Source organism: Candidatus Sulfurimonas marisnigri, from assembly GCF_015265475.1.
In the GTDB taxonomy this organism is placed as follows: Bacteria; Campylobacterota; Campylobacteria; order Campylobacterales; family Sulfurimonadaceae; genus Sulfurimonas; species Sulfurimonas marisnigri.
Window position 1 is genome coordinate 2,306,381 of sequence record NZ_CP054493.1, and the last position, 115,343, is coordinate 2,421,723.

Below are 115,343 nucleotides of genomic sequence, written 5' to 3' on the forward strand. Positions count from 1 at the left end.
TTATAGGAGCCCTTTTGGTGGGATTAAGCAGAAAAGCGAGTGCAGAGTTTAGCTTTTTGCTTGCTTTTCCAGTTATGAGTGCTGTAGCCGCATATGACCTGCTTAAGTACTATAAAGATTTTAGCGATGAAAACCTTATAACTTTGGGTGTTGGATTTATTGTCTCTTTTATAGTCGCATATCTGACAATAAAACTATTTTTAGCATTTTTGGAGAAGTTCACCTTTGTGGCATTTGGTATATACAGAATAATTTTTGGAATTATTCTATTGGTTATGTTCAACTAAATATTGGAATTATAATTGCTTTTACTTCTTTAGATAGTTTAAAGGAGTTATTATGCAAGCTATTCACATTTACAATTCAAAACTTGGTTCAGTTCTGCAAAAACTAGAACTCGCATTTTATGACATAAGTCGTAAATTGTTTTAAGAAATGGTTTAAAATCCAATTAAATTCAATGGATGGAATTTAAAAAATTAGTGGAACAAATGCAAAACCGTAGTGTTCACAACCCTCAAGTTTGCCATCCTTATTTTTAGTTATTTCATAAATCGAACTTCTTATTGGAATTACAAGTTTTCCGCCAACTTTTAACTGCTCTGCCAACTCTTTTGGAAATTCATCGGCTGCTGCTGAGACTAAGATACAATCAAATTTTTCACCAACTACCCCTAGCTTATCTCCTGATTGAATAATTTTTGTATTTTTAAATCCATATTTTCCCAAGTTTTTATTCCCAAATTTTACAAGATCACCAACTCTTTCCACTCCAGTTACATAACCGTCACTGCCTACGATATAGCTAAGAAGTGCTGTTGTCCAGCCTGATCCGCTCCCTATATCCAGTATCTTTTGTCCCTTTTTAGGCTCCAGCATCTCCAGCATCATAGCCACTGTTGTTGGCTGAGATATAGTCTGCCCGTGGCCTATCGGAAGAGGGTAATCCTCATAAACATCAGAGTCAGCCGGGTTTAAAACAAAATCAACTCTATCTATGTTCTCAAAAGCCTCTGTAATATTGCTCGAATAAAGAGCACCTGTATTTATAAGGTGGTCAACTAAATTATTGTTTGTTCTCATAAAAATCTCCTTAAATATATGTAATTATCTCTGACACGGTAGGATGTGCATGTATTATCATCCTAAGCTCACCTATAGTAATCTTTTTCTCTACGCATAAGACTATCTCATGAATAATCTCAGTTGCTTCAACCCCGATAATAACAGCACCTAGAATCACACCGCTTTTAGCACAAACTATAAGTTTGGCAAAGCCAGAATCGTCACCGTTGATTTTGGCTTTTGAGTTGACTTTAAAAAAGGCTTTTTTTACTTCAATCTCAATGCCCTGCTCGTTTGCTTCTCTCTCTTTAAGACCACAACTTGCAATTTGAGGGTTTGTAAAAATGGTAGCTGGGATAATATGGGTATTTGTTTTTGATTCATTACTAACAATATTTTTTGCAACAATCTTAGCTTCTGCATAGGCGGTATGAGCATATGCTGGTGTATCTATACAGTCACCAACAGCGTAAATATTCTCTTGGGATGTCTGAAATGATGGAGAAACCTCAATATATCCTCTTTCATCCATTTTTACACCTGCATTTTCAAGGTTTACCCCGCCAGTATTGGGAATGCGTCCTGTTGCACTAAGCACCAGCTCGCATTTAATGCTCTCTTGAGTATCGTTTAAAAATAGCTCCACCTCATCTTTATTCACCTTGACTTTTTCTATGATAGAAGAGGTTAAAACATTGATACTTGATTTTTTAAATACCCTTAGAAGTGCCTTAGAGACATCTTCATCTTCACTTGGCAGAAGTTGCGTGCTTCGTCCTATCAAGGTCACCTCCACTCCCAAGGCACTAAAAAATGTGGCAAATTCACACCCTATTGGACCTACTCCTACAATAGCAATAGATTTTGGAATGTTATTTAATTTAAAAACATCATTACTGGAGATTATAGAGCTCGAATCAATCGGCAACTGTGGCAACTCACGAACTCGTGAACCTGTTGCTATAATGCACTTCTCAAATGCAATCATCTCACCGTCAGCTTCAACTCTGTTTGCATCCACAAAGCTTGCACTTGCATAAAGTAACTCAACCTTTGACTGCTCCAGCATCCAAAGCACACCTGTTCTAATCTCAGTTATCAGGGCTGTTGTTTTCTCTTTTAGTTGCACAAGATTTAAACCCTTGTAATCCAGACTAAGTCCCATCTGCTCAAAGTATGAGATTTTAGATATAAATGAAGCTGTATGAAGATAATTTTTAGTTGGTATACACCCCACATTCAGGCATGTTCCCCCTATTTTCTCCTTGCACCTCTCTATAAGCAAAGTTTTTACGCCCGCTTTACCAAGCTCAAGTGCTGCTTGGTATCCTCCCGGTCCGCCTCCGATTACAACAACTTCGTACTCTCTCATACTAAACTCCCACTTCTAAATATTCATGAGCCATATAACTGCTTCGAGTGTATGGTGAACTTTTTATATGAGCAAAACCCATATTCATTCCACTGTTTTTAAAATTCTCAAATCTCTCAGGCAGAGAGTATTCTACTACAGGTGTATGATTATTTGACGGTGACAAAAACTGGCCTATGCTTAGATAGTTGCAACCGGCATCCAACAGCTCATGCATAAGAGTCTCAACCTCTTCATCTCTCTCTCCAAAACCGAGCATAATCCCACTTTTTATTGCAATATCAGGATTTAATGATGCTAACAATTTTAACACCCGCAGCGAACGCCTGTACTCTGACCCTTTTCGTACATGGTAGAGCCTTGGAACAGTCTCTAGGTTGTGTCCTATAATTTCTGCTCCGCTCTTGGCAATGAGTTTTAAAGAATCTTTATTTTCTCTCATGTCCGGAATGAGTAACTCTACTACAATCGAGTCATCAACTGCTTTAATGGCTCTTACAGTTTTACAAAAATGTTCAGCTCCACCATCGATTAAATCATCTCTAGTCGGGCTTGTAATTACTACATGTTGTAATCCAAGTCGCTTTACTGTTTGTGCTACATTTTCAGGCTCGTTTATATCAAGTGGCATCGGTTTTCCTTTTGCCACCGCACAAAAGCTACATGTACGGGTGCATAGTGTTCCTAAAATCAAAAATGTGGCTAGTTTTTGAGAGAAACACTCGCTTATATTTGGGCACATCGCCTCTTGGCAGACTGTATTTACATGAGTATCTGTAAATATAAACTCTAACTCAGCATTAATACTTGGTCTGATTTTTTTATGCAACCATTGCGGTTTTGATGTAACATGCTTAGCACCTTTATTCCATGTTTTGAGAGTGTATTTATTTTCTAAAAGCTCATCTGCGCTCATCTGTTCTTCTATTCTTAGAGTATCAGAAACCATATTGACCTTAAAAGTTTGAGAAAAACTCTCTACGAGCAACTGGGATAACTGCTTGTCTGTTGCTTTTATCCCTATTTTATTTAATGTGCTTACATCCCCTAAATCTTTTAAAAAAGCCTCTTTTAGAAATGTTTCGTCCAAGCTAACCGGAATGCTCCCATGCTGAAAAAGTGTTTTAGAAGTGTAGCGTTGGGCATTACCGCCAATTTTTTTGCCATCTATTACAATGTCATAAGGCTCATTGGCTACCATGCATATATCTGATTTTGAGATATCAAGTTTCAAATCATAAGCAAAACTTGCACTTAGCCCTAACCTTTTATAAAACTCAATAAGAAATTTGCATAAGTAACGGTAACTTTTTTTTACCCCTACATCTTTAAAACTCTCTCTTGGCAAAATCAAAGAGTAAGAGAGATCTCCGCCATGAACTAAAACACCCCCGCCTGTCATACGACGAACGTATGAGATATTTTTATTGTCAAGAGCCTCTAAATCAAGAGTCTCTCTAACATTTGAAAACCTCCCAAGACTCAAAGATGGCTTCCATCTGTAGAGTCTAAAAATCGGCGAATCATTCTCTTTAAAGTTATTTAAAAGAGCTTCATCAATTGCCAAATTATGCTCAGCAGTTCCATATCCGGTATAAATTAGTCGCCATGATTTAAGATTCATAAAGAACTCCTAAAGTTTATATTTTTTGTGTACAGATAAAAAATCTATTCTTTGTAAATTTAACTAATTTTAACTTAAAATATTATATTCTATGCTATTATTTTTAAAAACTATAACAGACTTTTTAAAGGATCTGATATGAATGAGAAGTGGATTGAGAAAAATATAGATAGCTTTGCAGTTAAACCAAACCTGATTGATTACGAAAAAGAGTATAAAGAGTTTGACTGGGAAAAGGTAGAAAGTGAGTTTGAAGGGCTTCGCTGTGGTGGTTTAAACATTGCACATGAAGCTATTGACAGACATGCAAACAGTGCCCTTTCAGAAAAAACAGCTTTAGTATGGCTTGGTCAAAATGGAGAGAGAAAAACTTACACATTCGGCAAAATGAAAAAAGAGAGTGCAAAATTTGCCAATGTTTTAAAAACTCTGGGGCTATGCAAGGGGGAGAGAGTCTTTACACTCTCTTCTCGCATACCTGAACTATATATCTCAGTTATAGGGATACTCAAAAACCAAAATGTTCTCTGTCCTCTGTTTTCGCAGTTTGGTCCACAACCTATACTTCAACGGATGCAAAGAGGCGATGCAAAAGTCCTTCTAACTACAAAAAAACTTTATGAAAAAAAAATTATTCCTATTTTAGAGGAGTTGCCAGAGCTGCGTTTTATATTGCTTCTTGATTCTGATGAGGATGAGAGTGAAAAGGTACTCTCATATTCACGTCTGATGAAAAAAGCCTCTGATATATTTGAGATTCCCCATACCGACTTTGGAGATATGTCAATTTTACACTTCACAAGCGGCACTACCGGTATGCCAAAGGGGGTTGTACATGTACATAAAGCTGTTTACACACACTGGATTAGCGGTAAATATGTACTTGACCTACATGTAGACGATGTTTACTGGTGCAGCGCTGATCCCGGCTGGGTCACAGGAACATCATACGGCATCATTACCCCTTGGATTCATGGAGTTACAAATATTGTCGATGAGGGTGAGTTTGACGGGGCAAGGTGGTACAAAACACTCCAAGATGAGAAGGTAACTGTTTGGTACACCGCTCCTACAGCAATTCGCCGACTTATGAGGATAGATTCTGAACCTACTGAGGAGTATGACCTCTCTCATCTTCGACTTATACTGAGTGTTGGCGAGCCGTTAAACCCTGAGGCGGTTATCTGGGGAGAAAAGAAACTTAAACTTCCCATTCATGATAACTGGTGGCAGACGGAGACCGGTGGAATTATGATTGCAAACTTTATCTCACAAACTATTCGCCCTGGTTCAATGGGTAGACCTCTTCCCGGCATTGAGGCTGGCATTATTCTTAAAAACGATGATGGCAGTATTACAGAGGTCACAGAGCCAAACAAAGAGGGTGAGTTGGCGATTAAAGTTGGGTTTCCCTCTTTGTTTAGAGCTTATCTGCATGATCAAGACAAATATGACAAATGTTTTGTTGGAGATTGGTACATCTCCGGTGACTTGGCATATAAAGACGAAGATGGGTACTTTTGGTTTGTCGGTCGGGCGGATGATATCATCAAAACCTCCGGTCATATGGTTGGTCCTTTTGAGGTTGAGAGTACACTTATGGAGCACCCAGCGGTGGCAGAAGCTGGAGTTATCGGCAAGCCTGATGAGCTTATTGGTCAGCTTGTAAAAGCCTTTGTATCTCTAAAACCAGGTTATGAGCCCAGTGAGGAGCTAAAACGTGAACTCATTGGTTTCGGGCGTAAAAAACTCGGGGTTGCTGTAGCACCAAAAGAGATAGAGTTTCAGGAAAACCTCCCAAAGACCAGAAGCGGAAAGATTATGCGCAGACTGCTCAAAGCAAGAGAGATGGGACTACCTGAGGGTGACACCTCAACACTTGAAGATTAAAGGGGTTTGTAATGGAACTTGATTTAACTAAAGCTAAAGAGTTTTACTCCAAAATGCTTTTGATTCGGCGATTTGAAGAGAGGTGCGTAGAGTTTTATTCTAAGCAAAAAATTCGTGGTTTTTTACATCTTTACATCGGTGAAGAGGCTATAGCAGTGGGAATTATGAATGCATTGACTCCAGAAGATGCTGTTCTTGCTACATATAGAGAACACGGACAAGCATTAGCAAAGGGAGTAAGTGCAAACAGCATCATGGCAGAGTTGTTTGGTAAGCAGGAGGGAACTTCTCGTGGACGAGGCGGTTCTATGCATCTTTTTGATGCAAATACACGATTTTATGGAGGTACTGCCATAGTTGCTGGTGGCTTACCTCTTGCTGTTGGAATGGCATTAGCAGATAAAATGATGAAACGTAATCGTGTAACAGTTTGTATGTTTGGCGATGGTGCAGTTGCTGAGGGTGAGTTTCATGAGTCGTTAAACTTGGCCGCATTATGGAATTTACCAGTTCTTTTTGTTTGTGAAAATAACCGTTATGCTATGGGAACTGCTTTAAATCTAACAGAGTCTGAAACAGATATTTATAAAAAGGCTGCCTCATACAAGATAGATTCAAAACAGATAGATGGAATGGATGTTGTAGAGGTGGCTAAAGCTGCTTCAAGGGCTGTAGAAGACATTAAAGATGGAAAAGGACCTCTGTTTCTTGAATGTCTTACTTACCGCTTTCGTGCCCACTCTATGTTTGATGCTGAACTATATCGGGAAAAAGTTGAAGTTGAGGAGTGGAAAGAAAAAGGTCCATTGGTTGTGTTTCAAAAGAGACTTGAAGAGATGGGACTATGGTCTGAGATGGATGTAAAAGAGCTTGAAGATGAAATAAAAACTATTATAGATGAAGCAGTAGAGTTTGCAGAGAATGGCACACTTGAACCTATAGAAGATTTAGAAAAATTTGTTTATTCGGAGGTGAGTAATGGATAATACTATTACATATCGAGAAGCTGTTAGAGAAGCTATCCGTAAAGCTATGCGCGAAGATGAACGAGTATTTTTAATAGGTGAAGATGTTGGTAATTATGGTGGTTCTTACGCTGTCAGCAGAGGACTTTTAGATGAGTTTGGCCGTGAACGAATCATAGATACACCACTTAGTGAATCAGCTTTTACCGGTGCTGGTATTGGTGCAGCAATGAATGGAATGAGACCAATAGTAGAAATTATGACTGTAAATTTCAGCCTTTTAGCACTCGATCAGATTATAAATAATGCTGCAAGTATGCTTCATATGTCTGGTGGACAGTTTAATGTTCCTTTAGTGATTCGTATGGCAACAGGCGTAGGCAATCAATTAGGTGCCCAACACTCACATTCACTAGAGGGATGGCTGTCATATATAGTTGGTGTAAAAGTTTTAACACCAGCAACAGTACAAGATGCTTATGACATGATTGGTTTGGCTTTGAGTGATCCAGACCCTGTTCTGGTTTTTGAGAACTCACTTCTTTATAATTCTAAAGGCTCACTCGACACTAAATCTACACCGATACCTATTGGAAAAGCCTTGGTTCATAGACCTGGTAAAGATATAACGATTTTAACCTATGGAATAAATCTTTTTAAAGCACTAGAAGCTGCCGAGACTTTAGCTAAAGATGGGATTGATGCGGAAGTAATTGACCTACGTTCTCTTCGCCCATTGGATGATGAGACAATTATGAAGTCAGTAGCCAAAACGCATAGAGTTGTCATTGTGGATGATGGGTGGAAGTCAGGCAGTATCTCAGCTGAGATTATGGCTCGCATTAATGAACAAGCATTTTATGAACTAGATGCTCCAATGGCTAGAGTGTGTACTCTCGAAGTTCCTCTTCCCTATGCTAAACATCTTGAAGATGCTGCCATTGTGCAGGTTGATAAAATTGTTGATACAACAAAGAAAGTGATGGTGCAATCATGAGCGAATTTCTTATGCCTAGTTTGGGCGCGGATATGGAATCAGCTATTTTGATGGAGTGGCTTGTTAAAGAGGGTGACAGAGTAACAAATGGTCAAGTTATAGCAGAAGTAGAGACAAGTAAAGGTGTTATAGAGATAGAAATATTTGAGGATGGCATTGTTGAAAAACTGTTAGTAAAAGAGGAGAGTGAATGCAAAGTTGGGGAGCCTCTTGCTATTATTGCTTCTGATGAAAAGAAACCTCTACATGTAGAAGAAAAACATGAATCTAAACAACCGGTTGTGCAAGAGACAAAAGAGGAACAAATAGTATCAGAGCCACCTAAACCGACAGCTTTACATGTAGAGCAAGAAGCGCGCCTAAAGATATCTCCTGCGGCTCGCAAAAGAGCGGGTGAGATGGGTGTTGATTTATCAAAGTTCGACCCTAAAGAGGGTGTTGTACAACTGAGTAAAATAGAGGCTGCTTCCACTACAGAACAAGAAGAACCAACAAAAATAGAATCAAAATCAGATGCTCATATAGAGAAAAATAGTGGTATGCGTCAAGCCATAGCAGCTGCCATGAGTCGCTCCAATGCTGAAATACCACACTATTACCTTTCAACTTCAATCAACATGACACCGGCACTAAAATACCTGGAAGAACTAAACAAAAAACGCAGTATCAAAGATAGAATACTCCCTGTTGCCATTTTAATTCGTGCAGTTGTTCTATCACTAAAAGAGGTCCCTGAGCTAAACGGTTTTTGGCAAGATAATTCACACCAGATAAGCAAAGAGATTCATCCAGGTATCGCCATAGCACTCCGAAAAGGGGGATTAATTACCCCTGCACTATTAAATGCAGATATTATGACTATAGATGACACAATGAACTCTTTAAGTGATTTGATAACACGAACTCGTGGTGGTAAACTTCGCTCGAGCGAGATGATTGCTCAAACAATTACCATCACAAACTTGGGTGATTTAGGGGTAGAGAGCGTATATGGAGTTATTTATCCTCCACAACTAGCAATTGTAGGGCTTGGAGCTATCATAGATTCTCCTTGGGCTGAGGGGGATTCACTTTGTGTGAGAAAAGTTATGCGGGCCACATTGGCCGGTGATCACAGAGCAACTGATGGTCGCACGGGGGGACTATTTTTAGACAAACTAAACAGCTATTTACAAAACCCAAAGGAGCTATTATGACAAAAGAGGAACTAAAACGGGCAATAATTGAGCAAATTTTGGAAATTGCCCCCGATGTAGATGAGAGTGAGATAGATCCAGATGCGAATATTCAGCGCTCTTTAGAGATAGACTCGTTTGATTTTTTAAAAATTCTTACATCCTTGAATGAAAAAGTTGGTATTGAAGTTCCTGAGGCCGATTATGCCAAGGTTGATACTGTCAAGCATATGGCTGAGTACTTCTCAAAACATTTGTAAACTGCAAAAAACATGAAAGTTATAGCTGCAATTAATGGAAGTATCACCGCAGAGAGCATGGCGTTTTATGCTTTGAAATATGCGCAAGTTCAAAATCTGACGCTTGTTCTGCTACATGTAGAGAATAAAAAAGATAATTTAGATGATGTTCATGCGAGCATGCAGAGGATAACCACCTTATCTGAATCCCAAAATATTAAAACTGAGCATGTACTCCTTAACGGCTCTACCCAAAAGGCTATCAAACTCTTTTTATCGAACACTTTCACAGACACCATTTTCTGTAGCACGCGGAAAAAAAAGAATCTGCTGAGCAACTCATTTAGCTTGCTCTTGACAAAAATGAACCTTAATGTTGATATTGCTATTGTCCGTATTACCAAGATAAGCAGTATTATGGATTTAGACAGTGTAGTACTCTCTATAAAAGAAGACAGACTCTCCGTTGAAAAGTTTACTTTTTTTTCAACAATCGCCTTGGCATTTAAGGCAGAGGGAGAGATATACTCCGTGTCAAGCATGTCAGTAAGGGAGCTATCAAGAGTAGATATACATAAAGCCAGAGAGAAGCTTGGTGTTATCAATCACAATCTAAGACACTACCTAAAACTCGCAAATATAATGAATTTTCCTCTTAATATCAAGCATGATTTTACCAATAGTGAATCCAAAAGCATATTTACCCATGTAGTAAAATCAGATGCTCAATTGGTTGTGATTGGTGCTAAACGATTATCAATAACATCATTTTTAAACAAAGAGATGCCTATAGAAAAGTTGATGCATGAAGCTTCTGTAAACACAATTGCCTATTACCCGAAAGAGAAGTAGCAATGCAGCCGTATAAACTGAACTCTCAGGAACTTTTTGAAAGCTTTCACACCTCAAAAAATGGCTTAAGCACAAAAGAGGCAAATCGCAGAATAGTCGATTTTGGTGAGAATAAAATTCAAAGCCAAATAAAGAAGAACTATCTTTTAGAGTATTTAAAACAGTATATACAGTTCTTCGCTCTTTTGCTTGAAGTAGCGGCTTTTTTGGCATTTATCGCCGATTATTACGCTCCTAATGAGGGGAATGACATTCTTGCCTATGCAATTTTGATAGCTGTAATTATTAATGCTACTTTCGCTTTTTGGCAGGAGTACAAGGCTGATAAAGCGATGGAGGCACTAGTAAAGCTTATGCCGAGCATAGTTACCCTTGTGCGAGATGGCGAGGTGAAAACTATTGATGCAAAAGATTTGGTTCCCGGCGATATTATTATTCTTGAAGAGGGGAATAAAATAGCTGCCGACGCTGTTTTGATAGAAAATACGACACTCTATATAAATACTTCATCACTAAACGGCGAATCAAGACCCTCAAGGCGTGACTTGAAGATTGACAGTAATATTACAAGAGCTTTAGATGCAAGAAATATGGTTTTTGCAGGTACTGCCGTTATTTCCGGAAGTGCAGAGGCAGTAGTAGTCTCAACAGGTCAAAGTACGGAGTTTGGAAAAATTGCAACACTTACAAAAAATGTTCAAAAAACTATCACCCCTATGCAAAAAGAGGTCATTCGTATTACCCATATTCTCACTATTATTGCCCTTGCCATGGGTCTGCTATTTTTTATATTTGGGGTCTTTTCAGAGCAGAACCTATTGATAGCCTCCATATTTGCCCTCTCACTCATTGTTGCAAATGTGCCGGAGGGTATGCTCCCGACCATAACTCTATCTCTATCTTTGGCATCTCAGCGTATGGCAAAGAGAAATGCACTTATAAAAAATCTTGATTCTGTCCAGACTCTAGGGAGTGCCACCGTTATATGCACTGACAAAACAGGCACTCTTACACGAAATGAGATGACGCTAAAAGAGCTTGTTTTGGCAGGTGGTGAACATGTAGCAGTTAGTGGAGAGGGGTATGCCACAGAGGGTGAGTTTAATTTTGACAATTCAAATGAGAGTTCACAAATCAGGCTAGATGAGATATTGACAGCAGGTTCTATGAACTGTCGTGCGACAATAGAGGATAAAAAACTTTTTGGAGATCCGACAGAACTTGCTATTGTGGTTGCCGCAAAAAAACGTAATATAGACTTAAGTTTATTAGAAAAGATTAATGAGATACCATTTACCAGTGATAGAAAAATGATGTCCTCTGTTTGTATAAAATCTGAAGAGAAGATTTTATACACAAAAGGTGCTGCTGAAGTTATCTTTGAAAAGGCGACACATTTTTTAGACAGCGACCAAATCATAAAAATTTTTGATGCTGATGCTAAAAAACGTATGCAAATGAGTGCAGAAGCTTTTGAAAATGAAGCATACCGTGTATTGGCAATTGCAAAAAATTCAAATATTGAAGAAGAGGGACTGACGCTTTTAGGTCTTGTAGCCATAATGGATTTGCCGAGAGAAGAGGTAAAAGGTGCTATACAACAGTGTAAAACGGCTGGAATACGCACTATGATGATTACAGGTGACAACTCTAAAACCGCTCAGGCAATAGCCAAAAAAATCGGTCTTGAATTTGATCGCATACTGACAGGAGATGAAGTGCAGATGTTGAGAGAAGAGGAGCTGGAAAAAATCCTATCAAAGGAGAGTGTACTTTTTGCCAGAATGGCGAGTAATCAAAAATTAAAAATTGCCATAGCTCTTCAAAACTGCGGGGAAGTGGTGGCAATGACCGGCGACGGAGTCAATGATGCCCCGGCACTAAAACGTGCAGACATCGGAATAGCTATGGGTATTTCAGGCACAGACGTAGCAAAAGAGGCCGCGGACATGATACTCCTTGATGATAATTTCAACTCAATTGTATCTGCTATAGAAGAAGGTAGAGCCGTATATTTTAATATTAAAAAATTTGTAACATATATACTCTCTTCAAATGTTCCGGAAATTGTCCCTTACATCTTGCACTTTTTTCTACTGATACCGCTACCGCTTTCAGTTATTCAAATCCTCTCAATAGACCTAGGTTCAGATATGCTCCCAGGGCTTGCTCTGGGGAGTGAAAAGCCTGAAAAAAACATCATGAAATCTCCACCCGTAGGAAGAGGCGAAAAGATTCTTGATTGGGAGGTGTTTAAAAGAGGCTACTTTTTTATCGGTGTTATTGAAGCGACTGCCGCTATGGTAGCCTTCATAAGCTTCTTATCTCTTCATGGATGGGAGTATGGAACTGTTGATTTGAAAAACCCTCTGTTGCAGTCTCAGGCAATGACTATGACTCTTTTAGGTGCAATAAGCTGTCAGTTGGTCAATGTTTGGACTATGCGCAGCTGGGAGTACTCAGCTTGGAGCGTTGGGTGGACAAGCAATAAGCTTCTTCTTGGGGCTATGGCTCTGGAGTTTTTATGGATTTGGATGATGCTGAGTTATGAACCGGTTCAAAAAATATTTCATACCGCTTATATCCCTCTCAATGAGTTATGGATATTGCTACCTTTTCCAATTATACTTTTTGTTAGTCATGAATACTATAAGTATACAAAACGTTCAGCGAAAACGAATTTAATTTTACTACAAGGAGATGAAGATGTCAGAAAAAGCATGGTTAAGTAAGAGACTTGAGTCGGGGAAAATATTGTGTCAAGCGTGTGCTCAAGCATGTAAGCTTGAAGAGGGTGAATATGGTATTTGTGGAGTTAGAAAAGTTGAAGGTGGTGAGTTAAGACTTCTAGTTTATGGTCTGGCCGCTGCTGTAAATGTAGACCCTGTAGAGAAAAAACCTATGTTTCATTTTTTACCAAAAAGCAGGGCCTTCTCTGTTGGAACAGTTGGATGTAACTTCTCTTGTAAATTTTGTCAAAACTATGATATATCTCAGTACCCAAAAGAGCATGAGCACAAAATTATAGGTCATGAACTTCCACCTGAAAACATAGTAAAGCTAGCACTGGAAAATGGGTGCGATTCGGTTGCATATACCTACAATGAGCCAGTTGTATTTTTTGAATATACTTATGACACAGCTAAGCTCGCACATGAGAGCGGACTAAAAAATATCTACGTTACAAGTGGATTTGAAACACATAAAGCGATAGATTTGCTTCAGCCTTATATAGACGGAATGAATATTGACATTAAAAGTTTTTCAGATGAGTTCTACAAAGAGATTTGCGGAGCAAGACTCGAACCTGTGCTTGAGTGTGTGAAGTATGCTCATGAGAAAGGGATATGGGTAGAGATTACAACGCTACTGATACCTGGGAAGAATGATTCTGATGATGAGATTCGCTCAATTGCAAAATTTCTGGCAGATATTGACACGTCTATCCCCTGGCATCTATCCGCTTTTCATCCAACATATAAGATGCTAGAACCTCCTCGCACTCCTGAATCTACTCTGCTTCGTGCCTATAGAATAGGTCAAGAGGAGGGTCTAAAATATCTCTATATAGGAAATATTGACAATGAAGATTACGAATCAACCTACTGCCCAAAGTGCAACAAAAGAGTGATTGACAGAAGTGGAAATATTGGACAGTTTGTTACAAATGAACTAAATGAAAACGGTTGCTGTCCAAAGTGTGGCTATAAACTTGAAGGTGTGTGGAGTTAATATTTTCAATTAACTATACGCATTACCTCTTGTAAACTGGTAGTTCCATTGAGGAGTTTTTGAAGGGCATCAGTTTTCATATCAACGCTACCAGTGCTGCGAACATAATTTTGTATCTCTATACTGCTTTTATCATGTTCAATCATATCTCTAATTACCTCATCAACCTGCAACAGTTCTATAATAGCTAGACGCCCAACATAACCGCTTTGTCTACAGTGTTCACATCCTACTGCTTCATATAGTTTTACTCTCTCATCCCCAAGCGATAAGATTGTTTCAGCTGAATCAGAAAAGTATTTAATTAGCTCATCTCGAGAGAGTTCTACCTCTTTTTTACACTCATTGCAAAGCCTTCTCAGTAGCTTTTGCGATACTATGCTGAGAAGTCCATCAGCCAAAAGATACTTATCAACTCCAAGATCTTTAAGACGCGCTATTGTTGTAATTCCACTACTACCTGAGAGTGTTGATAAAATCAGATGACCTGTTGCAGAACTCTGTATTGCCAACTTCGCTGTTTCTTCATCAAGAATTTCACCAATTGCAATTACATCAGGATCCTGCCGTGCTATGGAATGAAGTGCCTTGTTGTATGTATAATTTGAGCGGGTATTAATCTGCACCTGATTAACAAATGGTAGATGGTACTCTACCGGTTCTTCAACGCTTACTACATTTCTCTTTAGTATGTCAATTTTACGTAGCATTGCATAGAGAGTTGTTGTTTTCCCACTTCCACTAGCACCTATTATAAGTATGATTCCACTATTTTTTTGTAGATTTTGACTAAGTTGCTTGGCCAAGTTTGATTCAAAACCAAGATTTTCTAAAGTTAAAAGCTTGAAATTTTCCGGCATAAGCCTCAATGCAAGTTTTTCTCCATTTATTACTGGAATAATAGATGCCCTAATATTATAATTATTCTGAAAAAACTCAAAATCAAAATCACCATTTTGTGGTAATAAGTGTTGAGCAATATCAAGTTTAGCAAGTACTTTTATCCGTAAAATTATATGATTATGCACTGCTGATGGTATAGAAAATGAGTGTTTTAATACACCATCAATCCGGTAAAAAACATGTGAAGTCAACCGTTCTGGCGTAATATGAATGTCGGTGACACGATCTTTTAAGGCATTGCTAATAATAAAGTTAACAAAAGTAATTATATCAATCTCTTTTTTTTCAACGGAGTCCTTAATCATATCGTTGATTTTGTTTTCAATCGGATAATCAAGTTGCTCATAATAAAACTGAATATACTTTCCAATCGCTTTAGTATCGCTTACTGCAAAACGAATTGGATAACCCGTACTCTCTTGAAGGTATTCTAAGATTGTCTCATCATTTGGCCATGCTGTTACAACTACAAGTACATCTTCGTCTATTTTTAAAGGCAGTATCATATTAAAAACAGCAAACTCACTGTCAATTAACTTCAATGTATCTCGTGTAGGGACATAACTGTCTAAATCAATATACTCAAGATTGTTTTGCTTTGCTATAGCGTGAGCCAATTCATCTGTTGTAACAAAATTAAGTTTTACAAGAATTTCACCAAGGGCTTCATTTGTTGCTTTTTGTACATGTAACGATGCTTCAAGCTGTTCTTGGGAAATAATTTCCATCTCTTTTAAAATCTCACCAATAATCTGAGCTGTCATAATTTGCACCTTTACATGTAATAGTAAAAGTTAGTATACAATATTATTTGTTAAAATATATTTTCAACAACAAAGCTTTAGAGAGTTTTTAAAATATACTTTGCCAAACTTAGAGCTTTTGAGCGATGCGACAATTTTTTCTTAACTTCATCATCTAGCTCTCCTAATGTTTTATCAAAGCCTAGCGGAATAAACATAGGGTCATATCCAAACCCACCATCTCCAACCGATTCACTCAAGGCTGTGCCGTACATCCAACCATGAACACAATACTCACCTTTTTTTGTAACTATAGCTATTGCCGCCGTATAGTGAGCAGGGGATGATTTCACACCCTTAGCTTTAATATCTTCTATTAACTTATATAAATTATCTTTATCATCTGCATCTTTACCTGCATGTCTTGCGCTATAGATACCAGGTTTTCCATCAAGTATATCTACACTGATTCCGCTATCATCGGCTAAAACTATTATATTTTCATCATTTAATGCTTTAAAAACCGCTCTTGCTTTTATTAAAGCATTCTCTTTGAAACTATCTCCATCTTCAATAATTTCGAACTCTTCCATCAGTTCACTGTATGGAATAACTTCATAATCCTCACAAAGCGCTTTTATCTCTCTAACTTTACCTTTGTTAGATGTAGCCAATACCAACTTCACATGTAATCCTTACAGTTTACTTTATTCACGAACTTTTTTAATTCACAAAGTTAGTGTAAACAATCTTTTAAATATAATATCACCATTATATAGTATTTAAGGTGTCAAATGTTTAAAAAAGTCTTTCCTCTCTCAGCAATCCTTTCACTTAGGTTTTTGGGTCTATTCTTAGTTTTACCAGTTATATCAGTATATGCTCTTGGTCTTGAGAATTCAACACCACTTCTAGTTGGTGTAGTCGTCGGTGGATATGCCCTGACTCAAGCAATATTTCAAGTTCCTTTTGGAACAATGAGTGACAAAATAGGAAGAAAACCAACTCTTCTTGTTGGTCTTATTATATTTTTAATAGGTTCGGTTATATGCGCATACTCTACTGATATTTACACTCTTATGATTGGTCGTTTTCTCCAAGGTGCCGGTGCTATCGGTTCGGTTATCACTGCTATGATTTCTGATTTAGTTGAAGAAGAGATTCGCGGCAAAGCAATGGCTATCATGGGCGGTACAATTGCTCTTAGTTTTGCTCTTGCAATGGGTCTTGGTCCAGTTATTGGAGCTAAATATGGTGTAGCATCTTTATTTATTATCACTGCTGTTTTAGCAGTTTTTGCTATTGTTCTTCTTTTTACAAAAGTGCCGACTCCTCCAAGAATCAAACATATTTACCACGCAACGGCAAAAACTTCTGATATTTTAAAAGACTCTAATCTTTTAAATATGATAGTTATAAACGCAATGCAAAAAGGTCTTATGACTGTTGCTTTTGTTCTTATCCCAATTATTCTTACAAGTACAGACTTTGCTTGGGAAAAATCTGACCTCTATATGGCTTACCTACCTGCTATGATTTTTGGTTTAATTGCCATGGGTCCTGCTGCTGTTTTTGGTGAAAAGCACAATAAACCAAAACAGATATTTTTGATCTCTATTATTCTGTTTACTGGTTCATTTTTGATTATGGGGCTCACAACTGATAGTACTGTTTTTGTAGTTGGTGTTGTGATGTTTTTTATCGGCTTTAATATGATGGAACCTCTAGTGCAATCAATGATTACAAAGTTTGCAAAAGTACACCAAAAAGGTGCAGCTTTAGGAATTTCTAATTCTGTTGCATATTTTGCTACATTTATAGGTGGTATATCTGCGGGTCTTTTATTGGGGATTAGCGATAGAGAGACAATCGGTATATCAGTAGCTGTTGTTGCAACTCTATGGTTTTTGTGGACGCTGAAACTTCAAAATCCGACCAAACACTCTCATCTGTACCTTCCGCATGACAATGTAGATATAACAAAATTAACAAACCTAGAAAATGAGCATATCGCAGAGTGGTACATAAACGATAGCGAAAATATAGTTGTTGTAAAATATGTAACAGGAGCAATCACGCAAGAAGATTTAAAAGCTAAAATCTCTAAATAAATTATTGTAATTTGATGCTATACTAACATTATGAATAAAGATCAAATTACACTAAAAACTATATATAATCTCATCTTAGATAAAAAGCCCGCACTTCTTTATGGGCAAGTAATAACTCTTCTTGCTATACTTGTAAGCATCCCTGTTCCTCTTATGCTTCCACTTATGGTGGATGAAATTCTTCTAAATAAACCATCTTATTTTGTCAACAGTATCAACTATATTGTCGGCGAAACAACACCTTTTTACTATATTGCTTTAGTAACATTTGCTGTTATTTTTTTACGTTTTATATACTATATCCTAGGTGTTGCTATAACGAAAATTTTCACTAAAATATCAAAATATGTTACTTTTATGATACGAAAAAGGTTAATAGATCATTTGAAAGTAACATCCATGAATGAGTATGAGACATTGGGCAGCGGAGCTATAACTTCAAACCTGGTGACTGATGTAAATACACTTGACAGTTTTATTATGACTAGCGTTAGCCGTTTTGTTTCTTCTGTTTTAACACTTTTGGCTGTCGGCATTGTGATGATTGTTATTGACCCTATTTTAGGAGTTCTGATTTTAATAATTCAACCGCTAATTATGTTACTAAGTAAAAAGATGTCAAAAATAGTTGGTGCTTTAAAAAAAGAAGAGAATGAATCAATAGAGAATTTTCAAAATAATGTTGGAGAAACACTAGAACTTTATGGACAAATAAAAGCTAGTAACAAAGAAAACTACTTTTTCTATAATGCAATAGCACAAGCTAGAGATATTCAAAAAACTTCAAATGAGTATGGGTACAAAAGTATCGCTTATGAAAGACTATCCTACACTATATTTCTAGTAATGTTTGAACTTTTGCGTGCCTCTGGGCTTCTCTTGGTTGCATATAGTGATCTAAGCATAGGTATGATGTTCGCGATGTTTGGATATATCTGGTTTATAATGACTCCAGTTCAAGATATACTTTCTATGCAATACAGCTATGCTTCCGCAATGAGTGCACTAAAACGTATAAATAAAATTCTCACTTTAAAAACTGAGCATTCCGGTAACAAAATTTTAGATTCCCAACATGTAGATATTTCTCTGCACAATCTAAATTTCTCTTACTCTTTAGGTAAAAATACTCTTCAAAATATATCTTTAGAGATAAAAGCAGGCTCTAAAATAGCACTAATTGGAGCAAGCGGGAGTGGAAAAACTACTTTGGCTCAGATTATTTCAGGATTTTACGAGAAAAACAGTGGTTCACTAACTTATAATAATATAGAGATGGAAATATTAGATAAAACTTCACTAAGAGAAAAAATATTTTTAGTTCTGCAGATGCCAATACTATTTAACTCTACACTTAGATTTAATATTACCATGGGAGATGCAGGCATTAGTGATAAACAAATAAATGAAGCATTACAAATTGCTCAACTTAAAGAGATGATAGACTCTATGGAAGATGGACTAGATACAATTGTCGGACATCATGGTGTTAGACTCTCTGGAGGACAAAGACAACGCCTAAGTATTGCTAGAATGATTATCGCAAATCCTTGTGTAGTAATATTTGATGAATCAACTTCAGCACTCGATGTGCATACGGAGGCAAAACTTCATACAGCAATAGCTCCTATGTTAAATGACAAAACAGTTATAACAATCGCGCACAGATTAAGCACTGTAAAAAATGCTGACATTATTTATGTTTTAGATTCTGGTAAAATAGTTCAAAGAGGAACTCACAAAGAGCTAGAAGAGGAAGAAGGACACTATATAGAGTTTATTAAAAATCAATTACTGTAGAGATGATTATTTACAATTTCATCTCTACGTTGTGAAGAGGAAACTAGATATTACTTTTTAGGAAGAACATACATGTTGTAGTAGCGGCCTTCGAATTTTGGTGACTTATCCATAACACCGATATCTTCAACCATTGGCCAAATTCTTAAAAGAACCTCTCTTGCAGCTTGAGGATTAGCCATTTCACGGCCTCTCAAGAAAACACGAAATTTTACATGCTTACCTTGTTCTAAAAACTCTCTTGCATGTTTTACTTTATAGCTAATGTCATTTTCAGCAATTTTAACAGATAGTTTAATCTCTTTAACATCAATTTTAACTTGATTTTTTCTCTGCTCTTTAAGTTTTCTTTCTTCTTGGTATCTATATTTACCGTAATCCATAATTTTTGCAACAGGCGGTTTTGCATCCGGAGCTATTAGTACTAAATCCAAACCTAACTCATTTGCTTTTTCCATAGCCTCATCAAGAGAAATAATTCCTAAAGATTCTCCTCCATCTACATTACATCTTAGTTCCGTTGCACGGATATCGTCATTCATTATGACACGGTCTTTTTTAGTCAAAAATTTACCTCATTTATTTTAGTTTTTATAAGCGATAAGAACTCATCCTCGCTTAAATTATATTGTTCTCTAGTTCTACGGTCACGAATAGCGACTGTTTTACCTTCAACCTCTTCATCTCCTATGATAATCAACATAGGAACTCTTGATTTTTCTGCTGTTCTAATTCTTTTATTTAAAGAATCATTTTTAGAATATATCTCAAAATCAGCACCAATATCGATAAGTTTATCTGAAATTGACTTAGCATATTCTTTATGGGTATCGGCAATTGGAACGATTGCGACTTGTGTTGGAGCAATAAACATTGGAAATTCCCCAGCATAATGTTCAGTCAAAATTCCAATAAAACGCTCAAAAGACCCTAAAATAGCTCTATGAATCATAACTGGTTGAATTTTGTCATTATTCTCACCGTTATACTCTAGCTCAAATCTCTCTGGTAGATTAAAATCTAGTTGAATTGTTCCACACTGCCACTCACGGCCAATAGCGTCAGTTATTTTAATATCTATTTTAGGACCATAAAAAGCTCCTCCACCCTCATCTATTTCATAAGGAAGACTATTTTTATCCATCGCATTTTTAAGTGCTTGTGTAGAAACTTCCCACACTTCGTCATTTCCAACTGCTTTTTCTGGTTTAGTAGAAATCATCATCTTATAATCGAACTCAAAAGTTGACATAATTTTATCTACAAAATCAACAACTTCTATAATCTGTTCTTCTATTTGCTCCGTAGTACAAAAAATATGCGCATCATCCTGAGTAAATTCACGAACACGGAAAAGTCCATGAAGAGCACCAGTCATCTCATGACGATGGACTACACCATATTCAAAATATTTTATAGGTAAATCGCGGTAAGAGTGCAATTCATCTTCATATACTTTTATATGACCAACACAGTTCATAGGCTTAACACCAAACTCTATTTCATCTATGTTTGTAAAGTACATGTTCTCGCCGTAGTTTTGGTAATGCCCTGATGTTTTCCATAAGTCTGAACGAAGCATTTCTGGTCCACGTACAGGCTCATAGCCACGCTTACGGTGCGCTTTAAAAAGTAGAGACTCTAGTCTTGCACGAAGTCGCCCGCCAGCTGGAAGCCAGATAGGAAATCCTGCTCCAACCTCTTCACGAAATGTAAACATTTTCATCTCAGCACCAATCTTACGGTGATCTCTTTTTTCAGCTTCAGCTATCATTTCAAGGTGAGCTTTTAACGCCTCTTTATCTGCAAATGCGATACCATAAATACGAGTTAACATCTCATTTTGAGAGTCTCCACCAAGGTATGCACCAGCTATTTTAGTAAGCTTAAAATATCTGATTAAACCAATACTTGGAAGATGTGGTCCACGACAAAGGTCTTCAAATTCACCTTGTTTGTAGATGCTAACACTCTCATCTTGGATTCTCTCCATTACAGAAAGTTTTAAATGGTCATCTTTAAATTTACTTTTAGCTTCATCCATTGATATAGAGTACTTTTCAATTGGATATTTTTTCTTTGCAAATGACAACATTTGTTTTTCAATATTTTTTAAATCACCCTCACCAATTTCTGATTCTGTTTTAAAGTCATAGTAAAAACCTTCTTTTACCGTTGGTCCTACATAAAATTTTGCATCTGGGTAAAGAGACTTTATAGCTTGAGCCATAAGGTGAGCTGTTGAGTGACGTAGAACTTCTAAAGAATCCTCAGAGTTGTCAAGATGAATCTGTTCACCTTCAAACCCAAGCTCTTTAGCTGTTTGCAAGTCAATTATCTCATTATTATGTTTTATTGCGATTGCGTTCACTTATAATTTTCCTTTTTATAATTCTGTTTTTAAAACTGCACCATTAGATGCGTTAGAAACTAAAAGACTATATCTTTTTAGCCACTTTGATTTAACTTCATTCTTGTGAGGTTTCCAAGCAGCTCTTCTTTTAGCAATAATATCTTCACTTACGTTAAGTCGTAAAAGATGATTGTCAGTATCTAGCTCAATTTCATCGCCATCTTCTACAAGAGCTATAACTCCACCTTCAGCAGCTTCAGGAGAAATATGACCAATACTGGCTCCGCGGGTAGCACCGCTGAAACGACCATCTGTAATAAGAGCTACACTCTCACCAAGTCCCATTCCCATAATAAGTGAAGTAGGTGCTAGCATCTCTTGCATACCAGGACCACCTTTTGGACCCTCATAACGAATAACTACAACGTCACCAGCTTTAACTTTATGATTCATTATCCCAGCAAGTGCTTCTGGCTGAGAGTTAAAACATACTGCCGTTCCTTTGAACTGTTTCATATTCCCAGTTATTCCTGCAGTTTTAACAACTGCACCCTCTGTTGCAAGATTACCAAATAAAATTGATAAACCACCAACTTGAGAGTAAGCATTTTCATTTGTATGAATAATGTTTTCATCTAAGATTTTTGCATCAGCTATTCTTTCACCAAGAGTTTCGCCAGATACCATTAAAGAATCTAGGTGTAACAATCCGCCACGACGAGCAACCTCATTCATAACTGCGTTTACACCACCAGCTTTGTTTATATCATCCATATGAACAGTACTTAACGATGGAGATATTTTAGCAATATGTGCCACTTTATCAGCTATTTTATTGATGTTTTCAATTTTATATTCAATATCAGATTCTCTTGCTATTGCTAAAAGATGTAAAACAGTGTTTGAACTTCCACCCATTGCCATATCTACAACAAATGCATTATGAATAGCTTTTTCATTTAAAATATTTTTCATTTTAAATCTAGGATCTTCAGCCTTAGCCATTTCAACAACACGTCTTGCTGCTTTTTTAACAAGTTCTATTCTCTCAGGAGTCATTGCTAGTATAGTTCCATTACCTGGAAGGGCTATACCCATAGCTTCACAAAGAGTATTCATAGAGTTTGCAGTAAACATACCAGAACAAGAACCACCACTTGGACAAGCTTCACATTCTATCTCGTATAATTCTTCATCAGTCATCTTACCTTCAGCATGTTGACCAACAGCCTCAAATGCAGTAGCAAGATCAATAGGAGTACCATCTTTTTTATGTCCAGCAGCCATTGGCCCACCAGAAACAAAAATAGTAGGAACATTTACACGAAGAGCACCCATAATCATTCCTGGAACAATTTTGTCACAGTTGGGGATACAAATCATTGCATCTAATTGATGAGCATTCATTACAGTTTCTATAGAGTCTGCAATTATTTCACGAGAAGGAAGGGAGTAAAGCATACCTTCATGACCCATAGCGATTCCATCATCAACACCAATAGTATTGAATACAAATGGAACACCGCCTGCCTCACGAATGGCCTCTTTTACAATCTCTCCATATTCGTGTAAGAAGAAATGTCCAGGGATAATATCTATATAACTATTTGCTATTCCGATAAATGGTTTGTCAAAGTCTTCATCTTTAAGTCCTGTTGCACGAAGCAATGAACGATGAGGAGCTTTATCAAACCCTTTTTTAATAATGTCACTTCTCATAAAAATCCTTATACAATAATTGTTATTTTAATATAAATGCGATTATACCATTTTTTTAAATTTTTTTGTGAAAACTCTTTACAAACAAAAATTAAGTCGCTATAATTCCGCTCACTTAAAAATTAAGTGCGTTCTTTAATTGCGGGAATAGCTCAGTGGTAGAGCACAACCTTGCCAAGGTTGGGGTCGCGAGTTCGAACCTCGTTTCCCGCTCCATTATAATTATAAACTGTGATTTCATTCACTATGCCCGGATGGCGAAATTGGTAGACGCAGGGGACTTAAAATCCCCCGGTAGCAATACTGTGCCGGTTCAAGTCCGGCTCCGGGCACCATTGATTGAAACAGAAACTGGTGCCATCGCCAAGTGGTAAGGCCGCAGCCTGCAAAGCTGCTATCCCCAGTTCAAATCTGGGTGGCACCTCCAATTTATAATACATACTAATACAAACGTGGATCTTTGGCAGAGTTGGTCGAATGCACCGGTCTTGAAAACCGGCGAGGGTTATACCTCCCAGAGTTCGAATCTCTGAGGGTCCACCATCTATTTACTCAATACCTCACACAAAATCGTCCGTAAACCCCTGTAAACAGCATTTTAAGCTACCTTACAAGCATTTGCCGTAGGAATTACCGAGACACAAAGCGAAACACAAAAGACACCTAGTTCGTGCTAGGAATGCCGTATATGAGTGTTAATTTATCCACTACAAATGATAACTATTATCGTTTAAGATTTCGTGTACACAAGCGATTAATCCCGTACTTCAAAAAGAGCTTTATTAGTAAGTCATTACAAACCAAAGACAAAAAGCAAGCAAAACTAAAAGCCGATAAAATCTACTATGCCTATCAACAAATCCTTAATACGCTATACATTATAAAGGGAGAACAAACCCAAGAGTTAGTGAACAAGCTAATACATGAAGAACTAGAACAACAATTAAATACACCCATTGTAACACCTTCCACTTCCACAACTATTTCAAATATTACTACTCTAAAAGAAGCATATGATAGATTTTGCACTTGGTACTATCAACAAGACATAACTAAAAAGCAATACATTATTACTACTAGTAAACTCAAAAATATGATACTTCCCTACTTTGGAATGGATACAAATGTTGATAATGTGACATTAGAAAATGTAGAGGAGTTTAGAGAGTTTATTTCAACGTTTCCGAACACAAATAAAAAGAAGTACAATTCATTGTCATTCTCAAGGATTATCAAGTTACGTAAAATACCTCAAGAAGATATAATCGGTATAAGTACTCAAATAAAATACTTAAAGATTTTAAAGCAATTCTTTTACTTTATGGTTAGAGCGAATATACTTTCTTATAACCCGTGCACGTTACTAAATATGCCAAACAAAAATATCTTGAATAGAGAACCATTTGACGAAAAAGATATTACGGCATTATTTTCTATATTCGATACTCTTGATAATAAAAAATATATTTATTATACGTTAGCTTATACAGGTATGAGACCTTCTGAGTGGAATGTCCCCTATAAACTAGACAATTACTAAACTAGTAAAAACCTAACTTTTTAAAGACTTTTGATTATACCTTTTTTCAAACTCATTCGGTGAAATATAATCTAAATAACTATGTCTTCTTTTTGAGTTGTAGAACATTTCTATATATTCAAATATTTTAGAAGCTGCAATTTCTCTCGTTAAAAATATCTGTTTTCTAACAAGCTCCTTTTTTAGAGTCTTAAAAAAGCTCTCGGCAACTGCATTGTCATAACAGTTTCCTCTTCGACTCATACTCAGAGTAATATTATGTGAAGTTGCAAACTTTTTATAGTCGTAAGAAGCATATTGACTCCCTTGATCTGAGTGAAGTATGACCTTGTCATCCTTACTTAGTCTTGTTGTGGCCATTTTTAATGCTTCAACAATTAACGGTGTAGTTTGGCGATGGCCAGTTGCCCAGCCAATAATTTTTCTACTATATAAATCAATAACAGTGGCTAAAAATATCCATCCTTCTTTAGTTCTAATGTAAGTTATATCACTCACCCATGTGTCATTTGGCTTCCCTGAAATGAAACACTGATGAAGATGGTTTGGATAAGCTTTGTGAGCTGGACCAGCCTTACTATATGGCTTACGTTTATAAGTGCCTACCCCATACAGTTTAGCTTCACTCATGAGTCTAGCTACTCGCTTTTTATTTACATGAATACCTAACTCTTTGAGGTCTTTATGAATATTCCTGTGACCATAAACACCATTTGATGCTTTGAATGCATCTTTAATCTGTATTAGCAATTCTTTATTTTCAAGTTCTCTATCTGAGATCGGCTGATTTAGCCACTGATAATATCCGCTACGGTGTACTTGCATAACTTTGCAAAGTCTATGAACTGAATAAACTTCACTATATACTTTTATAAAAGCATATTTTAGTTTGTGTGGCTTGCAAAGTACACCGCGGCCTTTTTTAGTATGTCCCTCTCTTCTGTAACTCTTTTGAGCTCTTTTTGGAGTTTCTTTATCTCTATTTGAGATTCATCTAATATTTGATGCTTTTGTATTGCTTGGGGAGATTCTAATCTTTTTATCCAGTTTCTTAGTGAGTCAGGATGAACTCCTAGTCTATCAGCAGTATCTGTAATGCTATACCCATTTTTTGTAACTTGCTTCACCGCTTCTATTCTGAACTCTTCACTATAAACTACTCTTGCCATTTTTTAATCCTATTAAATCTCATAATACATTCGTATTATTTTATCTAAATTACTGAATTAAATATTGTCTAGTTTATAGGGGACATTCCAAACGGTTTATCAGCAAGGCTTTTAAGAAAAGTGCTATTACGGAAAAAATAGCTGAATATCATAATGCCGATATAGAAGGATACACTAAAAACGTCGTGAACTTTGTTGTCAATAAGATTCGTGACAACAACCAATATGTAGGCATAAAGTATCAATCCGACCCATTTCGTGATAACTCAAGTGTTGAGTTTAACGCTCAGGTAATGACCATTACATTTAATGACCTGTTTCCGATTGTGCCTGAAGCAAAGGAAGACGACTCCATAGTTACTGATTACAAGGAACATTTCAAAGATTTAGATATGTTCTTGGATTTCTTATTAGCCTCGAGATTTGGAGCGGACAGAAAAAAAGCATATATGTGGTTTAGAGCTCAATCGGATTGGGGAAAGAGTTGGTTATTTCAAGGTGTACTTAGCGGATTGAAATTGGCGACAACGATTACTGAAAGTGAGCTCAAAAAAAGCTATTCAGGTGGAGCAAGTGGATTTACAGCTGACATGTTTACACACTCTTGGTTTCTGTTTATTGACGAGTTTAAGTCAGCCGTATCTGAAATCAAGAATATCACTCATGAACTAAGTTTTAGTCCAAAGTTTCAAGGACAAGTAACCGTTCCCCTGTATGCCAAGATATTCAGTTCAGCCGAAAATGTTAGCTCATTGAATAATGATGGAATGGTAGAGAGCCAATTTGCCAATAGATTTATTTTTTGGACTGAAGAAGGAAGACTGACAGGTAGAGACTTATATGCAAACAACCAATTGCTTTATACTAAGGTAATAATCTCATATGTTTATAACTACTTAAAAACTAAAGCCGAGATGTATATCTCTTTAGGAGAGATTGAAGCCTCAAACAGAGCTAATGAAGTTCTTAATCAGATAATTAAAGCCAAAGAGGTTGCAACTGTATCAGTTGAAGAAGTCTTAGCTGAACGAATTGAGGAGTTCAAGGAAGAGTATCAAGATATTTTTGAGTTGCGTGAGCAATTCTTTATCTATGAAGACTATGTCTATGTTAAGCATAAAGGTAAATTTATCGAGGCCTTTCTAAACACTTACTTTAGTGAAGTTGAGATAAAAATCATTAGACACAAAGAGCAAAATATGATACTCGGCATATCTGATTCAGAGCGATATACAAAACGAGTTGGTGGAAAATCTGTTAGTGGCTACAAGTGGAAGAGGATAGAGAAGCCTGTTCAAATCTTAAAAGACACCCCGTTTGATTTTGAGTTAGGAGAAGTCTCATGAGATTCTCCTATAAGGTCTTTACCCCTAAATATCAAGGTGGAGAACTAGATAAAACACAGGCTATGAAAGCGTGTGCGAGGGATTACAATACATTTTATGCTCAAAATAGTGAAAGTGAGTTGGAGCAGTTAGGAAAATCATTTCAAAATTATTATGTTTATTCTAATATTGTTTGGAAAGATAATCACCGAAAGATAGAGAATGCTGTATTAGAAGAAATTGATATGCTTATCATTGATATTGATAATGGACTGACAATCAGCGAAGTACTATGTAATACGCCATTTCAAATAATGACATTAACAACTACTTCTCATACAGAAGAGCACCACAAATTTAGAGTTTTTATTCTATTGGAGGAACCAATTTCATTAAAGGATAACATTGAGTATAGAGAGTTACTGAAGTTAATTGACTCAAAATACTTTAATTCTCAGTCAGATAAAGCTTGCTTTGAAGTAGGAAGAGCGTTCATTACAACAGGTAGTGCTAAGTATCAAATAAATGGTATTAAGGAAATGCTTGATTGTAGTGTATTACTCAAAGAGGCGAAGATAAGCGCTTTAGGTGAAAGATTAAAAAGCCAACCGTTATTCAATCACATATCGACAAAGGAATTTACTATTGAGCAGGTCAAACAATTTCCTAAAGTTAAAGACTTGGTTGGCTCATTCGGAGAGCAGAACCATTATCGACCTGTCTTCCAAATTCTCGGGATAGCCAAGAAAGCGGGATTATCCGACCAAGACGCAGTCAACCTAGTAATGAGCTATAACATTGGCGGAGAATACTCCGATTTCAACGACCTCATGAAGAAAGTGAAGAGATACCGATAAGCAAAACCTCACCATTTGTATCAAGTGTATCAAGCAATGATTTTTACTTGATACACTATGACCAACGAAAGTGACCGCTGAGCTTTGTTTTCGAAGAGTGTATCAATGTATCAACTGTATCAAGTGATTTTAAAAAGTTTAGGAAATATTTATTCTAAGATAAAATATATAAAGTTTTTGGTTTTACTTGATACAGTTGATACATTGCAACATTAGTATATTTAATTCTTCAACCTCACCACACCTACATTCTCAGAAAGTACACTATCTAAGACATATAAGTGTCTGCTGTTCACAGCCCATAACTAGGTGTCTCAAATCAAGTCTCAGGAAAGAGTCTCTTAAGGTCTAGGCCTTTATGATGGCCTGAAGTCAACACAGGAGTAATCATGAAAGTAGGATATGCAAGAGTATCGAGTTCGGGACAAAACCTTCAATCTCAGATAGAGTCACTTCAAGCTATTGGTTGTGAGAAGATATTTCAAGAGAAGGTGTCAGGTAGACAATACGATAATAGAGAACAACTACAAGAGGCAATTGACTTCGTCAGAAGTGGAGATACATTTGTTGTTACTAGACTAGATAGGTGTTCTAGGTCAGTCAAAGACTTACACCAAATAATAGAGACCCTGAACTCTAAGGAAGTTGACTTTAAAGCTACGCAACAGGAGCTAGATACAAGCTCTTCAAGCGGTCGTTTAATGATAGGATTACTTAGTATTGTTTCGGCATTTGAGACCGACCTAAGGGCTGAGAGACAAGCTGAAGGCATATCTAGTGCACTAAAACGAGGTGTTAAATTTGGAGCTAAATCTAAGTTCGACGAAGAGAGAACTATCCAAGCAATAGATATGCAATCAAGAGGTATTACAAATCAAGAAATAGCTGACGGGTTTGGGATTGGGAGAAGTACATTATTGAGGTATATTAAGCAGTACAAAAACCAAGAAAACTAAGTAAAGTTATGAGTGAAAAATCGAGACACAAACCGAGACACATTTTAAGTGCATGTAAGACAAAGCCCGCTACCATGTTACTTACAGGTGTTTGTTTCACTTTAAAATCTCAACTGAGGGTCCACCACTTTTTCAATACAATCCCCTTTTTTACGATACTTACTAGAGACTTTTTATAACTAATATTTTTCAAATATACCGGTCAGTTTTATCAGAGTATTACAATTTTTGACTCATTTTTGCCGCAAATTATTCGGGCTTCTTTTACTCGATCTTTTTTAGCATAAAGTTATATATCCCTACTATCAACTATCTCCTCAATAATATTCATGCTACCAAGTTGTAAAGCAGTTAACTTTCCACCATAAACACAACCAGTATCAATACCATAGTAGTTTTCTCCAATTTCAATTTCATTATAGTCTGTATGTCCAAAAATATTTACTACATCATAACTTTTCCAATCTTTTTCCCAGTCATGTCCCCACTCATCTTCGTCAGAGATTCTATTTTTTAATAGACCTGTATGTGCACTACTATTATTTCTTCTTTGATAATATGGTAAACTAAATCCATGCGTAATAAAGTATTTATCAATTTCAATATATCTTGGCATTGATTCTAACCACTTTACATGATTCAGCATAGTTTCATAGCTATCTTTATAGCTTAATAAAGTCTGTTCTCCACCCATGTAATCTTCTATATTCCATCTTACACATAATTCTCTGTTGTCCGTACACTCTTGTATATGTGTAATCATATAATCATCGTGGTTTCCAAGTATACAATGATAGTTATTTTTCATAACTAACTCTATAACTTCTTTAGTATGTAATCCTCTGTCACATAAATCACCTACAAATATAATATCTGCATCAACTGGAAGTTTTACTAAAAGCTTTTGTAGTGTGTAAAAACATCCATGGACATCACCAATAATATAAGTGTTTTCAATATTTTCTACTTCAATTCTCATTAGAGAGTTATCCTTGATATATCATATTTATTTTTCATTTTGATAGTATACTTTATTGCAATTTACTTTTATATGAGTATTACAATTTTTGACTTATTCTAATCGCAAATTTGTCATAATAAGATTTTGTAATTCTATCAAATGAAGAGTCAATTGGAAAAAAGCTAAAGACTAATTCGCGCCCAACCTAAGACTTTTTTAGTAATTCAAGTTATTTTTTTCATTACTGGAAGAAACTGTGCCACAATAGCATAAAAAGCCTACTTGAAAATCTTGTGCTATAATCCGACAAAAGAGAAGGATTATTTTATGGAAATAGCTAAAGATACACTTGTTCATATTGAATACAGTCTACATGATGCCGATGGTGTACACCTCAATCCAAATGAGAGAGAACTTATTTACCTTCATGGAGGATATGGGCATATATTTTCAGAACTAGAAAATGCTATGGATGGTAAAGTGCTTTATGATACTTTTAAAATAACACTTTCACCGGAAAAAGCTTTTGGAGAGTATAAAGAAGAACTTCTCTTTGAAGAGCAACTCAGTGACCTTCCAGAAGATGTTTTTGTGGGGATGGAACTTGACGGAAATAACGATGAGTTTCCAGAAGAAACTATTATATACATAATTACAAATATCCATAATGATTCTGCTACACTCAATGGAAATCACCCCCTTGCTGGAAAGACAATAACTTTCGAAGGGCTTATCACAGAGATTCAAGAACTAAACGAAGATGAAGTTCGTGCTATTCTTGAACACGATGCCCATCACCATGACTAAGTTCAAGGAAAAAATGCAAATAGTTACAGAAAAATTATTGAACTTAGGTGTAGACGAGGATAAAGAGATTAACGAGTCTCAACTTGTTTTACTAGACGTCAAAGAAGATGAAAAGTCCGAATGGAAGGCCTTATCACTTAACAAGCAACTCTCAGATGCGAGAGCTGAACTCTTTGTTTTGCTAAATGGTGTTGAGGACAAAGAGATTCAGGACAAAATTATTTTTAACTACAAAGCTTTGCAAAAGTTCCGAAAAAAAGAGAATGATAAAGAGCTAATAGTAGAAAAAGAAGTTCAAATCCAAACTCATGAGAGAGGCGATGTAACCATATATTGTGATGGTGGATGTACTCCTAACCCAGGTAAAGCTGGTTCGGGAATAGCCGTTTATAGAAACGACAAACTATCCGAACTTTGGTATGGACTATATGAAGAGATGGGCACTAACAACACAGCGGAACTTGGAGCACTTTATGAGTCTCTACTACTCGCTAAAAAAGAGTCTGAAAATGGAAACACGGTTGAGATAAAGTGCGACTCAATGTACTCCATAAACTGCATAAAAACATGGGCAATATCCTGGGAAAAAAAAGGGTGGACAAAAAAAGGTGGAGAGATTAAAAACTTAGAAATTATCAAACTCTCATACCACCTATACAACTCCATTAAAAAAGATATAACGCTCTCCCACATAAAAGCGCATGCAGGTTTTGAGGGAAATGAGTTAGCTGATAGAATGACAATGTATACAATCCAAGAAAAAAGTGAATCTTTTGTTAAATATGACAAAGAAATAATTGTTGTTGATATTTTAAAGATGAGGGCTTGATAAAATATGTCAGAAGTAAAGTTATCAGAAGTGTATGCGGCTCATTTAGTGTGTCATGGTTCAAGACAGTTGTGATAAATACTCAACTTGGAATGCCCCCTATAAACTAGGCACATTATAATTTAGTAAATCAATCGCAGTAACGATCGTCATTATCTTCTTCTTGATCCTCATCATCATTATCCAACGGTTCTTCGTTAGTGTAGTCATATGTATCATCAATACTATCATCTTCTTCTATTAAATTATTTTTATTAAAATCAATCATCAATTCAACTCCTACTTTTTTAAAAATATAATATGTTTGAGTTTAATACTACGTTCATATTATTAAAAGGGATATTGTATCGAAAGATTAAGCACTAAAGACAATTTCTATTCAAAAGTGAAATATATACAAAAAAAATGCCCGCCGAACTCCCTAAGAGACGAGGAGTCATATTCGGACTAAGGGCTGAACGATGATAGGAATGTGGCTTGTTTTACAACTTTTTTAATCTATCTTGAACCTCATAGAATGTTTTTTCAACATCTTTAGAATTCTTAGCACCAATTTTACTAAATAATACTACAGCAAGCCAAGCAGCGATAAAACCAGGAAGGAGTTCATACAGATCAAAGATACCCCCTTCCAGCTGTTTATAAAGTATGACAGTTAAAGAGCCAACAAGCATTCCGGCAATAGCTCCATTTTTAGTTATATTATGATTATAAAGTGAAAGAATGACTAGAGGACCAAATGCAGCACCAAACCCTGCCCATGCGTAAGCTACGAGTTTTAATACACTGGAATTCTCATCTGTAGAAATATACCATGCAATTACTGCAATAGCTATTACAGTTAATCTCCCTACCCATACCAGTTCTTTGTCCGTTGCATCTTTTCTGAGTATCACATGATAAATATCTCTTGTAAGAACTGAAGAAGAAACGAGCAGTTGAGAGTCTATTGTACTCATAATTGCCGCCAAAATTGCTGCAAGTAAAAATCCTGCAATCCATGGGTTAAAAAGTAATTGAGAAAGTGTAATAAATATTTTCTCACTATCTTTAAGATCTACCCCATGCGACACTACATATGCTAATCCGAAAAATCCTACTGCCAATGAACCAATAATTGAGATTATCATCCAAGTCATACCTATAGTTTTTGCACGATGCATCTCATCTTCGTGGCGAATAGACATGAAGCGAACCAGTATATGTGGTTGTCCAAAATATCCAAGCCCCCAAGCCATCAAAGAGAGTACGCTGACTATGGATGCTCCGTTTAAAATATCCAGATTAGATGGGTCAACAGACTCTATAATTCTTAGTCCCTCACTTATCCCACCGACATCATAAATAACAACAATAGGCACAACCGCTAAGGTAAGCATCATCAATATACCTTGAATAAAATCTGTCCAGCTTACAGCATTGTACCCACCTAAGAAAGTATAAGATACGATTACAAAACTTCCAATCAAAAGTGCCGTGTCGTAGTCAAGATGAAAGGTGACTTCAAAAAGTTTTGCACCGCCGACAAGTCCGGAAGATGTGTAAAGAGTATAGAAAACTAGAATAACAACAGCAGTCACAATTCGAAGTAAATTTCCTTTGTCGTTAAAGCGGTTTGAGAAATAATCAGGGATGGTAATCGCATCTCCAAGATGATGAGTATAAACACGAAGAGGCTTTGCCACATAATGCCAGTTGACATATGCTCCAATAATTAGACCAACAGCTATCCAACTCCCAACAACCCCTTGGCTATACATCATGCCAGGAAGTCCTAAAAGCAACCATCCGCTCATGTCTGATGCTCCCGCACTCAGTGCTGTAACTCCAGGTCCTAAGCTTCTTCCGCCTAAAACAAAATCGCTAAGATCATCTGTTTTAAAATAAAAGTAGATACCTATCCCTATCATTACTAGCATATATGCTACAAATGAAATAATTACTGGTGTTTCCATTATTTTTTTCCTTTTTTTAAGACCGAGAAGTCCTAGATTGCCATTTCTATAAAAACTGTCTGATACACTCTGCTCAATAAAAAATGCATAAGTTAATACGCACATACATAAATATAAATATTCTAATGCATCTTATCATCCATGTCTTATTATTTATGCCATCATTATATCAGAATAGCTTTTCGAAGGTTCTCATAACCTGCGCAGTAACCTCCACAAATCAAATACCTGACTACATTTCTAGTAATTGTTAATGACTATATTTTAAATTATAAGAAAAAATAATTATTTAGCTTGAAATATTTTACTTTAAATTCGAAATATCATAATTAAAATTTCGTACTATTCTTAAAAAATGATAAAATAAGAAAAAACAACAAGGGAAATATTATGTCACATACACTAATTCACAATGAAGCAGAATCTAAATATGAATACCATATTGATGGGCACATAGCTTATATCACCTATAATGAAGACCAAGAAGGGCATATGCATCTTACTCACACTATTGTACCTGATGCACTTGCTGGGAAAGGTCTTGCGAAAAATCTTTTAGAAGATGTTTTAGAAGAATTTAAAAAGAGTAATAAAAAAGCAGTTGCACAGTGCACTTACGTTGTAAAGTATCAAGAAAAACATCCTGAGTTAAGTGATCGTTTCGCTTAAAATATGGCTCTTTTAGCACTTCTTTAAAGTTGTACTAAAGAGCAGATTTTTTAAGTTGTGTTTGAAATTATGAACTGTTCCTTGCTACATGTAATAAAATATTAGTCTTTAAACCAGTGTGGGTTATTTTCAATATTATGTTGCAGTTTTTCATACTCTGTTTTTGGTAAATTATTAATATCATCCTTATCAATAATTTGGATATTTGTTATATCATTATTATTACTATCATTTCGTAAATATTTTAATATAAGTTTTCCATCAGCATAAACTTCTTGTTTGATTATTTCATCATTATCATTATATGTTATACATTCGCCATGTAACTTGCCATTATTATATGTTTTAGTGCTTTTTACACTTTCGTTTGCTTTAGGAATGAAATATTTTGTTTCTACTCCATGTCTCTTATCTTCTACAAAATACTCTACTTTTGACAAAACGCCTTTCATAGTGAAGTGCTTAACTTCTTTAATACCATCTTTAAAATTAATTAGCTCCCTAACATAAGCATCTTTAGCATTATAATAATGCTTTGTAACAAACGTGTCACCATCTATATATGTTTCAGTTTCTATATTTTTACTTGGATAATTAATTATTTTGTGTTTTTCTTTCATTATAGTCCTTTGATTTATTAGATAAGTTTCGATGGTCTCCCTACGTGGACTCGAACCACGAGCTATCCCTTAGGAGGGGACTGCTTTATCCAGTTAAGCGATAAGGAGAAAATGTAAGGTTGGTATTGATGCAAAAGTAAAATATTATTACAATTGTCAATAACATTTTATCCAAATACTTAGCTAGTTAAACATTAAAAGTGCTACAATTTCATAAATACAACTAAGGAATATTTGATGAAAATAGCTATCCCCGTAAAAGATGATAATTTAGAGTTTTTCGGTAATGCAGGGCATACTCCAAAGTTTGCCATATATAATATGAATGGAACAGGAATGTTTAGATCATTTAAATTGGATGTTGTAAAAAACAACCCTAGAACTGACATTGACCATAACGATGAGGAGCACAGCTGTGCCCATGACGGTGATGATGCAGCCCATATAGCTCAACATGAAAGAATGGGAACAGTTCTTAATGAGTGCGACTATATAGTTGTTGCAAGAGCATGTAAAAACACTGCAAATACAATGAACTCACATGGTGTTAAAATCGTAAAATATAGTGGTGATTCATCTCAAGCAGACTCTATACTAAAAGAAGTTTCGTCTAAGTTTATAAAATAATTTTCTCATTTGCAGATGGAAACTAAGCCTCTTTCCATCTCTCTTGTCTGATTATTACACTATTTTCTTCATCAATCAGACTAAGTTCACCGTCACTAATATTACACTGCAAAGAGATTGCTCTAATAGCTAGTTCTTCTATATCACCATCTATACTAAGATAAATAACAGAGAGGTTTTTAAAACGCTTAAGAGATTTTTCTGCCTGTTTCCACCATGCTGATGCAGCACCATCTTGATATGTATATATTATAACTTTATCAGAGCGTCCGCACGCTTTTTTAATACGTTTTTCATCAGGCTGACCCAAATCAATCCATAGCTTTATTTCACCGTCTAAAGACTTCTCCCACAAGTCCGGTTCATCATCCTGTGAAATCCCTTTACAAAATACCAATGTCTCATTAGCATTAAGAACAAAAGCGCTTAACCTAACCATTAATCTCAAGTCATTTTCTGATGGGTGTTTAGCGAGGGTAAAGTTATGCTCTGCGTAATAATTGCGGTCCATATCAGCAATGTTAAGTGCAGCCTTATGAATAGTTGCTTTTGCAGCCATATAATTCCTTTAATTAATTCTATAATAGTTAAGAGTATACAGTAATAGAGTTTTTATTCTATTTTTTTAGTAAAAATATGTGACAATGCCACCATAAATTTAATGAAAAAGCAGTGAAGGCCAAGCATGAAAACACCTACTAAAAAAACTTATAACAACAATATGAAATCTACCCCTCATAATAATAAAAGAAAATCTTCTCCTAAAAATAAAACAATTGATGCAGCACCTAAAAATGAAGTTAAAGAGATGTTTATAAACTGGTTTAGAAAAAACAATAACGTTGGTCAGATTATGAGTAAACAAGATGTTGTGAAAGATATTTTAACTAAACTGGATTCAAAACAAAATGATGCATTAGAAAAAGCTATGAATGAACTAAAACATGATGGCTTAATCGAGGTAAAAGAGGATGGGGTCACATTGGTCTTGACTCAAAAAGGTTCTGATTTTATTTGATTATACTACACCTTTAAGAGTATACTAAAGCAAGCACCATTACCTTTATTATAAACGTTTAATGAGCCATTATGGTGCTCTTCTACAATTCTTTTTGACATGTAGAGTCCGAGACCTGTTCCATTTTTTTCATTTTTTGTAGAAAAGTATGGATCGAAAATTTTCTCTTTTATTCCAGGGTCTATTCCTCCACCATTGTCACATATAGTGATACTGTCTTTTTCTGTTGTAATTAGAATATGTGGGTTTTTTATCTGTTTTTCTTTAAAGTTATCTTGTGCATTTTTTAGTATATTTAAGACAACCTGCATCATTTCATTTGAATATGTCTTAATCTTTATATTAGAGTTATACTTGCATATTAACTCTACATTGTCACTCTTTAGAGAATCTTTTATAATCTGCAATGCTTTTGTTACTACCTCTTGAAGGGTGACTTCTATAGGCTCCCTATTTGGTTTATAAAAATTTCTAAAATCGTCTATAGTTTCAGTTAGGGTTTTAACAAAGTCTTCTATTTTTACTAGCCTATCAAAGAAATAGTTAGAATAAGCATCTCTACTCTCTTTGCTCTCTAGATTAAATGTTTCCAACTCAATTTTCATTTGTAAATTTACAACTGTTGAAGAAATTGCACTAAGCGGTTGTCTCCATTGGTGGGCTATCATGCTAAGCATCTCTCCCATCTGAGCAAGACGAGACTGTTCAATAAACCTATTCTCCTGCACCAATCTTTCTATTTTTAGTATGTTTTCAATTGTTATATCCCGAACAACGATAAGAATTCTTTCTCCACCTGGCATAAGGCTAATATTCATTTTCACATCAATTACGCCATTCTCCTTTGTGAAACAACCCTTTTCATAACCTTCATAATAACCATCTTCAATTACTTTTGCTAAAACTTTCTTTGACTCTTCTATCATCTCAGGAATAGTAAGACCAATGCATGATTTAGTATATAGTTCTTCTTTAGTGAAGCCGGTCATTATTTCATATGCATCATTAACAAATAAAAAGTTAGAGTTCAAATCTAAAATAGCTATACTATCTTTTGTTGTGTTAAAGATTGTTTCAAGAAAATGTTTTGATTCTTGAAGTTCTTTAGTCTGCTCATCTACTTTGCATGCAAGCGAATTGTTTACTTCGTTTAGCTTAAGTTCTAAGTTTTTCTCTTTGCTTATATCATTATGTGTTCCGCTCAAACGAACGGCATTCCCATCTTTATCAAACTGAGCCTTGCCTCGTCCTAATATCCATACCCATGAGCCATTTTTGTGTTTCATTCGAAAAGTGTGTTCAAAAACAGTTATTTTATGGCTTAGATAAGAGTCAATTTTATATAGAATTTGTTCGATGTCCTCTGGATGGATGTTCTCTTTCCAAGTTGAAAACTCATTAGAAAGTTCATCATCTTTATATCCAAGCATCTCTTTCCATCTAGGAGATAGATATAATTCATTTGTGGTTAAGTCCCAGTCCCATAAACCGTCACTACTCCCTTCCAATGCTAACTCTAATCTTTCTTTATATTGACGGTTACTAGTCTCAAGTATTTCTCTCTCCATCTCAACAGCGATTCGTCCTGAGAAAACTTCAAACAGTGTTTTAATAGAATCTTCATTCTCTATCTTTCTCTCTGATAGAGCTACTATTATCCCCATTACATTACCTTGAGAGTCGTGCAATGGAGTACCGATATAAGCTTCAATATTCATATCTATTAGAAGTTGGTCTTTAGGGTAAAGTTTGGTTATATCTTGTGTAAAACAGCAAACAGAGTTTTCGCTGACATCTGCACATGGAGTATTTTTTAATTCATAGGAAAAATTATCGACAATTTTGCCTTTTGCGGTAAGGGCAATCGTTGTGGAGTTGTTTTTTTTACTATCAAGGCGAGCAATGAAAACATAATCAACATCCATAGAAGAAGCCATACTAAGAACAATTCTCTCAAAAAACTGTTGGCCAGAGGAATTCTTTAGAGTTTCTATAATGCTTTTAAGTTTCAACTCCATTGTGTAGCCTTGTTATTTTATTTTTTCTACTACTTTACTGAGTGCTAAAATAAATTGTTCTGATTCCAATGGCTTTAATATATAATCATGAACCCCATATTTACTAACTTGACTCTCAAAGTCATATGCAGATAGAACCAAAGCGGGCACACTTGTGTTTAACTTTTTTAGCATCTCTATGCCATTTAAATTAGGCATCTGCATATCTGTAATAATCAGATCAAAGCAATGTTCATTAAACTTTTCAATACCTTCTTTACCATCTATTGCTATAACTATATCACTAAAGAAGTTGTTTAACATTTCGAGCGTAGAATCTCTCACTTGCCCATCATCCTCTACATACAGCAGTTTTAAAGTTTTAGTGATTTTTACAAGTTCTTTTAAATTATCTCTCAAATCGCAACCCCTGTTATATAATATTAATGCTTATACAGTATGTTAGCGAATGTAACCATAACTAAAACTAAAACTGTATCATTCCATCAATCGGGGAAGATGCAGTTGCGTAAGGTCTTTTTGGAATTCTTCCACTTAGATAACTCATTCGCCCTGCAATAACGGCATGCTTCATAGCCTCTGCCATAAACATTGGGTTTTGTGCTTGAGCGATTGCAGTGTTTGTAAGTACTCCAGCAGCTCCAAGCTCCATTGCATATGCAGCATCGCTTGCGCAGCCTATCCCAGCATCAACTATTACAGGAACACTTACAGCTTCACGAATAAAAACTATATTGTAAGGGTTTTGAATACCTAAGCCACTCCCAATAGGAGCAGCTAATGGCATAATCGCATGAGCGCCAGCGTCTTCTAGGCGTTTTGCCATTATTGGGTCATCGGAAGTGTAGGCCATAATAGTAAAACCCTCTTTAGATAAAATTTCACAAGCTTTTATGGTCTCTATAACATCAGGATAAAGAGTTTTTTGAGTATCTCCGATAACTTCTAGCTTTATTAAGTCAATGCCAGTAGCTTCACGAGTCAAACGAAAAGTAGTTATAGCCTCTTCAGCTGTTACGCATCCGGCAGAGTTTGGTAAAAACTTAACATTAGTTCCAGCAAAAGTATCACGAAGATTCTCTTGGTCTGGATTGGTAATGTTTAAACGACGAACCGCAACTGTTATTAGCTCGCTTCCACTTGCAAGTGTTGCCTCTTTTGTTGTTTGAAAATCTTTGTATTTTCCACTTCCTACTATTAAACGAGAACCTAGTTCATATTTTCCAATTTTTAAAATGTTATCCATATTTTACTTTCCTTTATTATTTTTATTGTTTTCTAGTTCGCATGAACCTAGCTTTAGTGCTTTAGTGGCTAGCGTAGCAAAGATGGGCCTTGCTCATTTTGCGTTTAAAAGCGTCTTTATAACATAAGCAATCTTATAATTTACCAATACCTTCTATCAAGTCATCAGGGGTAAGTGAAAAATTAGAACCGCTGTAATTTAGTGCCAGTTGAACATGAGCTAAAGAGGCGTTTATCGCGGCAGACAAACTATCGTGGCCTTGAGCGAGTAGTGAACCTACTAAACCACTTAAGACATCACCACTGCCACCTTTTGCCAAAGCAGAAGTTCCATGTGGGTTTATATAAAACTTATTGCCCTTGGCGATAATTACATTTGCCCCTTTTAAAATAAGTGTTACATGTGGAAACACTTTACAAAAATCCTCTGCATATTTAAAACGATTTTTCTGTAGCTCCTCTACACTTATATCTGCTATCTTGGTTATTTTCAGAAGTGAGATAAACTCTTTTACATGTGGGGTTATAACTACATTTTTTCTATTTAATATAGATAATATTATCGACATGTAAAATATATCGGCATCTGCAATGAAAGGTAGATCATTATCTAAAAATCTAGCTAACTCTTTGTCACTAAACTCCTCTCCCAAACCCATACCAATGGCTATGGCAGTTGCATTTTTTGGAACTACATGTGAGTACATTATTGTGTGTGGAATTTTTATATCTTCAAATCCAACAAGGGTAACCAACCCGCTTCCAAACCTCAAAGCTGATAAAGCACTAATGATCCCTGCTCCACTTTTATCTCCACATGCTAATACTAGATGTCCATAACTTCCTTTGTGGGAATCTTCTTTAGTTCTAAATGGAAGTTTCATATCATCTAAATCAAGTAAATTCCAGTTACTGCTTTTTTCATACAGCTCTCTGCTTAGACCTAAATCTAAAACTTTTATCTCTCCCACAAACTCTTTCACTGAATCTAAAAACATACTCTTTTTCAAAGCACCCATTGTTAGAGTCACATCCGCTCTGAACTCATAAGCAGATGGAACATCACAAGCAATTTTAAATGCATTAGTAGAGTTCATTTCAGCTATTATATTTATTAGCTCATCACTAAACTCACCACTAAAACCTGTTCCAACTATTGCATCAACTAGAACATCACAATCTTCAAGTTTTTTGGATGCTTTAACGCATATACTTTTGGCTCGCTTCTCTTGAAGAAGTGCCAATTTAGAGTTTGGTTTTTTAGCATAAAAAATAGATACGTCATAATCTACATGTAGGAGTCTTGCGCATGCGATACCATCGGCACCATTATTTCCACTTCCACATGCAAATAATACTTTTGAGCCATTGGGAAATTTTGAACGAATATATTCAGCCATTCCATTGGCTGCGTGTTCCATCAAAATATCTTCAGTTAAGTAGAACTCTTCGTAGCATCTTTTATCTAATGTAGCTACCTCATCAAAAAGTTTTTGCACATCTACTCTTCAAAAATATATTCATCTATCTGGACCTCATTACTCTTAATATCATTAAATAAAAGAGTATGATAGTCTGTTCTGTACTGATAAAAAAATCTGTTTTTTGGTAGTCTTTTTAATTTTGCCGTATTGAAAGACTCAAGACTAGAACATTTTCCTAAATATAAAAACGTAAACAACAACTTTAGCTGTGGGTTTTCAAAGATCCTATGAGGCTGTGTCAAAAAAGTAAATCCATATTTCTTTAGATTTAAAAAGCCCAGCATATAAAGCAAAAAGTCCTCAAATTTTGTATAGAAGCCATTTAAGTTTTCAATATCATGAAAAAAGTAATAATAATTATCTAAAAGTTCTTGCATTTGAAGTGTTTGAGTCAATTCACTTTTTATATCCCTTTTATTTGAAAAATAGTTTGAATTAACAGACATATAGATATGTTTTTTTTCGGCTATTAATTTTGCTAGTTCCTCTTTAAAAGATTTGCTCTCATCGAATCTAATATAATTAAAATATTCATCTTTATATCTCAATTCTATGTTGTCCTCGTTAGGGTCTGAGAAATCAAGGTATAAAGTTGGAACATTATTATCAATTGCATAATTTCTAATTCTACATGCAAGATTTGTTTTGCCAGAACCTTCTTCACCTAAAATTAAAGTATTATAACGAAGTGACCTATTCTCTAGCCTCAATGTATTTATACTGCTTTCGTATTTCCCTAGTCTATCTCTCATTTTGTGCCTCTGAATAAAGTTTTTATCAAATATTATATCTTATATAAAATAATAAATTTATCTTTATATCTGTTCCATATCTAATATAAAAAAATTATATCTCATAAAGCCAAATATATATATAATTTACATATAATATATATAAGGAAATAACATGTACGAAAAAACTCTTTTATCGTTAACTCTTATAACAGCTTCCCTTGTCGCTTCTAATTTGTCTGATGATGCAAAAAAAATAGGTTTGCTACCAATTCCTAGTTCTCAGACTGAGCTTTTAAAGTTGATTGATAATCAAAAAAATCCTATTACTTCAAAAAAGGTTGAGCTTGGTAAAAAATTATACTTTGACCCAAGACTGTCTAAAAGTGGAATCATTAGCTGTAATACTTGTCATAACTTAAGTGAGGGTGGAGACGACGGTGTCTCTGCTGCTATTGGTCATAAATGGGTTGCAAATCCACACCATTTAAACTCACCAACTGTTTATAACTCTGTATTTTTCTCTTCTCAGTTTTGGGATGGTCGTGACCCTGACTTAGAAAAACAAGCACAAGGCCCTATTCAAGCTCATCCAGAGATGGCAGCAACAAAAGAGCATGTAGTACAAACTGTTACATCTATCCCTGATTATGTAAATGAGTTTAAGTATGCTTACGGAGATAGTGTAAAAATTAGCTTTGAAAAAATAACAGACACTATAGCTACTTTTGAGAGAACACTTGTAACTCCATCTCCATATGACAACTACTTAAATGGGAGTGAGAATGCAATTACTCCTATTCAAAAGGCTGGTCTTAAAACTTTTATAGACAAAGGTTGTGCAACTTGTCATAATGGAATTGCTCTGGGTGGAGAGATGAATGCTTTTAATATTACAGGAACTTACATTCACCAAAATATTGGAGATTTTAAGGGTGACAAGAACGGTATGGTAAAAGTGCCAACACTTCGTAATATTACTCAAACTGCACCATATTTTCATAATGGAGAAGTATGGAATCTTAAAGAGGCAATAATTGAGATGGGTCGTATTCAAGTGGGTGAAAAAATCAATGACAAAGAAGCCGCTTCTATAGAGGCGTTCTTAAAAGCCTTAGATGGTGTTAAACCTGCCCTTTCTTTGCCAATACTTCCAGCTTCAACAAATACTACTCCTAAACCAGACCTCAATTAAAGTACTTCACTTTTATACCCTTCTTTTGGGTATAATTGAACCTCTAATCTTTACTGAAAACTTTCACAATAGCTTTTGGCATTAACTCATACTCTATCTCTTTTATCTTTTTAGTAAAACTATCTAAGGTCTCATCGTCACTGCGAATAAACTTTTTTTGCAATATTATATCTCCGCCATCAAGTTCACTACTCACCCAATGAACACTCACTCCACACTCATCACTTGTGCCTTCAAAACTTCTCTGTATTGCTTTTGCACCTTTGTATTTTGGCAACAAAGAGGGGTGAAGATTTATTGCTCTGATATTTGAGGTGAATACAGAAGAGAGTATTCTCATAAATCCACTAAGCACAACCAAATCAGGAGCGTATGAATTTATTAATTTTACAAGCTCCCCGTCAAAACTCTCTCTTGAATCAAATTCAGTGTGTTCTAAAACCTCTGTTTTTACACCTAGTAAACTAAGTTTTTCTATACCTTTTGCATTTTTGTTATTTGTAATACCACATGCAACAAAGCACTCTTTTTTATGTAGTGACTGAATAATATTTTGTGCATTAAAGCCATCACCGCTAAAGAGTATAACGATTTTTTTCATTTTATTAATTTCCTATTTTATATGCAATAAAATTATATCTACATGTACCAAAAAATGAAGACAAAAAAGGTATAATTGCGCTATGAATTATAAACAAATCGCACAAGAGACCTTAGAGATTGAAGCAAACACTCTTTTACAGAGTGCAAAAAAGATAGATGACGTTTTTGACAGAGCGGTTGAGATTATACTTGCATGCAGTGGTAAACTTATTATTACTGGTGTTGGAAAATCTGGACTAATCGGGGCAAAGATGGCTGCTACTTTCGCTTCAACTGGAACTCCAAGCTTTTTTTTACATCCTACTGAGGCACTTCACGGTGACTTAGGAATGATTGGTAAAGATGATGTTGTTATCGCAATAAGTTACAGCGGAGAGAGTGAAGAGTTAAGCTCTATACTTCCACATGTAAAAAGATTTAACACTCCTCTTATCGGTATGACAAGAGACAGAAATTCAACACTTGGAAAATATAGCGATTTAGTTATAGATGTAGTGGTTGAGAAAGAGGCTTGTCCTCTGAATATTGCACCGACAAGTTCAACAACTTTAACTTTAGCTTTAGGAGATGCTCTTGCCGTCTGTCTAATGAAGGCTAGAGATTTCAAAAAAAGTGATTTTGCTTCGTTTCACCCTGGCGGAGCTTTAGGGAAACAACTATTTGTAAAAGTTAGTGACCTGATGAGAAGTGAAAATTTACCAGTTATAAGTTCTGATACAAAACTAAAAGATGCTATTGTTAAAATTAGCGAAGGTAGGCTTGGAACTGTATTAGTAACAGACAGCGAGGACAGACTATTGGCACTTGTAAGTGATGGTGATATTCGTAGAGCACTTTTAAGCGAAGATTTTTCACTTGAAGATAGTGTTTGGAAATATGCTACTCATAATCCAAGAACAATAGATGATGAAAATATACTTGCAAGTGAAGCACTTGTAATGATAGAAGAGATGAAGATACAACTTTTAGTTGTAACAGATAAAGATAAAAAAGTAAAAGGCGTGCTTCACATCCATACTTTGATAGAAAAAGGTATTTCATAAATGATGAGATTAAATAAATACATTGCCCACCACTCAAGTTACTCAAGAAGAGAAGCTGACAAAGCTATTCAAGATGGTTATGCAAGAGTAGATGGAGAGATTCAAGACAACCCTGCAACACAAGTTGATGAGAAGGAAGTTATAGTTTATGTGAGTGGCAAACAAATCACTCCAAGAGATAAATACACTGTTATAGTTTATAACAAGCCAAAAGGTGAACTTGTAACTAAAAGTGACCCAAAAGGCAGAAGAACAATATATGACGGATTAGATAAACAGTATAAGCACTTCATCCCTGTTGGTCGATTAGATTACGCAACCGAAGGTGTTTTACTTCTTACGGATGCTTCTAAAATTGCGACTGCACTCATGAACTCTAACCTAGAGAGAATATACAAGGTAAAAATCAAAGGCGAAATCACTTCTGAAATGGAAAGTGCTATGATGAATGGTATGACTATTGATGATGCTAGTGCTGGTGGTCACTCACACTCAAAAATTACTTCAATGACATTTGCACCTTTTATAGGTTATAAAATACAAAAAAGTGAACATAACTACTCTGTTTTAAAAATAGCAATCTCTGAGGGTCAAAACCGTGAAATCAGAAGATTTTTTGCACACTTTGGGACTGATGTAGCAGATCTTAAACGAATTAGTTTTGCAGAGGTGGAGTTAAATAACCTTCCAACTGGAAAAACAAGATTTTTATCTAGAAGTGAATACTCGGCTCTAACTACTTTTATGAAAGCAGAGCAAAAACTCAAAAGAGAGCGTGGCGAGAAGTAGCCTTGTCAGATTTCACACACCTTTTACGGCCAAATAATTTTGATGATTTAGTTGGTCAGGAGCATCTAAGTTCTCCAACCTCTCCACTTAGGGTATTGTGTGAAAAGGGCGTTCTAGGGCATAGTTTTTTCTTTGGTCCTGCCGGATGTGGGAAAACTTCTATTGCTAGAGTTATTGCAAAAAAAATGGATATGCCATTTTATGAATTTAACGCCACCTCGCTAAAAGTAGAACAGCTTAGAAAGATTTTTGAGCAGTATAAAAACGCTCTGCAAAAACCTCTTATATTCATAGATGAAGTTCATCGTTTAGCTAAAAATCAGCAAGAAGTTTTGCTTCCTGTTATGGAGAACAACTCTGTTTTAATCATAGGTGCTTCAACTGAAAACCCTTTCTTTTCACTAACTTCAGCCATTCGCTCTCGCTCTATGCTTTTTGAGTTGCATCACATCTCAAACGAAGCACTTTTTAAACTTTTAGATAAAGCTCTCCTAAATTCTAAGCTTACATGCACTGTGAGCGGTAGCGAGGAAGTACTCTTGGCGTGTAATGATGATGCTAAAGACTATTTGGTTGCTAGTAGTGGTGGAGATGCAAGAGCGATGTTAAAACTTTTAGAGTTTGCTTCAAATATAGATACAAATATAACACTTGATATTTTAAAATCTTTAAGACCAAATGCTCTCTCTGCCGGAAGCAGTGAAGCTGGTGTTCACTACGACCTAACAAGTGCTATGATTAAGTCTATAAGAGGCTCTGATGCTGATGCTGGTATATACTATCTTGCACGACTTATAGATGGTGGGGAGAGTGCTGAGTTTATCGCCAGACGACTAGTTATTTTAGCCAGTGAAGACATAGGAAATGCTAACCCTCAAGCCTTAACACTTACAACATCTGCCATGACCAGTGTCGGTAAAATCGGCTACCCTGAAGCTAGGATAATTTTAGCTCAAGCTGTCATTTATCTCTGTGCTTCTCCAAAATCAAACTCAGCATACGAAGCAATCAATAAAGCTTTAAACACTGTAAACAATGGGGTAATGCTAGAGATTCCAAAACATCTAAAACAGACTGGCGATGGGTATTTGTACCCTCATGATTTTGGAGGCTTTGTAAAACAGAGCTACATGTCAAAATGTTTGAAGTTTGTAGAGCTTAAAGATATAGGTTATGAGAAGAAAATGAAAGATTGGCTAATAAGCATTACTAATATTGAAAAATAAAAATCTTTAATTGGTGGGTACTATTTGTGTGAAGAGTGAAGTGTAACAAAAGTTACACTTTCAAACTTAGCTTATGAAGCTAATGCTGCTTTAGATGCTGTTGCAACTGCAGTAAATGCTGCTGCATCATTCATCGCCATATCAGCAAGAATTTTACGATCAAGCTCGATGCCAGATTTGTGAAGTCCATTTATAAACGTAGAATAGTTCATACCGTTAAGACGAGCAGCAGCGTTAATACGTACAATCCATAAACTACGGAAGTCACGTTTTTTCTGCTTACGATCACGGTGTGCATATACTAATGAACGTTCAATTTGTTCCTTAGCTTTACGGTAGTGTTTACGGCGTCCGCTGTAAAAACCTTTCGCTAATTTTAAAATCTTTTTGTGTCTTCTTCTACGAACAACACCTGTTTTTACTCTTGGCATTTCTTTCCTTTTTCTTTACCTACTCACTAGTTTGTGATGAAGGTGCCACTTATTTGGTGGTCTTGCCCAGATATAATCTGGAGATTTATGATCTAACTACTATTAGTTAATCATAGCCTTGATATTTGCCTCGTCTGCTTTAGCAACAACTTTTGGGCTGTTTTGCTCACGACGAGTACCTGCATCTTGTTTAGTAAGAATGTGACTTCTGTACGCTGTACCACGTTTTACAGAGCCATTTTTCTTAACTTTAAAACGCTTTACAGCGCCTTTAACAGATTTCATTTTTGGCATCGATAACTCCTTCATAAAATTCTCCGCACACAAAAGTGTACTTTGAGAGCGCAATTATACCCAAATATTCTTCATTTTTTGTTATACTAGTGCTATGAATTCAATAACACACATAGAAAATGCGCTAAAAGAGCTAGATAAAGAAGTTGAGTCTATACTGCTAGATTGGAGTATTCCACTTAATGAAAAAGACAATCTTATGCTTCCAAAACTTCAGGTAAAAAAAGTTTTAACTCAAACATTGGAAGATTTAACATACCTAAAAAGCAACCCGCCAAAACAAAATCAGCCATGCGGAATATCTAAACATAGAGAAGAGTGAAAAATTTATTTAGTTAATGATTTTTATTAAGAGAAAGTACCCTTCTCCAGATACCTGCGGCACATAACACTTTAAGGTGTGCTGCTGTATTCCTACCCTGACACAGTATCCTAAAACACCATTGCACAGGTCTAAAGAAGAGCGTTGAAATTGTAGCCAAAAAAGCTGAAATTACAAAGAGTTGCCATGAAATTATTACAAATCTGATACAATATTACATGTTATATATCATAATCGCATTAAAATCTGAGGCTCAAGCCTTTGTAGACAAATATAAACTCACCAAAACAAAACTTGAAAACTTCACTCTACATGTAGATGAAAATATGACTCTGATTATTAGTGGGATTGGGGTCTTAAATGCAAAAATTGCTACCACTAAAATTATTGAAAAATTCAAACCCAACGAAGATGATATTTTTTTAAATATTGGTATCTGTGGTGCAAATAAAAAGCACAAAATCGGTGAACTTTTGGAGATTGCTTCTGTAATATACAAAAATGAAAACTTTTTGATAAATGAAAATACTTCACATGTAATTAACTGTGAAGATAGTGAAGTTGATAAAGATAATTTTACTATTGTAGATATGGAGTCATTTGGTTTTTATGAGGCCACAAAAGAGATAAAAAACATCTACATGTACAAAGTTGTAAGTGATCACTTTGAGCCAAAGCAAGTTACAAAAGAGAAGGCTAAATTGCTTATATCTAGCGTGATAAATGAGATTATGAAAAAGGTATTGAGTTGAAAAAAGTTGTTGTAACTGGAGCTAGTAGCGGAATCGGGAAAGAGATTAGTTTAAGACTTTTAAACCTAGGGTACATGGTTATCGGCATTAGCAGAAGTGTTGACAATGCTGATTTTAACAGTGAAAATTTTACATCTCTTAAAGCTGATCTATCAAACTCTGCTTCAACAATCTCTACATGTAACAGTATTGCCCAAGACGATATCTACATGTTAATCAACTGCGCCGGATTTGGAAAATTTGAGCCACATGAAGAGTTAAGCACTAAAACTATTGCAGATATGGTTTATCTCAATCTTACAGCACCTATGCTGCTTACCAATGCATGTCTGAGAAATTTGAAAAAAAACAGTGGTTACCTTATAAATATAAGCAGTATTGAGGCTATAAAAGCTAGCAAATTTGCAGCAGTTTACTCTGCAACAAAAGCTGGATTAAAAGCTTTTAGCGACTCTCTTTTTGAAGAGACACGAAAAAGCGGACTAAGCGTTACAAATATAAATCCCGATATGACCCAAACAAATTTCTATGATGAGCTTAGATTTGAGACAAGCTCTAAAGATGATGAAAGGCTGTTGGCTTCGGATATAGCTGACGCTGTTGAGCATATAATCAGCATGAGGAAAGGTGCCGTTGTAAGCGAATATACCATAAGAAGTCTGAATTTTGGGATTTCTAAAAAGAAGCTATAGTTTAATATCTAACTTTTTTGAAGTGGGTATATCAGTTGAGCGTAAAAATTGTAAATTTTTTTTAATAAGTTTCATAGAAGCAGACGTCTCATCTTTTAATGTGTAGATCAACTCTGAAGCTTCCCGCAATAGGTATATAGCCTCTTCTATCTCTCTTTTTTCTTCAAGCTTTGGAAGCTCCTCCATCAACTCGTTTAATTTATCTATATTCTTTTCAATAATAGCTATTTTAAACCTAGTGAGCCACATTGTTCGTTTCTCTCCATGCATCCGAGAGACCTTTAAAAACATTACTTACTTCATCTATTTTTGATATGTCATTATCCATGTTAGCTTCCGCTAAAAGTTGAATTTCATAATTATAAAGTCCATTTAAATATTCAGACACCCCACCCTGATTAAGGTCTAGAATAGAGACGAGCTCTACAATAATAGATGTAGAACGATTTATCCAATAGACTCTTTTTTCGATATCCCCATCTTTTATGGCCTTTTTCGCCTGTGCGTTAAACCGAAGAACACCCTCATAAAGCATCTCTATGAGCTTAGCTGGAGACTCCACTTCTACATTATTCTGTGCATAAATATTATGAGCTGCGCTACCATACATATTAGATCCTTTTTTACCAACTTTACTAGTTTCTTTCATGATAATATATCGGCTAACTCAGCATTTTATTTAGCTCTTTTAAAACAACTTTACTAATTTGAAGCAGCTGACTGAGCTTCTGCCATTTGAGTAAACATTGATGAAGCCGAATTGAATCTACTAATCATTAAATCGTAGGCGATAAACTGTTTTTTAAGAATCGCATATTTATCATCAAGCTGTTCTGTGACAGAAATCTTTCTTTCCTCCAGCGTTGAAATAGATTCTGTAATAGAAGTTTTAAACTGGTCAAGAGTTGCATTATATTTTGTATACCCTTCTATGATAGTTGACATATCAACAAATGCACCATCAACCACCGTTGTAGTTAAATCTGCATTAGTGTAAGTACCCCCAGCAAAAAATGCTTCTACATTTGTTGAGTTATCATCTAGTGCTTTATTCAAAGTATCTTTATTCAAAGTCATAACTCCATCTTTATCGACATTGAACCCATAATCAAATAAAGAACCAACACCACCACCAACACCGCTAATCATATCTTCAATACTGCTTTTCATACCCTTAATAGTACTTTCTGAAGAAAATATACCCCTTTCCCCTGATTCTGTACTTGGCTTTGTCATATTGTTTAGTTCAGTAATTGCTGCATTGTAATGCTCTACAAAACTATCAAATTTCTCCATTATAGTATCACGATTTTGAGCCACACTTACAGAAGAGGTTCCAACTTCTTTGAGAGTAATATCTAAGCCAGTCACCAAATCACTTACATTATTGCTAGTACGAGTGATAGCTTGTCCATTAAATGTAAAGTTTGCATCAACGCCTGACTGTAATGCTGTTAATCCTATAGTTAAACGAGTGTCCTTTAGAGCTGCACTATTATCTGTCATTGTAATATTTTGTGTTGTTCCAGTATCAGCAGAACTAACAAACAAACGAAACTCACCGCTGTTTATCTGAACAACAGTAGCATCAACCTTTTCTCCAGCGACACTGTTAATAGCATTTTTAAAATCATTTAAAGTTGTTGTTGCGTCATAATCAATTGTAAAGTCTACCCCATCAATATTTAAGTTCATGCTACCAGCCGCATTGGCGATCGTCTCTGTGCTAGCCGTAAAGGCACCAGATTCTTCTATCTGCTTTGTAGCTAAGTTACCAACTGTTAATGTGAAGTCTTGAATATCACTGTTAGCTGCTGCGACAACTTCTACCGCGGTACCTGTTACATCAGAAGATCGCTCACCAAAAAGTGCATGACTTTTTAGTTCATTAATCGCATCTGTAAGGTTAGTCATATTAGCATCAATAATTTCTAGTGCATCTTTTTTGTCACCCTCGTTTGCTAGATTTAAATCTATAGGCGTAATCCGACTTGATTCATCAGCAGCCCTCAATTGATCCATAACGTCTTGTGTTAATATACCTGAGCCAACGCCCACTGAACTAATAGACATAATATATCCTTTCCATCATAATATTGTAATACAGTTTATAGATGTAGTATCGGCAAAATGTATTTTTTTTTTAGCTATAATAACATAAGTTTATATATTAAAAAAGGGTTTAAAAGTTGAGTTTACAAAACATACCTAAAGTGTCTAGTATTATGCAAAGTCAAATATTAAACGTAATAAAATCAGAGGAAATCCACTCTTTACAAGACAACATTTTAAGTAAGTTTATTGAAGGAACTCTTTTCATAATAAATGAAGACTTATCGCTGCATGGAATTATTACCGATGGTGATGTAAGAAAATGTTTTTCTAATAACTTATGCCATAATATAGAAGACAATATATCTTTAAATCCAAAAAAAATATTATCCTCACAAAGCGCATCCGATGCACTACTTGTTTTAAGAGAAAACCAAATAAATATCTTAGCCGTTGTTGATGAAAATAATAAACTAATTGGCTACATAACGCTACATATGCTTTTGGATAGTTTCTCACCAGAGAGATTATATATAAGCGATGATGAATCTACAAATGACTCAAATGAGCAAAGACATTTGGCTAGATATAAATTTGCTACAAACTTTTTAGCTCAAAGTTCAGAGACTCTTGACTGTGCATGCGGTTCTGGATATGGCAGTAAAATGTTGTCATTATATTCAAATAGTGTATTGGGAGTTGACCTTTCAAATGATGCTATAACTTTTGCTAAACAAAATAACTTTTCAAGCAATATCAACTTTAAACAAAGCGACCTTTCAATGCTAGACTTTGATGCTTCTTCATTTGACAGCATCGTATCAATAGAGACATTAGAACATATTCCGCACGATACATTTTTGAACTTTTTAACAAATATATCTACTTGGATTAAAAGTGGCGGGGTATTTATTGGTTCATCTCCTATGCTCAGATATAAAGACAATAAGCCATACGTCACAAATCCATACCACATAAACGAAATGCCAAAACAAGAGTTTATTAATGCAATAAAAACAAGACTAATAAACTTTGAAATACACTTTTACTATCAAGATCAAGACAGGTTTTTACCACTTTGTGATGAGCATACTGGTTTTTGTATAGTAGTAGCAAGGAAACGTTAAATGGACTATAAACAGACCTTACAAAATAGTATAAATAGAATTGAAGAACTAGTTAGTAAAGATATTCATTTAAGTAATGAAGGATTTCCTTTGCCAAGCTGGATAGAGCTAAGTCCAATAGATGTCTGTAATAGAGCCTGTGTATTTTGCCCAAAAAGTGATGATAGCATAGCGCCTAATCAAAACCAAAAAATGCTTCCAAAACTTTATGAAAAAATTGCAACAGAATTAAAAAATATAAACTTTTCAGGGACTATAATGCTAGCAGGCTATGGTGAGCCGCTATTAAATAAAGATATTATAAACATGTGCAAAACTTTTAGTACATTTTGTAATGTGGAAATAACTACAAACGGCGACCCATTAAATTTACAATATATTCAAGACTTATATAACGCTGGTCTTAATAAAATCATAGTAAGCATGTACGATGGTGAACACCAAATAGAAGAGTTTAAAAAACTATTTTTGGATGCCGATATATCAGAAGATAAATACATACTTCGGGATAGATGGTATACACAAGATGATAATTATGGAGTTAAACTTACAAATAGAGCTGGTGTATTAATAAATGAAAATAAAATAGATACGCATAAGCAGTGCTTTTACCCGTCATACTCTATGATGGTAGATTGGAATGGCGATGTCTTCTTGTGCACCCAAGATTGGAATAGACGTATAAAAACAGGAAACTTAATGATAAGTACAGTTATTGAAGTTTGGACATCACAAATACTTAAAAAATACAGAACACACCTTTCGAATGCTTCAAGGGACCTACCGCCGTGTAATAGATGTGATGCTAATGGAACACTGCATGGAGAAGAGCATGCAAAATTATGGACTCAATATTATGAAAAATAAATCTTTAGTTTTAAATGAAGGTTATGCTCCAGATGACAATAAATTATATATCAAAGAGTCTTATGATTGCTATATTAAAGATGTAAAAAATAATATTTATATTGATACAGCTATGGGTGGTGGAAGCTTTGTGCTTGGACACGCTCAAAAATTCATCCAAAATGAAATAATTAAGCAGCTTAAAAAAGGCTCATTATATACACTGCCTAATGAAAAAACGCATGAACTCGCATCATTACTAAATCAAGCAATTCCAAACTTTAATAGATTCGTATTTTGTTCAACTGGATCAGAAGCCACAATGCGTGCCATAAGAATTGCTAGAGCATATACAAACAAGAAGAAGATTGCAATTTTTAGTGGTAGCTGGCACGGAAGTCATGATTTACTTATGGTTGACGACACGTACGTAGGTAATGAGCAAGTTCCAAAAAAGATTTTGAAGTCAAACGGAATGCTTCATGATATACTTAAAAACATCATTCTTCTTCCGTACAATCAAGAAAAAGCATTTGAAATCATCACAAAGAATAAAAATGACTTAGCTATGGTACTTATTGAGCCTGCACAGGGCTCAAATCCAAGAGATGATATTAAGGGCTTTTTGCAAAACTTACGAAAAACTACACAAGAGCACGATATTCTCTTAGGATTCGATGAAATAATAACAGGGTTTAGAGTTGCTCTTGGTGGAGCACAAGAATATTATGGGATAAAAGCTGATATAGCCACTTATGGCAAAGCAGTTGGAGGTGGTCTTCCATTAGCTGTAGTAGCAGGCACACAAAAAGTTATGCAAACCATAAAAGTAGGCACTAAAGAAAATCCACAGTCTATTTTTATGGGTGGAACTTTCTCTGCAAATCCTCTAAGTATCACAGCATCTTATACTATGCTAAAGCATCTCATAAAAAATAAAAATAAAATCTATCCTAAACTCGAAAAAAAATCTAAGTACTTTAGAGATTCTATCAATAAAATATGTCAGATAAATGAAGTATCCGCACATATGATAGGTATAAATTCAATGTTAAGATTTATCTTCACATCATTCCCAGTAACATCAAGACACTCCAGAGATCAACATGAAAAGAGCATAGAGATACAAAGCCTTTTTTATAAAAACATGCTAGAAAATCACAAAATTCATATAGCTTCCAATAGAATCAATTTTTTATCAATAAAACATAAGAAAAAAGATATAGATAAAATTATAAAAGCTTATGAAATTGAAATCAAAAGATTTAAAGAAATGGGATATCTATAAACATGTCAAAAGAATTTATTTTTAAAAAAGATGGTGATACAATTGAGTTTGTCGGTGATTTTAATGGTTTATATAAAAGTGAACAAAATCCTTGGGAGCAATCGAATGATGAAGACTCTATATTGTCTAAATACTATAAATCTTCAAGACAAACTTTATATGAGAGCATTAAAGATATAAAAAATATAAAAAATGGATGCGAGGTTGGATGTGGTCTTGGTTATGTTACGACAAGCCTAAATGAAATAGTTAAGTTTGATGGTATTGATATCAGTGATGTAGCCGTCAGCAAAGCATCAAAAAAATTCAAAAACATAGAATTCTTTGCAAATGACATTGGATCTAATATCTTTATTCATCCAAAGACTTATGATGTAGTAGTATTAAACCAAATACTGTGGTATATATTAAAAGACATGGATAATGTTGTAAAAAATATTGATACTATTTTAAATAAAAATGGATTTTTAATTATTTCTACACTATTTTTAAAAAATCAAAAATACGGCAATGAGATTATTGGCAGCTTTGATGATTTATTAAGATATTGGATTGAGACTGATAAATACAGAACAATAAAAGCAAATATAGACTATGGTGATGATAAAGAAGAGTATCAAGACAGCATACTAATTCTTCAAAGAAAAGATTAAATGCACTCCAGCTTAGAACAATGTGCAACAATTACATTTCAGCAAAACATAGATTATTTTAAAACTAAACACCCTCAAGTATTCGAAAAGTTATCTGCCCTAGAATCTGCTACAGATATTGGGTACTACCAAAATAAGTATGAGCTAGTTATTGAAAATGATAACTTTGATGTACTAGAGCTTTCATCAAGCATATATTTGTATAATAGAGAAATAAAAAAACACGCTGAGCTAGCTGCCAAAAGTGTTAATTATAAAAAAGACGAAAATTCTTTTGAGAGTTTTTCAAGAGAGAATTTTTCTATTGATGAACTAAATATATTTCAAAAGAAAAATAAATTTGAACATCACTTTAGCGCTTATGCCCCGATTATAAATTATACACAACAAAACACTAAAGAATATTCAGAACTCGAACGTATAGACAAGTTTATATTTTTTGGTGTAGGACTTGGTCTTCATATGTCAAGCACCGATGAAAAGATAAATGCAAAAGTATATTTTATTGTTGAAGATGATTTGGAACTATTTAAATTATCATTGTTTACAGTTAATTACTCTGATTTAGCACAAAGTGCCAAACTTATATTTTCTATTTTTGAAGACAATTCTGAATATTCTAATTCCTCGCAAAAATTTTTAGAAACAGACTATCAACTTGGTCACTATATTAAATATTTTCATCTTTTAAGTCATAATGAAGACAAAATATCACTATTTCATAAAGAGGTTTCTTCTCAACCTCACCTTGGCTTTTTCTATAACTCTTTACTTATACAATATTTAAAACCTTTGGAATATATATCTTCATCATCTAAATTTATAACTAAAAAGCTATCTTTGAATGACGACACTTTAAATAAAGAAAACTTTTTACTATTGGCTGCTGGTCCATCATTGCAAAAGAATATATCTTGGCTTAAGAAGTATCATACCTCCTTTATAGTTGTAGCTGTTACAGCAACACTGCCTTTTCTTGAAAAGAATAATATATCTCCAGATATAATTATAAATCTAGATGCATTTGATGGAATGAACAAGCAATTTGATCAAATAAAATCAACATCCTTTTTTAAAGATGCCATCTGTATATTTTCGGCTAGAACTCAAGAGAATATCAGTAAACATTTTAAAGATGAGCAAAAATTCTTTTTTGAGAGTGGAACAAAATATAAAACTTCGACATTAAAACCTATAGCACCATGTGTTGGCTCATTAACATATCAACTTCTTCTTCTTCTGCAGGCAAAAAACATTTATATCCTTGGTCTTGATTTGGCAATAGACAAAAAAACTGGTAGAACACATTTAGACCTACATACAGATGCTAAAACATTAAATTTAAGCACTACAGACTCATTCACTTTAAATTACCATGACAACCTAATTCAGCTTGATGGTAACTTCGAAGAAAAAGTTTTATCTACTTTTTATTTTAACGATTCTAGAATAATAATTAATCATGCCACGAAAAATTTTAAATCAAACAACTCCAATATTTATAATCTTAGCGATGGGGTTAAATTTGATGAAATTCCAGCAAAAGAAACTGCAAGCCTAGATTTAGATAAAAAAAATCAAAATGCACGTGAGCATATACTAAATTTATGCACTAGCACATCTTCAAAACTTTTAAGTAAAGATGAATCAAAAACTCTAAAAAAGAAATTACAACATGCGCAAGAATTAAAGAAAATACTATCACACTACAAGACAATTGACGACATTGAAAAATATAATGAAATATTAAATATTAAAGATTTAAAGTCAAATGAGTTCGAGCTAAACAAAGTTATAAAAACATATATGAGGTATATATTAAGTTATATATTTGATTTTTTCAACAATCAAGACCTAAATAAAAGACAAGAGCATATAAATATATTGCATGATATATTTATATCTAACCTATCTGATATTATAGATATTTATATAAATAAATTACGGGAGAAACTAAATGAAAAATATAGAAGATGAGGCAATAAATACATATCAGCAAAATATTAAATATTTACAAGAATCTCATCCAAAACTACATCAAGATTTACAAAACTTTGAATTAGCTATACAAAACAAACATTACGAACAACAATTTGACTTAGAATATATAGATAATAACTTTGATATAAAAGAAATTTCTACTCAAAAGTATATGTATGGAAAAAAAACGAATGAAATTTCAGAATCTATTACTAAAAATATAAATTTTTTTAAAGCAGATCATACAATCGAATCCTTTGCGATGTTTCGAACATCTGAAGAATTTTTCAAAACAACTCAAGAACACTATCGTAGAGCAAGACAACATATATATCCAATAATGAATTACTATCTAGAGAATCAAACAAACAACCCTGAGATGAAAAAAATTGTTAAATTTATTTTTTTAGGTGTTGGTTTAGGCTTACATTTATCTACCATAGATGCCAAGATTCAAGCTTCAAACTATTTAATAATAGAAGATGATATAGAAATTTTTAAACTTTCACTATTTACATGTAAGTATTACGAACTAGCAAAAAATGCAGAACTTACATTTTCAGTTTTAGAAGATATTAATGCTTTTACAAATACATTTACCAACTTCCTTCGTAATGCTTATATATTTAATTATAAAATAAAATATTTTCATCTAAAAACTCATTCTAATGTTAAATTAAAGCATATTCTCAGCATATTATCTAGCCAAGGATTTTCTTTTTTCCCTTATCAGCTTCAACTTGACAATTCAATCTCTGCTCTACCATACATAAAGAAAAAATATAGGTTTTTAAATGTATATAAGCCATTTAGTATACCTGTTCTTCAAGCTAAGCCTATCCTAATGCTTGCTGCAGGTCCATCATTAAGCAATAATATAAAGTGGCTAAAATTGAACCATAACAAGTTTATTATTATAGCAGTAAGTGCAACTTTACAATTTTTACATAAATACAACATTGTGCCTGATATCGTAACTCACGTTGATGGATCTGATTCTGTAATTGAATTATTTGAAGGATTTGATGCTAAAGAGTTTTTAAAAGACTCATTACTTCTTTTTTCTACTCAAACGAAGCATAATATAGTCTCAAAATTTGATAAAAATAATATATTTATGTTTGAAACATCCGCTAGTTATTTTTCAATTAAATTTAATTATTCATCCTCTTGTGTTGGTTCTTTTACTTACCTATTTTCTTTAAATTTAAATGCTAAAAGCACCTACATACTTGGCTTAGATTTATCTATAGACCAAGACACAGGAGACGATCATTTATCTGATCATGTTGATCATCAAAGCATAGATATTCAAGATAAAACGAAGCTAGAAACAAATGTAAACGTTAGTAGTACTCTTATTCCTATAGAAGGAAATTTTCAAGAGACTATATACACTACGCCTATTTTTCAAACTTCTATATCTACAATCTCTAGCTTCGCTTCAAAAATCGCAAATAATAATAATATTTATAATATTAGTCATGGTGCTAAAATACAAAACGCAAATCCAATGAACATATCTGATATTGCTATTGATGAGATTTCAGACATTAACAAACAAGAAGTACGTAGATCAATAAAAGAGTGTTTTTCCAAACAAAGCTTAGATAAGCTAAGTGATAATGATTTAAAGAAGATTAAAGATAGGCATGATTTTATAACAAGAATAAAAGTCTATTTAGATGAATACGCTAATAATATCTCATATTCAAACTACGATATATACCAAAAAAACTTTTTAGAATTGAGTAATAAAATATTAAGTTCTAACAATGAAGATATATCTGATTTAAACAAAATATACCACTCATACTTTAAATATGCCCTTGCAGTTATTGAAGACTTTTTCAATACTAAAAATATCAAAAACACAAAAAGACATATTAAAAAGTTTGACAAAATGTTTCAAGAAGGACTACATAGTATATCTTCTCAACTCAATGATGCCTTTAATGGCTTACAAAATCAATAACTATTGAAGTAGTTTTAATACATTTTGTTGAACAGCATTAGCTTGACTCATAGCATACGAACCAGATTGAGCTAAAATGTTGTGTTTTGCAAATGTTGCACTCTCTTGAGCAAAGTCAACATCACGGATATTTGATTCCGCAGCCGATACATTAACCTGTGTTGTAGAAATATTTCTAACAACTGACTCTAATGAGTTTTGTACAGCACCAAGAGTTGATCTACCAGTATTTAATACCCCAATAAGAGTATCCATAGTGGTAATCGCTGCAGTTGACAAAACAGCAGTAGATACATTAGGTGCAACTAATGCCGCAATATTTGGCATAGTAACAGATTTCGTATCAGCAGCTCGATGTCCAATATGAAAAGCAAGTGTTGAACCACCTAAAAGCACTTTATCATTAAATGTTGTACTTGTAGATATTTGATTATATTCTGCTGTAAGCTCTGTCACTTCATTTGTAATAAATGCACGAGAAGCAGTATCTTGTGTATCATTGGCTGATTGAACGGCAAGAACTCTAATTCTTTTTGAAATGTTTAATTGCTCTTCCATTGCGCCATCTGCTGTTTGAATAAGAGCAACAGCATCATTTGAATTTTTAACCGCTTGTCCCAAACCTTGAGACTGTGCTGAAAGTTTATTTGCAATTGCCAAACCAGATGCATCATCTGCAGCACGATTGATTCTAAGACCTGAACTTAGTGAATTAAGACTTTTATCAAGTCCAACATTATTCATTGAAGCGTTTCTGTGTGCGTTCATAGCACCTATGTTCGTGTTAATTCTAAAGCCCATAATAAATCCTTTTTTATGGATAATTTATCATTATAAGCAAAACTAGTTCCAAATTTAATTTATTAAAGGGGAAGGATAAAAATTGCGCAGGGGCTTGCGCCCTTAACTCATCTACTGAAGCAGTAGGCGAAGCACATTTTCTAAAGAAACGTGTTCGCTACTTTGTAGCTCTAATGATTGTTACTATTGTAACAATCTCAACACGTTTTGCTGAACAGCATTAGCTTGGCTCATAGCATAAGAACCAGATTGAGCTAAAATATTGTGTTTTGCAAAGTTTGCACTCTCTTGCGCAAAGTCAACATCACGGATATTTGATTCCGCAGCTGTTACATTCACCTGTGTTGTAGAAATATTTCTAACAACTGACTCTAATGAGTTTTGTGTAGCACCAAGATTTGATCTACCAGTATTTAATGTACCGATTAGAGTATCCATAGTAGTAATCGCTGTAGCTGCTGTTCCCGCTGTAGTTACATCAGTTGAACCTAATACTGCAACAAGTGGCATAGTAACAGCTTTTAAGTCTGTTGCTTTATGTCCAATATGAAAACTAAGTGCTGAACCACCTAAAAGCACTCTATCATTAAATGTTGTACTTGTAGATATTTGGTTGTATTCTGTAGTAAGCTCTGTAACTTCATTTGTAATAAATGCACGAGAAGCAGTATCTTGTGTATCATTGGCTGATTGAACTGCAAGAACTCTAATTCTTTTTGCAATATTGATTTGCTCATCCATTGCACCATCTGCTGTTTGAATAAGAGAAATAGCATCATTTGAATTTTTAATCGCTTGTCCTAAACCTTGAGACTGTGCTGAAAGTTTATTTGCAATTGCCAAACCAGATGCATCATCTGCAGCACGATTGATTCTAAGACCTGAACTTAGTGAATTAAGACTTTTATCAAGTCCAACATTGTTCATTGAAGCATTTCTGTGTGCGTTCATAGCACCTATGTTTGTGTTTATTCTAAATCCCATAATAAATCCTTTTTGGGTAAGAGCCTTTCGCTCCAGTTAATTTTTCAGCATCCTTGCTGGGTGTTACATGTAGAGTAGATCGACGCTAAAGATAATAGCTTTAATATTTAATTAAAAAAAGCCAAAGAGAAAAACTCTTTGGCTTTAACTTTCTATACTATTGTAATAATCTAAGCACATTTTCTAAAGAAAGAGCCCTAGATTACTGAAGTAATCTAAGAACGTTTTGTTGAACAGCATTAGCTTGACTCATAGCATAAGAACCAGATTGAGCTAAAATATTGTGTTTTGCAAAGTTTGCACTCTCTTGCGCAAAGTCAACATCACGGATATTTGATTCCGCAGCTGTTACATTCACCTGTGTTGTAGAAATATTTCTAATAACTGACTCTAATGAGTTTTGTGTAGCACCAAGATTTGATCTACCAGTATTTAATGTACCGATTAGAGTATCCATAGTAGTAATCGCTGTTGCTGCTAAAGTTGCTGTTGTTACATCAGTAACAGCCAGTGTTGCAACAGTTGGCATAGTAACAGCTTTTAAGTCTGTTGCTTTATGTCCAATATGAAAACTAAGAGCTGAACCAGCTAAAAGCACTCTATCATTAAATGTTGTACTTGTAGATATTTGGTTGTATTCTGTAGTAAGCTCTGTAACTTCATTTGTAATAAATGCACGAGAAGCAGCATCTTGAGTATCATTAGCTGATTGAACTGCAAGAACTCTAATTCTTTTAGCAATATTGATTTGCTCATCCATTGCACCATCTGCTGTTTGAATAAGAGCAACAGCATCATTTGAATTTTTAATCGCTTGTCCTAAACCTTGAGACTGTGCTGAAAGTTTATTTGCAATTGCCAAACCAGATGCATCATCTGCAGCACGATTGATTCTAAGACCTGAACTTAGTGAATTAAGACTTTTATCAAGTCCAACATTGTTCATTGAAGCGTTTCTGTGTGCGTTCATAGCACCGATGTTTGTGTTTATTCTAAATCCCATAATAAATCCTTTTTGGGTAAGAGCCTTTCGCTCCGGTTAATTTTTCAGCATCCTTGCTGAGGGTTACATGTAGAGTACTTCAACGCTAAAGATAATAACTTTAATCTTTAACTAAAAAAGCCAAAGAGAAAAACTCCTTGGCTTTAACTTCTTAGATTATTGTAATAATCTAAGCACATTTTGCTGAACAGCATTAGCTTGACTCATAGCATAAGAACCAGATTGAGCTAAAATATTGTGTTTTGCAAAGTTTGCACTTTCTGCTGCAAAGTCAACATCACGGATATTTGATTCCGCAGCTGTTACATTTACTTGTGTTGTAGAAATATTTCTAACAACTGACTCTAATGAGTTTTGTGTAGCACCAAGATTTGATCTACCAGTATTTAATGTACCGATTAGAGTATCCATAGTAGTAATCGCTGCAGCTGCAGTTGCCGCTGTATTCACAACAGGTGCAACTAATGCTGCAACATTTGGCATAATAACAGCTTTCGTATCACCAGCTTTATGTCCGATATGAAAAGCAAGTGTTGAACCAGCTAAAAGCACTTTATCATTAAATGTTGTACTTGTAGATATTTGGTTGTATTCTGTAGTAAGCTCTGTAACTTCATTTGTAATAAATGCACGAGAAGCAGTATCTTGTGTATCATTGGCTGATTGAACTGCAAGAACTCTAATTCTTTTAGCAATATTAACCTGCTCATCCATTGCACCATCTGCTGTTTGAATAAGAGAAATAGCATCATTTGAATTTTTAATCGCTTGTCCTAAACCTTGAGACTGTGCTGAAAGTTTATTTGCAATTGCCAAACCAGATGCATCATCTGCAGCACGATTGATTCTAAGACCTGAACTTAGTGAATTAAGACTTTTATCAAGTCCAACATTGTTCATTGAAGCGTTTCTGTGTGCGTTCATAGCACCTATGTTTGTGTTTATTCTAAATCCCATAATAAATCCTTTTTGGGTAAGAGCCTTTCGCTCTGGTTGATTTTCAGCATCCTTGCCGATTTTTTATCTTACAGTCTACATATCGACACTAAAAAAAATAACTTTAGTAAATTTGTAAACTTTTTATCATTTTACTTATTTAATCTTTTTTCGATACACTTTCGAAATTAAAACAACTATACTATATATAGGAAAACTATTTGAACTTAATTATCGTCGAATCACCAGCTAAAGCTAAAACTATCAAAAACTTCCTTGGCAAGGAGTATGAGGTTATCGCATCCAAAGGACATATACGAGATTTACCTAAGTCTCGCTTTGGAATAACCGTAGAAGAAGAGACTCAACATCTTGTACCGGCCTACAGTGTTGCAAAAGAGAACTCTGCCATTGTAAAAGAGATTAAAGCGCTTGCAAAGAAAGCTGATACGATATATATCGCGACCGATGAGGATCGTGAGGGTGAGGCTATAGGATGGCATATTGCCCATGCTATAAAAAAAGATCCTGAGGAACTTCCTCGTATAGTTTTTCATGAAATTACAGAGACTGCGATAAAACATGCACTTGAAAATGCTCGTAAGATAGATATGGATATGGTAAATGCACAACAAGCTCGTCGTATGCTTGACCGTGTTGTTGGTTATAAACTATCGCCTCTACTAGCTTCAAAAATTCAAAAAGGTCTTTCAGGTGGTCGTGTTCAATCTTCAACCCTTAAACTTGTAGTTGACCGTGAAAGGGAGATAAAAGCATTTATCCCAGTTGAATACTGGACTATAGATACGCTGTTTAAAAAAGACATTGAAGCAACTCTTACAACACATATGGGTGTTAAATTATCAAAAATGTCTATAGAGGACAAAGATGATGCAGAGGCTATAGAGAAAAGTGTTAAAGCAGATAGTTTTACAATCTCTAAAATAGAGACTAAAACAAGAAATAGCAAAACCCCACCACCATTTATGACTTCAACTCTACAACAAACTGCTTCATCTAAATTAGGATTTACTCCTAAAAAGACTATGATGGTAGCACAGGCACTTTACGAGGGTGTAAAAACTCCTAGTGGAACTTCTGGTGTTATTACATATATGAGAACAGACTCATTAAACCTTGCCCATGAAGCTGTAACTGGTGTTCGTGGTGTAATAGAGAGTAGATTTGGTGCAAAATACCTGCCAAAAGAGCCAAAGGTTTATAACAAAAAATCTAAAGGTGCTCAAGAGGCTCACGAAGCTATCCGTCCGACAATGCTACAGTTTACTCCAGAGGTTGCGTCATCATTTTTAAAAGCTGATGAGATTAAACTTTACCGTCTAATTTATGAGAGATTTATGTCTTGCCAAATGGAAGATGCTGTATTTGAGCAACAAAGTATAATTTTTACTGGTAAAGAGAGTGAATATAGAGCAAGTGGTAGAAAACTTACTTTTGATGGCTTTTATGCACTAACTGGAGCTGAAGATAAAGATAAACTTCTTCCAACATTAGTAGAGGGTGATAAAGCTGATATACAAAGTATCAAGCCTGAGCAACATTTCACTGAGCCACCGGCAAGGTATTCTGAGGCTGCACTAATTAAAAAACTAGAGAGTGAAGGTGTAGGACGTCCTTCTACCTATGCTCCAACTATTGCGACACTTAGTGGTCGTACTTATGTAACTATTGAGAAAAAACAAATTATTCCAACTGAGATTGCATTTACTGTAACTGATATGCTGGAGAAAAACTTTGCTAACATAGTTGACATCTCTTTTACAGCCAACATGGAGGAGAAACTTGATGAAGTTGCAGAGGGAAATAGCAACTGGCAAGAACTTTTAAGTGAATTTTACTTTCCTTTTATGGAACAGGTGGCTGAAGGTAAAGAGAAGATTGTTTCTTTAAAACTTGCTAAGCCTCTTGGCAGAGCTTGTCCTAAATGTGGCGAAGAGTTACTTCTTCGATCTGGTAGATTCGGAAATTTTGTTGCATGTAGCGGCTTTCCTGCATGTAAATACACGGAGCAAGTTGATGCAGATGGAAATAAAGTAGAAGTAGTAGTTGAGACTAGTGATGTAAAGTGTGAAAAATGTGGCAAAGATATGATTGTGAAAAATGGTAGAAATGGCCAATTTTTAGCATGTAGTGATTATCCTGATTGTAAAAATACTAAGAGTATAAGTGTTGAAGAAAAAACTTCTGAAACTCCTTGCCCTGACTGTGGTGGTAAAATAAGTCTTAAAAATTCTCGTCGTGGTCCTTTTTGGGGATGTGAGAATTATCCTGATTGTAAATTTATATCCAAATTCGAACCAACAAAAATAAAATGTGAAGAAAAAGGGTGTAATGGTCTCTTAGCTGAAAGAACTTATAGAAAAAAAGAAGTTTATGAGTGTGTTAAATGTAAAGCTAGAACACCAAGAGAAGAAGAAACGAAAGAAGAGAGTAAAGAATAGATTATGAAAATAGGTATCATTTCAGACACTCACTCTAAAGTTAAGAAGGCCGAGAAGGCTCTTAACATTTTAGTGAGGGATGGTGCTGAGTTTATTGTTCATGCAGGTGATATAGTGGAACTTGAAACTCTTGAACTTCTTCGTGATTGTGGTCTGAAATATGTAGCAGTTTACGGAAACAATGATGCACATTTAGCACAGTACCATGGTGACTTCAATCTTGTTCAAGAGCCTTATTTCTTCAAAATCGCAAATACGAAATTTAAACTAATGCACCTGCCTTTTTACATGTCACCGGATGCTGATGTTGTAATATTTGGCCACACACATACATTTGATAGCGATTTCAAAGGTAATACTCTATTTTTAAATTCAGGTGAAGTGTGTGCAAGAAGCAAATCTATATCTGAATGGGCGATGCTTGAAGTGAGTAAAAGAGAATTTTTTGTCACTCATTACACAAAAGCAAACAATAGTGACAATATTAATCAAAAGCAATTTAAATATAAACGAGAACACAATGAATAACGAGATATTTTTATGCTCTATTTGCAATATAAATAGTGGCACATGTAACGAAGATTGCAAGTTTTGCTCTCAAAGCGTACGATATAAAGCAGATATTGATAGATACAAACAAAAAAATATAGAAGATATTTTAAAAGAGGCTAAAAATGCCAGAGATGGCGGAGCCTTAGGTTTTTGTTTGGTTACAGCAGATAAAGGTCTAAATAATAAAACTCTTGATTTTGTCTGCTCTATTGCCAAAATCCTGACAGAAGAGGTTCCTGAACTAAGGCTAATTGCATGTAACGGCACAGCAAGCGTAGAGCAACTTTTAACCCTTAAAGCATCTGGAATTAAAGCATACAACCATAATCTTGAAACATCAAAAGAGTTTTATCCACAAATATGTACAACTCATTCATGGGATGAGAGGTACTCTACATGTAAAAATGTAAATGAGGCTGGTTTAGTTCTTATTACTGGTGGTATTTATGGTCTTGGTGAAACAGAGGAAGATAGAGTGTCAATGCTAGAGTCACTAAATTCTCTAAATCCAACTTCTGTCCCTATAAACTTTTACCACCATAATGAAGCTCTGGAGCTACAACCAAACTCTCTAACTGCTGATGAAGCATTAAACCTTATAAAACTAACACGTGAGGCAATTCCAAATGCCCAGCGAATAATGGTTGCAGGTGGCAGGGAACTTATGTTTGGCGATAGACAAGAGGAAATTTTTAACTATGGTGCGAACTCAATTGTTATAGGAAACTATCTTACGACAAGCGGAAGAGTAGTAAGCAAAGATTTAGATATGCTAGAATACCTAAGGTTAAAAGTTGCAAAATCAGTAAAATAAAAAATAAAAAGAGACTAGTGTCGTGGGTTCTCTGCCGAAGAGAACCAAGCGCTAGCGTAGGTAGCAGGATTGCTTCCAATACCGTAAGGAATATGTATGTCTGATAATGTTGTACTAATAGTAACTATCTCAATTATTATTATATTCTCTCCATTCTTTGCTAGACTTCTAAAACTTCCCACCACACCTATAGAGATTATCTTAGGTTCTATTTTTGGCTATATTGGTTTTTTACATAATGAACATCTTTTTGAGATAGTTGCGGAGCTAGGATTTTTATACCTGATGTTTATAGCTGGAACAGAGATTAATCTAAAAAATACTTTAAAAACACCGGCAAGTATAATGAAAAAGGTCACTCTTTACCTTATAATTTTATATACTTTTTCTATATCTATATCTCTATACTTAGATTTAGGGAAAATTTTCATGGTACTTCTACCGCTAATATCAGTTGGATTAGTGGCAACCCTTTCAAAAGAGTACGGAAAAACGCCTTGGCTTACTCTCTCAATGACTGCCGGTGGTATAGGTGAAGTTGTAAGTATTGGTCTTTTAACGCTCACCTCAGCCGCACTGCAGTCTGGCTTTAGCTTGGGACTTATTAAAACAATTTTTGCTCTTTTAATATTTTTACTTTTTATGTTTTTACTATTTCGAGCAATGGAACTACTTTTTTGGTGGTTTCCAGAGGTCTCCACCTCTTTGATGCCACTTAACGACAATAAAGAGCAAGATATAAGGCTCTCCATGGGAATATTTTTCCTTCTTGTTGGTGCTATGCTATATTTGAACCTTGAACTTGCCTTTGGAGCATTTTTGGCTGGAATATTTATTCCCACATTCTTTGAACATAAACATGAACTACCTGAAAAGCTTGCCTCATATGGTTTTGGATTTTTAATTCCTATATTTTTTATCCATATTGGAAGTTCTTTTCATCTTGATGCTTTAATTATTGAAGGTCTCATTTCAAAAGCTGTTATTATAGCTTTGGCTATGATTGTTATGAGAGTTATAGCTTCTCTTGTTTTTATAAAAGAGTTAGGACTTGCTGATTCTGTACTTACTGGACTGTCACACTCTATGCCACTTACTCTTCTTATTGCAATGGCGACCCTTGCGTATAATGCAAACAGTATAGATGAGCTTCACTACTATGCTTTTATTTTAGCTTCTCTTTTTCAGGTAATTGCTGTTATGATTGTTATTAAACTTGTCAATAACTATAAACTTGCGAAGGGGTTGTGATGTCACGTTCTATTTTACTGCAACTTGCTCGTGACTCTATACAAGAGGTACTTGAAGCAAAAAGAACAATAAACAAAGCAGCTCTTTTACGTAAACACCCACTTTTAGACCAGATGGTAGCCACCACAGTAAATATCTACCTTGACAACAAACTTAGAGGAAGCTCACAAACAAAGATTCCATCTTTCACACTTCTTGAAGATATAATAAGAAATGCAAAAATATCTGCATTTGAAGATAAAAGTTTTTCTCCAATTTCAACTTCTGAGTATTTAAATTGTGAGTTAGAAATACTGCTCACAACTCCAGAGGGGGTTATAAGCGAAAAAGACCCGTCTATCCTTAAAACAACCTCCTATTCGCTTGGAAAAGATATTTAATTATCAGGTTAAAAATAAGCTTTTATTGCAAGGTCAACCTGATCTCTTGCGCACATAAAGACCATACACGGCATATCAATACCAAAGTCGCTAACAAGTATCATTGCTTAAGCGTTTATAACTAAGCTACCATTTTCAACTATTATCTCTGCGTTTGCACTTAGTAGTTTCTCTTGGCCGTGAAAGCTTAGTGTTCCATTTATAGTGTAAGAATCTTTTGCCTCTTTTTTTGTGATTTCTGAAATAGTGTAGGTAGCATCTTTGAACTTGTCGGCTTAAATTTCTTTATACATACTCTCATCTCTATCTGTTTTACTACTAATAAAACCAATCATATCAACCCAGAACTTTCCCTTTATGGTTGTAATATCACTGTTTTGTATGCTTAACTCAGCTTTTAAAGAGTTATTAGTCGGATTAATCTCACTATCCATCAGCATCTCTGTATGTGCTACAACAGAACCCTCTTTTAGTTTTAAATCCATTGCGAGCAGAGGCAAACTTAGCAGCAACACTATTAGTAAATTTTTCATTATTAATCCTTAATATAAAAGTCTAAAAAGCGCTAACGATAAACCCAAACCAGAGGCTATCCAGCCAACAAACACCATAATAAAAGCAAGTTTAGGGAGACTCATCTCTTTGCTTAATGCTCTAAAAACTGTAACATTATAGTACGAAATTGTAAAAGGGTAAAGCATGGCAAGCATAAGAGGCATCTTTAAATAAAAGAGAGAATAACTTCCAAAAAACAGCACAGCAATAATAATATGCTGTTTTTTCTTTGTAACAGTTATAAGGTATGCAGCCAATAAGCCAACTACATGAAATATTCCAATCATAAGTGTATGGTTAGACCAAATATCCAACTCATTATGCCTAGAGAGAGTCTCAAACAAAGTAGAATCTAAAAGTATCCATAATATCAAAGGAGCGTAAGAAACAAACGACAAGGAGAGAAGCTTTGCGTCTGTATCAACTTTGTAATTTTTAAGCAAAATTGCACTAATAAGAGCAACAAAAGAGAAAATAATTGCCAACAACAGTCTACCGTCTACATCGGATGTATAAAAGTACGTACCGGAAATGTAAGCTATAGCCAGAGCAAGAAGAAGTTGGTTGCTCTGCTTTACTTTAAACAGATAAATTCCCAAAGGAGCCATAAGCCCAACAGCCAGTCCTAGTAGACCAAGAGTAAAGATATTATATTCTGGATAGGTGAGCGAAAGCAGTAGCTGAAGCGCTAAAGCAATCATAATTTTGTATATTGGATTGTCTATTTTACCCCAAGACCTGCCACTAAGGATTGTCCCAAAAATTCCACCAACAAACATAGGAAACAGTATGATCAAATCAGAGTTATAATACGCTACTACCCCTGTTTGAACAATTAAAAGATAGTAACTAAGTTCAAACCCCAGAAGAAGAGAGAGTGCTAATGAAGTAATCATAAGCGACTCCTAAACAGTAGATAAATTAGGGCAAATGAGACATCATAAAAACCTACTAAGAGACCAAGAATAATTGGACCGTAAAGCATTAGTGTTATATGAAGTGAACGAGTTGTTGCAGCATTAAGAAGAGTGTCATCAAGCAGACTAAATCCTACAATCTGAGCAGCATATATAGCTCCAACTAAGACAGAAGCTAAAAATATAAAAGCCCACACCGGAACAACGGAGTGAATTAATTTATTGAAGTTTTCCATCTACCATCCTTAATGTTTTAGTTGCATACTCCCCAACTCGCATGTCATGAGAAGCTACAACGACTGTTGTCCCATTTTTTACACACTTTGCTAAAAGTTCATACACAATTGTACTATTTTTGGAGTCCAAACTCCCTGTAGGCTCATCTGCAAAGATTATTTTTGGCTCATTTATAAGTGCGCGAGCCAAAGCAACCCTCTGTCTTTGCCCACCTGAAATCTCATTTGGATAACGTTTTGCCAACTCCAAAATTCCGAGCTGTTCTAGTAACATGCTAATGTTTTTCTTTTTCTCATCCATGGCTGCTAGTGCAATATTCTCATAAACACTAAGATAGTTTATAAGGTAGTGAAATTGAAAAACAAAACCTATCTTATTTTGACGAAACTTGTCTATATTTGAAATCTCCTCCATATGAAAGTTATCTATTAAAAACTCACCACTTGATGGCTTTAATAAGGTTGAGAGGATAGAGAGTAGAGTTGATTTTCCGCTTCCACTGTCTCCACTTAAAAAGACAAACTCACCATCTTTTATATCAAATGAGATATCATAGAGTACTTGCTCTTTTCCATAAAAATGTGAAATATTAGATGTTTTTATCATGAGCACCCCTGATTTATCAGAAGTATTGGGTCTGTTTTAGAAGCTATCCACGCTGGAATCAGTGAACCAATAAGAGCCATAAATAGTGTTGAGACCAATACATACAATGCGGTTGAAATTGAAAGTGACCCATTCACATAGCCTTGAAGCATCTCTATATGTGGAATAATCTCTAAAATAATCAAACTAAAAATAAGAGCAAATATATAAGCTGACATACTCATGATAATTGTCTCAAAAAAGAGATTTTTGATTATAAAAAGTCTACTTTTTCCAATAGCACGCATAATTCCAAACTCCTCTTTGCGGGAGTTTACTATCATACTCATAACAGATGCAATACCCATCAAACCCATAGTAAAGGCAAGAGTAGATATAACAAAAGATGAGTTTTCTATAATTTTGAATTGATTATACTCTTTGATAAAACTTTTTGTTGTTTTAACCTCTACATCACTATCTAATACAGAGACACTCTTTAAAATTTCATCTATTTTGTCAGGAGAGGAGGAGGAGACTATAAGGTATGAGGCTGAGCGGTTAAAAAGCTCACCCGCGTCCTCTATATTCATGACTAATCCGCCCTCTTCAAAACCAACATCACTATTGTATGTACCAGAAACTATAAAGCGCTTATTTCCAATTTTGACACTCGGAGTGGTGAACTGTTTAGCTATGTTTCCGCCTAACATAACCTCTCCACTCTGCGGATATTTACCTTTGGAGAGTTTGTAGTGCCCAAAATGATTTTTCGTTGTCCCATATATTCCAGCTATTGGAATATGCCCAACGGGAGAGGCTCCAACAATCATCGCATAGCTTGACTTAACACTCTGCCTTTTGTTTATTTTATCCAGAAGTGTAATATTTACATTGGAGAAGAAAGTATCAGAGATGCCTTTTTGAGTAATTATAATATCACCATCTGTTTTAATCATGGTAGAGAACATTCCGATTATCCCCTGAGAGACAGAAGTGATTAAAAAAATTGCCATTACCGCTATGGTAATAGATGAAAATATAAGTAAACTTTTAAAGCGGTTTTTGCTTAAAGCTTTTAATGAAATCACTGCTCAATAGCCGATTTCAGTTCTTCTTTTGTGGAGATATAAGAGATGTTTTTGATTTTTCCATCTTCTATTCTTAGTAGTGTTATTTTTGCTTCTTTGTTTGGAACAGCAGTTCCAAGTTTATCATTATAGTGCAGATATATAAGGTGTTTGTATTTTCTAAGCTTTGGCAGAGCAAACATATTTGTAATTAATGTCGGCATTTTATTTATATCGGCTATAAAGATAGAGCGATTCATTTGCAGATAAAATGCATCTTGAGTATCTAGGTACTCGTTTACCAGAGCTCCTGTATCTTTTTCAAAAGCGACAATAACAAGCTTTGGTTTTTTAGGAACTCTTATTTCGCGTCCTTGCGGAGTTTCATATTTAAAACCATTAAGTTCACCAAGAGCAGAACCAACTTCAATTGGACTTGCAGCTAAAATAGTTGCAATAATGCTTAATATTAATAAAAATTTATTCATATTTTTTCCTTGATTTAGTGAAGAATTATACTCTTTAAATACTAATTGATTGTAAAAACAGGAATCTCACTTGGAACTCTGTATCTAACCTTTGGGCCCCAATATTCCAACCCTCTTGTAACATACAAAAGTGTTTTATTTCTGCTATACAAGCCTGAAAAATATGGCTGAAAGTATTTCACGATAATATTAAATGGGTAAATCTGCTCTCCATGTGTATGTCCGCTTAACTGAATATCTATGCGGAACTTATCTACATGTAGAATATCTTTTGGTTGGTGTGCAAGGAGTATTGTTGAGATATTTGGGTCAATTTTTGTAAAAAGCTCTTTAATTGGTCGCTTTATTCCTCGTGCAAAGCTATATCTGTCACTCAAACCAACAAGTTGTAGAGGTGCCCCTTTTATAGTAAGTGTTTCAATTTTGTTATCTAAACATATAACTCCATTATCAAAAAACATATCTCTTAAAGGCTTAGGACCATAAACAATATCATGATTCCCTGTTACATAATATGCCGGTGCCGCTAGTACTTTAAAAGCTCTAAAATGCTTATGAAGTTTAGTCGCTGAAGTTTGAAGAATATCACCTGTAATAACCACAAAATCTGGATTTAAGCCATTGATTTTAGCAACTAATGTTTCGAGATAGTTAATATCAATATCTTTTATGAGGTGAAGGTCTGAGAGCTGAACAATGCGAAGACCCTTAAGGGAATAAGAGAAATTTTGTGGTGCTAAGCTAATCTCTTCAAAAGGAAAATGGTTCCACCCAGTTTGCAAAGACATAATTTAGTATCTGTTCAGGTCTTCTCTTACTTGTACGAACCAGCTATCTATTGCTTGTTTGATATCATTAAACTCTAAACTATTGTTCTTAATAATAATCTTCTCACCCTCTTGTATTTTTCTGATACTGCGTAAAACTTCACCATTCTTAGAATCTACAAGACGACTCTCACCCAATATCCGCACATCTTCATCCATGTATACATTATAAGAAACTACATTTACCCCCATTGCTATAGGAGTGAAATCATCCCATTTGTTATCATCAAAATGTACTTCAACGGCAGAAACAGCACTCTCTAGCTTTAGCGTATCTACTGATTTTATCTCTGTCAATTTGAATTTTTTACTATTTTCAATCTCTTTTTTATATGCTGATGTTAAATACTCAGAAATCTCTTTATATAATTTTTTTTGCGAGATAGTTTGCTTATCTTCAGAAATAGAAGATATAACCAAAACAGGAGCTACAATAATATTTTTGTATTTTGATAAATCGGCTTTATTTGACTTAGCATTATCTAGTTTTGTGTAGTCTTCGAAAAAACCGCTATTTTTTACCTGTACAGTTCTACTTGAACACCCACTCATGAAAAATACAACACCAATGATTATGCTTATTGCTGAAGTTTGTAATCTCAAATTTAATCCTTCATATTTTAGAATAATAACATTTTATACTAAAACCACTCTACCCTAGTTAATTCAAATAGATAATTTAATATATTATGCTATCATTAATGATATTAATATTAGGCATTATAATGAAACATTTAAAAATACTTATTAGTTTATTGCTCGCTGCATTTATTCTCTCAGGTTTTTGGTCAGGTAAAAGCGATAAAGAGATAAAAGAGGATAACAGGCAGGAGAGAATAGAGCGCCATAAAGTAAACAATGAAACGCTTCAACTACTTTATAAGTATGCACCTGAAGCTAGAAATATGATTTTAAGATCTTACGGATACGCTACATTTACAAATGTTGGGGTAAATATAATTTTATTTTCCGTAGAGGGCGGAAAAGGAATGGCGCGTAACAACAGAACCGGATGGACAACATATATGAATATGGCTTCTGGAGGAGTTGGACTCGGACTTGGAGTTAAAGATTTTAGAGCTGTATTTTTATTTGAAAACAAAAAAGCCTTTGATTCATTTGTAAACTCAGGCTGGGAAGCTAACGCGCAAGCCGATGCAGCCGCTAAAGTTGGAAAAGAGGGGGGAGCTGTAAATGCTGCAATCACAGTTGCTCCAGGAGTTAGGCTATACAAGTTAACTCAAAACGGTCTTGCTATTCAAGCAACAGTACAAGGTACAAAATATTGGAAAGACGCAGATCTTAACTAAATAAATAGAGCATTATCAAGCAGTTATATTTTACTAAATATATTATTATAATTTGTTTTATAGTGATTTATTATAATTTTTTTTTAAGCCAATAAACTCTACAATGCTTCAATCTAAATTTTAAGGAATGTTAAATGAAAAAAATATTAGTAAGTATAGCGGCAGTGATAGCTTTAAGTTCATCAGCAATGGCTGGTGTTAATTCTCAAACAGGTTGTGGTCTTGGTTCAATGATAATCAAAGATGACTCTACAGCAATTTTGTTGGCACTTCAAGCTACAACAAACGGAACTTCTGGTAATCAAACTTTTGGTATCACTTCAGGTACTCTCGGTTGTGAAAAAACTCAATTCGTTATGAATGAGCAAGCTGAGCAGTTTGTTGCTTCAAATATGGATCAACTTGCAAAAGAGATAGCTATGGGTCATGGTGAGTCTATTGACACTTTAGCTGAACTTTTAAATATTTCAGATAAAGCGACTTTCTCTGCTTCACTTCAAAAAAATTATAGTAGCATTTATACTAGTAAAAATGCTAAAATGGCTGATGTACTAGACAACATCTCTACTGCTTCTTTATAGTAGTAATTAACTAAGCGAGCAGGCTCGTTTAGTTAACCTCTAAGCTCTTACACCAAATCAGGAATTTTCATCTTATATAGACTTACTTTAATTCTTATTTTTTCCATTAGTTTTTTAAATGCCTCAGCACTTGAGTACAAACAAAAAGCAGATAATCTTAATTTGTCAGAATCTAGATATTGGAATTTACTACTTCATAATGTAGATGGACGAAGTGAAATAGATGATGCTAATTTTTTCTTTGCTCAAGATGGTAAAACTAATGCAAAAAGTGAACTTCATGCAACAATAGATGCACTCCTAAATGAAACAAAATTTGATGATAACTCTAGTGCATGTAAATTTCCAGCAAGAAAAGCTTGGATTAGTGAGCAACTTAGCATTTCAGAGTTTGCACATGTGGAGTGCACAGAGTATAAAAATATACTCAACAGATTAAATCCAAAGTCAGCAACACTTGTCTTTCCATCAGCGCATATAAACTCACCTGCATCCATGTTTGGTCATACATTTTTACGTATAAACTCTGCTTACAACTCTAAACTACTCTCATATGCTGTAAACTATGCAGCAAATGCAAATCCAGATAAAGAAAATGCTGCTATCTTTGCTATCAAAGGTTTATTTGGAGGCTACTACGGAAAGTATTCTCTACTTCCATACTATGATAAACTAAAAGAGTATAGAGACAGTGAGCAAAGGGATATTTGGGAGTATGATTTAAATCTAAAGGAAGATGAAGTTATTAATATGGTTAGACATATTTGGGAACTAAACGGAACGCACTCAAACTATTATTTTTTTACCGAAAATTGCTCCTACAATATGCTATGGTTCTTAGAAGTAGCTAGGCCAACTTTACATTTAAAAGAGTATTTTAACTATCAGGTCACCCCTCTTGAAACTGTGCATGCTTGTAAAGCTGAGGGTATTATCGAGGATAATTTTTATAGACCTTCTAAAAGAACTACCTTGTTAAAGTATGAAGAGTTACTTAATGAAGAGTACGTAAAGACACCGCTTGAATTGGTTAATACCAATATTAATCAACAGGATATTATAGATAATACAGATATAGATATTCAACAAAAAAGATATATATTAGAGGCTGCTATTGAACTACTTGAATACAGACGAAGTAAAAATAAAATCACAAAAGAGAAATACTTAACTCTATTTCATGATATTTCAAAAGCAAGGTCAACATTGGGACAAGGGGAAAATCTATATATACAAACTCCTCCAAATCCTATAGATAGCCATAGAGCGATAAGAACATCTATCGGCTTTGGTTATAGAGAAGGAGAATCTATAAGCTTTTTAGGGCTTCGTCCCTCATATCACAGTTTGCAAGATAGTAATTATGGCTTTTTACGAGGCACACAGATAGAGTTTATGAACTTTGAACTTTCATATTCAGATAAACAAATAGAAGTAGAAGATGCGACGATACTCTCTATTGTTTCGCTTGCTCAAAGATCTGATTTTTTTGAAAATTTATCATGGAGAACAAAGTTTGGTTGGGATAAAAATTCTCTTGATGAAACAGCAAATTTTATAGGTACAGTTGGCGTTGGCTTTAGTTGGGGAAATGAGTTTGCTTTCATTTACGCAATGACAGATCCTCTCTTTTATCTTGATGGTGAATTTAAATCTGCAATTGGTGCCAGTCTTGGTGCTGTAATTGATGGAGAGAGTTATATGAGTACAAATATGGAGATTACAAGAAGATGGTACGATACAGGAGATGAGCAACTATTAATAGGGGTATATCAAAGTTTTAGACTATCTCAAAACACACAACTAATGTTTAGCTATGACTACAAAGAGAGATTAAACTTTGATTTAAAGAGGCAAGAGGGCACTATAAAGTTTAATATAAATTACTATTTCTAGCTTTATATAAGTTTTAACATATATCCATCAGAAGTTTTGTCGAGTTTGTATCTGTAAAGTCCATCTAGTTCTATAACCGCTCTATAGTATCCGTCGTGATTTCCAATTCTAATCTTATTAAAAATATTTTTAGGATTACTTTTCATATAACTTTTCATACTGCTATCTCTTTTAAAATCTAACACTACTCTGTGTGGATCAACAAGTAAAAAGTTTCTTATCATACTGTCTGAAGTTATAATCTTTAAATTTTTGCCAGAAGAGTAGAATTTTAAATATGCAGTTGATGCAATTTGTTTATACTCTATACTTTTCTTTACAGATTCCTTTTTGCTCATTACGATTGGTTCAGATGTTGGTGATGAACCATAGTCCTGCGATACAAAAATAGGCAAATGCCAGTCAACGGAGTTGTCCAGTTCTATGCTTTTAGTCTCTAGTGAACCATCTAAGTTTTTATACTCGATTGTTACTTTTTGAAGAATTCTAGCTTGTGCAGGTAGAGTGATTGTTGCTCTCTTAAGAGGGTCTTTATCTATGTTTTCATTAGATGTAAAAGGGATATCTTTTTCGCCATTAGATGGGAAAAAAGGATTTTCGCGAGCATATAAAGTTATAAGTAAAAAAATAGATATAAACAAAACTTTAATCAAAACTACCCCTAATTTTTCAAGTATTATAACAAGTTAATTATAATTTTGTGCTATTGAGCAGAAATCTCTTTTAGTTCAAAATATTCTCTTTGAAGCTCTGCATTTTCATCTTTTAGTCTATATATTTCACCTTGAAGATACTCTTCATAATCTTGAAGTCCGAAAAGAACTTCTAGTGAATTTGTACCATAAAGCAATATACCAAGATATATTCCAATTGAAAGTACTATAAGTACTAATATCAAAAACTTTGCTACCGATAACCCGAGATACTTTTGAGTTATACTCTGAGTATCATCTATGCCATCATAAAGTTCTTCATCATTCATATAAGCACCTATAAGATTATTGGTCTTAATTAAAAATTGCTGAGCCTAAGTATTCACCATATACTATTTCATTTTCTATTTCTAAAAGACGGTTATACTTAGCAGTTCTCTCGCCTCTTGCAGTAGAACCTGTTTTTATCTGACCACAGTTAAGTGCTACAGCGAAATCGGCAATAAAAGCATCTTCACTCTCACCAGAACGATGACTCATAACACAAGTATAGCCGTTTCTTTGGGCAAGACGAACTGTTAACATTGTTTCTGAAACTGAACCAATTTGATTTGGTTTAATTAATATTGAATTTGCAATACCTTTTTGTATACCCTCGTTTAAAATATTTACATTAGTAACAAAAAGGTCATCACCAACAATCTGAATTTTATCACCAAGCTTTTCAGTCATTAATTTAAATCCGTCCCAGTCATCTTCACTTAGTCCATCTTCAATAGACACAATTGGATATTTAGAACATAGGTCAGCATAATATTCAACTAATTCTGCTGAAGTTACTGTGCGGTTTTCAGACTCCAATCTATAACCACCATCAACAACAAGCTCAGATGCTGCAACATCCATAGCTATTCCCATATGCTCTCCAGCTTTGTATCCGGCTTTCTCAATAGCTTCCATAATAATTTGGATTGGCTCTTCATTTGATCCTAAATCAGGTGCGAAGCCACCTTCATCGCCAAGTGCAGTATTGTGCTTTTTAGCTTTTAAAATAGCTTTTAAATTGTGATAAACTTCAGCAGATGCTCTTAAGCCTTCAGTAAAATCTTCAAATCCCATAGGAACAATCATATACTCTTGAAAATCAACTGAGTTATCAGCGTGTGAACCGCCATTGATAATATTTAACATTGGAGTTGGTAAAACCATAGCGTTTGCGCCACCAAGATAACGATATAGTGGAATGCCTAAGCTTTTAGCAGCAGCGCGTGCAACAGCCATAGAAACTCCTAGAACTGCATTAGCACCTAGATTGCCATAGTTTTCAGTTCCATCAAGCTGTTTCATTTCAGCATCAATTACAGCTTGGTTAAATGGTGAAAGACCAATTAGTACATCAGATATTTGACTGTTAACATTTTCAACTGCCTTAAGGACACCTTTACCCATATATCTGTCGCCGCCATCACGTAGCTCTAGAGCTTCACGCTTGCCAGTACTTGCACCTGAAGGTACGATTGCACTCTCAACTGTTCCATCACTTAACGTTACAGTTGCTTTAACTGTTGGATTTCCACGAGAATCCATTACTTCAATTGCACTTACGCTATCTATAAACATTATGTATCCGCCTCTTTATTTTAATTTTATCTTATAAGCAAATTATTGATCTGCTTCTTCTATTTCTGATGTATCCATAGTCATTAGATTACTAATGCCCATTGCTACTTTTATTTTTTCTTCTATTTCGCGAGCTAATTCAGGCTCATCTTTAAACTTGGCTTTAACATTTTCACGCCCTTGACCAAGTTTTGTCTCTTCATAAGAAAACCAAGCACCAGATTTATCTATTATGTCTAATTTAACACCATAGTCAACAAGCTCACCCTCTTTAGAGATACCTTCGCCGAACATTATATCAAATTCAGCCTGACGAAATGGTGGTGCCACTTTGTTTTTTATTACTTTTGCCTTAACTCGGTTACCAATCTGACTCTCTCCCTGCTTTAATGATGCTATTCTTCTAACATCTATCCTTACAGAAGCGTAAAACTTCAGTGCATTACCACCTGTTGTAGTCTCTGGAGAACCGTAGCCCATCATTCCTATTTTCATACGAATTTGATTAATAAATATAACCGTACAATTCATTTTATGCAATACACCTGTTAATTTTCGAAGTGCTTTTGACATAAGCCTTGCCTGAACACCAACGTTTTGGTCAGACATTTCACCTTCTATCTCAGACTTTGGTGTTAATGCCGCAACCGAGTCGATTACAATTAAGTCAATTGCACCACTTCTAGCAATTGTTTCTACAATATCCAATGCTTGCTCACCATAATCTGGCTGAGAAACAAGTAGGTTATCTACATCAACACCTAAGTTCTTAGCATAGCCAACGTCTAAAGCATGTTCTGCATCAATAAATGCACAAACACCACCAGCTTTTTGACACTCAGCTGTTATTTGAAGTGCCAAAGTTGTTTTACCAGAACTCTCTGGTCCATAAATCTCAACAACACGCCCCTGAGGAACACCACCAATACCTAATGCCAAATCGAGACCAAGAGAACCTGTACTAATAGCTTCAATAGGCATAATCTCTTTATCACCCAATCTCATTAAAGCACCTTTACCAAATGCTTTATCTATTTGCTTCATTGCTAAGTCTAATGATTTTTGTTTGTTTGCGTCCATCTTGGGCTCACTTATATTAAATTTAGACTTATTATATGTCAATTTTATATTTTTATTTTAAAATATTGCAAATTGACATATTTATTCATTCATCTCTTTTATACAGAAGTTTATGTATAAATTAGTGAGATTTTATCCATATTTGGTTAAAATTTAGTTTATATTTTTAATCTCTTTAATTTACGGACAGATAACTTGAAAAAAACACTAATTGCACACTCACCTGACGCCGACGATATATTTATGTACTATGCCATTAAATTTGGCTGGGTAGATATGAAAGATACTAAATTTGACAACATCGCGGAAGATATTCAAACCCTAAATGAAAAAGCACTAAGAGGCGAATATGAGATTGTTGCAATTAGTTTTGCACTTTACCCTCACATAAAAGAAGATTATGCCCCACTTCGTACTGCGGTAAGTTTTGGCGAAGGGTATGGACCTAAAGTCATCAAGAAAAAAGGTGTTAAACTAAAAAGAAATTTTAAAGTTGCACTTAGTGGAGAACACACTACAAATGCTATGCTTTTTCGTATAGCTTACCCTGATTCCAGAGTTACTTATATGAACTTTTTAGAGATAGAACAAGCAGTTCTTGATGGCAATGTTGATGCTGGTGTTTTGATACATGAAAGTATTTTAACTTATGATAACAACTTGGAAGTTGAAAAAGAGATGTGGGATATATGGCAAGAATTAGCTGGTAAAGAACTTCCTCTTCCTCTTGGAGGAATGGCAATTAGTCGCTCTATTCCGTTAAATAAAGCCATAGAGTATGAGGCTACATTAACAAAGGCTGTTCAGGTGGCACGTGACCATAAATCTAAACTTTCTCAAATGCTTTTAGAGAGAGATTTGGTTCGTATTGATGCAGCAACTCTTGATAAGTATCTTGAACTATATGCAAATGATGAGTCAATAACTTTAAGCCAACTCCAATACAAAGCGATAGATAAACTCTTTGAGATAGGCTACAAACATGGTTTTTATGACTCATTGGTAAAAGTTGAAGACTTTATGATACCTGCTGAGTATAAAGAGATTAGGAACTCTTAGATTATGGAAGCAAAACTCATATCATTAGGCGTTGAAACTTTTAAAATGGCTCTAATGCTAGCCCTTCCAGGTCTTTTGACTGGTATGTTTCTTGGTTTAGCTGTCAGTATTTTTCAGGCTACGACGCAGATTAATGAGATGACACTGAGTTTTATCCCTAAAATTTTAGGTGTTGTAATAGTTATTATCTTAACAATGCCATGGATGCTAAACTCAATGACTGATTATTCAACTCAGGTATTTAACATGATTCCTACATTTGTAGAGTGATGAAAACAAAAAGTATCAACTTCGCTAAATTTTCCTCTTTTAAAATAGGAGCTACTATTGATGTAGCTTTGTTAGATAGTTGCGAAACACCAACTAATGATTATTACATTATTGGTTCTTGCAATAACATTTTAATAGGCGTACAGCCTCCGCCTCTAATGAAGTTAGATAAAAAATATGACTATATTAAGATAGAAAATAACACTCTAAAAATTGGTGGAGCAACTCCCTCTGGAAAAATTGCCTCATTTTGCAAAAAACACAATATTGCAAACTTCGAGTTTGTTTCCCATCTTCCAGGGACACTTGGTGGACTTGTCTTTATGAATGCAGGTCTTAAAGAGTTTGAGATATTTAATAATCTTATTTCTATCTCTACATGCACTGTAAGGAACGAGGAAACGCACTTTGGGCGTAAAGTCATCTTTAAGCAAGATATTAGTTTTGGGTACAGGTATACAGATATTAGTAGCCCGATTTTGGAAGCAACATTTTCTTTAACTTATGGTTTTGATGAAAAAAAAGTAGATGTATTTAAAAAAATGCGCTCGAACCAACCATCAATGCCAAGTGCAGGAAGCTGTTTTAAGAACCCTAAGGGTGACTATGCAGGACGACTCATAGAAGAGGTTGGGCTAAAAGGTTTTAAAGCAGGGGATATGGAATTTAGTCCCGAACATGCAAATTTTTTAGTAAATAACAACAATGGAACTTTTGATGATGCGATATTTTTAATACAAGAGGCTCAAAGAAAGGTTTATGAAAAATTTGGAATTTGGTTAGAGTGTGAAATTGGAGTTTTGGATATTAGGTATATGGGCAAGGATTCAAAACTTTTGAACCCTTACATGTAAAAATTATATTGGCAGAACTCTAATTTTTTTAGATAGTTTCTCTTTTAAAGTTGATTCAATTGCGTACAGAGTACCTGTTGACGAAGAAGCACAACCGTTACAAGCACCTAAGTATCTAATATAAACATCAATATACTCATCACTTGACTTAATGTCTATAACTTCCATATCTCCACCATCCATAATTAAGAACTGACGGATACTATCATCAATTTCAGAATCGATTGCTTTAATTTGCTGAACAAGAGTCATTGATTCAAAGTCGCCTTTTCCACCAGCATCAGCCGCTGCTTTCATCTTCTCTTCGTCCATTTCACGACGAGTATCTTCTAGGATATCTGTAAGGTAGTATTCTCTTGCTTCATGTCCACCTGGCTTAATACAACTCTTACAAAAACCACCAGCTTTAGTATAATCTGTAATCTGCTCAACAGTTTTCAAGTCATTAAGCTTGATAACCTCTTGAAGTGTTCCCAAACTAACACGAGCACACTCACAAACAATAATTTCACTCTCAAAACTCTCTGCCTCAACACCCATATAAAGACCAGCTGCTTTTTTAATAACATCGTAAGCCATAACTGAACAGTGCATTTTTTGAGGTGGGACTGCTGGAGTCTCTGGGTCATCACGAAGTGCCAGTTCAACATCTATGTTTGTTATTTTAACAGCTTCTTGAACTGTTTTACCAATACATAGTTCAGTCATTACATCAGAAGAAGCGATAGCTGTACCACAACCAAAACTTTTAAATTTAGAGTTTACAATTTTGTCATCTTTTGGATCTATCTCCCAGTAAAGACGAACAGCGTCTCCACAGCTCTCAGCACCAAAATCAGCAACAATTAACTTGTTACCATGAGACTCTGCTTCTTCTTCGGTAATCTCGCCTTGGTGTTGTGGGTTATTCATTAATGTTGTTACTTTATTTGAGTAAGCATCCCAAAGAGATGCTCCTAATATATCATTTTTTGCCATAATATTTTTCCTTTATTAAAATCATTTAGTTATTTAGTGGTGATGAAGTTCACACTCTTGAACTTCTCCACCTGGTGTTGGTTGTACTTTTGCGAAAGAACTTGAAATAGCTCTTAAGCGCCCAACTGCATTTTTAAAATGTGCGATAGTATAATCAATTTCGCTATCAGTTGTAAATCGACTTAGACTCAAACGAATACCTGTATGTGCTAGTTCATTATCAGCGCCAATTGCCAACATTACAGTATTTGCCTCTAAATCTTCACTGGCACATGCTGAACCGGTTGAAGCTCCAATTTGACCATTGTTTAAATCCCAAAGCATACCTTCACCCTCAACACCCTTTATAGATATAAGAATAGTATTTGGCGTTCTGTTCTCACGATCACCAACAACGAAAGTATCACTTAACTCTAAGATTGCATCTTCTAAGCGATCTCTTTGTGCCCTAATTTTAGCGGCTGTCTCTTTTATATTTACTGTAGCTAACTCAATAGCTTTACCCATACCAACAATAGAAGGAACATTTAGTGTTCCTGAACGACGACCGCCCATATGCTCGCCACCATGCAGTAGCGGTGTAAGCTTTTGAGAGTTCTTTATATATAGAGCACCTATCCCTTTTGGTCCATGAAATTTATGTGCAGACATACTTAAAAAGTCTACATGCACGTCTTCTAAATCTACAGGTATTTTCCCTACAGCCTGAACGGCATCTGAATGAAAAAGAACACCTTTTTCTTTACATATAGCACCAATCTCTTTAATAGGATTAATCATTCCTGTTTCATTTGAAGCCCACATTATAGACACCAAAGCAGTTTTGTCAGTTATAAAGCTTTTAACTGTACTAACTTCAACTACTCCTTGGTCATTTACCGGAAGATAAGTAACCTTAACACCCTGCTCTTCTAAAAATCTACATGTAGAAAGAATAGACGGATGTTCAACTTCAGTAGTAACAATATGGTTCTTTTCACCATGTCTAACAAGGTCTGTAACAATTGACTGTAAAACCCAATTATTTGACTCTGTCGCACAAGATGTAAACACTATATCGTCAGCATCTGATGCATTTAAAGCAGTATAAACTTGATCTATCGCTTTACTTATAGCTGGATGTGACGCTGTTCCAAATTTATGAAGTGAGTTAGGATTACCATAAAGCTCACTAAAAAATGGTGTCATTGCTTCTACTACTAATGGGTCAACCATTGTTGTTGCATTGTTATCTAAATAAACTTGCATATTTACCTCGTTTTTAGTTATTTTCTAATTAAGACAAAAATTGTCTTGTTTCGTATTGACATGATAATAGGTTTGAGATTATGATAAGCTTAAGCGAAACTGTACTTATAAATAATTTAAGGTATAATTATACTTAATAATAAAATACTAGGAATCATACATGTGCAATTTCAATAAGCAAAACGAAGAGACTAAAACACTAATACATATATTGATGGCAAAATGTGCAGATGCTGTTGGTGGAGCAAATTTCCTTCTTGGCTTGCTTGAAGCGATGAAAGAAAAAAAACCAAATGCGCTAATGTTTAAAGGGTGCCATATAGATTCTAAAGAGGCTAGCATTAAATGGAATAAAATTGTTTTCAAAGATAAGCTAGATATTTTAGAAGATGTTATTCGTTCTCATAAGAGTTCAGAAGATATAGATTTCAATATACTTGAGGACGACAGCGATAAAAAAAAGAAGAAAATTTTAAACATGGTTAAAACGCTAGCACCAATTAAGTTTACTGTAATTCCTAAAGAGTCTGAAAATGGCTCAGGATTTAATTTTAAAATTTTTGATAAAATTGAAGATACATGTGTAACAATAAACCCTATCTTCGCAGCAATGTTTTTCTGCTCAGCTGAATATATGAAAAAATCTTTGAAGTATGAAATTTAATTAGAAAAAAGCATAAAATCACCTAGTTCTGAATACTACAAACGGAACTACATTAATTATGAAACTATTTATCTCACTTTTTAAAAAATTTATTCAGGTATTTAAATACTCATAATGCCTGTTAAGTCACCAACTTTGTATTCACAACCAATAGAATAATTTTTTTTAATTATCTCTAAAGTTTGTTTTTATCCCCATAGCAGCTTAAGCATCTTTGCTTTACATGTAGAGGTAAAGCATATTGATAAAAATATTCACTACTCTTAACATTCTCACTAAAGCATACCAACGCTTTGAGCTCCTCTTTATCAGCCATATATTCAGAGTTTCTTGGATGACTAGAGACATTTTTTTATCTATTTTCGAAATGTCTTATAAAAATTTATTTTGGCAAACTTCTCTTATCAATAGAGCGTAAACTTTTACTGCTCACGCTTCTTTTTTATATAGTTTATCGTTTAGTGTTATGGTTCTTATACTATACATTGGAGTATAAAAATCCAAATAAATATAGATAGCAAGATTAAAATTACTGTCATAAAAGTTATTATTTTTGTATTTTGTAGTTTTCTTTAAATTAACTAGCTTGTTATAGCTCATATTAATTTTTTAACCTCTTTAAATTAATAAGCTGATAAATATATAACTCACCGCTTGCAACTTTGGCAAATATTTTACTTGTAGATATCCCTAAAAACTTTTGAAATACGGCATTAGGTTAAATAATATACTTTTTATTTGTATTAAATCGTCATTATTACCTCATACTTATTTTAATTTTCCTAAATTTATAAATATCCTAACTTTAAAACATAAATGGTATAATCGCAAAATTATTACATATTTATAAAGGTTCATTATGGCTCAAACTATAACTGAAAAAATATTTTCCGAGCACGTTGGCAAAGAAGTTTTTGCTGGAGAAATTATCCGCTCAAACATCGACATGGTTATCGGAAATGACATTACAACTCCTATTTCAATTAGTGCATTCAACCTAAGCGGTGCGCAGAAACTTGCTAATCCAGATGGATTTTCTCTAGTTCTTGACCACTTTATTCCAGCAAAAGATATTGCATCTGCAAACCAGGCTAGAATCAGCCGTGATTTTGCAAAAAAACACAATCTGAAAAACTTTTTTGATGAAAAAGACATGGGAATCGAGCATGCTCTTTTACCTGAAAAAGGTCTTGTAGTCCCTGGTGATGTTATTATCGGTGCAGACTCACACACTTGTACTCATGGTGCACTTGGAGCATTCTCTACAGGTATGGGCTCAACTGACTTAGCTTTTGCTATGATAACTGGTGGTAACTGGTTTAAAGTTCCTGAATCTATAAAAGTAAATTTAAGTGGAAAACCTGGACTTCATACAACTGGTAAAGATATTATCTTAGAAATTATTCGCTTAATAGGTGTTGATGGAGCGCTATACAGAACTTTAGAGTTTACGGGTAGTACAATAGCGCACTTAACAATAGACGATAGATTTTCTATGTGCAATATGGCTATAGAAGCTGGTGCGAAGAGTGGAATTGTTGCATATGATGATGTCACTAAAGAGTTTTTGGCAGACAAAAATTTAGCACGTGAACCTAGAATTCACTACTCTGATGAAGATGCTAATTATGTGCAAATTTTAGAGATAGATGTAGGAAACCTTGAGCCTGTTATTGCCTATCCTTTCTTGCCGTCAAATGGGCACTCTATAACACAAGCAGTTAATGATAAGATTAAAATAGACCAGGCTTTTATCGGAAGCTGCACAAATGGTCGCCTAAGCGACTTAAAAACTGCTGCTGAAATTTTAAAAGGTAAAAAAGTTCACGAAGATGTTCGCCTTATTGTAACTCCAGGGACTCAAAAAATCCTAAAAGAAGCTTATAGACTTGGTTATATGGACATTATCATAGACGCTGGCGGTGTAGTTTCAAACCCTACATGTGGAGCTTGTCTTGGTGGGTACATGGGAATACTTGGAGACAATGAAGTTGCAGTTTCAACAACCAACCGTAACTTTATTGGACGAATGGGTTCACGCTCATCTAAAGTTTATTTAGCTAACTCTGCAGTTGCTGCAATATCAGCTATTACTGGTTATATTTCAGACCCTAGATAAATTTTAATTGTATATGTTAACATATACATATATGATTTATTTAAGACATATGCAGATATTATACTTAGTATAAAATTATCAAGGAACAACATGACAAAACTATTAATAATACCAGCTCTTATGCTTGGCTCAGCTGCAATAGCACAAGACTATCAGTATGAGATTACTCCACTTATTGGTTACAATATTGCCGAAGGCAACCTCGATTTAGAGAATCAAACTCTTATTGGGGCAGAAGTACAATACAATTCAGATTCAGTTCTAAAACCAGAACTTAGTGTTTTATATACTGATGCTGATTATGAAAATTCCAACATCAGCACCGATATATACCGTATAGCTATTAATGGTGTTCATGAATATGACTCTATTGGCTTCATGTCTCCTTTAACAAAAATAGGTGTTGGTTACGAGACTATAGATACTCGCTTATCAGACAATAGAGACAGCCTATTTTTTGACGCAGGTGTTGGTGCTAAAATTCCACTTAATGATGCTATCGCTTTAAAACTAGAAGCCGTATATATGTTAAAAAACAATAGCAACAGATGGGATAGCAACTTAGCTGTTTTAGCTGGTATAAACTTTGCATTTGGTCCAAAAGCTCAAGAAGTAACTCCTCAACCAGAGCCAATGGCTGAACCAGTTCCAGTCATTGATGGAGATGATGACAAAGATGGTGTTTTAAACTCTATTGACAAATGTCCAACCACTCCAGCCGGAAAACCTGTAAACTCTGATGGTTGTTTTATTGATGGAGATGACGACAAAGATGGCGTTTTAAACTCTGTTGACAAATGCCCAACTACTCCAGCTGGTAAACCAGTAAACTCTGATGGTTGTTTTATTGATGGAGATGACGACAAAGATGGCGTTTTAAACTCTGTTGACAAATGCCCAACTACTCCAGCTGGTAAACCAGTAAACTCTGATGGTTGTTTTGTTGATGGAGATGACGATAAAGATGGTGTTTTAAACTCTATTGACGAATGTCCTACAACTCCTGCTGGAAATGTTGTAACTGAAGATGGATGTACAAAAGAAATCAACTTGCATATACTTTTTAAAAATAACTCTTTTGAGGTTGATGAAGAATCTAAAAAAAGAGTAGAAAAGTTTGCTAACTTCTTAAAAGATCGTCCTAACTACACTACTCAAATCATTGGTCACACAAATAATATTGGTCGTGAATCAAATAACAAAAAATTATCGGAAAATAGAGCTAATTCCGTTAGAGACTTAATAATTGAATTTGGTATTGACAGCAATAGAGTTACTGCAATAGGCCGTGGTGAGAGTGACCCAGTTGCATCAAACAATACTCCAGAAGGTCTTGAGCAAAACAGAAGAATTGAAGCAACATTAAATAGAAATTAGATGACAAATATACCATGTGTCATCTTTGCAGGTGGTAAAAGCTCTAGAATGGGAGAAGATAAATCTCTTCTCCCATTTGGAGGCTTTGACACCATGACCCAATTTCAACTCTCCCGCTTAAGTAAAATATTTCAAACAGTTTATATTTCATGTAAAGACAAAAGTAAATTTAATTTTGATGCAAACTTTATAGAAGATGTTCAAAACGATAAGATTTTTGCACCAACTACTGGTTTTATTGCTGTATATGAAAAGCTACATGTAGAGAAGTTTTTTACTATAAGTGTCGATGCACCTTTTATAAGTGAAAAAGAGATTTTAAAAATAGTAGAAGCTGATACAATAACTTCAGATGCTACTATTGCAAAAACCTCATTTGGAATACAGCCAATGTGTGGTATTTACCATCGTTCTCTTGAATCTGAATTTATCGAGATGTTAAAAGATGATAATCATAAATTGGGCTTCTTATTAAAATCTTCAAATACAACTTATGTAGATTTTGAAGATGAAAAACCATTTTTAAATCTTAATCATCCTCATGAATACAAAGAAGCCCTATCACTTATTTAACTACACTTTGCTATAATAAAAAAGTAAAAACGATATGAATAATTACATAAAAAAGAGAATCTATGAATCTAACTCATCTAGATGAGAACCAAAGACCAAAGATGGTTGATGTATCTGATAAAAATCAAACAACTAGAGTAGCAGTAGCAAGCGGGATAATAGAGATGAGCCAAAACGCTTATGATGCAATAGTCACAGAGAAAACAAAAAAGGGTCCTGTTCTTCAAACTGCAGTTATAGCAGCAATAATGGGTGTTAAAAAAACTAGTGATTTAATTCCAATGTGCCATCCGTTAAACTTAAGTGGAATCAATTGCGATGTAGAGGAGTTAGCTGAATTGCCAGGATTTAAACTAACTGTCACAGCTAAGCTCACTGGGCAAACCGGTGTTGAGATGGAAGCGTTAACGGGGACAAGTATAGGGCTTTTAACGATTTATGACATGGTAAAAGCGATTGACAAAGGGATGGTAATTCGCCATGTACAGCTAGAAACAAAATCAGGAGGCAAAAGTGGAGATTATAAACGCTAGAGAAGAAAAACTGGACCTTACCTACCCTTGTTCTTGGTGCTATAAGCTTATAGCTGGTGAAAAAGAGGCTTTACAAAAGGCTATACATGATGTGATAGAATCTAGAGAGCACAAATTAACACACTCGAACAACTCTAAAAGCGGTAAGTATGTCAGCATGAATTTGGATATGCTAGTACATAATGAGGATGATAGAAATTTCATCTATGAAGCACTAAAACAACACCAGAATATAAAGATGGTACTTTAAAAAAGGATTTATTATGAACTTAGAAGAACTAGCAAACAGTTTTAAAAACCTCTATAACAAGAAGTTCAAAAGCTTGGATAAGAGAGTAGCTTCCGCTATAAACTCTGCTAAAGATGAGAAAGATATAGATATCAACAAGCTTAATCTTAATGAGATAAAAGTAGTTACGACAACTATACTCGATATTGAAACACAAAAGCTTCATAGTGAGCTTGAAGAACTTCTTGCAAAAAAAGAGCAAATAGAAAGAGGCTTAGAGAGAAAATCTCATGAACTTCAAGAAGCAAAATACAGTGTATTTAATGCTATAGAAACTCTTGTAGATAAAGAGGATGTTCAAACTTTAGCAAAACTTCACCAAGTAAAACTCCAAACTATTGATCTTTTCGATCTACTTAGTGAAACAGTTGAATCAGCAATTATCACTGCTTTAGAAAAATCAAAAGACAGTGAGGCAAATGAAACAATTAAAGAGCTTATAAAAGAGCTTACATACCAGACAATAAAAGAGGGAACACTCAATACTATAAGAGTTAGAAAAATCCTCTCAACCATACTCCACTCTGCTATTGATATAGCAGAGGCTACACCAAATATTTCAGAAGACATTCTAGAAGCAACACTTAGAGGGATGAGGGCAGGTCTTCTTCACTCTATTGATAGATTTAAAGAGAGATTGGCATTTATACCTTTAGAGGCTAAGCATATACTTATTGAAGATTATGACACGATAATGGAAGACTTGAATCAGACTGATACTCTGTTTTTACAAGTTGTTCAAACTCAAGCAAATGAGAGTAGTCCGAGTATTAGAAAGATACTTATAGAACTTAACCAAAAAATGCACTATGACCTTGAAGAGTTAGTTCATATATCAAAAGAGGCCGCGCAGGTAATGAAAGAAAGATTCTCTGTCTTGGCAAAAACAGCGGCAAGTAAGGCAGATACGGCACTTAATTCCGATACAGCAAAAGAGGCAAAAAGAATGGGAATTCAAGCTTGGGGTGTTGCAAAATCTGCACTTGGAAGTGCAATAAAATCCGCAAAAAGTGCAATGGAGCCAAAAGAGTAAAACTCTTTTAGTTTCTATTTATAATATTTAGTAACTCTCTCCATCTGTGAGCCCATATTTAATAGTAGCATGTCAGCTATCACTAAAGCTGCCATTGCTTCACAAACTACAGTTCCTCTAATCGCCACACATGGGTCATGTCTCCCTTTTAATGAAAAATCTACCTCTTCATTCTCAATTGTAACAGTGTGTTGTTCCTTAAAGATTGATGGCGTTGGCTTGAAGTATACGTTCAAAACTATATCTTCACCATTGCTTATTCCACCCAAAATACCGCCTGAATGATTACTTTCAAACCCATCTGCTCTTATTGCATCATTGTTCTTTGAGCCAAGAGTTGAAGCACTCAAAATTCCATCACCAATCTCAACAGCCTTAACAGCATTGATACCCATCATAGCATCTGCCAAAACACCATCAAGCTTGTAATAAAGTGGTTGTCCCAAGCCTTTTGGAGTACCTTTTATGAGAACTCTTGAAACTCCACCAACTGAATCATGGTCATTTTTTGCTTTTAAAACAGCATTCTTTTGATCTTGCTCTTTTGCTGTATCAAGTGCATAGATTAAGCTTGTTTTAGCTTTTTCATAATCAAAAATTTCTGATTTTATTCCGTCAATTTCGCTTATTCCACTCAACACTTCAATCTCTAACTCTGCAAGCACTAACTTTGCAATAGCTCCAGCTGCAACTCTTGCGGCTGTCTCTCTTGCAGAAGATCTTCCACCACCACGATAATCTCTTATTCCATATTTGTGAAAGTAGGTAAAATCAGCATGCCCTGGTCTGAAAACATCTTTAATATTAGTATAATCTTTTGATTTCTGATTTGTATTATAAATAATCATAGCAATTGGAGTGCCTGTGCTAACTCCTTCAAAAACACCACTCAGTATCTCTACTTTGTCATCCTCTTTCCTTGCTGTTTCAAACTCACTTTTTCCAGGCTTTCTTCTATCTAGTTCACTCTGAATAAACTTTTCATCTATCTTCAAACCTGCAGGAACTCCATCTAGTAGACAGCCTATTGCTATTCCATGAGACTCTCCAAATGTACTAAATTTAAATTTTATACCAAAACTATTCACTATTTTTCCTTTAACATCTCTACTGCCATTTTAGCAGCCTCTTGCTGAGCAATCTTTTTACTTTTCCCCATGGCTCTTGCATACTCTTTTTCTTCTATGATTACAGCTACTTCAAACTCTTTTTTGTGGTCAGGTCCGCGACTGGCTATAACCTGATAATCAGGTATTTGCCCAAATCTTGCCTGTGTCAACTCCTGAAGAGTAGTTTTAAAATCTTTAAAAAGTGAGTCCAATGATATATCTTTATGATTTTTTTCTATAATAGATATAGCAATTTTTTCAACTACTTTCAGCCCAGCTTCAAGATAAATTGCACCAATAATAGCTTCAAAAGCATTTGATAATAGAGATGCCTTTTCTCTTCCCCCATTATTCTCTTCAGCATTTGACAGGTAAATATACTCTCCAAGATTAATGGAGCGCGCAAGCATATCAAATCCGCTCTCATTCACCAAAGACGCTCTAATCTTTGAGAGTTTTCCTTCATCTGATTGTGGGAATTTATTAAACAAATACTCTCCAACAATCAAATCCAAAACTGCATCACCCAAAAACTCTAGTCGCTCATTATCGTAGGGCTGTTTATAACTTTTATGTGTCAGCGCTTCGATAATGAGCTTTTCTTTTTTAAACTTGTATCCTAAAGTTTTCTCTAGAATATCTATATTTTTATTCATATTAGTGACTCTTTCATTTTTTCTGCCTCATCTCGCGCAAGCTTATCACACCTTTCATTTTCCTCGTGCCCATCATGACCTCTCACCCATATTGCATTTACTTTATGAATCCTTGAAACTTCAATATATTCTCTCCATAAATCTGGATTTTTTACCTTTTTAAAATCTCTTTTAATCCAAGCTACCAACCACTCATTTATACCTTTTACAACATATGATGAATCAGAAACTAAATCAACTTCACATGGCTCTTTAAGGGCTCTTAAACCCTCTATTGCACCAAGGAGTTCCATTCTATTGTTTGTAGTATGAGCTTCTCCTCCAGATATCTCTTTCTCTTTACCTGCAAATCTGAGTATTACCCCATAGCCTCCAGGTCCTGGATTCCCTAAAGCACTTCCATCACTGAAAAGAGCTATTTTCTTCACTGAAATCCTTATAATAGTTTTTTGCTAAACTAAGTTCGACACGTGATGTCTCCAGTGTATGACAACTGCTGCAACGATTAAATGCAAATGGGTAAACCTGCTTGCAGTTATCACAAATATACTCGAAGCTAAGAGTAGCATTGACCTTTGAGTCAAGATTTATTAGTACATTAAACTCAAAAATAGAACTCTTTGAACTCTCTTTAATATACCCTTTTGCGCTGTAAAGCTCTTTTAAGTAACTATTTTGCATTATTATATCTAAGTTCAAATCTTTTTTATCAATACCCCATAAGATATCAACAAGCAATTCAGCTTTTGAGTAATCAAAATTTTCCCAAGCCAGCTTAGGGTTAACTCTGAATATATATTCAAATATAAGATAGGTAAGCTGATTGGACTTTTTATGTATTGTTAATAATTCTTGCACCTTATCCTCTGTTGAGAGTTCTGGATTATTTAAAATCATCAGAGAGTTTAAATAAGCGCTGTCGCCGCTAATATCTTTTTTTAACTCTTCAAGTGGTTCTAGGACTTCTAGCGCAGATTTATAATCTTGCATGTGCTCATACACCAAGAGTAAATAGTTTAGTGCCTGAGGTGTTCTCGGATTATTTTTCAGAATCTCCAAGAAAATTTGTCTTGCCCTTTCTAAGAACCCTGCTTTAAAATATGTCTGGCCAAGTAAGAACATAGTGTCTCTGTAGTTTGCCTTGTCACCCACTTTTAATAGTTCTCTATATATTTCTATACTCTTTTCAAAATTACCATTTTTTGTATAGGAGTGGGCAAGAAGTAGCCAAGATTTTTCAGACAACTCACCTCCAGTAATCAAAACTTTCAGCTCATTTTGAGAAGGAAGAGTGTTGAACTGTTTTAAAAATTTATCAAGATGTTTGTGGTCTTCTCTTTTTTTAAATCTTGCTAGCCAATATGAAACAAATGTTATGACAAAAATGAGAACGAAAAATATTATTATCCCAAAAAGAGGATCACGGAATTCTAAAAAAAATATATTCATTATTCGTAAACCACTATCCCGTAATCATTTTTTAGATTGTAAAATGTGCACTCTGCACTAAAGTCCAAATCTTTAATTTTTCCAAGCTGAACAATAGAGTTTTTACTAACTTTTATTCCAAACTCAGTAAAAAACTTTTTTATATTTACAAACTTCACGTCTTCTACAAATTTATATTCAAACTCTTTATTTAGTCTCATTTTGTCATATGAAAATATATGCTCATTCACATGTAATCTATCCGAAGCATACTTAATTGGTAAATAGCCAGACAAATCCGTTAGTATTTTCTCTACATGTTCATGTTTTGGGGGAAGAGTGTTTTTTTGTATAAAAAGGTACTTATTGTTTAATTTTAGACTAGCTGTATTTTTCCAATATTTATATGCTGGATTTGATATACCTAGTTTTGAAGAGACTTCTCTCCAAAGCCAAAAAGAGTTAAGCGTGTTTGGCAAGTGCGACATCTTTTTGACTCCTATAACAGATTTATTGCTCTATTATATAGTTTTTTTTTATATAGTTAGATTAAAATGTAGCCATAACCCATTTTGTCACTACAAAACCACCGACCACCAACCAAATAAATAGTAATCCTGCTGTATAGACAGGTGCTAAACCAAGCCCTTTAAATTTTGCAAATCTTGTACCCATACCGAGTGCTGTCATTGCCATTGTAAGCAAAAAAGTATCTATCTCATTAATAACATCAACTATGTTTTGCGGAACCAATTGCAGTGAATTAAATCCTGCCATCCCTACAAAGTAAACAGCGAACCAAGGGATAACTAACTTTACAGGTCCAGATACAGCCCCTGTTTTTTTAGAACTGTAAGATAGGTAAATACCTAAAATTATAAGCATAGGAGCAATCATAATAACTCTTGTCATCTTAACAATAACAGCAGAATTTGCCATATCAGCAGGTGCTCCAGCAACCGAAGCCGGGACTGCTACAACTTGGGCAACTTCATGAATAGTTCCACCAACATATATACCAAACTCTTTAGGGCTCATGTGAAAAAAGCCAGTAGCTGGCTCAATTATTGCAGTGTATAAAACAGGGTATAAAAACATTGAAATTGTTCCAAAAAGAACGACCATAGAGACTGCTATTGCAGTTTTATGCTCCTCAGCCTTTAAGACTGGTTCTGTTGCCAAAACTGCTGCTGCACCGCATACTGAAGCACCTGATGATATTAACATTGAAGTATCTTTTTCCATTCCAAACAACTTAAATCCAGCCCAACTTCCGAGTATAAATGTAGTTGAGAGCATAACAAGAGAGACCATAAATCCCTCCATTCCAACCTCAGCAATCTGCTGAAACGTTATACGAAATCCATAAAAGACTATTGCAAAACGTAAAATCTTTTTACCAGAAAAAGTTATTCCGCCACTCCACTCTGCCGGTGTATTATTGTGAAGAGTATTTGCATAAAATATCCCCATCACGATACCGATAACCAGAGGTGAAATCCCTAAAGAACGGATGAATTCCACATCTGAAATCATAGTAGCTGCTGCTGCAAAAATAGCCACAAAAACAATCCCGTTAATAGTACCCTTTCTGTTTGTCGCTGAAAATGGCATAAAAATCCTTATTAATTGATAAGCGAATTATATCAAAATATATTCTCTTCTATTGAACCTCTATTTTAAGCGGTGCTTGAATCCATTTCTCATCTCTCTCCTGCGCCTCTTTAACTTCTTTTATCAAAACTCTTAGCGGGTCTATGCTTTTACTCTGAACCAAATACTCCTTAATGCTCAGGGCTCTCTTCTTAGCTAAATCTTTCAACTCAATTAGAGATACTATCTGCAACTCTATACATCTAGCTGCTAACGCTTTTTGATACTCAACATCAAATATATCCTCTTTTTGATAGCTCTTTTTTAGTTCACTTTTAAAGCCTATGAAAACTTCTTTACCTGCTGATTCTATATAGATATCTTCTAATATTTTAAGTGTCACAATAGTGTTAGTATCTTTTTTATCACCTCTTTTTGCAACCTCATCTCTCAATTTTTTAGCTTGAATCTCTTTTTTATCTTTTTCTTTGCTGTAGCTTCCATAAATTCCCAATAATAATTTAGGCTTCTTTATCAGTATTTTAGCAATATTATCCAGTTTTTCTTTCTCAGGAGGCAATATAACAAAATTAGCAACTTCAAATTCAACATATTTTAAATCATCACCATTAAGTCCCATAGCTGCACCTAAAAAATTAAATGGAGACGCTACTGCTTTAATTATGAGGTTACCTAGAGTTTTTAAAACAAGGGCTCCATATTTAAAATCTGGCGCATCCATATTACCATCCACCGGCATATCTATATCTATAGTACCATCACTGTCTTCAAGCAGTGCTATTGCAAAACTAAGTGGCAGCTTTGTAATATTTTCATCCTCAATTGCATCCCCTAGCTCGATGCTTTTTATAATTACTCTATTTTTACCAAGCAGTTGTGAATCAGATATTTTGTACCCTAAGTCAAGAAATAATTTACCTTTTTCAATCTTATACCCAGCAAACTGAGCACTGTAACCACTAAAAGAGTCAAGACTCAAGTTTCTAAAATTAAAATCTATATCTGTAAAAGATCTTGTATTTGATGGCTCTAAACTCCCTTTTAGTTTTGTTGAGCCATACTTATCAACTTCCCCATCAATATCTATATAACTTATTTCTCCCTTACTGTTAGAGATTCCATAAATATACCCATTAAGGTCATGAATTGATGTCTGAAACTTTATTGGAAGAGAAAAATCAGAAAAATTAGCTTTCCCATTTGATACATTTAGTTTCATGATTTTAATTGGAAATTTGTTTTCAACTTCAGCAGTGGAACTGTTTGTATCCCTTACATTTGTAAATTTTTCATCCTTTTTTGGTTTTGATAGTTTTGCAAAATTTAATACTTTTCTTTCATCTATTTTCGCATCAACATAAAAAGAATCAAGATTTACCTCATCGATATATAGCTTATTTGGAAACAGATTCAGAGTAAAAGATTTTAGTTGTGTTTTATCAAAAGTCACCAGAGTGTCACCGCTTCTGCTATCGGAGAGTTTAAACGTTTCAATTTTTAATCCTCCATCAACAAGAAGTTCTCCATCTTTACTTTGCGGCGAGTATGACACATTGCTCTGCAAACTCAAATAGCCATCATCAATTTTAGCAAAAACAGACTCCTGCAGATAAGGCGTGAACTCTTTTAAAGAGAGTTTTTTGATTGAGAAATTTCCATTTTGCGTAAGAGGGGTATGTGTTACACTCCCTTTTGATGAAATTGACCCAGCGCTGTTTACTCTTAATGAAGCGTCGTATTGAAGCTGGCTATTCTCTTTTGAATTTATATTAAAAACATTTATATTTATACTGTTTAGGTTTATACTTGTTCTATTTTCTAGGCTTTTGTCTATAAAATTTACCGCAGACTTTGTTAACGATACACTATCCAATCTAACACTCCATGGAACTGCCTCAGCAATAGGTCTATCTATCTTATCTTTTTCAGACTTAGCCTCTTTATTTTTAAACAACTCTGCCCAGTCGATAGTGCCATTTTCATCTCTTTTTACCTTTACATGTAAAGAATCAAACACTATTTTTTCTACATGTACCTTTTGAGCCATTGGCTTTATTGTAGCGCCCTCTACATGTAGAGATTTTAAATTTAGAACATCTTCTGGTTTATCCTTTGGTTTAACTCTTAGATTTTGTAAGTTCATACTAAAATCATTTATGCTCGTAGAGTTTAAATCATCAATATTCACAAAATATTTACCAGAAAAAGAGAGCTTGCCATCTGCTACTTCTATCCCTGTTTTATCTTGTATATATCTCCATTGGGTGTAAAGTTTACTGGCTTCAAAATTCACATTTCCTTCAAGCTTAAGTGGTTTGAGAGCTGTAATCTTAGTTTTAATATTAACACTACCACCATCACCTAAGGTTGAATGAAACCTTACTAAAGCCCTGCTTGACTCTGACTCATCTGTATCTATATTCTCAATATTTAGGCCTATATCATATAAAGATAACTCAAACTTTTTTGCTATTGTGTAGTCTTCATAGTCTAAACTGCCACCCTCAATAGAGACTCTATCGACTATTATTCTAGGTAATTGTATTTTCTCGTTTTTTGTTTCTTGTGTACTAGCTGGTTTAATTATTTTAGAGAGGTTAAATGTTTTATCTTTATAGTAAGCAAATGAAACCTTTGGATTTTCGAGTACTATATGCTTTACATGTAGCGCTAACTTAAACAAAGAGTGTGGTTCTAAATCTATCTCTAATAACTCAAAAGAGAGAAGATGTTTGTCATCCAAACTTTTTAGTTCTACACCGTTAAGTGCTATCTTAAATAAAAAAGGATTTAAGTAAACACTCTCTATGGATAGTTTAGAATTTGTCTCTTGCCCGATAAGTCGTACAATTTTAGGCTTTAAAAAGTACGGCAGAACTAAAAAACCAAGCAATGAATAAACAACTAAAATAGAGAGTATGATTTTCTTTAACATAGATAGACCTCTGAAAAATTATATTTTTAAGTCTACCCTATTATGTTTTAAACTGGTGTTATTTAGCACTCTTAATTATATCTGCTCTTGGATATGTAAAAGTTGATGGTTTTAATATAACTATCTCATCCTCATGACCAATGGCAAAGGCGCGAATTGTAATTGGTATAACAGTATCATGTCTGCCATCACCGCTCAAAACATCATAGGTTCTTAGAAGAACTATTTTCTTTTTCCTAACATTTGGAACCACAGTGAACTCTTCTTTAGGTCTTACTATCTCCAGTTTACCTTTTATACCCTCTGGCAAAATTACATCAAAATAGAACTTCATATCTTTAGAGTTAGTATTTTGTATCAAGAACTCATAAGCGTTGTCAACTCTGACTTTTCCATCAGCCATCTTTTCAACTGAGTAAAGACGGTTTTCCTTGTTTACATTTAGGAGCATATGCTCTTTTTTGCTCCCCATAACACCCATAACAATTGTAATTACGATTAAAAGTACTATATAGGCTAAAATCTTAGGACGGAAATATTTAGTCTTACCTTTTTTGTTTGTAATTTCATAGTCACTTGACCAAGTCACCAACGATGGCTTACCAAGTTTTCCCATTACTGTTGTACAAGCATCAACACATTCTAAGCAGTTAATGCACTCGAGTTGAAGACCTTTTCTTATGTCTATGTGTGTAGGACAAACTGTTACACAACTCTCACATGCAGTACACTCAGCATGTGGCTCATTTAATTGAAGTTCTTCTTGCTTAGTAAATTGTTTAACTTTTTGTTCATCATAAATATGCCCTCCTCTGTGAGTGTCATACAGAGCCATAACAGTATTTTCATCATATAAAACTGACTGAATTCTTGAGTATGGGCACACATAAACACAGTAGTCTTCCTGTAAAAATATCACATCATATACAAGAAAAAGAGTTGAAAATAAAACTGTACCAAATAAAATAGTGTGGTCCATTGGATTTTGTAAATAAGTAAAAAAGTCTTCTGGTGGAACAAAAAACCAAAGGAAGTTAGAGCTTGCCACAAGTGCAAGTATAGTCCAAATTAGTACGGCAAAAGCTTTTTTTACCTTGTTCTGAGGTTTACTCATGTCAGGCTCGTACTGCTTATTTTTTATACGTTTTCTTAGACCTAAAAGCTTTGTTTCAATCAAGTCACGATAGATAACACGAAAAATAGTTTGAGGGCATATCCACCCACAAAAAACACGACCACCCATAACAGTCATACCAAAAACACCCAAAAAGAGTAACATTAATAAAAATGGCATTAAATAAAGTTCTTGCATGTCAAACTGAATAAATGCAAGATGAAGATTAAGTTTGTCAAAACTCAGTAGGAAGAAGTGTGCTTCATTTATCTGTATCCAAGGCAATATTAGAGATATTACAGTTAAAAAAGCAAAGAAATAATATCTATATATTCTCCACGCTGTTGTTTTTTTAAACTCACTCATCACCACCCCTATGACACTTTTATGACAGAATTATAACAAAAATAATATTTACTTATTATTATAGTTTATCAGACCCTTTGAACATATATACTTGCTTTTTACTATAAATATACTATATAAAAAATCCTGTTTTATACAGCTGAAAATATTTCAAAAGCCTATTTTATGCTCAAGTTTGATAGAATTAACCAACTAATAATTTACAAAGAATTTTAAATGACAACACGCGAATACATATTAAATACTATTAAAAAAAGACCACTTATTATAGATGGTGCACTAGGTACTCAACTTCAACAAAGAGATGAGCAAATTACAAAAGAGGCTTGGGAAGGAAATGAGGGGTGTAATGAGATTTTAAATGTTACTGCCCCTGAAATTTTAAGAGAAATTGCACACGCATATTTAACCTCTGGCGCTGACTTTGTTACTACAAATACTTTTGGTTCTTTCTCTTGGGTTCTAGATGAATATCAAATAGGAAACAGAGCTTATGAGCTAACAAAAGCTGGAGCTGAGATAGTAAAAAAAGAGTGTGAAAACTTTAGCACACCTGAGCATCCACGTTTTGTACTAGGTTCTGTTGGTCCTGGGACTAAACTTCCATCTCTTGGTCATATAGCTTACGATGAGATGTATGAAGGTTATACAGAGTTTTGTTTAGCTCTTATAGATGGAGGGGTGGATGTTTTCTTACTCGAGACTTGTCAAGACCCGCTTCAAATCAAAGCGGCTCTGCACGCTTGCCAAGAAGCATCTAATCAAAGAGGCGTTGATATTCCTATAATGGTTTCTGTTACCATAGAATTAAGTGGAACAATGCTTATAGGTACAGATGCAGGGACAATTGCTACAATTTTAGAGCCTTTTGATATTCTCTCACTTGGTTTTAACTGTGGAACTGGGCCGGAACAGGTACTAAAGCATGTAAAAGCTCTAAGTGAACTTTGGGGCAAGCCAATTTCTGTTCATGCAAACGCAGGACTTCCACAAAACCGTGGAGGCTACACACACTACCCAATGGGGCCTGACGAGTTCACAGACAAGCAAGAAGAGTTTTTAAAACATGACGGTGTAAGCTTTTTAGGTGGCTGTTGTGGAACTACACCTCAACATATTCGTGCTCTTGTAAACAGAGTTACAAATATAGTACCAAAAGAAGCAAGCGGAAAACAAGAGAACTCTCTAGCTTCTCTCTTCTCAAGTGTACCTCTTATGCAAGAACCTGCTCCTTTGCTTATTGGTGAGCGCTCAAATGCGACAGGCTCAAAAGCTTTTAAAGATCTTCTTTTAGCGGAAGATTATGAGGGAACCCTAAGCGTTGGGCAGCAACAAGTTCGTGCAGGAGCGCATCTGGTTGATGTTAGTGTCGGTTTTGCAGGTCGTGATGAGACAAAAGATATGCAAAAAGTTATGAGCATCTATGCTCAAAAAATTGCTCTTCCTCTTATGCCAGACTCTACTCAAACAGTGGCACTGGAAACTGCCCTAAAGTGCATAGGCGGAAAACCAATTATAAACTCCGTAAACCTTGAAGACGGTATAGAGAAGTTTGATGAAGTTTGTTCATTGGCAAAGAAATTTGGTGCTGCTTTAGTTTGTCTAACAATTGATGAAATCGGAATGGCTAAAACAGTTGAGAGAAAACTTGAAATTGCCGAACGAATATACGAACTTGCAACCAAGAAACATGGCATCAAACCAGAAGATTTAGTGTTTGACCTTCTGACATTCACTCTCGGAAGTGGTGATACTGAGTACCTTGATGCCGGTATAAATACCATAGAAGCTATACGAGAACTTCGAATAAGACATCCAGAAGTAGGGACAACGCTAGGACTATCAAATATCTCTTTTGGGCTAGACAAAGATGCCAGACCATATCTGAACTCTATGTTCCTACACTACTGTATAGAAGCTGGTTTGACCTCTGTTATTATAAATGTTAAACACATTATTCCCATAAATAAAATAAGCGAGCAAGACCAGGAGATTTGTAATAATCTAATTTTCAACAAAAAACCAGAAGCGGCATCACTATTTGAATTTATAGAACACTTTAGTACAAAAGAGGCAATTGATACAGGTGCAGAAGATGAAGCTTATTTAGCGATGAGTGATGAGGAGAAGATTGCAAAACTTCTTATGGACGGGGACAAAGATAGAATGATTCCTCTAGTTGAAGAGGCTCGTCATAAAATAAAGCCAGAGAAGATTGTAAACGAGATTCTTATTGATGCTATGAAGGTTGTAGGTGAGCTTTTTGGTTCAGGACAGATGCAGCTGCCGTTTGTACTACAAAGTGCCGAGACTATGAAAAAGACGGTTGACTATCTTAACCCATATCTGCCTAAAATTGACAAAGAGGTAGATATAACTCTAGCTCTTGGAACAGTTAAGGGTGATGTGCATGATGTTGGTAAGAACCTTGTTGATATTATCCTCTCAAATAACGGTTATAAAGTTATAAACCTAGGGATAAAGGTAGATATTGATTCTTTTATAAATGCCTTAAAAGAGTCAAATGCCACAGCTATGGGGATGAGTGGGCTTTTAGTAAAATCTACTCAGGTTATGAAAGAAAACTTAGAGACATTAAAATCTCAGGGTATCAATGTTCCGATTCTTCTTGGAGGAGCAGCCCTTACTCGTACTTTTATAGATGATTTTTGTCGTCCGCTATATGATGGTCCTATATTTTACTGTAAAGATGCTTTTGATGGTGTAACTGCCATGAGTCGCATTGAAGCTGGAAATTTTGACACTGATTTACACCCAAAAGACTCCCAAGAGAAGCTACATGCAGAAAAAAAAGAGGTTATTATTCCACCTTTTTCTCAACTGAAAATGCCATCTCGCGATGTTAAAGTTCCTACTCCTCCATTTTGGGGCAGACGTGAACTTAAACTTACAGAGCAGCAGATAGAAATGGCTTTTGAGTGGATAAATCACAAGATACTTTTCAAATCTCGCTGGGGGTATAGTTCAAAAGGAATGACCAAAGAGGCTTACCAAAAACAACTAGACGAAGTGGTGTGGCCTGCGTACGAGAGATTAAAAGCGCAGTTTATAGATGAAAAACTTTTTGAGCCGACAATTATTTATGGATATTGGCCGTGCAGAAGTGATGACAATACACTTTTGATTTTTGATGAGAGTGAAGGGTATAACTCGGCAGATGAAATTAACCGTGAACATCTAGATAAAGTTATGGGCAGAGCAAAAGAAAAATTTGACTTTCCAAGACAATCAAAACAGCCACATCGTGCTTTAAGTGACTTCTTTCATAGCGATAGACATGATGTTATAGCACTTACATGTGTAAGTGCCGGAGCTAAACTTAGTGAAGCTGAGAGAGAAATATATGACAAGAACAACTATACAGAGTATTATCAGTTTCATGGTCTAGGAGTTGAGCTAGCTGAAGCACTTGCCGAGATAGTACATAAACAGATAAGACTTGATTTGAATATATCAGAGGGAGAGGGAAGCAAACTAAGTGATGTACAGATGAATAAATATCAAGGCTCACGTTACTCATTTGGCTACGCAGCTTGTCCAGACCTAGAGCTTAATCGTCCTCTATTTAATTTATTAAAACCTGAAGAGTTTGGAATAGAACTTAGTGAGACTTTTCAAATTCACCCTGAACAATCAACTTCTGCTTTGGTTGTCTATCACCCAAATGCAACTTATTACAATGTGTAAGTGAAGTGCAAAAAGTTTCTACATGCAATCTTTACATGTAGAAACTTTTTATCTTCTCCTGTAACTCAAAGCCTCAAGAATATGTCTTTTCTCAATAGTGTCACTTCCATCTAAGTCAGCTATTGTTCTTGAGACCTTTTGAATCTTTTTTATTGCTCTAAATGTAAGCGTAAATCTATAAACTGCCATATCTAAAACTTCTTTTGCTTCACTACTTAGAACACAATACTTCTCTATATCTGAGTCACTAAGCTTTGCCGTAAATGTTGTTTGCCCTCTTTGTCTTACTCTTTTATGGACTTCTATAACCTGTTTGTGCATCTCTCTAGAACTTATAGTTGCCTCATCATTAGGATTTACATTTTGCATAACAACACTCAAATCTATCCTGTCAATGAAAGGATCAGAGAGTTTGTTTTTGTATCTACTAATTTCTAGCTCGCTGCATCTGCACTCAATATGTTGATTTAAAAGATTCCCGCATGGACAAGGGTTCATCGCACTGACAAACAGAAAATCTGCAGGATACTCAACCTTCGCATTAACCCTTGATATTCTTATTTTATTATCCTGCAAAGGCTCTCTAAGCGCTTCTAATACTCCCTTTGAGAAGTGTGGTAACTCATCAAAAAACAGTATCCCTCTGTGCGCTAAACCAACTTCTCCTATTTTTGCCTTGAAACTGCCACCGCCGAAAACACTCGCACTTGTGGATGAGTGGTGAGGTGCTCTGTAACTGCGAAGTGGTTTAAATTCTGGTTCTTTTGCCTGGAGTGCGTCCAGCTTTGCTATATCTAAAATATCATCACTGCTTAGTGGTGGTAAAATATATCTAAGCCTCTGTGCTATCATACTTTTGCCACACCCTGGACTTCCTTCAAGCAGTATATTGTGAAATCCGGCCGCACTTATTAGAGCTGATCTTTTAGCAACTTCCTGCCCTTTTACATCTAAAAAGTCTTCATCATATTTTTCATCATAATAGTAAGTTTCATCGTTTGAGGTATAGCTAGGGTAATCTATCTCACTCTGCTCCATGCTGGGGGAGACTGTCTCCTGATTTTTCAATAACTCTATAGCTTCATTAAGTGTTTTTACCCCATAAAATTCTACATTTGGTATTCTTGAGAGTTTTTTTAGACTAACATATGGAACAATAGCCTTATGAATTATTTTTTGATTGGCAAGAGATAGAATAAGTGGGTAGAGTTGTAAGTTCTCTTTTATAGCTCCATCAAGACCTAGTTCACCAAAAACAAACCATTCGCTAAAATCGTCTTGTAGATAATCAAGCGCAATCATAAGCGCTATACTCAAGTCAAACTGACTCCCCTCTTTTTTAACATCACTAGGTGCAAGATTTATGGTAATTCTTTTTGGAGGGAAGGAGAACTCATTGCTTAAAAGTGCAGACTTTACACGCTCTTTAGATTCATTAATAGATGCACTAGCCATTCCAACAACACTAAATGAGGGGAGGCCCTTTGTAAGTGTAGACTCTACATGTACAACTTTTGCATCTATGCCCTCATATGTTGCACAACTAACCATTTTCATAATATCAACCTAATTTTAAGTTGCTATTATTTTACAATTATGATTTTTACATGTGGGTAAATATGACATTTTGTCATATAAAGAGCTAGATTTAAGAGTTATTTTTCTCTTTTTGTACTCTCTTGTACTCTTTTTCAAACTTTTTTCTGCGGGAGTATGAAAGTTTATCTATAAACAAAACTCCATTTAGATGATCATACTCATGCTGTATAGCAATACTAAGCAGTCCATCAGCTTCTAGTGATTTTGTATTGCCATGTCTATCTTGGTAATTAACAGTTATATATTCAAATCTATTAATATCTTCGTAAAAAGAAGGAACACTCAAACAACCCTCTTGATAAGTAGTCTCTCCGCTTTTATGTGTAATTACCGGATTAATAATCTCTATTAGATTATCAATTGGTTGCTCATCTTCTTCAGTAGGGAGATTAATGATTAGAATCTGCTTCGCATGTGCAACTTGAATTGCAGCCAGGCCGATCCCTCTTGACTCAATCATAACATGATACATAGCATCTAATAGTTTATGCAGCTGCTGATCAAATTTATCAACGGGCTTAGATTTTTCTTTGAGTTTTTTATTTGGATATTCTACTATATTTAAAATCATATTTATTTTACATCTACTCCGAAGGTGTTCTAAGCAAGACGGCAAAATCTAGCTTAGGATTTTGATATGCTTTTTCAATTCCGTCTAAAGAGCTAACAATAATCTCTTCAACAGAATGCTCCTCAGTTACATCTGTAATACCTATAGATATTTTAAGCTGTATTTCACGGTCACCTAAAAAGAAATTACTATTTGAGACTAATTCAGATAGTCTTTCACTTGCTTTTTTTGCACTTTCTATATCAGTATGTTTGAGGAGCATTGCAAAAACGCCATTTCCATAATGTGCAACTGTGTCGCTTCTTCTTGATGTCTTAAGTAAAAGTCTAGCCATAGTCTTAGTCATAAGCATCACAGCTTTTTCATTTTTTATACTATCTTTAAGGTCACGAGCAAGTTCTATCATAATCAAAGAGCTTCTATGTTTAAACTTACTAATCAGTTCTATCTCTTGTTCAACTTTTGTCATCAAGTTACGTTTATTATAAACGCCATACTGATTGTCAAATATTGTTTCATTTTCTACATTTTTAATTATTTTCGCAGTATCATCATACATAGTTTTCATATTACTGCTTTGCTTTTTTAGAATTGTATTTAATTTTAAAATATCTTCTTCTAAAGATGAAACAATACTAATTGATTGTTTTTCATCTGGACTATCTTTAAGTTCTTGTGCTCTTTTATCAAGTATTTTTGTCATTAATGACATGTTTTTATAAAGATTTGCAGTTACGCCAAGTATATTCTTTACAGATGAGAAACCTTGCTTTAAACTCTGCTCAAGTCTAACACTGTTCTCATCTTCATTACTCTCTTCAAGTTCTAATATTGAAGATATTTGCTTGTGCGTACTTTGACTTTTATCTTCTAATAATCTATCAAAATATAGTGAAAAATTATTGGGGGTTGGTGGCAGACCATCTTTTATTAAGGCATTTAAAACCTCTTTTGAATATGATTCTAAATCACCTTCTGGTTCTGAATCTTGTAAACTGCTTTGAACACTATCATCTTCAGAAGATTTTGTATCTACAATATTACGACGACTTCTACTTCTTAAAGCTCCGGCCATATCAACTCCCTATTATACTATTTACTTTTCTTAATTAAAACTTCGTCAATCATACCATATTCTTCACACTGCTTAGCGCTCATAAAGTTATCTCTGTCAGTATCTTTTTCTATTGTTTTAACATTCTGACCTGTATTTTTAGCTAATATTTCATTAAGTTCTTTTTTCATACGAAGAATCTCTTCAGCTTGAATTGCTATATCCGTAGCTTGACCTTGGGCTCCACCTAACGGTTGATGTATCATAATTCTTGCATGTGGAAGAGCATATCTCTTGCCCTTTTCACCACTTGAAAGTAAAAATGCCCCCATAGATGCTGCTTGACCTACACATATAGTTGCTACATCTGGGCGGATGTAATTCATTGTATCAAAGATTGCCATACCTGCAGTAACAACTCCACCTGGAGAGTTTATGTAGAAATAGATATCCTTTTCCGGATCCTCTGCTTCCAAAAATAACATTTGTGCTACTATAGAAGAGGCAACTGAGTCATTAACCTCTCCGCTGAGCATAATAATTCTATCTTTTAAAAGACGAGAGTATATGTCATATGAACGCTCACCACGTGCTGTTTTTTCAACTACATAAGGAATATAACTCATCTACTTACGCTTCTTTCATCTTTGAGTTAAGAATCTTAGTAAGAACTTTATCCTCAACCATTGACATCTGAATAGCAGGTAAATAGCCAGCACTCTTATACTTATCGTATGCTTCCTTAGGATCTTGTCCCATTTGCATCGCTTCATAGTATATAGTTTGCATTACTTCATTCTCTTCGACTTTAACATTCTCAGCAGTAGCTAAAGAGTCAATAATAAATGTAGCTCTTACACTTTTTTCTGCATTTTCTCTAAAAGTTTCACGAAGTTCTTCTAATTTACTTGCATTTTCGCGAAGCTCTTTTATCTCATCTTCACTCATTTCGCCTGCTTTTTTATTTAATGCAATATCAATCTCTTGCTCAACAACAAACTCTGGCAATGCAAACATAAACTTTCCTACAAGACTATCCAAAAGAGCTGGTTTTAACTCATCATTATAAAGTTTAGCTACGGCTTCATTTTCAAGCTGATTTTTTATTTGAGTTTTTAAGTTCTCTAAAGTAGGGTTATCTTGTCCAGCCAGAACTTTCTCCGCAAGTGCATCATCAATCTCTACTTTTACTTTTTCTTGAATATTATGCACGTTTACTTTAAACTCCGCATCTTTGCCAGCTAGTTTGTCTCCTCCATAGTTTTCAGGAAAAGTTACTTTTACAATTTTTTCTTCATCTATTTTCATTCCTATAACTTGGTCTTCAAAACCTGGAATAAATTGATTTGATCCAAGAACTAAAGCAAACTCTTTAGCTGCTCCACCTTCAAATAACTCTCCATCAATAGAACCTTCAAAATCTAGTATAACACTGTCACCACTTTTAGCTGCTCTTTTTCTTTTAAGATCAACAAACTTTCCTTGTGAATCAGCTAGCTTCTCTAATTTTTCATTAACTTCTTCATCTCCTATAGTAGGCTTGTCAAATTCATCAACCGAATCTGCATAACTAGCAAGATCAATTTCTGGTCTTAATGCGATTTTCACAATTACATCTATTTTGTCATCACTTTTAACAAACTTAGAGATATTTGGCTCACCTATTAGCGACTCGTTTGCAATTTTTAATTCATCAAGTCCCATGCTTAAAACTTCACGAAGTGCTTCAGCTTCTGCGTCTTGAACTAAACGACTACCATACTGTTTTTTGACTACAGATACAGGCACTTTACCCTTACGAAACCCTTGAACAACAGCTGTTTTTGTCAACTCTTTTGCTATTTTTTCTAAATTTGCATCTATCATTTCTTTTGGAATTACCGCTTCTATTTCAGCATTTGCAGCATCAATTTTATTTGTTTTGATTTTCATCAATTTCCTTTATTTATGTTTGTTATTTATAGTTTTATAACTATTATTTTTAGCAATATTATCTAAATTCTGCTTTTGTATATCTTTAAGCTCAATTTTTGCATGACTTTGGTCTAAAAGTAAGTATTAATATCCATACAACAGCTACATCAATCATCACATCAGCGAAATTAAACACCGCAAAATCAAACCCACAATGCCAATAGACCATGTCCACAACACCCTCATGTATAAATCTGTCATATACATTTGAAAAAGCACCTCCTAGCATTAATCCTGCTGGGAACGCGTAACAAACATCTTTAAGATAAACTACATAAAATAAAATACCAAAAATTAGTACTAATTGAATATATTTTAGCCATTCATCTAAAAAAGCAAACATGGAGAAAGCAACGCCTTTATTGTAAACTAAAATCAAATCAATACATTCAGTGTAGTAGCGCCAGCCATCTACAAAAAGTGTTTTTATATTTTGATCAATAATAAAAACACCAACCATTGTAAGAGAGAGTATTACTAATAAACGAAGAGTCTTATTATGCATTTAAAGCTTTTTGGAAAAAATCAACAATATCATCTACATGTAGATTCATTTTTTTTGCATCCTTGCACTCAAGTAAAATTCTAAGCTTATTTTCTGTTCCTGAATAACGAATTAGATGACGAATGTTTTTTGCATCCAATTCTGCTAACTTAACTTCCAGTCCGTCAATCTCTTTTAATGGTTTTTTATTTTTTATATTTATATTAACTAGCTTTTGAGGATAGAGCGGAAATGGGCGAAGAGCCTCTGAAGCTTTTTGATTTGTTTTTATTAAAAGAGCAAGTGTCTGAAGTGCGCTAACTAAGCCATCTCCGGTTTTTGCATAATCACTTATTATTACATGTCCGCTCTGCTCACCGCCAAAGTTAATCCCCTCTTTTTTCATAATCTCTAAAACATTTTTATCTCCAACATCAGACCTGAACAGTTTAAGACCCTTTTCCTTCATAAAATCATCCAAGCCTTGATTGCTCATAACTGTTGAGACGATAGCGCCACCTTTTAAAACACCGTTGTCATTCATGTATGAACCAAGAGCACCCAAAAGCTGGTCACCATCAACTATTTCACCTTTCTCATCCACTATAACGAGTCTATCTGCATCACCGTCAAGAGCTATGCCCAAATCTGCTCTATATTTAACAACAGCCTCACACAAATCTTTGGTATGAAGTGCGCCACACCCTTCGTTTATGTTAAACCCATCTGGTTTATTATGTAAAACAACAACATCTGCACCCAACTCTTCTAACACAGTAGGCCCAACAATATATCCTGCACCATTAGCTGCGTCTAAAACTATACGCATCCCTTTGAGAGAAATATCTCTTGGAAAAGAGTTTTTTAGCTGAACAATATAGCGGCCCACAACATCATCAATTCTTTTAGCCTTGCCTATATTTTTTCCGGTAGTTTGCGCATCATGAAGTTTCTCTTCATTCAAATAAATGTTTTCTATCTCTTGCTCAACACTACAAGATAGTTTATCTCCTTGACCGTCAAAAAATTTAATTCCATTATCCTCATAAGAGTTATGCGAAGCACTTATCATAATCCCAGCATCGCAGCGCATATTTTCGGTAATAAATGCTATCGCAGGAGTTGGCATTGGTCCAATTTGCACTACATCATAACCAATAGCCGTCAATCCGCTGACTATAGCATTCTCTATCATATAGCCACTTCTGCGTGTGTCTTTTCCAACCAAAATTCTATTTGTTTTAGCACGAGATTTAAAGTATATACCAGCAGCCATGGCCACTTTCATCGCTAACTCTGCACTTAAAAAAGTACCAGCCTCACCTCTAACCCCATCTGTTCCGAATAATTTCATAGTAATTCCATAATTTTTTAAGTGAAGTATTTTAACATAATTATCCAAATTATCCCCAAATCTTAAAATTCACCTTGTCTTTAACTTAATTTTAATTATATTTAAGCTAATATTCTGCACTAAAATTTAATGAGAAGGACTCATACATGGCAAATCACAAGTCATCAATTAAGAGAATTCGCCAAACTATCGTTCGTACAGAGCGTAATCGTTTCTACAGAACTCGTCTTAAAAACATTGTTAAGGATGTTCGTTCTGCAATCGAAGCAGGCAACAAAGAAGAAGCATCGTCAGCAATGACAGTAGCTAACAAACAAATTCAAAAATTTGTAAGCAAAGGTATCTTAAAAAAAGAAACTGCTGCTAGAAAAATAAGTCGTCTACACAGAGCTGTAAACGCAATATAAGGTTAACAATTAAATGTTAGCCGATAAACTAAATCCGTTTATCAATCGATATAATGAACTTGGCGAAATGCTAAGTTCACCTGACATAACTTCAGACATCAAAAGAATGACTCAACTCTCCAAAGAACAATCTTCACTTTTACCAATAGTTGAAAAAGCAAAAGAGTACAAATCAGTTATTGCACAAATTACTGAATCTAAAGAGATGTTGAGTGATCCAGAGATGATAGATATGGCGAAAGAAGAGCTTAAAGAGTTAGAACCTCAACTTCCAATTATTGAAGAAGAGATTAAACTTTTGCTTTTACCAAAAGATCCAAATGATGATAAAAATATCATTGTTGAGCTTCGTGCTGGAGCTGGTGGAGATGAAGCTGCTATCTTTGTTGGTAATCTTTTCGATGCTTACACGCGCTATGCAGATCTAAAAGGGTGGAAGATTGAGCTTTTAAGTACATCTCCATCTGATGCTGGCGGATTTAAAGAGATTATAGCACTTATTAAAGGTGATCAGGTTTATAGTAGATTGAAGTATGAAGGTGGAACTCACCGTGTTCAACGTGTTCCTGCAACAGAGTCACAAGGTCGTGTTCACACTTCAGCAATTACAGTCGCTGTTATGCCTGAAGTTGATGACGTTGAGATAGAGATAAATGAGAACGATCTAAAAATCGATGTTATGCGCTCATCTGGATGTGGAGGGCAAAGTGTAAATACAACAGATTCCGCTGTTCGTATAACTCACTTGCCTACTGGTTTAGTTGTTACCAACCAAGACCAAAAATCTCAACACAAAAATAGAGAAAAAGCTATGAAGGTTCTAAAAGCTAGACTTTATGACTTAGAGATGCGAGAAGCACAAGCTAAAGATAGTGCAACAAGGTCTGTTCAAGTTGGAACCGGAGATAGAAGTGGAAGAATTAGAACATATAATTATCCACAAAATCGCATAAGTGATCATAGAATAACGTTAACGCTTTACAGATTGAATGAGATTATGAGTGGTGGACTTCTCGATGAAGTTATTGACAATCTTATAACAGATCATCAAGCTAAAATAGTAGAGGCAGCTGGACTCTAGTCTCAAAAGAGACTAGGCTTTAGTGCCTAAATCTCCCAGTCAGTTTCAAAGACCTTCTTAACCATACCCTTAAAAGTAATAGTTTTATCATTCATACCCAAATAAAGAGTATCGCCGCTTTTTGGATAAACCTCAATGTTGCTACTAATTTTTTTCTCTGCTAGTGCCCTATAAAAACAAGCAGCCATTCCCGTCCCACACGCTAAAGTTTCATCCTCAACACCGCGCTCATACGTTCTAACTCTTAAGTTATTTCCATCAACAAAAGCTATATTTACATTTGCATTATATTTATATCTTAGTTCTCTAGCTTCTAGTATGTTAAACTCTTCTATATTGTCTGTAAAGCTTACCATATGAGGAACACCTGTATCTAGTTTCCACCAATTTTTTCCGCCAAATATTATATCTTTTTCTAAAATCTTTGGCTGGGTAAGCTCACTAAGGACCATTCCACTATTAGCACTATTTGCATCAACCTCAGCCTTTATTACGCCTGCTTCAGTTAAAAAACTCATATTTTTTGGAGCCAATTCATTGTAAAAAGCATAATGAGCACAGGCACGACTTCCATTTCCGCACATCTCTGCCGTACTTCCATCAGAGTTATAAAATTGCCATTCGAAGTCATATTCATCGTGAGGAACTATAACAATCAGACCATCAGCACCTATTCCATCTTGTCTATGACAAATCTCTTGTGCTAATTTACTTCTATCCTTTTTAACATCTAGGTGAAAAATAACAAAGTCATTTCCATTTCCACTATATTTTGCTACTTTCATTTTTGTCCTATAAGTACTTTTCTTTAATCATATCTACAAACTCTTCACACTCTTGTTGTAGATGCTTTAAATTTTTAGAGTTATCAATAACCCATGTAGCTCTTTTTTTCTTCTCTTCTATAGGCATTTGCGAGGCTATTCGTCTGAGTGACTCATCTTTTGAGTAACCATTTCTCTTCATAAACCTCTCTAGTTGAATATCACTTGGAGTGTAAACAACCACACAATCTTTAATATCATAAGCACCATTTTCAAAAAAGAGAGGAATATCTATAAGATATGGGAATTTAAAACTATCTTGCTTAATACTTCTTAATTCTATTTCAGCTCTTATTTTTGGATGAAGAAACTCTTCTAATTTTTTCTTGGCATCAACGTTTGAAAAAACCAAACTTCCAAGTTTAGCTCTGTCAACTTTTGAGCCATTAACATATTCATCACCAAAGTTCTCTCTAACCCAAGAAGAAGACGCATCCAAAATCTCATGAGATATACTATCGGCATCTATAACTCTCATTCCATTGAGAGCTAAAAGGGACGCTACAGTACTTTTACCTGTAGCAATTCCGCCGGTTAAGGCAATAGCATACTTAAATGCCATTAGTTTTTCACAATACCTAAATACTCTTTACGAATATAGTTACCCATTGCAAAAGAAGCTACATGTACATCGCAGTTATAATAACTTAACCCATCAATCATATCAGAACGATGAAGATTGATATCCGCAGTCGGATGATACTCTTTAGAGCTAAGAAGTGCAGTAGAGCAGTTGCCCAGATTGTATGGCATAATCACTTTAAAATATCTACCCAAAGTTTTCATTAAAATTTTGTTTGCTTCAGTCTCATCTAAAGTTGGATGAATAGTAACAAACTGCCCATCATCTTCTAAAACACGGTCGATATGTGAGATAAATGCCGCATCTGCTTGCATTTCAGAAATAACAACATCATATGCCTTGTCCTCTAAAGCACTGATCGCCTCAAGCTTACAAGAGATAACTTTTGAACCAACTTCAACATGTCTTTCTAGCTCTTCACTTAATAACTCTGCATTATCGCTGATTATTAAAACATTTTTTGGATCTTTGCTAGTACATAGAGGTACGTGAACCATCATTTCTGGATATGTAAATTCATTCATTTTTTTTATTTCCTAATTTTTTTAAAGATTTTATCATATTTGTATTAAATAGCATTAAAAACCTTAGTAATTAGATATATTTAAGCATTAATTGATAATTAGATATAATTTCATGAAATATTTAAATCAATAAGGATAAAAAATGAATTATAACAAAGTAAAAACTACATGTAGAGTTGTTCGTATTGTAGCAGGGATAGCATTAATAGTGACAGGTGTAATAACAGGTAACGCATGGTTTTATTTAGGTGTTCTTCCTCTAATTGCTGGTATAGTTAACTTCTGCCCAATATGTATAGTAAGTAAAAAGTGTGACCTACCTAATGGGTAAAACTTTGCT

General features: G+C 34.8%; 116 protein-coding genes, 5 tRNA genes, 1 other RNA gene and 1 pseudogene (1 of these 123 cut by a window edge). 59 read left to right on the plus strand and 64 right to left on the minus strand.

What is annotated here, in order from left to right; translation table 11 throughout:
- On the plus strand, positions 1–287 hold the 3' end of the coding sequence (locus HUE87_RS11645; RefSeq protein ID WP_194366552.1) for an undecaprenyl-diphosphate phosphatase. 484 nt of this gene lie to the left of the window's left edge; 287 of the gene's 771 nt are visible here — the last part of the coding sequence; the start codon falls outside the window, past its left edge; its stop codon occupies positions 285–287.
- Positions 288–471: 184 nt separating this feature from the next.
- Here the strand turns inward: HUE87_RS11645 and HUE87_RS11650 are convergent, their stop codons facing one another.
- Genes HUE87_RS11650 through HUE87_RS12760 form a run of 3 tightly spaced genes read right to left on the minus strand, consistent with a single transcriptional unit; the run spans position 472 to position 4,061 of the window.
- A complete protein-coding gene (locus tag HUE87_RS11650) occupies positions 472–1,083 on the minus strand; it encodes a protein-L-isoaspartate O-methyltransferase family protein (RefSeq protein WP_194366553.1) in 612 nt (203 codons plus the stop codon).
- Between the two features lie 10 nt (positions 1,084–1,093).
- Entirely contained in the window at positions 1,094–2,437 is a 1,344-nt protein-coding gene (gene lpdA, locus HUE87_RS11655) for a dihydrolipoyl dehydrogenase (RefSeq protein ID WP_194366554.1), read from the minus strand.
- Between the two features lies 1 nt (position 2,438).
- Positions 2,439–4,061: a lipoyl synthase gene (locus HUE87_RS12760; protein WP_229855156.1), complete on the minus strand. Its 1,623-nt coding sequence runs from the start codon at positions 4,059–4,061 to the stop codon at positions 2,439–2,441.
- Positions 4,062–4,199: 138 nt separating this feature from the next.
- Between HUE87_RS12760 and acsA the strand changes: the two genes are divergently transcribed.
- From acsA to amrS, 8 genes are read left to right on the plus strand one after another with little or no spacing between them, the layout of a single operon-like run.
- On the plus strand, positions 4,200–5,951 hold the full coding sequence (gene acsA, locus HUE87_RS11665) for an acetate--CoA ligase (protein WP_194366555.1): 1,752 nt from the start codon (positions 4,200–4,202) through the stop codon (positions 5,949–5,951).
- Between the two features lie 11 nt (positions 5,952–5,962).
- Positions 5,963–6,937 carry a pyruvate dehydrogenase (acetyl-transferring) E1 component subunit alpha gene (gene pdhA / locus HUE87_RS11670; RefSeq protein ID WP_194366556.1) on the plus strand — a complete coding sequence of 325 codons (975 nt, stop codon included), beginning with the start codon at positions 5,963–5,965 and terminating at the stop codon, positions 6,935–6,937.
- A complete protein-coding gene (locus HUE87_RS11675) occupies positions 6,930–7,913 on the plus strand; it encodes an alpha-ketoacid dehydrogenase subunit beta (protein WP_194366557.1) in 984 nt (327 codons plus the stop codon). The genes pdhA and HUE87_RS11675 overlap by 8 nt, the downstream gene beginning before the upstream one ends.
- Positions 7,910–9,109, plus strand: a complete 1,200-nt coding sequence (locus HUE87_RS11680; RefSeq protein WP_194366558.1) for a dihydrolipoamide acetyltransferase family protein — start codon at positions 7,910–7,912, stop codon at positions 9,107–9,109. The genes HUE87_RS11675 and HUE87_RS11680 overlap by 4 nt, the downstream gene beginning before the upstream one ends.
- Positions 9,106–9,348, plus strand: a complete 243-nt coding sequence (locus HUE87_RS11685) for an acyl carrier protein (protein ID WP_194366559.1) — start codon at positions 9,106–9,108, stop codon at positions 9,346–9,348. Before HUE87_RS11680 ends, HUE87_RS11685 begins: the two co-directional genes overlap by 4 nt.
- Positions 9,349–9,360: 12 nt before the next feature.
- Positions 9,361–10,179 carry a universal stress protein gene (locus HUE87_RS11690; RefSeq protein ID WP_194366560.1) on the plus strand — a complete coding sequence of 273 codons (819 nt, stop codon included), beginning with the start codon at positions 9,361–9,363 and terminating at the stop codon, positions 10,177–10,179.
- A gap of 2 nt (positions 10,180–10,181) precedes the next feature.
- Entirely contained in the window at positions 10,182–12,911 is a 2,730-nt protein-coding gene (locus HUE87_RS11695; RefSeq protein WP_194366561.1) for a cation-translocating P-type ATPase, read from the plus strand.
- On the plus strand, positions 12,886–13,911 hold the full coding sequence (gene amrS, locus HUE87_RS11700; protein WP_194366562.1) for an AmmeMemoRadiSam system radical SAM enzyme: 1,026 nt from the start codon (positions 12,886–12,888) through the stop codon (positions 13,909–13,911). The genes HUE87_RS11695 and amrS overlap by 26 nt, the downstream gene beginning before the upstream one ends.
- Before the next feature lie 5 nt (positions 13,912–13,916).
- Here amrS and HUE87_RS11705 read toward each other — a convergent pair whose 3' ends face one another.
- A complete protein-coding gene (locus tag HUE87_RS11705; RefSeq protein WP_194366563.1) occupies positions 13,917–15,578 on the minus strand; it encodes a GspE/PulE family protein in 1,662 nt (553 codons plus the stop codon).
- Positions 15,579–15,655: 77 nt separating this feature from the next.
- Positions 15,656–16,243 carry an RdgB/HAM1 family non-canonical purine NTP pyrophosphatase gene (gene rdgB, locus HUE87_RS11710; protein WP_194366564.1) on the minus strand — a complete coding sequence of 196 codons (588 nt, stop codon included), beginning with the start codon at positions 16,241–16,243 and terminating at the stop codon, positions 15,656–15,658.
- Positions 16,244–16,351: 108 nt separating this feature from the next.
- Between rdgB and HUE87_RS11715 the strand changes: the two genes are divergently transcribed.
- Together HUE87_RS11715 and HUE87_RS11720 are read left to right on the plus strand one after the other, a co-directional pair.
- Complete coding sequence (locus tag HUE87_RS11715) at positions 16,352–17,668, plus strand: MFS transporter (protein ID WP_194366565.1); 1,317 nt, start codon at positions 16,352–16,354, stop codon at positions 17,666–17,668.
- Positions 17,669–17,698: 30 nt separating this feature from the next.
- Positions 17,699–19,468: an ABC transporter ATP-binding protein gene (locus tag HUE87_RS11720; RefSeq protein WP_194366566.1), complete on the plus strand. Its 1,770-nt coding sequence runs from the start codon at positions 17,699–17,701 to the stop codon at positions 19,466–19,468.
- Between the two features lie 50 nt (positions 19,469–19,518).
- Here the strand turns inward: HUE87_RS11720 and infC are convergent, their stop codons facing one another.
- Genes infC through ilvD form a run of 3 tightly spaced genes read right to left on the minus strand, consistent with a single transcriptional unit; the run spans position 19,519 to position 23,540 of the window.
- Positions 19,519–20,010: a translation initiation factor IF-3 gene (gene infC, locus HUE87_RS11725; RefSeq protein WP_430732986.1), complete on the minus strand. Its 492-nt coding sequence runs from the start codon at positions 20,008–20,010 to the stop codon at positions 19,519–19,521.
- Between the two features lie 20 nt (positions 20,011–20,030).
- Positions 20,031–21,839 (minus strand): threonine--tRNA ligase, encoded by a 1,809-nt coding sequence (thrS, locus tag HUE87_RS11730; protein ID WP_194366568.1) that lies wholly within the window; start codon positions 21,837–21,839, stop codon positions 20,031–20,033.
- 15 nt (positions 21,840–21,854) lie between these two features.
- Entirely contained in the window at positions 21,855–23,540 is a 1,686-nt protein-coding gene (gene ilvD / locus HUE87_RS11735; RefSeq protein ID WP_194366569.1) for a dihydroxy-acid dehydratase, read from the minus strand.
- 141 nt (positions 23,541–23,681) lie between these two features.
- Between ilvD and HUE87_RS11740 the strand changes: the two genes are divergently transcribed.
- From HUE87_RS11740 to HUE87_RS11760, 5 genes are all read left to right on the plus strand, one after another.
- Positions 23,682–23,756: transfer RNA gene (locus HUE87_RS11740), tRNA-Gly, on the plus strand.
- Positions 23,757–23,788: 32 nt separating this feature from the next.
- Positions 23,789–23,875: transfer RNA gene (locus HUE87_RS11745), tRNA-Leu, on the plus strand.
- An 18-nt stretch (positions 23,876–23,893) separates the two neighbouring features.
- Positions 23,894–23,967 (plus strand) — tRNA-Cys (locus tag HUE87_RS11750).
- A 27-nt stretch (positions 23,968–23,994) separates the two neighbouring features.
- Positions 23,995–24,083, plus strand: a tRNA-Ser gene (locus HUE87_RS11755).
- A 145-nt stretch (positions 24,084–24,228) separates the two neighbouring features.
- Entirely contained in the window at positions 24,229–25,080 is an 852-nt protein-coding gene (locus HUE87_RS11760) for a DUF6538 domain-containing protein (RefSeq protein ID WP_194366570.1), read from the plus strand.
- A gap of 12 nt (positions 25,081–25,092) precedes the next feature.
- Here the strand turns inward: HUE87_RS11760 and HUE87_RS11765 are convergent.
- Positions 25,093–26,249 (minus strand): IS3 family transposase gene (locus HUE87_RS11765; RefSeq protein ID WP_430732976.1). Its coding sequence is split into 2 segments (ribosomal slippage): positions 25,093–26,006 and positions 26,006–26,249, totalling 1,158 coding nucleotides; the frame shifts between segments, so codons are not numbered across the junction.
- Positions 26,250–26,434: 185 nt separating this feature from the next.
- On the opposite strand from HUE87_RS11765, the gene HUE87_RS11770 reads away from it, so the two are divergent.
- From HUE87_RS11770 to HUE87_RS11780, 3 genes are all read left to right on the plus strand, one after another.
- Positions 26,435–27,595, plus strand: a complete 1,161-nt coding sequence (locus tag HUE87_RS11770; protein WP_194366572.1) for a hypothetical protein — start codon at positions 26,435–26,437, stop codon at positions 27,593–27,595.
- Positions 27,592–28,431 (plus strand): hypothetical protein, encoded by an 840-nt coding sequence (locus HUE87_RS11775; RefSeq protein ID WP_194366573.1) that lies wholly within the window; start codon positions 27,592–27,594, stop codon positions 28,429–28,431. The genes HUE87_RS11770 and HUE87_RS11775 overlap by 4 nt, the downstream gene beginning before the upstream one ends.
- A 389-nt stretch (positions 28,432–28,820) precedes the next feature.
- Positions 28,821–29,387 (plus strand): recombinase family protein, encoded by a 567-nt coding sequence (locus HUE87_RS11780; RefSeq protein WP_194366574.1) that lies wholly within the window; start codon positions 28,821–28,823, stop codon positions 29,385–29,387.
- Between the two features lie 289 nt (positions 29,388–29,676).
- On the opposite strand, the gene HUE87_RS11785 is transcribed toward HUE87_RS11780, so the two are convergent.
- Positions 29,677–30,366, minus strand: a complete 690-nt coding sequence (locus HUE87_RS11785; RefSeq protein WP_194366575.1) for a metallophosphoesterase — start codon at positions 30,364–30,366, stop codon at positions 29,677–29,679.
- Between the two features lie 309 nt (positions 30,367–30,675).
- On the opposite strand from HUE87_RS11785, the gene HUE87_RS11790 reads away from it, so the two are divergent.
- Positions 30,676–31,155 carry an FKBP-type peptidyl-prolyl cis-trans isomerase gene (locus tag HUE87_RS11790; RefSeq protein ID WP_194366576.1) on the plus strand — a complete coding sequence of 160 codons (480 nt, stop codon included), beginning with the start codon at positions 30,676–30,678 and terminating at the stop codon, positions 31,153–31,155.
- 13 nt (positions 31,156–31,168) lie between these two features.
- A complete protein-coding gene (locus HUE87_RS11795; protein ID WP_194366577.1) occupies positions 31,169–31,984 on the plus strand; it encodes a ribonuclease HI in 816 nt (271 codons plus the stop codon).
- A gap of 130 nt (positions 31,985–32,114) precedes the next feature.
- Here HUE87_RS11795 and HUE87_RS11800 read toward each other — a convergent pair whose 3' ends face one another.
- The gene (locus HUE87_RS11800; protein ID WP_194366578.1) at positions 32,115–32,252 is read right to left on the minus strand and encodes a hypothetical protein; all 138 of its coding nucleotides are present in this window, start codon (positions 32,250–32,252) and stop codon (positions 32,115–32,117) included.
- A gap of 214 nt (positions 32,253–32,466) precedes the next feature.
- A complete protein-coding gene (putP, locus tag HUE87_RS11805; protein ID WP_194366579.1) occupies positions 32,467–33,939 on the minus strand; it encodes a sodium/proline symporter PutP in 1,473 nt (490 codons plus the stop codon).
- A 390-nt stretch (positions 33,940–34,329) separates the two neighbouring features.
- Between putP and HUE87_RS11810 the strand changes: the two genes are divergently transcribed.
- Complete coding sequence (locus HUE87_RS11810; protein WP_194366580.1) at positions 34,330–34,608, plus strand: GNAT family N-acetyltransferase; 279 nt, start codon at positions 34,330–34,332, stop codon at positions 34,606–34,608.
- Positions 34,609–34,709: 101 nt separating this feature from the next.
- Here HUE87_RS11810 and HUE87_RS11815 read toward each other — a convergent pair whose 3' ends face one another.
- Positions 34,710–35,228 carry a toxin-antitoxin system YwqK family antitoxin gene (locus HUE87_RS11815; protein WP_194366581.1) on the minus strand — a complete coding sequence of 173 codons (519 nt, stop codon included), beginning with the start codon at positions 35,226–35,228 and terminating at the stop codon, positions 34,710–34,712.
- 32 nt (positions 35,229–35,260) lie between these two features.
- A tRNA-Arg gene (locus tag HUE87_RS11820) sits at positions 35,261–35,336 on the minus strand.
- A gap of 129 nt (positions 35,337–35,465) precedes the next feature.
- Here HUE87_RS11820 and HUE87_RS11825 point away from each other — a divergent pair.
- A complete protein-coding gene (locus HUE87_RS11825) occupies positions 35,466–35,855 on the plus strand; it encodes a NifB/NifX family molybdenum-iron cluster-binding protein (protein WP_194366582.1) in 390 nt (129 codons plus the stop codon).
- Positions 35,856–35,877: 22 nt separating this feature from the next.
- On the opposite strand, the gene HUE87_RS11830 is transcribed toward HUE87_RS11825, so the two are convergent.
- Entirely contained in the window at positions 35,878–36,414 is a 537-nt protein-coding gene (locus tag HUE87_RS11830) for a YaeQ family protein (protein ID WP_194366583.1), read from the minus strand.
- A gap of 126 nt (positions 36,415–36,540) precedes the next feature.
- On the opposite strand from HUE87_RS11830, the gene HUE87_RS11835 reads away from it, so the two are divergent.
- On the plus strand, positions 36,541–36,873 hold the full coding sequence (locus tag HUE87_RS11835; RefSeq protein WP_229855159.1) for a hypothetical protein: 333 nt from the start codon (positions 36,541–36,543) through the stop codon (positions 36,871–36,873).
- Positions 36,874–36,878: 5 nt separating this feature from the next.
- Here HUE87_RS11835 and HUE87_RS11840 read toward each other — a convergent pair whose 3' ends face one another.
- The 5 genes from HUE87_RS11840 to HUE87_RS11860 all read right to left on the minus strand — a co-directional run bounded on the left by HUE87_RS11840 (position 36,879) and on the right by HUE87_RS11860 (position 42,372).
- Positions 36,879–38,891: a PAS domain S-box protein gene (locus HUE87_RS11840; protein WP_194366584.1), complete on the minus strand. Its 2,013-nt coding sequence runs from the start codon at positions 38,889–38,891 to the stop codon at positions 36,879–36,881.
- Positions 38,892–38,903: 12 nt separating this feature from the next.
- Positions 38,904–39,290, minus strand: a complete 387-nt coding sequence (locus HUE87_RS11845) for a response regulator (RefSeq protein ID WP_194366585.1) — start codon at positions 39,288–39,290, stop codon at positions 38,904–38,906.
- Between the two features lie 67 nt (positions 39,291–39,357).
- Positions 39,358–40,137: a thiazole synthase gene (locus tag HUE87_RS11850; protein WP_194366586.1), complete on the minus strand. Its 780-nt coding sequence runs from the start codon at positions 40,135–40,137 to the stop codon at positions 39,358–39,360.
- A gap of 133 nt (positions 40,138–40,270) precedes the next feature.
- A complete protein-coding gene (locus HUE87_RS11855) occupies positions 40,271–41,635 on the minus strand; it encodes an NAD(P)H-hydrate dehydratase (RefSeq protein WP_194366587.1) in 1,365 nt (454 codons plus the stop codon).
- Positions 41,636–41,637: 2 nt separating this feature from the next.
- Complete coding sequence (locus tag HUE87_RS11860) at positions 41,638–42,372, minus strand: ATP-binding protein (RefSeq protein WP_194366588.1); 735 nt, start codon at positions 42,370–42,372, stop codon at positions 41,638–41,640.
- 154 nt (positions 42,373–42,526) lie between these two features.
- On the opposite strand from HUE87_RS11860, the gene HUE87_RS11865 reads away from it, so the two are divergent.
- Positions 42,527–43,546, plus strand: a complete 1,020-nt coding sequence (locus HUE87_RS11865; RefSeq protein WP_194366589.1) for a cytochrome-c peroxidase — start codon at positions 42,527–42,529, stop codon at positions 43,544–43,546.
- A 43-nt stretch (positions 43,547–43,589) separates the two neighbouring features.
- Here the strand turns inward: HUE87_RS11865 and purN are convergent, their stop codons facing one another.
- Positions 43,590–44,147 (minus strand): phosphoribosylglycinamide formyltransferase, encoded by a 558-nt coding sequence (gene purN / locus HUE87_RS11870; RefSeq protein WP_194366590.1) that lies wholly within the window; start codon positions 44,145–44,147, stop codon positions 43,590–43,592.
- Positions 44,148–44,229: 82 nt separating this feature from the next.
- On the opposite strand from purN, the gene HUE87_RS11875 reads away from it, so the two are divergent.
- Genes HUE87_RS11875 through HUE87_RS11885 form a run of 3 tightly spaced genes read left to right on the plus strand, consistent with a single transcriptional unit; the run spans position 44,230 to position 47,207 of the window.
- The gene (locus tag HUE87_RS11875; protein WP_194366591.1) at positions 44,230–45,192 is read left to right on the plus strand and encodes a KpsF/GutQ family sugar-phosphate isomerase; all 963 of its coding nucleotides are present in this window, start codon (positions 44,230–44,232) and stop codon (positions 45,190–45,192) included.
- A complete protein-coding gene (locus tag HUE87_RS11880; RefSeq protein ID WP_229855161.1) occupies positions 45,193–45,981 on the plus strand; it encodes a pseudouridine synthase in 789 nt (262 codons plus the stop codon). It abuts the gene before it with no gap.
- 2 nt (positions 45,982–45,983) lie between these two features.
- The gene (locus tag HUE87_RS11885) at positions 45,984–47,207 is read left to right on the plus strand and encodes a replication-associated recombination protein A (protein ID WP_194366592.1); all 1,224 of its coding nucleotides are present in this window, start codon (positions 45,984–45,986) and stop codon (positions 47,205–47,207) included.
- Between the two features lie 71 nt (positions 47,208–47,278).
- Here HUE87_RS11885 and rplT read toward each other — a convergent pair whose 3' ends face one another.
- Both rplT and rpmI read right to left on the minus strand, forming a co-directional pair.
- Positions 47,279–47,638, minus strand: a complete 360-nt coding sequence (rplT, locus tag HUE87_RS11890; RefSeq protein WP_194366593.1) for a 50S ribosomal protein L20 — start codon at positions 47,636–47,638, stop codon at positions 47,279–47,281.
- Positions 47,639–47,740: 102 nt separating this feature from the next.
- Complete coding sequence (gene rpmI, locus HUE87_RS11895) at positions 47,741–47,932, minus strand: 50S ribosomal protein L35 (RefSeq protein ID WP_194366594.1); 192 nt, start codon at positions 47,930–47,932, stop codon at positions 47,741–47,743.
- A gap of 94 nt (positions 47,933–48,026) precedes the next feature.
- On the opposite strand from rpmI, the gene HUE87_RS11900 reads away from it, so the two are divergent.
- Complete coding sequence (locus tag HUE87_RS11900) at positions 48,027–48,254, plus strand: hypothetical protein (protein WP_194366595.1); 228 nt, start codon at positions 48,027–48,029, stop codon at positions 48,252–48,254.
- A gap of 40 nt (positions 48,255–48,294) precedes the next feature.
- Here the strand turns inward: HUE87_RS11900 and ffs are convergent.
- Positions 48,295–48,392, minus strand: an RNA gene (gene ffs, locus HUE87_RS11905) — signal recognition particle sRNA small type.
- 80 nt (positions 48,393–48,472) lie between these two features.
- Here ffs and HUE87_RS11910 point away from each other — a divergent pair.
- Together HUE87_RS11910 and HUE87_RS11915 are read left to right on the plus strand one after the other, a co-directional pair.
- Positions 48,473–49,006 carry a 5'-methylthioadenosine/S-adenosylhomocysteine nucleosidase family protein gene (locus HUE87_RS11910; protein ID WP_194366596.1) on the plus strand — a complete coding sequence of 178 codons (534 nt, stop codon included), beginning with the start codon at positions 48,473–48,475 and terminating at the stop codon, positions 49,004–49,006.
- Positions 49,003–49,698: an SDR family NAD(P)-dependent oxidoreductase gene (locus HUE87_RS11915; RefSeq protein ID WP_194366597.1), complete on the plus strand. Its 696-nt coding sequence runs from the start codon at positions 49,003–49,005 to the stop codon at positions 49,696–49,698. Before HUE87_RS11910 ends, HUE87_RS11915 begins: the two co-directional genes overlap by 4 nt.
- Here HUE87_RS11915 and HUE87_RS11920 read toward each other — a convergent pair.
- The 3 genes from HUE87_RS11920 to fliD all read right to left on the minus strand — a co-directional run bounded on the left by HUE87_RS11920 (position 49,693) and on the right by fliD (position 51,771).
- Complete coding sequence (locus HUE87_RS11920) at positions 49,693–49,968, minus strand: hypothetical protein (protein WP_229855162.1); 276 nt, start codon at positions 49,966–49,968, stop codon at positions 49,693–49,695. The two genes, HUE87_RS11915 and HUE87_RS11920, sit on opposite strands and share 6 nt — an antisense overlap.
- Positions 49,934–50,308 (minus strand): flagellar export chaperone FliS, encoded by a 375-nt coding sequence (fliS, locus tag HUE87_RS11925; RefSeq protein WP_194366598.1) that lies wholly within the window; start codon positions 50,306–50,308, stop codon positions 49,934–49,936. The genes HUE87_RS11920 and fliS overlap by 35 nt, the downstream gene beginning before the upstream one ends.
- Positions 50,309–50,400: 92 nt before the next feature.
- Positions 50,401–51,771 carry a flagellar filament capping protein FliD gene (gene fliD / locus HUE87_RS11930; RefSeq protein WP_194366599.1) on the minus strand — a complete coding sequence of 457 codons (1,371 nt, stop codon included), beginning with the start codon at positions 51,769–51,771 and terminating at the stop codon, positions 50,401–50,403.
- Between the two features lie 152 nt (positions 51,772–51,923).
- On the opposite strand from fliD, the gene HUE87_RS11935 reads away from it, so the two are divergent.
- Genes HUE87_RS11935 through HUE87_RS11960 form a run of 6 tightly spaced genes read left to right on the plus strand, consistent with a single transcriptional unit; the run spans position 51,924 to position 59,619 of the window.
- Positions 51,924–52,877, plus strand: coding sequence for a methyltransferase domain-containing protein (locus HUE87_RS11935; protein ID WP_194366600.1), 954 nt, complete (start codon positions 51,924–51,926; stop codon positions 52,875–52,877).
- A complete protein-coding gene (locus HUE87_RS11940) occupies positions 52,878–53,744 on the plus strand; it encodes a radical SAM/SPASM domain-containing protein (RefSeq protein ID WP_194366601.1) in 867 nt (288 codons plus the stop codon). It begins immediately after the preceding gene.
- Positions 53,710–55,011, plus strand: coding sequence for an aspartate aminotransferase family protein (locus HUE87_RS11945; protein WP_194366602.1), 1,302 nt, complete (start codon positions 53,710–53,712; stop codon positions 55,009–55,011). The genes HUE87_RS11940 and HUE87_RS11945 overlap by 35 nt, the downstream gene beginning before the upstream one ends.
- A 2-nt stretch (positions 55,012–55,013) precedes the next feature.
- Complete coding sequence (locus tag HUE87_RS11950; protein WP_194366603.1) at positions 55,014–55,664, plus strand: class I SAM-dependent methyltransferase; 651 nt, start codon at positions 55,014–55,016, stop codon at positions 55,662–55,664.
- Positions 55,665–57,641 carry a 6-hydroxymethylpterin diphosphokinase MptE-like protein gene (locus HUE87_RS11955; RefSeq protein ID WP_194366604.1) on the plus strand — a complete coding sequence of 659 codons (1,977 nt, stop codon included), beginning with the start codon at positions 55,665–55,667 and terminating at the stop codon, positions 57,639–57,641.
- Positions 57,622–59,619: a motility associated factor glycosyltransferase family protein gene (locus HUE87_RS11960; protein ID WP_194366605.1), complete on the plus strand. Its 1,998-nt coding sequence runs from the start codon at positions 57,622–57,624 to the stop codon at positions 59,617–59,619. Before HUE87_RS11955 ends, HUE87_RS11960 begins: the two co-directional genes overlap by 20 nt.
- Here HUE87_RS11960 and HUE87_RS11965 read toward each other — a convergent pair whose 3' ends face one another.
- From HUE87_RS11965 to HUE87_RS11980, 4 genes are all read right to left on the minus strand, one after another.
- Entirely contained in the window at positions 59,620–60,420 is an 801-nt protein-coding gene (locus tag HUE87_RS11965) for a flagellin N-terminal helical domain-containing protein (RefSeq protein WP_194366606.1), read from the minus strand. It abuts the gene before it with no gap.
- 183 nt (positions 60,421–60,603) lie between these two features.
- Entirely contained in the window at positions 60,604–61,404 is an 801-nt protein-coding gene (locus HUE87_RS11970) for a flagellin N-terminal helical domain-containing protein (protein ID WP_194366607.1), read from the minus strand.
- A 202-nt stretch (positions 61,405–61,606) separates the two neighbouring features.
- On the minus strand, positions 61,607–62,407 hold the full coding sequence (locus HUE87_RS11975) for a flagellin N-terminal helical domain-containing protein (RefSeq protein ID WP_194366608.1): 801 nt from the start codon (positions 62,405–62,407) through the stop codon (positions 61,607–61,609).
- Positions 62,408–62,563: 156 nt separating this feature from the next.
- The gene (locus HUE87_RS11980) at positions 62,564–63,364 is read right to left on the minus strand and encodes a flagellin N-terminal helical domain-containing protein (protein ID WP_194366609.1); all 801 of its coding nucleotides are present in this window, start codon (positions 63,362–63,364) and stop codon (positions 62,564–62,566) included.
- A gap of 200 nt (positions 63,365–63,564) precedes the next feature.
- On the opposite strand from HUE87_RS11980, the gene topA reads away from it, so the two are divergent.
- The 5 genes from topA (at position 63,565) to HUE87_RS12005 (ending at position 68,802) form a co-directional block, all read left to right on the plus strand.
- Positions 63,565–65,805 carry a type I DNA topoisomerase gene (gene topA, locus HUE87_RS11985; RefSeq protein ID WP_194366610.1) on the plus strand — a complete coding sequence of 747 codons (2,241 nt, stop codon included), beginning with the start codon at positions 63,565–63,567 and terminating at the stop codon, positions 65,803–65,805.
- 3 nt (positions 65,806–65,808) lie between these two features.
- Positions 65,809–66,333 (plus strand): metallophosphoesterase family protein, encoded by a 525-nt coding sequence (locus tag HUE87_RS11990; protein WP_194366611.1) that lies wholly within the window; start codon positions 65,809–65,811, stop codon positions 66,331–66,333.
- Positions 66,293–67,171: a biotin synthase gene (locus HUE87_RS11995; protein ID WP_229855287.1), complete on the plus strand. Its 879-nt coding sequence runs from the start codon at positions 66,293–66,295 to the stop codon at positions 67,169–67,171. The genes HUE87_RS11990 and HUE87_RS11995 overlap by 41 nt, the downstream gene beginning before the upstream one ends.
- A 96-nt stretch (positions 67,172–67,267) precedes the next feature.
- Positions 67,268–68,422 (plus strand): cation:proton antiporter, encoded by a 1,155-nt coding sequence (locus HUE87_RS12000; protein WP_194366612.1) that lies wholly within the window; start codon positions 67,268–67,270, stop codon positions 68,420–68,422.
- Positions 68,422–68,802, plus strand: coding sequence for an AMMECR1 domain-containing protein (locus HUE87_RS12005; RefSeq protein WP_194366613.1), 381 nt, complete (start codon positions 68,422–68,424; stop codon positions 68,800–68,802). The genes HUE87_RS12000 and HUE87_RS12005 overlap by 1 nt, the downstream gene beginning before the upstream one ends.
- A 275-nt stretch (positions 68,803–69,077) precedes the next feature.
- Here the strand turns inward: HUE87_RS12005 and HUE87_RS12010 are convergent, their stop codons facing one another.
- Genes HUE87_RS12010 through HUE87_RS12045 form a run of 8 tightly spaced genes read right to left on the minus strand, consistent with a single transcriptional unit; the run spans position 69,078 to position 74,084 of the window.
- Positions 69,078–69,335, minus strand: a complete 258-nt coding sequence (locus tag HUE87_RS12010) for a hypothetical protein (RefSeq protein WP_194366614.1) — start codon at positions 69,333–69,335, stop codon at positions 69,078–69,080.
- A gap of 9 nt (positions 69,336–69,344) precedes the next feature.
- Positions 69,345–70,253: a hypothetical protein gene (locus HUE87_RS12015; protein WP_194366615.1), complete on the minus strand. Its 909-nt coding sequence runs from the start codon at positions 70,251–70,253 to the stop codon at positions 69,345–69,347.
- Entirely contained in the window at positions 70,250–70,510 is a 261-nt protein-coding gene (locus tag HUE87_RS12020; RefSeq protein WP_194366616.1) for a hypothetical protein, read from the minus strand. Before HUE87_RS12020 ends, HUE87_RS12015 begins: the two co-directional genes overlap by 4 nt.
- The gene (locus HUE87_RS12025; protein ID WP_194366617.1) at positions 70,494–71,117 is read right to left on the minus strand and encodes an ABC transporter ATP-binding protein; all 624 of its coding nucleotides are present in this window, start codon (positions 71,115–71,117) and stop codon (positions 70,494–70,496) included. The genes HUE87_RS12020 and HUE87_RS12025 overlap by 17 nt, the downstream gene beginning before the upstream one ends.
- The gene (locus HUE87_RS12030; RefSeq protein WP_268246171.1) at positions 71,114–72,187 is read right to left on the minus strand and encodes an ABC transporter permease; all 1,074 of its coding nucleotides are present in this window, start codon (positions 72,185–72,187) and stop codon (positions 71,114–71,116) included. The genes HUE87_RS12025 and HUE87_RS12030 overlap by 4 nt, the downstream gene beginning before the upstream one ends.
- Positions 72,184–72,654 carry a hypothetical protein gene (locus HUE87_RS12035; protein ID WP_194366619.1) on the minus strand — a complete coding sequence of 157 codons (471 nt, stop codon included), beginning with the start codon at positions 72,652–72,654 and terminating at the stop codon, positions 72,184–72,186. Before HUE87_RS12035 ends, HUE87_RS12030 begins: the two co-directional genes overlap by 4 nt.
- A 41-nt stretch (positions 72,655–72,695) precedes the next feature.
- Positions 72,696–73,442: a metallophosphoesterase gene (locus HUE87_RS12040; protein ID WP_194366620.1), complete on the minus strand. Its 747-nt coding sequence runs from the start codon at positions 73,440–73,442 to the stop codon at positions 72,696–72,698.
- 3 nt (positions 73,443–73,445) lie between these two features.
- Positions 73,446–74,084 carry a DUF3313 family protein gene (locus HUE87_RS12045; RefSeq protein ID WP_194366621.1) on the minus strand — a complete coding sequence of 213 codons (639 nt, stop codon included), beginning with the start codon at positions 74,082–74,084 and terminating at the stop codon, positions 73,446–73,448.
- A 122-nt stretch (positions 74,085–74,206) separates the two neighbouring features.
- Between HUE87_RS12045 and HUE87_RS12050 the strand changes: the two genes are divergently transcribed.
- The 3 genes from HUE87_RS12050 to HUE87_RS12060 all read left to right on the plus strand — a co-directional run bounded on the left by HUE87_RS12050 (position 74,207) and on the right by HUE87_RS12060 (position 77,268).
- Positions 74,207–74,791: a lipid-binding SYLF domain-containing protein gene (locus HUE87_RS12050; RefSeq protein ID WP_194366622.1), complete on the plus strand. Its 585-nt coding sequence runs from the start codon at positions 74,207–74,209 to the stop codon at positions 74,789–74,791.
- A 134-nt stretch (positions 74,792–74,925) separates the two neighbouring features.
- Positions 74,926–75,372 carry a DUF3015 family protein gene (locus HUE87_RS12055; protein WP_194366623.1) on the plus strand — a complete coding sequence of 149 codons (447 nt, stop codon included), beginning with the start codon at positions 74,926–74,928 and terminating at the stop codon, positions 75,370–75,372.
- A gap of 162 nt (positions 75,373–75,534) precedes the next feature.
- Complete coding sequence (locus HUE87_RS12060) at positions 75,535–77,268, plus strand: Lnb N-terminal periplasmic domain-containing protein (protein ID WP_194366624.1); 1,734 nt, start codon at positions 75,535–75,537, stop codon at positions 77,266–77,268.
- A gap of 2 nt (positions 77,269–77,270) precedes the next feature.
- Here HUE87_RS12060 and HUE87_RS12065 read toward each other — a convergent pair whose 3' ends face one another.
- The 4 genes from HUE87_RS12065 to recA are packed head-to-tail and all read right to left on the minus strand — an operon-like array spanning position 77,271 to position 80,621.
- Positions 77,271–77,921, minus strand: a complete 651-nt coding sequence (locus HUE87_RS12065; RefSeq protein ID WP_194366625.1) for an AMIN domain-containing protein — start codon at positions 77,919–77,921, stop codon at positions 77,271–77,273.
- Between the two features lie 50 nt (positions 77,922–77,971).
- Positions 77,972–78,250 (minus strand): hypothetical protein, encoded by a 279-nt coding sequence (locus HUE87_RS12070; protein WP_194366626.1) that lies wholly within the window; start codon positions 78,248–78,250, stop codon positions 77,972–77,974.
- A gap of 25 nt (positions 78,251–78,275) precedes the next feature.
- Positions 78,276–79,541 carry a phosphopyruvate hydratase gene (gene eno, locus HUE87_RS12075; RefSeq protein ID WP_194366627.1) on the minus strand — a complete coding sequence of 422 codons (1,266 nt, stop codon included), beginning with the start codon at positions 79,539–79,541 and terminating at the stop codon, positions 78,276–78,278.
- A gap of 42 nt (positions 79,542–79,583) precedes the next feature.
- A complete protein-coding gene (recA, locus tag HUE87_RS12080) occupies positions 79,584–80,621 on the minus strand; it encodes a recombinase RecA (RefSeq protein WP_194367974.1) in 1,038 nt (345 codons plus the stop codon).
- Positions 80,622–80,816: 195 nt separating this feature from the next.
- On the opposite strand from recA, the gene HUE87_RS12085 reads away from it, so the two are divergent.
- From HUE87_RS12085 to HUE87_RS12095, 3 genes are read left to right on the plus strand one after another with little or no spacing between them, the layout of a single operon-like run.
- Entirely contained in the window at positions 80,817–81,680 is an 864-nt protein-coding gene (locus HUE87_RS12085; protein ID WP_194366628.1) for a menaquinone biosynthesis family protein, read from the plus strand.
- A gap of 3 nt (positions 81,681–81,683) precedes the next feature.
- A complete protein-coding gene (gene fliQ, locus HUE87_RS12090; protein WP_194366629.1) occupies positions 81,684–81,950 on the plus strand; it encodes a flagellar biosynthesis protein FliQ in 267 nt (88 codons plus the stop codon).
- Positions 81,950–82,804 carry a UDP-N-acetylmuramate dehydrogenase gene (locus tag HUE87_RS12095; RefSeq protein ID WP_194366630.1) on the plus strand — a complete coding sequence of 285 codons (855 nt, stop codon included), beginning with the start codon at positions 81,950–81,952 and terminating at the stop codon, positions 82,802–82,804. Before fliQ ends, HUE87_RS12095 begins: the two co-directional genes overlap by 1 nt.
- A gap of 3 nt (positions 82,805–82,807) precedes the next feature.
- Here the strand turns inward: HUE87_RS12095 and HUE87_RS12100 are convergent, their stop codons facing one another.
- Together HUE87_RS12100 and HUE87_RS12105 are read right to left on the minus strand one after the other, a co-directional pair.
- Positions 82,808–83,782, minus strand: a complete 975-nt coding sequence (locus HUE87_RS12100; protein WP_194366631.1) for an iron-sulfur cluster assembly scaffold protein — start codon at positions 83,780–83,782, stop codon at positions 82,808–82,810.
- A 33-nt stretch (positions 83,783–83,815) separates the two neighbouring features.
- Positions 83,816–85,030: a NifS family cysteine desulfurase gene (locus tag HUE87_RS12105; protein WP_194366632.1), complete on the minus strand. Its 1,215-nt coding sequence runs from the start codon at positions 85,028–85,030 to the stop codon at positions 83,816–83,818.
- Between the two features lie 160 nt (positions 85,031–85,190).
- On the opposite strand from HUE87_RS12105, the gene HUE87_RS12110 reads away from it, so the two are divergent.
- Positions 85,191–85,694 (plus strand): hypothetical protein, encoded by a 504-nt coding sequence (locus HUE87_RS12110; protein WP_194366633.1) that lies wholly within the window; start codon positions 85,191–85,193, stop codon positions 85,692–85,694.
- Positions 85,695–85,869: 175 nt separating this feature from the next.
- On the opposite strand, the pseudogene HUE87_RS12115 reads toward HUE87_RS12110, so the two are convergent.
- Positions 85,870–86,034, minus strand: a pseudogene (locus tag HUE87_RS12115) (c-type heme family protein); the annotation flags it as partial.
- A 519-nt stretch (positions 86,035–86,553) separates the two neighbouring features.
- Between HUE87_RS12115 and HUE87_RS12120 the strand changes: the two are divergent.
- The 6 genes from HUE87_RS12120 (at position 86,554) to HUE87_RS12145 (ending at position 91,618) form a co-directional block, all read left to right on the plus strand.
- Complete coding sequence (locus HUE87_RS12120; protein ID WP_194366635.1) at positions 86,554–87,813, plus strand: 3-isopropylmalate dehydratase large subunit; 1,260 nt, start codon at positions 86,554–86,556, stop codon at positions 87,811–87,813.
- 90 nt (positions 87,814–87,903) lie between these two features.
- Positions 87,904–89,190, plus strand: coding sequence for an OmpA family protein (locus tag HUE87_RS12125; RefSeq protein WP_194366636.1), 1,287 nt, complete (start codon positions 87,904–87,906; stop codon positions 89,188–89,190).
- The gene (gene mobA, locus HUE87_RS12130; protein WP_194366637.1) at positions 89,191–89,763 is read left to right on the plus strand and encodes a molybdenum cofactor guanylyltransferase MobA; all 573 of its coding nucleotides are present in this window, start codon (positions 89,191–89,193) and stop codon (positions 89,761–89,763) included. It begins immediately after the preceding gene.
- A 62-nt stretch (positions 89,764–89,825) separates the two neighbouring features.
- Positions 89,826–90,296 (plus strand): cyclic pyranopterin monophosphate synthase MoaC, encoded by a 471-nt coding sequence (gene moaC, locus HUE87_RS12135; protein ID WP_194366638.1) that lies wholly within the window; start codon positions 89,826–89,828, stop codon positions 90,294–90,296.
- A complete protein-coding gene (locus tag HUE87_RS12140) occupies positions 90,277–90,546 on the plus strand; it encodes an HP0495 family protein (RefSeq protein WP_194366639.1) in 270 nt (89 codons plus the stop codon). The genes moaC and HUE87_RS12140 overlap by 20 nt, the downstream gene beginning before the upstream one ends.
- A 13-nt stretch (positions 90,547–90,559) precedes the next feature.
- Positions 90,560–91,618, plus strand: a complete 1,059-nt coding sequence (locus HUE87_RS12145; RefSeq protein WP_194366640.1) for a DUF6781 family protein — start codon at positions 90,560–90,562, stop codon at positions 91,616–91,618.
- A 14-nt stretch (positions 91,619–91,632) separates the two neighbouring features.
- On the opposite strand, the gene aroC is transcribed toward HUE87_RS12145, so the two are convergent.
- The 8 genes from aroC to ccoG all read right to left on the minus strand — a co-directional run bounded on the left by aroC (position 91,633) and on the right by ccoG (position 100,840).
- Positions 91,633–92,706 (minus strand): chorismate synthase, encoded by a 1,074-nt coding sequence (gene aroC / locus HUE87_RS12150; protein WP_194366641.1) that lies wholly within the window; start codon positions 92,704–92,706, stop codon positions 91,633–91,635.
- Positions 92,706–93,383 (minus strand): ribonuclease III, encoded by a 678-nt coding sequence (gene rnc, locus HUE87_RS12155; protein ID WP_194366642.1) that lies wholly within the window; start codon positions 93,381–93,383, stop codon positions 92,706–92,708. Before rnc ends, aroC begins: the two co-directional genes overlap by 1 nt.
- Complete coding sequence (rnhA, locus tag HUE87_RS12160) at positions 93,380–93,811, minus strand: ribonuclease HI (RefSeq protein WP_194366643.1); 432 nt, start codon at positions 93,809–93,811, stop codon at positions 93,380–93,382. The genes rnc and rnhA overlap by 4 nt, the downstream gene beginning before the upstream one ends.
- The gene (locus HUE87_RS12165; RefSeq protein ID WP_194366644.1) at positions 93,786–94,832 is read right to left on the minus strand and encodes a tetratricopeptide repeat protein; all 1,047 of its coding nucleotides are present in this window, start codon (positions 94,830–94,832) and stop codon (positions 93,786–93,788) included. Before HUE87_RS12165 ends, rnhA begins: the two co-directional genes overlap by 26 nt.
- Complete coding sequence (locus tag HUE87_RS12170; RefSeq protein WP_194366645.1) at positions 94,832–95,299, minus strand: hypothetical protein; 468 nt, start codon at positions 95,297–95,299, stop codon at positions 94,832–94,834. The genes HUE87_RS12165 and HUE87_RS12170 overlap by 1 nt, the downstream gene beginning before the upstream one ends.
- A gap of 61 nt (positions 95,300–95,360) precedes the next feature.
- Positions 95,361–96,425 carry a YeiH family protein gene (locus HUE87_RS12175; protein ID WP_194366646.1) on the minus strand — a complete coding sequence of 355 codons (1,065 nt, stop codon included), beginning with the start codon at positions 96,423–96,425 and terminating at the stop codon, positions 95,361–95,363.
- Positions 96,426–96,474: 49 nt separating this feature from the next.
- Entirely contained in the window at positions 96,475–99,360 is a 2,886-nt protein-coding gene (locus HUE87_RS12180; RefSeq protein ID WP_194366647.1) for a DUF748 domain-containing protein, read from the minus strand.
- 58 nt (positions 99,361–99,418) lie between these two features.
- Positions 99,419–100,840 (minus strand): cytochrome c oxidase accessory protein CcoG, encoded by a 1,422-nt coding sequence (gene ccoG, locus HUE87_RS12185; protein ID WP_194366648.1) that lies wholly within the window; start codon positions 100,838–100,840, stop codon positions 99,419–99,421.
- Positions 100,841–101,056: 216 nt separating this feature from the next.
- On the opposite strand from ccoG, the gene metH reads away from it, so the two are divergent.
- A complete protein-coding gene (gene metH, locus HUE87_RS12190; protein WP_194366649.1) occupies positions 101,057–104,548 on the plus strand; it encodes a methionine synthase in 3,492 nt (1,163 codons plus the stop codon).
- Between the two features lie 48 nt (positions 104,549–104,596).
- Here the strand turns inward: metH and HUE87_RS12195 are convergent, their stop codons facing one another.
- The 7 genes from HUE87_RS12195 to glmM form a co-directional block, all read right to left on the minus strand.
- Positions 104,597–106,105 carry a YifB family Mg chelatase-like AAA ATPase gene (locus tag HUE87_RS12195; protein ID WP_194366650.1) on the minus strand — a complete coding sequence of 503 codons (1,509 nt, stop codon included), beginning with the start codon at positions 106,103–106,105 and terminating at the stop codon, positions 104,597–104,599.
- Positions 106,106–106,196: 91 nt separating this feature from the next.
- Positions 106,197–106,718, minus strand: coding sequence for a peptide deformylase (gene def / locus HUE87_RS12200; RefSeq protein ID WP_194366651.1), 522 nt, complete (start codon positions 106,716–106,718; stop codon positions 106,197–106,199).
- 13 nt (positions 106,719–106,731) lie between these two features.
- Positions 106,732–107,793 (minus strand): GGDEF domain-containing protein, encoded by a 1,062-nt coding sequence (locus HUE87_RS12205; protein ID WP_194366652.1) that lies wholly within the window; start codon positions 107,791–107,793, stop codon positions 106,732–106,734.
- A gap of 17 nt (positions 107,794–107,810) precedes the next feature.
- On the minus strand, positions 107,811–108,398 hold the full coding sequence (clpP, locus tag HUE87_RS12210; protein WP_194366653.1) for an ATP-dependent Clp endopeptidase proteolytic subunit ClpP: 588 nt from the start codon (positions 108,396–108,398) through the stop codon (positions 107,811–107,813).
- 4 nt (positions 108,399–108,402) lie between these two features.
- Positions 108,403–109,704: a trigger factor gene (tig, locus tag HUE87_RS12215; protein ID WP_194366654.1), complete on the minus strand. Its 1,302-nt coding sequence runs from the start codon at positions 109,702–109,704 to the stop codon at positions 108,403–108,405.
- A 91-nt stretch (positions 109,705–109,795) separates the two neighbouring features.
- The gene (gene lspA / locus HUE87_RS12220; RefSeq protein ID WP_194366655.1) at positions 109,796–110,251 is read right to left on the minus strand and encodes a signal peptidase II; all 456 of its coding nucleotides are present in this window, start codon (positions 110,249–110,251) and stop codon (positions 109,796–109,798) included.
- A complete protein-coding gene (glmM, locus tag HUE87_RS12225) occupies positions 110,244–111,584 on the minus strand; it encodes a phosphoglucosamine mutase (RefSeq protein WP_194366656.1) in 1,341 nt (446 codons plus the stop codon). The genes lspA and glmM overlap by 8 nt, the downstream gene beginning before the upstream one ends.
- Positions 111,585–111,730: 146 nt before the next feature.
- On the opposite strand from glmM, the gene rpsT reads away from it, so the two are divergent.
- Both rpsT and prfA read left to right on the plus strand, forming a co-directional pair.
- A complete protein-coding gene (rpsT, locus tag HUE87_RS12230) occupies positions 111,731–111,991 on the plus strand; it encodes a 30S ribosomal protein S20 (RefSeq protein WP_194366657.1) in 261 nt (86 codons plus the stop codon).
- A 13-nt stretch (positions 111,992–112,004) separates the two neighbouring features.
- A complete protein-coding gene (gene prfA, locus HUE87_RS12235) occupies positions 112,005–113,072 on the plus strand; it encodes a peptide chain release factor 1 (protein ID WP_194366658.1) in 1,068 nt (355 codons plus the stop codon).
- A gap of 26 nt (positions 113,073–113,098) precedes the next feature.
- On the opposite strand, the gene dapF is transcribed toward prfA, so the two are convergent.
- The 3 genes from dapF to HUE87_RS12250 are packed head-to-tail and all read right to left on the minus strand — an operon-like array spanning position 113,099 to position 115,003.
- Positions 113,099–113,857: a diaminopimelate epimerase gene (gene dapF, locus HUE87_RS12240; protein ID WP_194366659.1), complete on the minus strand. Its 759-nt coding sequence runs from the start codon at positions 113,855–113,857 to the stop codon at positions 113,099–113,101.
- A 7-nt stretch (positions 113,858–113,864) separates the two neighbouring features.
- The gene (gene coaE, locus HUE87_RS12245; RefSeq protein WP_194366660.1) at positions 113,865–114,458 is read right to left on the minus strand and encodes a dephospho-CoA kinase; all 594 of its coding nucleotides are present in this window, start codon (positions 114,456–114,458) and stop codon (positions 113,865–113,867) included.
- Positions 114,458–115,003: a spermine/spermidine synthase domain-containing protein gene (locus HUE87_RS12250; RefSeq protein ID WP_194366661.1), complete on the minus strand. Its 546-nt coding sequence runs from the start codon at positions 115,001–115,003 to the stop codon at positions 114,458–114,460. The genes coaE and HUE87_RS12250 overlap by 1 nt, the downstream gene beginning before the upstream one ends.
- 142 nt (positions 115,004–115,145) lie before the next feature.
- On the opposite strand from HUE87_RS12250, the gene HUE87_RS12255 reads away from it, so the two are divergent.
- Positions 115,146–115,334, plus strand: a complete 189-nt coding sequence (locus tag HUE87_RS12255) for a YgaP family membrane protein (RefSeq protein ID WP_194366662.1) — start codon at positions 115,146–115,148, stop codon at positions 115,332–115,334.
- Positions 115,335–115,343 lie beyond the last annotated feature (9 nt).

Coding starts and splice junctions, on each gene's coding strand:
- HUE87_RS11650 (WP_194366553.1), bottom strand. CDS start 1,083: ATGAGAACAAACAATAATTTAGTTGACCACCTTATAAATACAGGTGCT.
- lpdA (WP_194366554.1), bottom strand. CDS start 2,437: ATGAGAGAGTACGAAGTTGTTGTAATCGGAGGCGGACCGGGAGGATAC.
- HUE87_RS12760 (WP_229855156.1), bottom strand. CDS start 4,061: ATGAATCTTAAATCATGGCGACTAATTTATACCGGATATGGAACTGCT.
- acsA (WP_194366555.1), top strand. CDS start 4,200: ATGAATGAGAAGTGGATTGAGAAAAATATAGATAGCTTTGCAGTTAAA.
- pdhA (WP_194366556.1), top strand. CDS start 5,963: ATGGAACTTGATTTAACTAAAGCTAAAGAGTTTTACTCCAAAATGCTT.
- HUE87_RS11675 (WP_194366557.1), top strand. CDS start 6,930: ATGGATAATACTATTACATATCGAGAAGCTGTTAGAGAAGCTATCCGT.
- HUE87_RS11680 (WP_194366558.1), top strand. CDS start 7,910: ATGAGCGAATTTCTTATGCCTAGTTTGGGCGCGGATATGGAATCAGCT.
- HUE87_RS11685 (WP_194366559.1), top strand. CDS start 9,106: ATGACAAAAGAGGAACTAAAACGGGCAATAATTGAGCAAATTTTGGAA.
- HUE87_RS11690 (WP_194366560.1), top strand. CDS start 9,361: ATGAAAGTTATAGCTGCAATTAATGGAAGTATCACCGCAGAGAGCATG.
- HUE87_RS11695 (WP_194366561.1), top strand. CDS start 10,182: ATGCAGCCGTATAAACTGAACTCTCAGGAACTTTTTGAAAGCTTTCAC.
- amrS (WP_194366562.1), top strand. CDS start 12,886: ATGTCAGAAAAAGCATGGTTAAGTAAGAGACTTGAGTCGGGGAAAATA.
- HUE87_RS11705 (WP_194366563.1), bottom strand. CDS start 15,578: ATGACAGCTCAGATTATTGGTGAGATTTTAAAAGAGATGGAAATTATT.
- HUE87_RS11715 (WP_194366565.1), top strand. CDS start 16,352: ATGTTTAAAAAAGTCTTTCCTCTCTCAGCAATCCTTTCACTTAGGTTT.
- HUE87_RS11720 (WP_194366566.1), top strand. CDS start 17,699: ATGAATAAAGATCAAATTACACTAAAAACTATATATAATCTCATCTTA.
- infC (WP_430732986.1), bottom strand. CDS start 20,010: ATGAATGACGATATCCGTGCAACGGAACTAAGATGTAATGTAGATGGA.
- ilvD (WP_194366569.1), bottom strand. CDS start 23,540: ATGAGAAGTGACATTATTAAAAAAGGGTTTGATAAAGCTCCTCATCGT.
- HUE87_RS11760 (WP_194366570.1), top strand. CDS start 24,229: ATGAGTGTTAATTTATCCACTACAAATGATAACTATTATCGTTTAAGA.
- HUE87_RS11775 (WP_194366573.1), top strand. CDS start 27,592: ATGAGATTCTCCTATAAGGTCTTTACCCCTAAATATCAAGGTGGAGAA.
- HUE87_RS11780 (WP_194366574.1), top strand. CDS start 28,821: ATGAAAGTAGGATATGCAAGAGTATCGAGTTCGGGACAAAACCTTCAA.
- HUE87_RS11785 (WP_194366575.1), bottom strand. CDS start 30,366: ATGAGAATTGAAGTAGAAAATATTGAAAACACTTATATTATTGGTGAT.
- HUE87_RS11790 (WP_194366576.1), top strand. CDS start 30,676: ATGGAAATAGCTAAAGATACACTTGTTCATATTGAATACAGTCTACAT.
- HUE87_RS11795 (WP_194366577.1), top strand. CDS start 31,169: ATGCAAATAGTTACAGAAAAATTATTGAACTTAGGTGTAGACGAGGAT.
- HUE87_RS11800 (WP_194366578.1), bottom strand. CDS start 32,252: ATGATTGATTTTAATAAAAATAATTTAATAGAAGAAGATGATAGTATT.
- putP (WP_194366579.1), bottom strand. CDS start 33,939: ATGGAAACACCAGTAATTATTTCATTTGTAGCATATATGCTAGTAATG.
- HUE87_RS11810 (WP_194366580.1), top strand. CDS start 34,330: ATGTCACATACACTAATTCACAATGAAGCAGAATCTAAATATGAATAC.
- HUE87_RS11815 (WP_194366581.1), bottom strand. CDS start 35,228: ATGAAAGAAAAACACAAAATAATTAATTATCCAAGTAAAAATATAGAA.
- HUE87_RS11825 (WP_194366582.1), top strand. CDS start 35,466: ATGAAAATAGCTATCCCCGTAAAAGATGATAATTTAGAGTTTTTCGGT.
- HUE87_RS11830 (WP_194366583.1), bottom strand. CDS start 36,414: ATGGCTGCAAAAGCAACTATTCATAAGGCTGCACTTAACATTGCTGAT.
- HUE87_RS11835 (WP_229855159.1), top strand. CDS start 36,541: ATGAAAACACCTACTAAAAAAACTTATAACAACAATATGAAATCTACC.
- HUE87_RS11840 (WP_194366584.1), bottom strand. CDS start 38,891: ATGGAGTTGAAACTTAAAAGCATTATAGAAACTCTAAAGAATTCCTCT.
- HUE87_RS11850 (WP_194366586.1), bottom strand. CDS start 40,137: ATGGATAACATTTTAAAAATTGGAAAATATGAACTAGGTTCTCGTTTA.
- HUE87_RS11860 (WP_194366588.1), bottom strand. CDS start 42,372: ATGAGAGATAGACTAGGGAAATACGAAAGCAGTATAAATACATTGAGG.
- HUE87_RS11865 (WP_194366589.1), top strand. CDS start 42,527: ATGTACGAAAAAACTCTTTTATCGTTAACTCTTATAACAGCTTCCCTT.
- purN (WP_194366590.1), bottom strand. CDS start 44,147: ATGAAAAAAATCGTTATACTCTTTAGCGGTGATGGCTTTAATGCACAA.
- HUE87_RS11875 (WP_194366591.1), top strand. CDS start 44,230: ATGAATTATAAACAAATCGCACAAGAGACCTTAGAGATTGAAGCAAAC.
- HUE87_RS11880 (WP_229855161.1), top strand. CDS start 45,193: ATGATGAGATTAAATAAATACATTGCCCACCACTCAAGTTACTCAAGA.
- rplT (WP_194366593.1), bottom strand. CDS start 47,638: ATGCCAAGAGTAAAAACAGGTGTTGTTCGTAGAAGAAGACACAAAAAG.
- rpmI (WP_194366594.1), bottom strand. CDS start 47,932: ATGCCAAAAATGAAATCTGTTAAAGGCGCTGTAAAGCGTTTTAAAGTT.
- HUE87_RS11900 (WP_194366595.1), top strand. CDS start 48,027: ATGAATTCAATAACACACATAGAAAATGCGCTAAAAGAGCTAGATAAA.
- HUE87_RS11910 (WP_194366596.1), top strand. CDS start 48,473: ATGTTATATATCATAATCGCATTAAAATCTGAGGCTCAAGCCTTTGTA.
- HUE87_RS11920 (WP_229855162.1), bottom strand. CDS start 49,968: ATGCATGGAGAGAAACGAACAATGTGGCTCACTAGGTTTAAAATAGCT.
- fliS (WP_194366598.1), bottom strand. CDS start 50,308: ATGTATGGTAGCGCAGCTCATAATATTTATGCACAGAATAATGTAGAA.
- fliD (WP_194366599.1), bottom strand. CDS start 51,771: ATGTCTATTAGTTCAGTGGGCGTTGGCTCAGGTATATTAACACAAGAC.
- HUE87_RS11935 (WP_194366600.1), top strand. CDS start 51,924: ATGCAAAGTCAAATATTAAACGTAATAAAATCAGAGGAAATCCACTCT.
- HUE87_RS11940 (WP_194366601.1), top strand. CDS start 52,878: ATGGACTATAAACAGACCTTACAAAATAGTATAAATAGAATTGAAGAA.
- HUE87_RS11945 (WP_194366602.1), top strand. CDS start 53,710: ATGCAAAATTATGGACTCAATATTATGAAAAATAAATCTTTAGTTTTA.
- HUE87_RS11950 (WP_194366603.1), top strand. CDS start 55,014: ATGTCAAAAGAATTTATTTTTAAAAAAGATGGTGATACAATTGAGTTT.
- HUE87_RS11955 (WP_194366604.1), top strand. CDS start 55,665: ATGCACTCCAGCTTAGAACAATGTGCAACAATTACATTTCAGCAAAAC.
- HUE87_RS11960 (WP_194366605.1), top strand. CDS start 57,622: ATGAAAAATATAGAAGATGAGGCAATAAATACATATCAGCAAAATATT.
- HUE87_RS11965 (WP_194366606.1), bottom strand. CDS start 60,420: ATGGGCTTTAGAATTAACACGAACATAGGTGCTATGAACGCACACAGA.
- HUE87_RS11970 (WP_194366607.1), bottom strand. CDS start 61,404: ATGGGATTTAGAATAAACACAAACATAGGTGCTATGAACGCACACAGA.
- HUE87_RS11975 (WP_194366608.1), bottom strand. CDS start 62,407: ATGGGATTTAGAATAAACACAAACATCGGTGCTATGAACGCACACAGA.
- HUE87_RS11980 (WP_194366609.1), bottom strand. CDS start 63,364: ATGGGATTTAGAATAAACACAAACATAGGTGCTATGAACGCACACAGA.
- HUE87_RS11990 (WP_194366611.1), top strand. CDS start 65,809: ATGAAAATAGGTATCATTTCAGACACTCACTCTAAAGTTAAGAAGGCC.
- HUE87_RS12000 (WP_194366612.1), top strand. CDS start 67,268: ATGTCTGATAATGTTGTACTAATAGTAACTATCTCAATTATTATTATA.
- HUE87_RS12005 (WP_194366613.1), top strand. CDS start 68,422: ATGTCACGTTCTATTTTACTGCAACTTGCTCGTGACTCTATACAAGAG.
- HUE87_RS12010 (WP_194366614.1), bottom strand. CDS start 69,335: ATGAAAAATTTACTAATAGTGTTGCTGCTAAGTTTGCCTCTGCTCGCA.
- HUE87_RS12015 (WP_194366615.1), bottom strand. CDS start 70,253: ATGATTACTTCATTAGCACTCTCTCTTCTTCTGGGGTTTGAACTTAGT.
- HUE87_RS12020 (WP_194366616.1), bottom strand. CDS start 70,510: ATGGAAAACTTCAATAAATTAATTCACTCCGTTGTTCCGGTGTGGGCT.
- HUE87_RS12025 (WP_194366617.1), bottom strand. CDS start 71,117: ATGATAAAAACATCTAATATTTCACATTTTTATGGAAAAGAGCAAGTA.
- HUE87_RS12035 (WP_194366619.1), bottom strand. CDS start 72,654: ATGAATAAATTTTTATTAATATTAAGCATTATTGCAACTATTTTAGCT.
- HUE87_RS12040 (WP_194366620.1), bottom strand. CDS start 73,442: ATGTCTTTGCAAACTGGGTGGAACCATTTTCCTTTTGAAGAGATTAGC.
- HUE87_RS12050 (WP_194366622.1), top strand. CDS start 74,207: ATGAAACATTTAAAAATACTTATTAGTTTATTGCTCGCTGCATTTATT.
- HUE87_RS12055 (WP_194366623.1), top strand. CDS start 74,926: ATGAAAAAAATATTAGTAAGTATAGCGGCAGTGATAGCTTTAAGTTCA.
- HUE87_RS12070 (WP_194366626.1), bottom strand. CDS start 78,250: ATGAATGATGAAGAACTTTATGATGGCATAGATGATACTCAGAGTATA.
- eno (WP_194366627.1), bottom strand. CDS start 79,541: ATGTTTATAGATAGCGTAAGTGCAATTGAAGTAATGGATTCTCGTGGA.
- recA (WP_194367974.1), bottom strand. CDS start 80,621: ATGGACGCAAACAAACAAAAATCATTAGACTTAGCAATGAAGCAAATA.
- fliQ (WP_194366629.1), top strand. CDS start 81,684: ATGGAAGCAAAACTCATATCATTAGGCGTTGAAACTTTTAAAATGGCT.
- HUE87_RS12095 (WP_194366630.1), top strand. CDS start 81,950: ATGAAAACAAAAAGTATCAACTTCGCTAAATTTTCCTCTTTTAAAATA.
- HUE87_RS12100 (WP_194366631.1), bottom strand. CDS start 83,782: ATGGCAAAAAATGATATATTAGGAGCATCTCTTTGGGATGCTTACTCA.
- HUE87_RS12105 (WP_194366632.1), bottom strand. CDS start 85,030: ATGCAAGTTTATTTAGATAACAATGCAACAACAATGGTTGACCCATTA.
- HUE87_RS12110 (WP_194366633.1), top strand. CDS start 85,191: ATGTGCAATTTCAATAAGCAAAACGAAGAGACTAAAACACTAATACAT.
- HUE87_RS12120 (WP_194366635.1), top strand. CDS start 86,554: ATGGCTCAAACTATAACTGAAAAAATATTTTCCGAGCACGTTGGCAAA.
- HUE87_RS12125 (WP_194366636.1), top strand. CDS start 87,904: ATGACAAAACTATTAATAATACCAGCTCTTATGCTTGGCTCAGCTGCA.
- mobA (WP_194366637.1), top strand. CDS start 89,191: ATGACAAATATACCATGTGTCATCTTTGCAGGTGGTAAAAGCTCTAGA.
- moaC (WP_194366638.1), top strand. CDS start 89,826: ATGAATCTAACTCATCTAGATGAGAACCAAAGACCAAAGATGGTTGAT.
- HUE87_RS12145 (WP_194366640.1), top strand. CDS start 90,560: ATGAACTTAGAAGAACTAGCAAACAGTTTTAAAAACCTCTATAACAAG.
- rnc (WP_194366642.1), bottom strand. CDS start 93,383: ATGAATAAAAATATAGATATTCTAGAGAAAACTTTAGGATACAAGTTT.
- HUE87_RS12165 (WP_194366644.1), bottom strand. CDS start 94,832: ATGAATATATTTTTTTTAGAATTCCGTGATCCTCTTTTTGGGATAATA.
- HUE87_RS12170 (WP_194366645.1), bottom strand. CDS start 95,299: ATGTCGCACTTGCCAAACACGCTTAACTCTTTTTGGCTTTGGAGAGAA.
- HUE87_RS12175 (WP_194366646.1), bottom strand. CDS start 96,425: ATGCCATTTTCAGCGACAAACAGAAAGGGTACTATTAACGGGATTGTT.
- HUE87_RS12180 (WP_194366647.1), bottom strand. CDS start 99,360: ATGTTAAAGAAAATCATACTCTCTATTTTAGTTGTTTATTCATTGCTT.
- ccoG (WP_194366648.1), bottom strand. CDS start 100,840: ATGAGTGAGTTTAAAAAAACAACAGCGTGGAGAATATATAGATATTAT.
- metH (WP_194366649.1), top strand. CDS start 101,057: ATGACAACACGCGAATACATATTAAATACTATTAAAAAAAGACCACTT.
- HUE87_RS12195 (WP_194366650.1), bottom strand. CDS start 106,105: ATGAAAATGGTTAGTTGTGCAACATATGAGGGCATAGATGCAAAAGTT.
- def (WP_194366651.1), bottom strand. CDS start 106,718: ATGATTTTAAATATAGTAGAATATCCAAATAAAAAACTCAAAGAAAAA.
- HUE87_RS12205 (WP_194366652.1), bottom strand. CDS start 107,793: ATGGCCGGAGCTTTAAGAAGTAGAAGTCGTCGTAATATTGTAGATACA.
- clpP (WP_194366653.1), bottom strand. CDS start 108,398: ATGAGTTATATTCCTTATGTAGTTGAAAAAACAGCACGTGGTGAGCGT.
- tig (WP_194366654.1), bottom strand. CDS start 109,704: ATGAAAATCAAAACAAATAAAATTGATGCTGCAAATGCTGAAATAGAA.
- lspA (WP_194366655.1), bottom strand. CDS start 110,251: ATGCATAATAAGACTCTTCGTTTATTAGTAATACTCTCTCTTACAATG.
- glmM (WP_194366656.1), bottom strand. CDS start 111,584: ATGAAATTATTCGGAACAGATGGGGTTAGAGGTGAGGCTGGTACTTTT.
- rpsT (WP_194366657.1), top strand. CDS start 111,731: ATGGCAAATCACAAGTCATCAATTAAGAGAATTCGCCAAACTATCGTT.
- prfA (WP_194366658.1), top strand. CDS start 112,005: ATGTTAGCCGATAAACTAAATCCGTTTATCAATCGATATAATGAACTT.
- dapF (WP_194366659.1), bottom strand. CDS start 113,857: ATGAAAGTAGCAAAATATAGTGGAAATGGAAATGACTTTGTTATTTTT.
- coaE (WP_194366660.1), bottom strand. CDS start 114,458: ATGGCATTTAAGTATGCTATTGCCTTAACCGGCGGAATTGCTACAGGT.
- HUE87_RS12250 (WP_194366661.1), bottom strand. CDS start 115,003: ATGAATGAATTTACATATCCAGAAATGATGGTTCACGTACCTCTATGT.
- HUE87_RS12255 (WP_194366662.1), top strand. CDS start 115,146: ATGAATTATAACAAAGTAAAAACTACATGTAGAGTTGTTCGTATTGTA.